The sequence below is a fragment of the Streptomyces sp. NPDC057445 genome, assembly GCF_042802855.1.
In the GTDB taxonomy this organism is placed as follows: domain Bacteria; phylum Actinomycetota; class Actinomycetes; order Streptomycetales; family Streptomycetaceae; genus Streptomyces.
On sequence record NZ_JBHVDH010000002.1, the window covers coordinates 401,204 to 514,180 of the forward strand.

106 protein-coding genes, 1 tRNA gene and 1 riboswitch (1 of these 108 running past the window's edge) are annotated in these 112,977 nt (G+C 70.8%); of the genes, 59 read left to right on the forward strand and 48 right to left on the reverse strand.

Going from position 1 to position 112,977, the window contains the following annotated elements; genetic code table 11:
- Positions 1-602: OmpL47-type beta-barrel domain-containing protein (locus tag ACFU5O_RS06635; protein WP_384237778.1), on the reverse strand; the 602-nt coding region annotated here is incomplete at its 3' end.
- 41 nt (positions 603-643) lie between these two features.
- Positions 644-3,154 carry a ThuA domain-containing protein gene (locus ACFU5O_RS06640; protein WP_384237165.1) on the reverse strand — a complete coding sequence of 837 codons (2,511 nt, stop codon included), beginning with the start codon at positions 3,152-3,154 and terminating at the stop codon, positions 644-646.
- A gap of 193 nt (positions 3,155-3,347) precedes the next feature.
- On the opposite strand from ACFU5O_RS06640, the gene ACFU5O_RS06645 reads away from it, so the two are divergent.
- Positions 3,348-4,370, forward strand: coding sequence for a multicopper oxidase domain-containing protein (locus ACFU5O_RS06645; protein ID WP_384237167.1), 1,023 nt, complete (start codon positions 3,348-3,350; stop codon positions 4,368-4,370).
- Here the strand turns inward: ACFU5O_RS06645 and ACFU5O_RS06650 are convergent, their stop codons facing one another.
- Complete coding sequence (locus ACFU5O_RS06650; protein WP_384237169.1) at positions 4,371-4,808, reverse strand: MarR family winged helix-turn-helix transcriptional regulator; 438 nt, start codon at positions 4,806-4,808, stop codon at positions 4,371-4,373.
- 61 nt (positions 4,809-4,869) lie between these two features.
- On the opposite strand from ACFU5O_RS06650, the gene ACFU5O_RS06655 reads away from it, so the two are divergent.
- Positions 4,870-5,670, forward strand: coding sequence for an alpha/beta fold hydrolase (locus ACFU5O_RS06655; RefSeq protein ID WP_384237170.1), 801 nt, complete (start codon positions 4,870-4,872; stop codon positions 5,668-5,670).
- 86 nt (positions 5,671-5,756) lie between these two features.
- Here the strand turns inward: ACFU5O_RS06655 and ACFU5O_RS06660 are convergent, their stop codons facing one another.
- Together ACFU5O_RS06660 and ACFU5O_RS06665 are read right to left on the reverse strand one after the other, a co-directional pair.
- Positions 5,757-6,224, reverse strand: a complete 468-nt coding sequence (locus tag ACFU5O_RS06660) for a hypothetical protein (RefSeq protein ID WP_384237172.1) — start codon at positions 6,222-6,224, stop codon at positions 5,757-5,759.
- A gap of 19 nt (positions 6,225-6,243) precedes the next feature.
- Positions 6,244-6,444, reverse strand: coding sequence for a hypothetical protein (locus tag ACFU5O_RS06665; protein ID WP_384237173.1), 201 nt, complete (start codon positions 6,442-6,444; stop codon positions 6,244-6,246).
- Between the two features lie 12 nt (positions 6,445-6,456).
- Here ACFU5O_RS06665 and ACFU5O_RS06670 point away from each other — a divergent pair, with 12 nt between their 5' ends.
- The 3 genes from ACFU5O_RS06670 (at position 6,457) to ACFU5O_RS06680 (ending at position 9,056) form a co-directional block, all read left to right on the forward strand.
- Positions 6,457-7,881, forward strand: a complete 1,425-nt coding sequence (locus ACFU5O_RS06670; RefSeq protein WP_384237174.1) for a phytoene desaturase family protein — start codon at positions 6,457-6,459, stop codon at positions 7,879-7,881.
- A gap of 41 nt (positions 7,882-7,922) precedes the next feature.
- Entirely contained in the window at positions 7,923-8,714 is a 792-nt protein-coding gene (locus ACFU5O_RS06675) for a VOC family protein (protein WP_384237176.1), read from the forward strand.
- Positions 8,715-8,783: 69 nt separating this feature from the next.
- A complete protein-coding gene (locus tag ACFU5O_RS06680) occupies positions 8,784-9,056 on the forward strand; it encodes a WhiB family transcriptional regulator (protein ID WP_384237177.1) in 273 nt (90 codons plus the stop codon).
- On the opposite strand, the gene ACFU5O_RS06685 is transcribed toward ACFU5O_RS06680, so the two are convergent.
- The 4 genes from ACFU5O_RS06685 to ACFU5O_RS06700 are packed head-to-tail and all read right to left on the reverse strand — an operon-like array spanning position 9,035 to position 11,837.
- Entirely contained in the window at positions 9,035-9,640 is a 606-nt protein-coding gene (locus ACFU5O_RS06685) for a hypothetical protein (protein ID WP_384237179.1), read from the reverse strand. The genes ACFU5O_RS06680 and ACFU5O_RS06685 overlap by 22 nt on opposite strands.
- Positions 9,637-10,320, reverse strand: a complete 684-nt coding sequence (locus ACFU5O_RS06690; RefSeq protein ID WP_384237180.1) for a hypothetical protein — start codon at positions 10,318-10,320, stop codon at positions 9,637-9,639. The genes ACFU5O_RS06685 and ACFU5O_RS06690 overlap by 4 nt, the downstream gene beginning before the upstream one ends.
- Positions 10,321-10,330: 10 nt before the next feature.
- A complete protein-coding gene (locus ACFU5O_RS06695; RefSeq protein ID WP_384237181.1) occupies positions 10,331-11,542 on the reverse strand; it encodes a hypothetical protein in 1,212 nt (403 codons plus the stop codon).
- Positions 11,535-11,837 (reverse strand): hypothetical protein, encoded by a 303-nt coding sequence (locus tag ACFU5O_RS06700; RefSeq protein WP_384237184.1) that lies wholly within the window; start codon positions 11,835-11,837, stop codon positions 11,535-11,537. Before ACFU5O_RS06700 ends, ACFU5O_RS06695 begins: the two co-directional genes overlap by 8 nt.
- A gap of 110 nt (positions 11,838-11,947) precedes the next feature.
- On the opposite strand from ACFU5O_RS06700, the gene ACFU5O_RS06705 reads away from it, so the two are divergent.
- The gene (locus ACFU5O_RS06705; protein ID WP_384237186.1) at positions 11,948-13,279 is read left to right on the forward strand and encodes an SDR family NAD(P)-dependent oxidoreductase; all 1,332 of its coding nucleotides are present in this window, start codon (positions 11,948-11,950) and stop codon (positions 13,277-13,279) included.
- Between the two features lie 76 nt (positions 13,280-13,355).
- Here the strand turns inward: ACFU5O_RS06705 and ACFU5O_RS06710 are convergent, their stop codons facing one another.
- From ACFU5O_RS06710 to ACFU5O_RS06725, 4 genes are all read right to left on the reverse strand, one after another.
- Complete coding sequence (locus ACFU5O_RS06710; RefSeq protein WP_384237189.1) at positions 13,356-14,330, reverse strand: acyl-ACP desaturase; 975 nt, start codon at positions 14,328-14,330, stop codon at positions 13,356-13,358.
- Between the two features lie 181 nt (positions 14,331-14,511).
- Entirely contained in the window at positions 14,512-15,288 is a 777-nt protein-coding gene (gene ddaH, locus ACFU5O_RS06715; RefSeq protein WP_384237192.1) for a dimethylargininase, read from the reverse strand.
- 202 nt (positions 15,289-15,490) lie between these two features.
- Positions 15,491-17,131, reverse strand: a complete 1,641-nt coding sequence (locus tag ACFU5O_RS06720; protein WP_384237195.1) for an ABC-F family ATP-binding cassette domain-containing protein — start codon at positions 17,129-17,131, stop codon at positions 15,491-15,493.
- A 332-nt stretch (positions 17,132-17,463) separates the two neighbouring features.
- Positions 17,464-17,880, reverse strand: a complete 417-nt coding sequence (locus ACFU5O_RS06725) for an SsgA family sporulation/cell division regulator (protein WP_384237198.1) — start codon at positions 17,878-17,880, stop codon at positions 17,464-17,466.
- Positions 17,881-18,090: 210 nt separating this feature from the next.
- Here ACFU5O_RS06725 and ACFU5O_RS06730 point away from each other — a divergent pair, with 210 nt between their 5' ends.
- Positions 18,091-19,200, forward strand: coding sequence for a WD40/YVTN/BNR-like repeat-containing protein (locus tag ACFU5O_RS06730; RefSeq protein WP_384237199.1), 1,110 nt, complete (start codon positions 18,091-18,093; stop codon positions 19,198-19,200).
- A gap of 10 nt (positions 19,201-19,210) precedes the next feature.
- Here ACFU5O_RS06730 and ACFU5O_RS06735 read toward each other — a convergent pair whose 3' ends face one another.
- Complete coding sequence (locus tag ACFU5O_RS06735; protein WP_384237201.1) at positions 19,211-19,519, reverse strand: YciI family protein; 309 nt, start codon at positions 19,517-19,519, stop codon at positions 19,211-19,213.
- Between the two features lie 39 nt (positions 19,520-19,558).
- Between ACFU5O_RS06735 and ACFU5O_RS06740 the strand changes: the two genes are divergently transcribed.
- A complete protein-coding gene (locus tag ACFU5O_RS06740; RefSeq protein ID WP_384237204.1) occupies positions 19,559-20,239 on the forward strand; it encodes an endonuclease V in 681 nt (226 codons plus the stop codon).
- A gap of 484 nt (positions 20,240-20,723) precedes the next feature.
- Here the strand turns inward: ACFU5O_RS06740 and ACFU5O_RS06745 are convergent, their stop codons facing one another.
- Entirely contained in the window at positions 20,724-21,914 is a 1,191-nt protein-coding gene (locus ACFU5O_RS06745; RefSeq protein WP_384237207.1) for a saccharopine dehydrogenase family protein, read from the reverse strand.
- Positions 21,915-22,052: 138 nt separating this feature from the next.
- Here ACFU5O_RS06745 and ACFU5O_RS06750 point away from each other — a divergent pair, with 138 nt between their 5' ends.
- The gene (locus ACFU5O_RS06750; RefSeq protein ID WP_384237210.1) at positions 22,053-22,436 is read left to right on the forward strand and encodes an MmcQ/YjbR family DNA-binding protein; all 384 of its coding nucleotides are present in this window, start codon (positions 22,053-22,055) and stop codon (positions 22,434-22,436) included.
- Positions 22,437-22,503: 67 nt separating this feature from the next.
- Here the strand turns inward: ACFU5O_RS06750 and ACFU5O_RS06755 are convergent, their stop codons facing one another.
- Positions 22,504-22,758 (reverse strand): hypothetical protein, encoded by a 255-nt coding sequence (locus ACFU5O_RS06755; protein WP_384237212.1) that lies wholly within the window; start codon positions 22,756-22,758, stop codon positions 22,504-22,506.
- A gap of 420 nt (positions 22,759-23,178) precedes the next feature.
- Between ACFU5O_RS06755 and ACFU5O_RS06760 the strand changes: the two genes are divergently transcribed.
- Genes ACFU5O_RS06760 through ACFU5O_RS06775 form a run of 4 tightly spaced genes read left to right on the forward strand, consistent with a single transcriptional unit; the run spans position 23,179 to position 29,019 of the window.
- Entirely contained in the window at positions 23,179-24,327 is a 1,149-nt protein-coding gene (locus tag ACFU5O_RS06760) for a CaiB/BaiF CoA transferase family protein (RefSeq protein WP_384237215.1), read from the forward strand.
- Between the two features lie 58 nt (positions 24,328-24,385).
- On the forward strand, positions 24,386-25,528 hold the full coding sequence (locus ACFU5O_RS06765) for an acyl-CoA dehydrogenase family protein (RefSeq protein ID WP_384237218.1): 1,143 nt from the start codon (positions 24,386-24,388) through the stop codon (positions 25,526-25,528).
- Positions 25,529-25,583: 55 nt separating this feature from the next.
- Positions 25,584-26,798 carry an acetyl-CoA C-acetyltransferase gene (locus ACFU5O_RS06770; protein ID WP_384237221.1) on the forward strand — a complete coding sequence of 405 codons (1,215 nt, stop codon included), beginning with the start codon at positions 25,584-25,586 and terminating at the stop codon, positions 26,796-26,798.
- A 40-nt stretch (positions 26,799-26,838) separates the two neighbouring features.
- Positions 26,839-29,019, forward strand: coding sequence for a 3-hydroxyacyl-CoA dehydrogenase NAD-binding domain-containing protein (locus tag ACFU5O_RS06775; protein WP_384237224.1), 2,181 nt, complete (start codon positions 26,839-26,841; stop codon positions 29,017-29,019).
- Between the two features lie 75 nt (positions 29,020-29,094).
- Here ACFU5O_RS06775 and ACFU5O_RS06780 read toward each other — a convergent pair whose 3' ends face one another.
- Together ACFU5O_RS06780 and ACFU5O_RS06785 are read right to left on the reverse strand one after the other, a co-directional pair.
- Complete coding sequence (locus tag ACFU5O_RS06780; protein WP_384237226.1) at positions 29,095-29,691, reverse strand: hypothetical protein; 597 nt, start codon at positions 29,689-29,691, stop codon at positions 29,095-29,097.
- A gap of 70 nt (positions 29,692-29,761) precedes the next feature.
- Complete coding sequence (locus tag ACFU5O_RS06785) at positions 29,762-30,553, reverse strand: MerR family transcriptional regulator (protein ID WP_384237228.1); 792 nt, start codon at positions 30,551-30,553, stop codon at positions 29,762-29,764.
- 117 nt (positions 30,554-30,670) lie between these two features.
- On the opposite strand from ACFU5O_RS06785, the gene ACFU5O_RS06790 reads away from it, so the two are divergent.
- Both ACFU5O_RS06790 and ACFU5O_RS06795 read left to right on the forward strand, forming a co-directional pair.
- Positions 30,671-31,150 carry a macro domain-containing protein gene (locus ACFU5O_RS06790; protein WP_384237231.1) on the forward strand — a complete coding sequence of 160 codons (480 nt, stop codon included), beginning with the start codon at positions 30,671-30,673 and terminating at the stop codon, positions 31,148-31,150.
- Between the two features lie 90 nt (positions 31,151-31,240).
- Positions 31,241-31,741 carry a hypothetical protein gene (locus ACFU5O_RS06795; RefSeq protein WP_384237234.1) on the forward strand — a complete coding sequence of 167 codons (501 nt, stop codon included), beginning with the start codon at positions 31,241-31,243 and terminating at the stop codon, positions 31,739-31,741.
- A gap of 46 nt (positions 31,742-31,787) precedes the next feature.
- Here ACFU5O_RS06795 and ACFU5O_RS06800 read toward each other — a convergent pair whose 3' ends face one another.
- Together ACFU5O_RS06800 and sph are read right to left on the reverse strand one after the other, a co-directional pair.
- A complete protein-coding gene (locus tag ACFU5O_RS06800; protein WP_384237236.1) occupies positions 31,788-32,777 on the reverse strand; it encodes a cation diffusion facilitator family transporter in 990 nt (329 codons plus the stop codon).
- Between the two features lie 148 nt (positions 32,778-32,925).
- The gene (gene sph, locus ACFU5O_RS06805) at positions 32,926-33,903 is read right to left on the reverse strand and encodes a sphingomyelin phosphodiesterase (RefSeq protein ID WP_384237781.1); all 978 of its coding nucleotides are present in this window, start codon (positions 33,901-33,903) and stop codon (positions 32,926-32,928) included.
- 338 nt (positions 33,904-34,241) lie between these two features.
- On the opposite strand from sph, the gene ACFU5O_RS06810 reads away from it, so the two are divergent.
- Together ACFU5O_RS06810 and ACFU5O_RS06815 are read left to right on the forward strand one after the other, a co-directional pair.
- Positions 34,242-35,105, forward strand: a complete 864-nt coding sequence (locus tag ACFU5O_RS06810; RefSeq protein ID WP_384237237.1) for an oxygenase MpaB family protein — start codon at positions 34,242-34,244, stop codon at positions 35,103-35,105.
- Between the two features lie 152 nt (positions 35,106-35,257).
- Positions 35,258-36,616, forward strand: coding sequence for a vanadium-dependent haloperoxidase (locus tag ACFU5O_RS06815; RefSeq protein WP_384237239.1), 1,359 nt, complete (start codon positions 35,258-35,260; stop codon positions 36,614-36,616).
- Positions 36,617-36,775: 159 nt separating this feature from the next.
- Here ACFU5O_RS06815 and ACFU5O_RS06820 read toward each other — a convergent pair whose 3' ends face one another.
- Both ACFU5O_RS06820 and ACFU5O_RS06825 read right to left on the reverse strand, forming a co-directional pair.
- Positions 36,776-37,804, reverse strand: a complete 1,029-nt coding sequence (locus ACFU5O_RS06820; RefSeq protein WP_384237242.1) for a LacI family DNA-binding transcriptional regulator — start codon at positions 37,802-37,804, stop codon at positions 36,776-36,778.
- A gap of 94 nt (positions 37,805-37,898) precedes the next feature.
- Entirely contained in the window at positions 37,899-39,443 is a 1,545-nt protein-coding gene (locus ACFU5O_RS06825; RefSeq protein WP_384237245.1) for a M1 family metallopeptidase, read from the reverse strand.
- Between the two features lie 179 nt (positions 39,444-39,622).
- Here ACFU5O_RS06825 and ACFU5O_RS06830 point away from each other — a divergent pair, with 179 nt between their 5' ends.
- Both ACFU5O_RS06830 and ACFU5O_RS06835 read left to right on the forward strand, forming a co-directional pair.
- Positions 39,623-40,975, forward strand: a complete 1,353-nt coding sequence (locus ACFU5O_RS06830) for a M14 family metallocarboxypeptidase (RefSeq protein ID WP_384237248.1) — start codon at positions 39,623-39,625, stop codon at positions 40,973-40,975.
- A gap of 165 nt (positions 40,976-41,140) precedes the next feature.
- A complete protein-coding gene (locus ACFU5O_RS06835; protein WP_384237784.1) occupies positions 41,141-42,811 on the forward strand; it encodes a BCCT family transporter in 1,671 nt (556 codons plus the stop codon).
- A gap of 125 nt (positions 42,812-42,936) precedes the next feature.
- Here the strand turns inward: ACFU5O_RS06835 and ACFU5O_RS06840 are convergent, their stop codons facing one another.
- Positions 42,937-43,917, reverse strand: a complete 981-nt coding sequence (locus ACFU5O_RS06840) for an NAD(P)/FAD-dependent oxidoreductase (protein WP_384237250.1) — start codon at positions 43,915-43,917, stop codon at positions 42,937-42,939.
- Positions 43,918-43,983: 66 nt separating this feature from the next.
- Here ACFU5O_RS06840 and ACFU5O_RS06845 point away from each other — a divergent pair, with 66 nt between their 5' ends.
- The 4 genes from ACFU5O_RS06845 (at position 43,984) to ACFU5O_RS06860 (ending at position 47,723) form a co-directional block, all read left to right on the forward strand.
- The gene (locus ACFU5O_RS06845) at positions 43,984-45,006 is read left to right on the forward strand and encodes an oxidoreductase (protein WP_384237252.1); all 1,023 of its coding nucleotides are present in this window, start codon (positions 43,984-43,986) and stop codon (positions 45,004-45,006) included.
- Positions 45,007-45,365: 359 nt separating this feature from the next.
- A complete protein-coding gene (locus ACFU5O_RS06850) occupies positions 45,366-45,530 on the forward strand; it encodes a hypothetical protein (RefSeq protein ID WP_384237254.1) in 165 nt (54 codons plus the stop codon).
- Between the two features lie 148 nt (positions 45,531-45,678).
- The gene (locus ACFU5O_RS06855; protein WP_384237256.1) at positions 45,679-47,319 is read left to right on the forward strand and encodes an ABC-F family ATP-binding cassette domain-containing protein; all 1,641 of its coding nucleotides are present in this window, start codon (positions 45,679-45,681) and stop codon (positions 47,317-47,319) included.
- Positions 47,316-47,723, forward strand: coding sequence for a hypothetical protein (locus ACFU5O_RS06860; RefSeq protein WP_384237258.1), 408 nt, complete (start codon positions 47,316-47,318; stop codon positions 47,721-47,723). Before ACFU5O_RS06855 ends, ACFU5O_RS06860 begins: the two co-directional genes overlap by 4 nt.
- A gap of 820 nt (positions 47,724-48,543) precedes the next feature.
- Here the strand turns inward: ACFU5O_RS06860 and ACFU5O_RS06865 are convergent.
- Entirely contained in the window at positions 48,544-50,943 is a 2,400-nt protein-coding gene (locus tag ACFU5O_RS06865; protein WP_384237261.1) for a Tex family protein, read from the reverse strand.
- Between the two features lie 122 nt (positions 50,944-51,065).
- Positions 51,066-51,929 (reverse strand): hypothetical protein, encoded by an 864-nt coding sequence (locus ACFU5O_RS06870; RefSeq protein ID WP_384237263.1) that lies wholly within the window; start codon positions 51,927-51,929, stop codon positions 51,066-51,068.
- 121 nt (positions 51,930-52,050) lie between these two features.
- On the opposite strand from ACFU5O_RS06870, the gene ACFU5O_RS06875 reads away from it, so the two are divergent.
- Positions 52,051-53,067 carry a GlxA family transcriptional regulator gene (locus ACFU5O_RS06875; protein ID WP_384237265.1) on the forward strand — a complete coding sequence of 339 codons (1,017 nt, stop codon included), beginning with the start codon at positions 52,051-52,053 and terminating at the stop codon, positions 53,065-53,067.
- 17 nt (positions 53,068-53,084) lie between these two features.
- Entirely contained in the window at positions 53,085-53,729 is a 645-nt protein-coding gene (locus tag ACFU5O_RS06880; protein ID WP_384237267.1) for a DJ-1/PfpI family protein, read from the forward strand.
- 25 nt (positions 53,730-53,754) lie between these two features.
- Here the strand turns inward: ACFU5O_RS06880 and ACFU5O_RS06885 are convergent, their stop codons facing one another.
- Complete coding sequence (locus ACFU5O_RS06885) at positions 53,755-54,528, reverse strand: enoyl-CoA hydratase/isomerase family protein (protein ID WP_384237270.1); 774 nt, start codon at positions 54,526-54,528, stop codon at positions 53,755-53,757.
- 320 nt (positions 54,529-54,848) lie between these two features.
- On the opposite strand from ACFU5O_RS06885, the gene ACFU5O_RS06890 reads away from it, so the two are divergent.
- Positions 54,849-55,322: an ATP-binding protein gene (locus ACFU5O_RS06890; RefSeq protein ID WP_384237273.1), complete on the forward strand. Its 474-nt coding sequence runs from the start codon at positions 54,849-54,851 to the stop codon at positions 55,320-55,322.
- 56 nt (positions 55,323-55,378) lie between these two features.
- Here the strand turns inward: ACFU5O_RS06890 and idi are convergent, their stop codons facing one another.
- The 4 genes from idi to galE all read right to left on the reverse strand — a co-directional run bounded on the left by idi (position 55,379) and on the right by galE (position 59,635).
- Complete coding sequence (idi, locus tag ACFU5O_RS06895; protein WP_384237274.1) at positions 55,379-55,972, reverse strand: isopentenyl-diphosphate Delta-isomerase; 594 nt, start codon at positions 55,970-55,972, stop codon at positions 55,379-55,381.
- Between the two features lie 134 nt (positions 55,973-56,106).
- On the reverse strand, positions 56,107-57,381 hold the full coding sequence (locus ACFU5O_RS06900) for a GNAT family N-acetyltransferase (protein WP_384237277.1): 1,275 nt from the start codon (positions 57,379-57,381) through the stop codon (positions 56,107-56,109).
- Positions 57,382-57,567: 186 nt separating this feature from the next.
- A complete protein-coding gene (locus tag ACFU5O_RS06905) occupies positions 57,568-58,509 on the reverse strand; it encodes a cation diffusion facilitator family transporter (RefSeq protein ID WP_384237279.1) in 942 nt (313 codons plus the stop codon).
- A 142-nt stretch (positions 58,510-58,651) separates the two neighbouring features.
- Positions 58,652-59,635 carry a UDP-glucose 4-epimerase GalE gene (gene galE / locus ACFU5O_RS06910; RefSeq protein WP_384237283.1) on the reverse strand — a complete coding sequence of 328 codons (984 nt, stop codon included), beginning with the start codon at positions 59,633-59,635 and terminating at the stop codon, positions 58,652-58,654.
- A gap of 427 nt (positions 59,636-60,062) precedes the next feature.
- Between galE and ACFU5O_RS06915 the strand changes: the two genes are divergently transcribed.
- The 18 genes from ACFU5O_RS06915 (at position 60,063) to ACFU5O_RS07000 (ending at position 80,223) form a co-directional block, all read left to right on the forward strand.
- Positions 60,063-61,961 carry a DUF5941 domain-containing protein gene (locus ACFU5O_RS06915; RefSeq protein ID WP_384237786.1) on the forward strand — a complete coding sequence of 633 codons (1,899 nt, stop codon included), beginning with the start codon at positions 60,063-60,065 and terminating at the stop codon, positions 61,959-61,961.
- On the forward strand, positions 61,958-62,695 hold the full coding sequence (locus tag ACFU5O_RS06920) for a sugar phosphate nucleotidyltransferase (protein ID WP_384237286.1): 738 nt from the start codon (positions 61,958-61,960) through the stop codon (positions 62,693-62,695). Before ACFU5O_RS06915 ends, ACFU5O_RS06920 begins: the two co-directional genes overlap by 4 nt.
- On the forward strand, positions 62,683-63,744 hold the full coding sequence (locus tag ACFU5O_RS06925; protein WP_384237289.1) for an iron-containing alcohol dehydrogenase family protein: 1,062 nt from the start codon (positions 62,683-62,685) through the stop codon (positions 63,742-63,744). The genes ACFU5O_RS06920 and ACFU5O_RS06925 overlap by 13 nt, the downstream gene beginning before the upstream one ends.
- A complete protein-coding gene (locus ACFU5O_RS06930; protein ID WP_384237291.1) occupies positions 63,722-64,501 on the forward strand; it encodes a CDP-alcohol phosphatidyltransferase family protein in 780 nt (259 codons plus the stop codon). Before ACFU5O_RS06925 ends, ACFU5O_RS06930 begins: the two co-directional genes overlap by 23 nt.
- Before the next feature lie 5 nt (positions 64,502-64,506).
- Positions 64,507-65,379 (forward strand): glycosyltransferase family 2 protein, encoded by an 873-nt coding sequence (locus ACFU5O_RS06935; RefSeq protein ID WP_384237294.1) that lies wholly within the window; start codon positions 64,507-64,509, stop codon positions 65,377-65,379.
- A 94-nt stretch (positions 65,380-65,473) separates the two neighbouring features.
- Positions 65,474-66,403 carry an ABC transporter permease gene (locus ACFU5O_RS06940; RefSeq protein WP_384237297.1) on the forward strand — a complete coding sequence of 310 codons (930 nt, stop codon included), beginning with the start codon at positions 65,474-65,476 and terminating at the stop codon, positions 66,401-66,403.
- A gap of 1 nt (position 66,404) precedes the next feature.
- Positions 66,405-67,190, forward strand: a complete 786-nt coding sequence (locus ACFU5O_RS06945; protein ID WP_384237789.1) for an ABC transporter ATP-binding protein — start codon at positions 66,405-66,407, stop codon at positions 67,188-67,190.
- Positions 67,191-67,708: 518 nt separating this feature from the next.
- The gene (gene hpnC / locus ACFU5O_RS06950; RefSeq protein ID WP_384237300.1) at positions 67,709-68,596 is read left to right on the forward strand and encodes a squalene synthase HpnC; all 888 of its coding nucleotides are present in this window, start codon (positions 67,709-67,711) and stop codon (positions 68,594-68,596) included.
- A gap of 8 nt (positions 68,597-68,604) precedes the next feature.
- Positions 68,605-69,543, forward strand: a complete 939-nt coding sequence (gene hpnD, locus ACFU5O_RS06955) for a presqualene diphosphate synthase HpnD (RefSeq protein WP_384237302.1) — start codon at positions 68,605-68,607, stop codon at positions 69,541-69,543.
- Positions 69,544-69,678: 135 nt separating this feature from the next.
- On the forward strand, positions 69,679-71,070 hold the full coding sequence (hpnE, locus tag ACFU5O_RS06960; protein WP_384237305.1) for a hydroxysqualene dehydroxylase HpnE: 1,392 nt from the start codon (positions 69,679-69,681) through the stop codon (positions 71,068-71,070).
- The gene (locus ACFU5O_RS06965) at positions 71,067-72,167 is read left to right on the forward strand and encodes a polyprenyl synthetase family protein (protein WP_384237308.1); all 1,101 of its coding nucleotides are present in this window, start codon (positions 71,067-71,069) and stop codon (positions 72,165-72,167) included. Before hpnE ends, ACFU5O_RS06965 begins: the two co-directional genes overlap by 4 nt.
- A gap of 146 nt (positions 72,168-72,313) precedes the next feature.
- The gene (gene shc, locus ACFU5O_RS06970; RefSeq protein ID WP_384237311.1) at positions 72,314-74,314 is read left to right on the forward strand and encodes a squalene--hopene cyclase; all 2,001 of its coding nucleotides are present in this window, start codon (positions 72,314-72,316) and stop codon (positions 74,312-74,314) included.
- On the forward strand, positions 74,315-74,977 hold the full coding sequence (locus ACFU5O_RS06975; protein WP_384237314.1) for a 1-hydroxy-2-methyl-2-butenyl 4-diphosphate reductase: 663 nt from the start codon (positions 74,315-74,317) through the stop codon (positions 74,975-74,977).
- Positions 74,978-74,982: 5 nt separating this feature from the next.
- A complete protein-coding gene (gene hpnH, locus ACFU5O_RS06980) occupies positions 74,983-76,002 on the forward strand; it encodes an adenosyl-hopene transferase HpnH (protein WP_384237317.1) in 1,020 nt (339 codons plus the stop codon).
- A gap of 76 nt (positions 76,003-76,078) precedes the next feature.
- Positions 76,079-77,980 carry a 1-deoxy-D-xylulose-5-phosphate synthase gene (gene dxs, locus ACFU5O_RS06985; RefSeq protein ID WP_384237320.1) on the forward strand — a complete coding sequence of 634 codons (1,902 nt, stop codon included), beginning with the start codon at positions 76,079-76,081 and terminating at the stop codon, positions 77,978-77,980.
- Positions 77,977-79,362: an aspartate aminotransferase family protein gene (locus tag ACFU5O_RS06990; RefSeq protein WP_384237323.1), complete on the forward strand. Its 1,386-nt coding sequence runs from the start codon at positions 77,977-77,979 to the stop codon at positions 79,360-79,362. Before dxs ends, ACFU5O_RS06990 begins: the two co-directional genes overlap by 4 nt.
- 67 nt (positions 79,363-79,429) lie before the next feature.
- Positions 79,430-80,065, forward strand: a complete 636-nt coding sequence (locus ACFU5O_RS06995; protein ID WP_384237326.1) for a helix-turn-helix domain-containing protein — start codon at positions 79,430-79,432, stop codon at positions 80,063-80,065.
- Between the two features lie 11 nt (positions 80,066-80,076).
- The gene (locus tag ACFU5O_RS07000) at positions 80,077-80,223 is read left to right on the forward strand and encodes a DUF6126 family protein (RefSeq protein WP_384237329.1); all 147 of its coding nucleotides are present in this window, start codon (positions 80,077-80,079) and stop codon (positions 80,221-80,223) included.
- A 16-nt stretch (positions 80,224-80,239) separates the two neighbouring features.
- On the opposite strand, the gene ACFU5O_RS07005 is transcribed toward ACFU5O_RS07000, so the two are convergent.
- Entirely contained in the window at positions 80,240-81,055 is an 816-nt protein-coding gene (locus ACFU5O_RS07005; protein WP_384237332.1) for a tyrosine-protein phosphatase, read from the reverse strand.
- Positions 81,056-81,732: 677 nt separating this feature from the next.
- Positions 81,733-81,889: riboswitch (cyclic di-AMP (ydaO/yuaA leader) on the forward strand.
- Positions 81,890-81,893: 4 nt separating this feature from the next.
- Between ACFU5O_RS07005 and ACFU5O_RS07010 the strand changes: the two genes are divergently transcribed.
- Both ACFU5O_RS07010 and ACFU5O_RS07015 read left to right on the forward strand, forming a co-directional pair.
- Entirely contained in the window at positions 81,894-82,925 is a 1,032-nt protein-coding gene (locus tag ACFU5O_RS07010) for a peptidoglycan DD-metalloendopeptidase family protein (protein WP_384237334.1), read from the forward strand.
- 177 nt (positions 82,926-83,102) lie between these two features.
- Positions 83,103-83,894, forward strand: a complete 792-nt coding sequence (locus tag ACFU5O_RS07015; protein WP_384237337.1) for an SGNH/GDSL hydrolase family protein — start codon at positions 83,103-83,105, stop codon at positions 83,892-83,894.
- On the opposite strand, the gene ACFU5O_RS07020 is transcribed toward ACFU5O_RS07015, so the two are convergent.
- From ACFU5O_RS07020 to ACFU5O_RS07040, 5 genes are read right to left on the reverse strand one after another with little or no spacing between them, the layout of a single operon-like run.
- Positions 83,855-84,763: an STM4011 family radical SAM protein gene (locus tag ACFU5O_RS07020; protein ID WP_384237340.1), complete on the reverse strand. Its 909-nt coding sequence runs from the start codon at positions 84,761-84,763 to the stop codon at positions 83,855-83,857. The two genes, ACFU5O_RS07015 and ACFU5O_RS07020, sit on opposite strands and share 40 nt — an antisense overlap.
- A gap of 13 nt (positions 84,764-84,776) precedes the next feature.
- A complete protein-coding gene (locus ACFU5O_RS07025; RefSeq protein WP_384237343.1) occupies positions 84,777-86,096 on the reverse strand; it encodes an STM4012 family radical SAM protein in 1,320 nt (439 codons plus the stop codon).
- On the reverse strand, positions 86,093-86,941 hold the full coding sequence (locus ACFU5O_RS07030; protein ID WP_384237791.1) for an STM4013/SEN3800 family hydrolase: 849 nt from the start codon (positions 86,939-86,941) through the stop codon (positions 86,093-86,095). The genes ACFU5O_RS07025 and ACFU5O_RS07030 overlap by 4 nt, the downstream gene beginning before the upstream one ends.
- 5 nt (positions 86,942-86,946) lie before the next feature.
- On the reverse strand, positions 86,947-88,104 hold the full coding sequence (locus ACFU5O_RS07035; protein ID WP_384237345.1) for an STM4014 family protein: 1,158 nt from the start codon (positions 88,102-88,104) through the stop codon (positions 86,947-86,949).
- A complete protein-coding gene (locus tag ACFU5O_RS07040) occupies positions 88,101-89,054 on the reverse strand; it encodes an STM4015 family protein (protein ID WP_384237347.1) in 954 nt (317 codons plus the stop codon). Before ACFU5O_RS07040 ends, ACFU5O_RS07035 begins: the two co-directional genes overlap by 4 nt.
- A gap of 191 nt (positions 89,055-89,245) precedes the next feature.
- On the opposite strand from ACFU5O_RS07040, the gene ACFU5O_RS07045 reads away from it, so the two are divergent.
- The gene (locus ACFU5O_RS07045) at positions 89,246-89,572 is read left to right on the forward strand and encodes a hypothetical protein (protein WP_384237349.1); all 327 of its coding nucleotides are present in this window, start codon (positions 89,246-89,248) and stop codon (positions 89,570-89,572) included.
- Between the two features lie 58 nt (positions 89,573-89,630).
- Positions 89,631-90,668, forward strand: coding sequence for a DUF6745 domain-containing protein (locus ACFU5O_RS07050; RefSeq protein ID WP_384237351.1), 1,038 nt, complete (start codon positions 89,631-89,633; stop codon positions 90,666-90,668).
- Here the strand turns inward: ACFU5O_RS07050 and ACFU5O_RS07055 are convergent.
- The 5 genes from ACFU5O_RS07055 to ACFU5O_RS07075 form a co-directional block, all read right to left on the reverse strand.
- Entirely contained in the window at positions 90,659-91,591 is a 933-nt protein-coding gene (locus ACFU5O_RS07055) for a carbohydrate kinase family protein (RefSeq protein ID WP_384237353.1), read from the reverse strand. The genes ACFU5O_RS07050 and ACFU5O_RS07055 overlap by 10 nt on opposite strands.
- Positions 91,592-91,605: 14 nt before the next feature.
- Positions 91,606-92,226 (reverse strand): TetR/AcrR family transcriptional regulator, encoded by a 621-nt coding sequence (locus tag ACFU5O_RS07060; protein WP_384237355.1) that lies wholly within the window; start codon positions 92,224-92,226, stop codon positions 91,606-91,608.
- Positions 92,227-92,230: 4 nt separating this feature from the next.
- Positions 92,231-93,415 carry an amidase gene (locus tag ACFU5O_RS07065; RefSeq protein WP_384237358.1) on the reverse strand — a complete coding sequence of 395 codons (1,185 nt, stop codon included), beginning with the start codon at positions 93,413-93,415 and terminating at the stop codon, positions 92,231-92,233.
- A 168-nt stretch (positions 93,416-93,583) separates the two neighbouring features.
- Positions 93,584-94,873 (reverse strand): Glu/Leu/Phe/Val dehydrogenase dimerization domain-containing protein, encoded by a 1,290-nt coding sequence (locus ACFU5O_RS07070; RefSeq protein ID WP_384237360.1) that lies wholly within the window; start codon positions 94,871-94,873, stop codon positions 93,584-93,586.
- 98 nt (positions 94,874-94,971) lie between these two features.
- A complete protein-coding gene (locus ACFU5O_RS07075; protein ID WP_384237362.1) occupies positions 94,972-95,559 on the reverse strand; it encodes a carboxymuconolactone decarboxylase family protein in 588 nt (195 codons plus the stop codon).
- A 263-nt stretch (positions 95,560-95,822) separates the two neighbouring features.
- On the opposite strand from ACFU5O_RS07075, the gene ACFU5O_RS07080 reads away from it, so the two are divergent.
- The 6 genes from ACFU5O_RS07080 to ACFU5O_RS07105 all read left to right on the forward strand — a co-directional run bounded on the left by ACFU5O_RS07080 (position 95,823) and on the right by ACFU5O_RS07105 (position 101,854).
- A complete protein-coding gene (locus ACFU5O_RS07080; RefSeq protein ID WP_384237365.1) occupies positions 95,823-97,094 on the forward strand; it encodes an MBL fold metallo-hydrolase in 1,272 nt (423 codons plus the stop codon).
- A gap of 920 nt (positions 97,095-98,014) precedes the next feature.
- Positions 98,015-99,802, forward strand: coding sequence for a sensor histidine kinase (locus tag ACFU5O_RS07085; RefSeq protein ID WP_384237367.1), 1,788 nt, complete (start codon positions 98,015-98,017; stop codon positions 99,800-99,802).
- Positions 99,803-99,809: 7 nt separating this feature from the next.
- On the forward strand, positions 99,810-100,244 hold the full coding sequence (locus ACFU5O_RS07090; protein WP_384237369.1) for a roadblock/LC7 domain-containing protein: 435 nt from the start codon (positions 99,810-99,812) through the stop codon (positions 100,242-100,244).
- A 2-nt stretch (positions 100,245-100,246) separates the two neighbouring features.
- Complete coding sequence (locus ACFU5O_RS07095; RefSeq protein ID WP_384237371.1) at positions 100,247-100,621, forward strand: DUF742 domain-containing protein; 375 nt, start codon at positions 100,247-100,249, stop codon at positions 100,619-100,621.
- Entirely contained in the window at positions 100,599-101,282 is a 684-nt protein-coding gene (locus ACFU5O_RS07100) for an ATP/GTP-binding protein (protein ID WP_384237373.1), read from the forward strand. The genes ACFU5O_RS07095 and ACFU5O_RS07100 overlap by 23 nt, the downstream gene beginning before the upstream one ends.
- Positions 101,279-101,854, forward strand: coding sequence for a GAF domain-containing protein (locus tag ACFU5O_RS07105; RefSeq protein WP_384237374.1), 576 nt, complete (start codon positions 101,279-101,281; stop codon positions 101,852-101,854). The genes ACFU5O_RS07100 and ACFU5O_RS07105 overlap by 4 nt, the downstream gene beginning before the upstream one ends.
- A gap of 109 nt (positions 101,855-101,963) precedes the next feature.
- On the opposite strand, the gene ACFU5O_RS07110 is transcribed toward ACFU5O_RS07105, so the two are convergent.
- Positions 101,964-103,160: an acyl-CoA dehydrogenase family protein gene (locus ACFU5O_RS07110; RefSeq protein ID WP_384237376.1), complete on the reverse strand. Its 1,197-nt coding sequence runs from the start codon at positions 103,158-103,160 to the stop codon at positions 101,964-101,966.
- 659 nt (positions 103,161-103,819) lie between these two features.
- Between ACFU5O_RS07110 and tgmA the strand changes: the two genes are divergently transcribed.
- The 4 genes from tgmA (at position 103,820) to ACFU5O_RS07130 (ending at position 106,344) form a co-directional block, all read left to right on the forward strand.
- Positions 103,820-104,011, forward strand: coding sequence for a putative ATP-grasp-modified RiPP (gene tgmA / locus ACFU5O_RS07115; protein WP_384237379.1), 192 nt, complete (start codon positions 103,820-103,822; stop codon positions 104,009-104,011).
- Between the two features lie 19 nt (positions 104,012-104,030).
- Positions 104,031-105,014, forward strand: a complete 984-nt coding sequence (gene tgmB / locus ACFU5O_RS07120) for an ATP-grasp ribosomal peptide maturase (RefSeq protein ID WP_384237380.1) — start codon at positions 104,031-104,033, stop codon at positions 105,012-105,014.
- Positions 105,015-105,036: 22 nt separating this feature from the next.
- Positions 105,037-105,279 (forward strand): chaplin, encoded by a 243-nt coding sequence (locus ACFU5O_RS07125; RefSeq protein ID WP_384237384.1) that lies wholly within the window; start codon positions 105,037-105,039, stop codon positions 105,277-105,279.
- A 988-nt stretch (positions 105,280-106,267) separates the two neighbouring features.
- Positions 106,268-106,344: transfer RNA gene (locus ACFU5O_RS07130), tRNA-Pro, on the forward strand.
- A gap of 28 nt (positions 106,345-106,372) precedes the next feature.
- On the opposite strand, the gene ACFU5O_RS07135 is transcribed toward ACFU5O_RS07130, so the two are convergent.
- Positions 106,373-107,209 (reverse strand): hypothetical protein, encoded by an 837-nt coding sequence (locus ACFU5O_RS07135; protein WP_384237386.1) that lies wholly within the window; start codon positions 107,207-107,209, stop codon positions 106,373-106,375.
- A 10-nt stretch (positions 107,210-107,219) separates the two neighbouring features.
- On the opposite strand from ACFU5O_RS07135, the gene ACFU5O_RS07140 reads away from it, so the two are divergent.
- Positions 107,220-107,717, forward strand: coding sequence for an O-methyltransferase (locus ACFU5O_RS07140; RefSeq protein WP_384237388.1), 498 nt, complete (start codon positions 107,220-107,222; stop codon positions 107,715-107,717).
- A 263-nt stretch (positions 107,718-107,980) separates the two neighbouring features.
- On the opposite strand, the gene ACFU5O_RS07145 is transcribed toward ACFU5O_RS07140, so the two are convergent.
- The 5 genes in view from ACFU5O_RS07145 to ACFU5O_RS07165 are tightly spaced (at most 3 nt apart) and all read right to left on the reverse strand, a layout consistent with a single transcriptional unit that may run on beyond the window.
- Positions 107,981-109,051: a class I SAM-dependent methyltransferase gene (locus ACFU5O_RS07145; protein WP_384237391.1), complete on the reverse strand. Its 1,071-nt coding sequence runs from the start codon at positions 109,049-109,051 to the stop codon at positions 107,981-107,983.
- Positions 109,048-110,256, reverse strand: coding sequence for a glycosyltransferase (locus tag ACFU5O_RS07150; protein ID WP_384237393.1), 1,209 nt, complete (start codon positions 110,254-110,256; stop codon positions 109,048-109,050). The genes ACFU5O_RS07145 and ACFU5O_RS07150 overlap by 4 nt, the downstream gene beginning before the upstream one ends.
- Positions 110,253-111,089 (reverse strand): alpha/beta fold hydrolase, encoded by an 837-nt coding sequence (locus ACFU5O_RS07155; protein ID WP_384237395.1) that lies wholly within the window; start codon positions 111,087-111,089, stop codon positions 110,253-110,255. Before ACFU5O_RS07155 ends, ACFU5O_RS07150 begins: the two co-directional genes overlap by 4 nt.
- Positions 111,090-111,092: 3 nt before the next feature.
- Entirely contained in the window at positions 111,093-111,416 is a 324-nt protein-coding gene (locus ACFU5O_RS07160; protein ID WP_384237397.1) for an acyl carrier protein, read from the reverse strand.
- Positions 111,413-112,977, reverse strand: partial view of a beta-ketoacyl synthase N-terminal-like domain-containing protein gene (locus tag ACFU5O_RS07165; protein ID WP_384237794.1) — the final stretch only. Its footprint extends 3,448 nt past the window's final position; 1,565 of the gene's 5,013 nt are visible here — the last part of the coding sequence; its start codon lies off the right edge, out of view; the stop codon is at positions 111,413-111,415. The genes ACFU5O_RS07160 and ACFU5O_RS07165 overlap by 4 nt, the downstream gene beginning before the upstream one ends.

Sequence of the window (112,977 nt, forward strand, 5' to 3'; positions counted from 1 at the left end):
ACTTCGTGGACCATGACGGGTGCGGTGTAGGGCTGCCATGGGCCGCCCGCCCCGATCGCGTACTCGGTCCTGTCCACCCCCGAGCCCGCGTCCGTCGCCGACACGGTCACCGTGGCATGCCCGATGTACGCGCCGTCGGCGTTCTTCTCACCCTCCACCGAGGCCTTGGTCTCCGGTGCCGTCGTGTCGTCCCCGCCGCCCTCGGCCACGGTGAGGATGCCCTGCATCTGCCCGTGACCCGGGATCGTGCAGTGGAAGCGGTAACGGCCGGGAGTGAGCGTGACCTCCACCGTGTACTTGCCGCCCTGGTCGTCACTGGGATTGGCCAGGATGTTCAGCGGGACGTCGTTGTTGTACTCCGGGTCGGAGACGTCGAAGGTGAGGGTGTGCGGCATGCCCGTGGTGTTGCCGGTCGCCTTGCTGTTTTCGAAGACGATCGTCGTCGGGCCCGCCACCGCGGTGGTGGGGAAGGACAGGTAGCGGTCGATCGGGTCGCCCGCGGTCCACGTGAGCACCTGGGCCGCCGCGCCCGCCTCCCGGTCGTCGGTGCGTCCGTACGCGACGGTCGAGGTCAGCCCCAGGACCATGGCCAGCGCACCCATCAGCGCGGTCCACAGGCGCAGTTGTCGATGCCGGACGAGTCTCACTGGGCCGCCGCCTTCCTCACGAGCCGATCGGCGGCCGGGGTCGGCTCGCCGCCCTTGTACGTCACACGCCACAGCGCCGACTTGGAGTCCGATGTGAAGAAGCCGCGTCCGTAGTCCAGGACGTACAGCGAACCGTCCGGCGCGAACTTCCAGTCCATGAGGTTGCGGATGCCGTTCGTGCCGACCGGGACGATCTTCTTGAGCGACTCGGCGTGGACCGGGAGCCCGCCCTTGCCGACGGTCTTCGGATCGGTCAGCACCGCATGCCGCGGCTGGTCGCCGTCGTAGAAGTCGCCGACGAACCACTTGCCGTCCCAGTACGAGGGCCAGCGCACGGCAGGATCGCTCGCTGTCCCGCCGTACCGGTACACCGGACCGTTCATGGTCGCCTGACCGCCGCCCTTGAGCCACGGCAGCAGCAGCTTCTGCTCCTCCACCTTGTAGCTGGGTACGCCTGCGGCGTCGCGCGGGTAGTCGGGGCCGCCGCCCTGCGGCGAGTACCAGATGGTGTTGGAGGTGATCGGCGGCAGAGTGACGAGGCCGTCGTTGTTGGGTGACTCGTTCTTCGGCGCGTCGCAGTTGTACCAGCCGAGCGGCTTGCTCGGATCCGGCAGATTGCGGTCCCGGTACGGCTGCTTGTTGCCCATGCAGTACGGCCAGCCGTGGTTGCCCGCCTTGGTGATGGCGGCGAAGGTGTCGTACTTGGCAGGGCCCCAGGTGGTGGACGGCGAACCGGCGTCGGGGCCGACCCAGCCCGCGTACAGGATGTCGGTCGTTCTGTCGACGAAGATCCGGGCCGGGTTGCGGACGCCCATCACATAGATCTCACCGCGCGTCTTTCCGCCGCCCTCGTCCGGCTCCTTGCCGGTGAAGAGGTTCCCCTCGGGGACCGTGTACGTGCCGTCGTCCTCCGGGTGGATCCGGAGGATCTTGCCGTTGAGGTTGTTGGTGTTGCCGGCGGTGCGGCGCGCGTCCGCGAACGAGACGCCCTTGAAGTTCGGCTCCGGGTTGTTGCCCGAGTAGCCGCCGCTGAAGCCGGACGAGTTGTTGTCGCCGGTCGCGATGTACAGATTGCCCTTGGAGTCCCAGGACATTCCGCCGCCCGAGTGACAGCAACTGTGGATCTGGACCGGCCACTTCAGCAGCACCTTCTCGCTCGCCGGGTCGAGGGTGTTGGTGGCGAGATCGAGGGTGAAGCGGGAGACGTAGCGCTCGGCCATGTGTGTGTCGCGGTTGATGCGCGCATGGGGCGTGTAGTGGAGATACACCCAGCCGTTGGTCAGGAAGTCCGGGTCGAGCTCGATACCGAGGAGGCCCTCCTCGTTCTTGGTGAGCTCGTCCCCGCCGCCCTTGTTGCCGAAGACCGTGAGCGCGCCCGCGAGCCGCACCTTCTTGGTCCTCGGGTCGAAGACGTGGATCTCGCCCTGGCCCTTGCCGATGTCGGGGTTGTTCCAGTCGGTCACGACCGGCCTGGACGAGTCGGCGCCGCCGCGTCCGATGTAGAGGATCCGGCCGTCGGGGGCGGCGACGAGGCCGTGCGGCTCGCCGATCTGGTCGTTCTGCCCGGGCTGATTGGGCTGGGTGACGCGCTCGGCCGTGTAGTTGGAGGTGATGGTGGCCTTGCAGTCGGCGCGGGAGATCCGGGAGGTCCACGCCAGCGCGCCCCGCAGGTGGTCGCGGAAGTCGGTCTCGGCGTAGGAGTCGGCCGTGCCGCCCATCCCGGTGTAGAAGGAGCGGCCGCCGTCGTAGTCACGGCACCAGGAGACGGGGTGGTCCCAGCCGTTGGCTCCCTGGCCCGGCTGGTACGAGCTCTCCTTGACCCGGGCCACCGTATGGACCGAACCGGAAGGGTTCACCGTCCAGTTGAGCCATCTGTCGGGCCGTTTCCAGTTGAGGGGCAGTTCCTTCGTGGCGGGGTGCTGCCGGTCCCCGAGCTCGACGACCGCGCGCTGGACCGCGGTCGGCGAGGTGGCGGGCCTGGCCCCGACCAGGCCCGTGAACCAGTCCGAGTAGGGCTCGGTACGGGCCGCGTCATGGATGCCGACGAAGCCACCGCCGGCCTCCATGTACGTCTCCAGCCCTGCCTCCTGCTCGGGATCCAGCACATCACCGCCACCGGTCAGAAAGACCACGGCGTTGTACTTGCCGAGCTTCCTCGCGTTGGTGAAGACGGAGGCGTCGTCGGTGGCGTCGGTACGGAACCGGCCCGTGGCAGGTCCGGACTGTCCGATCTGCTCGATCGCCGCGATACCTGCGTCGACGGCCGGCGACTCCTCGGTCGCAGAGGCATGGAAGACGAGCACCCGGACATTGGCCCCGCCCGGCGGCGAGGGAAGGGACAACGTTGTCGCGCCGGTCGTGGGAGGATCCGGATACGGCCTTGCCGTGGCGGCGGTTCCGCCGAGCAGGGACGCTCCGAGTGTCCCTGCCAGCACGGCCGCCGCGGCCCCGCGCCTTGCGCCCGGTCCGCGCCGGTATCTCGACCGGTGATGTGGTGCACGGTGCATGTGTTCACCCACCCCTCATAGGTCACAGCAACAGGCGTGAAGCTAGACCCCTTTTGGCGAGACGCCAATAGGTACGGCCGCGATACGACGAACTTTGTCCTGACGGTGGATAAACGAAGATCACCCGGCTACCGTGTGCCGCCCGGCCCGATTTCCGAGCGGCGCAAATTCCTTTCTGCATTGGGGAGTTCGCATGGACAGACGGAGTTTCAACAGGCGCGTGCTGGCCGGCGGCGCGGCTGCGGCCGCGGGTGCGACATCGTTGTCGCTCGCTGCCGTCCCCGCCGCGAGCTCCGCCGAAGCCGACGCACCGAAGACTGCCCCGGCGGGCGGCGTCGTACGCCATCTCAAGCTGTACGCCGAGAAACTGGCGGACGGTCAGATGGGCTACGGCCTGGAGAAGGGCAAGGCGACCGTACCGGGACCGGTGATCGAGCTGATCGAGGGCGACACCCTGCACATCGAGTTCGAGAACACGATGGACGTGCCCGCCAGTCTCCATGTCCACGGTGTCGACTACGACATCGCGAGCGACGGCACCAGGCTGAACCGCAGCCACGTCGAGCCGGGCGGCACCCGCACCTACACCTGGCGCACCCACGCCCCCGGTAAGCGCAAGGACGGCACATGGCGGCCCGGGAGTGCGGGCTACTGGCACTATCACGACCATGTGGTGGGTACCGACCACGGGACCGGCGGTATCCGCAAGGGGCTGTACGGCCCGGTGGTGGTGCGGCGCACGGGCGACATCCTTCCGGACAAGCAGTTCACGATCGTCTTCAACGACATGACGATCAACAACAAGCCCGGGCACCAGAGCCCGGACTTCCGTGCCACCGTGGGCGAGCGGGTCGAGATCGTCATGATCACTCACGGCGAGTACTACCACACGTTCCACATGCACGGTCATCGCTGGGCGGACAACAGGACCGGCCTGCTCACGGGCCCCGACGATCCGTCACGTGTCATCGACAACAAGATCACGGGACCGGCCGACTCCTTCGGCTTCCAGATCATCGCCGGGGAGCATGTGGGTGCCGGCGCCTGGATGTACCACTGCCATGTGCAGAGCCACTCCGACATGGGGATGGCCGGGCTGTTCCTGGTGGCGAAACCGGACGGGACGATCCCCGGGTACGAGCCGCACCACGCGGTCGCGAAGGACGAGGGCGGGCGGTCCCCCGGGCCGGGAGGTCATGCCCACCGGGCGCATTGATCACGAGCGTTGCCGACGGTCGGGGGCCTCGGCTGCGTCGACGCGGTGAAGCAGCTCGAGCAGTGTCGCGCGGTCGGCCGACGACAGGGCGGAGTAGCACGCGGCGAGGACCTCGTCGGCGATCCGGTGCCCTGCGCTCAGCACCTCTTCGCCGGCCGCGGTGAGGTAGTGCTCGATGCGCCGCCCGTTGCCCGGTCGGCGCTCGATGAGGCCCAGGGCCACCAGTCGGCCGGCGAGGGCTCCGAATGCCTGCTCGCTCTGGAACGTCGCCGCGGCAAGTGCGCGAGCCGGCGCTCCGGGCGAACGGCTGATCGCGCGCAGCGCGTCCCACTGGGCCAGTGTCGTGCCGACGGCGGCAAGCCGGCTGTCGAGCGCCCGGTGCTGCTTGTACTGGGCCTGCTTCACCGCTCTTCCGAGGACCTGCAGTTCATCGGGCATGGGCCCAGTCTAGAGCATGACTAAGCTAGCTTATATAAACATCTTTAGTTAGGGTGGGGGCATGCCCAGAGACAACACAGTCGCCCTGTACCCGGACCTGCCCCTCACCCTGACCGAGGCCGGAACAGGCCGCCCCTGCCTGATCCTTCACGGTGGCGGGGGGCCGGCCACGGTCGTCGGCCTCGCGGATCACCTCGCGCAGACCATGCACACCATCACGCCCACGCTTCCCGGCTGGAACGGCGCGCCTCGCCCTGCGTGGCTGACCGGCATCGACGATCTCGCGATCGCCTACCTGAACCACCTGCAGGACCTCCGGCTTCGCGACGTCCTCGTCGTCGGCTCCTCGATCGGCGGCTGGGCGGCAGCCGAAATGGCCGTCCGGGACACCGCGGGACTCATCACCGGACTCGTCCTCATCGACGCTGTCGGAGTGCAGGTGGAGGGCGAGCCGATCACCGACTTCTTCGCGCTCGACGCCCGCGGCGTCGCGGAGTACGCCTGGCACGACTCGGACCGCTTCTACGTCGATCCCGCCGACGTCCCCGCCGGCCGGCTCGCCGTCCGGCAGGCCAACCAGGCCGCCATGCAGGTCCTCGCGGGCGACCCCTACATGCATGACCCCAAACTGCTCCGCCGCCTGCGGCGCGTCGACCTTCCCACCCTGCTGCTCTGGGGAGAGAGCGATCGCATCGTCACCCCCGCCTACGGCGCGGCATTCGCCGACGCCTTTCCCGACGGCCGGTTCCAGGTCGTCCCCGAAGCGGGCCATCTCCCGCAGGTGGAACAGCCGGAAGCCACCTTCGCCCTGATCGACACCTACCTTTCCCGAACGGGCGCGGACGCCGACAGCGCTCGCTGACCGCGGATCGCCGTGGAGGACCGCCTTCCCCCGGCCATGCACCCGCAGCACCTCGGGCGGACCGGTGAACGCGACGTGGCCGCCGGTCAGCCGCCGAAGTTCCGGCGGCACAGGGCAGTGAGCGACGGGTCCGCCACGCCTGCCGACTCCCTGCACAGGCCGGCCATGTCGTAGCCGGGGCGCGGACGCGTTGGCCGGACTGCACCGCCGGCCGGACGGTGCTTTCGAGGGGACCCGGTCCTGGGCGGAGTACGGCGGACCGGAGGCACAGGCCGTTCGGCCTGCCGGGGCGGAGCGGGTGCGTGCCGCACGCCGTCCTTCGGGTCCTGCGCGGCCGGGCGGCCCTCGTCCTTTGCTCCGCCCGTACGGTCCCGCTCCTCCCGCGCCTCCGGTCCGGTACTCGTCAGCTCCTCGCGCACCGGGGGCCGCGGTGATGTGAGAGGCGAGGAGGAGTGGTTGCCCGCGGGGCCGAGACCGGGCGTCCGGGGCTCCTGCGTGCCCTGTACGGAGACGCAGCCGGTTGCGGTGAGCAGGGCGAGGAGTGCGAGGGGCATGTTCCGGAGGCGCATCCTTTTACCCTCCCGCAGGCATGGCGCGGGCGGTGGTGACTCCCGGCCGGACCACCGTCACGGGTGACGCGGCGACGAGATGGAGAGAGGGCTGCCGGTCGGTGGAAGCCTCCTCCGTCGGCAGGCCCGCACCGATGAGCGCCCGTGCCGCCGCGAGGCGGCAGAAGGCATCCGTCCGGAGCGGCGATCCACCCTGTTTCCCCATACGCTGTATGGCATGGCGGAGGCCACTGTCGTCGGATCCGGCCCCAACGGACTTGCGGGTGCGGTGACTCTCGCCCAGGCGGGCATGCGGGTCACGGTCCTCGAAGCCGCGGACGAGCCCGGCGGGGGCTGCCGTTCCGGTGAAGTCACCCTGCCCGGACTTCTGCACGACCACTGCTGTGCCGTCCACGCCACCGCAGTCGCATCGCCGTTCTTCAACTCTCTCGGACTCCACCGGCACGGCCTGGAGTGGGCCTGGCCCGAGGTCGATCTGGCGCACCCTCTGGACACCGGGCCGCCGGGGCTGATGCTGCGTTCGCTCGACGCCACCGCCGCCGCGCTCGGCCCCGTTGACGGTGCTGCGTGGCGCGGCGTCTTCGGCCCGCTCGCAGGCGGGTTCGACGCCCTTCTCACCGACATCATGCGGCCGGTGACCCACGTGCCCGAGCACCCTGTGCACCTCGCCCGGTACGGTCTCCGTGCCGCGCTGCCCGCCGCCGTACTCGCCCGGCGCTGGCGCACAGAAACCGCGCGGGCACTGTTCGCCGGGCTCGCGGCGCACGGCTTCCATCCGCAGAACCGTCCGCTCACCAGCGCGATCCCGCTGGTGCTGACCGCCGCGTGCCACGCGCACGGCTGGCCGGTCGCCCGCGGCGGATCGCGCGCGGTCAGCGATGCGCTCATCTCCCGGCTGAAGGAGCTCGGCGGAACGGTCGAGACCGGCGTACGGATCGACTCCCTGGACCAGCTCCCGCCCAACGGCACCATGCTGCTCGATCTCGCACCCGCAGGCGTGCTGCGGATCGCGGGAGACCGGCTGCCCGCCCGCGTACGGCGGGCCTATGCCCGTTTCCGGTACGCGCCGGGCGCGTACAAGGTCGATCTCGCGGTGGAAGGGGGTGTGCCCTGGCGGGACGAAGCCTGCCGGCGCGCCGGGACCCTGCATCTGGGCGGGTCGGCCGCAGAGGTCGCGTACACGGAGAACGAGATCAACCGGGGGAGGATGCCCGAGCGGCCGTTCGTGCTGGTGGCGCAGCAGTATCTCGCCGATCCCGGCAGGTCGCGTGGCGGAATCCATCCCGTGTACGCGTACGCCCATGTGCCGAACGGCTATCGCGGGAACGCTACGGAAGCCGTACTGCGGCAGTTCGACCGCTTCGCGCCCGGCGTGCGGGAGCGGATCGTCGCGACGGCCGTACGATCGGTCACCGCGACCGAGGCCTATAACCCGAACCATGTCGGCGGCGACATCATCACCGGCGCCACGGACCCGCTCCAGCTCGTCCTGCGTCCCCGCGCGACCCTCGATCCGTACAGCACCGGTATCCCCGGGGTGTATCTGTGCTCGGCAGCCACTCCGCCGGGCACAGGCGTACATGGAATGTGCGGGTACAACGCCGCCCGGTCGGCACTGCGTGCGGCGCGGCGCGATCGGTAGCAGACTCGTGAGAGGGGATCCCAGGAAAGGGCGAACGCACCATGCTCACCACGCGCTACGTCACAGGCTCCCCGAACTGGGTCGACCTAGGGACCCCCGACCTCGAGGGAGCGAGTGCGTTCTACGGCGGACTCTTCGGGTGGAACTTCCAGTCGGCAGGCCCCCAGGCAGGCGGCTACGGCATGTTCCAGCTCGCCGGGAGAACCGCGGCCGCCGGGATGACCGTACCGCCCGAGCAGGGACCGTCCGACTGGAACATCTACTTCCAGTCACCGGACGCCGACGCCACGGCCCAAAGGGTCAGGGACGGTGGGGGAGCCGTCCGTGCGGAGCCCATGGACGTCTTCGACCTCGGCCGCATGGCCGTCTTCTCGGACCCCGCGGGTGTGGGCTTCTCCACCTGGCAACCGGGCACCAACAAGGGCCTGGACGTGGTCAACGAGACGGGTTCGCTGCGGTGGGCGGAGCTCTACACACCCGACACGGAGGCCGCATTCGAGTTCTACCGCTCGGTGTTCGGCTGGGAGGAGTACGGCATCCCGATCCCGAGCGGCGACACGTACACCACGGTCAACCCGGCGGGCGAGGGCCCGGACGGAATGTTCGCCGGCCTAGTCCCTCTGGAAGCAGACCCGGCCGAGGCGGCCGACGGCCCGTACTGGCTCCCCTACTTCGAGGTCGCCGACACGGACGCGACCGCCTCGAAGGCAGAACAACTCGGCGGTAAGGTCCGGTTGGCGCCACTGGACCTGGAGGACGTGGGCCGCATCGCGAAACTGGCCGACCCCTACGGCGCGCGCTTCGCGGTCATGAAGAGCGTGTCGTACGGGTGAGTGCCGCGAGGCCCACCCGTTGATCGTCCATTGATGGCGCGTTTATCGGCGGCGGGCAACGTGTCCCGCATGCCGATCACCACCATCACCATGACCGCCAGCACCGAGCGCGAGCCCTCGTGGCAGGAATCAGCCCTCTGCGCCCAGGCCGGCCCCGAGTTCTTCTTCCCCGCTCCCGGCTCCTCCACCCGCGAGGCCAAGCAGCTCTGCGGAGCGTGCGAGGAGCGGGTGGCGTGCCTGGAGTACGCGCTGGCGAACGACGAGCGGTTCGGGGTGTGGGGCGGGCTGTCGGAGAAGGAGAGGCTCCGGCTGAGGCGCGATCAGAACCAGGGCCGCAGGTAACGGCCGTTCTTGGCGAGCCCGGCGCGCTCGGCGACGTCGTCGGGCGACGGTTGAGGCTCATCACGGTTCGGCGGTTTCGTAACCACCCGTTGTGGAAAGTGGCCGCCTGCGGGGGACGCAACCCCACCGCACGTGGGATCACCGGCGAACCAGATGACTTCGACATGGCCGTTCTGCTTGTGCCGGAGGTCGCACCGGTATGGGACGGTGTAGATCGCCACTTCATGGTTCGGGGCGATGGTCAGCACCAGGACGTAGTCCCGGCTTCGTGGGACATACCTGCAGGGATACGCGCGCCAGGGGTAGCACTGGAGGATGCGTGCCATGCGCGGCGCGCCTAGCAGACCCATCGCGAGAAAGGGGATGACGGGTAGCGAGACGAGGAGTGTAATGGCGACCCATGAGATCGCGACTTCAGTCTTCTGGAGCGAGATACATGCGGTGGTCAACAGGGCAGGGCCGATGATCGACGCGGCACACCAGCCGCCACGTCTCCTGACAAGCCTGCGGTAAGCCTTCGTGGTCGCAGGATGCTCGAACGCGGCCTTGCACATCGGGACGGCCGGTGCCGGGAGGCGGGTCACAGCAACACCTCCAGCAGACGACTCGGGGGGAGTGCTGGTTCGGATGCGGGATCCACGAAGCTGACCGTCTGTCCGATGCCCAAGAGGATATCCGTGTACTCCGTCGCCATGTTGGTGGCGCACGTTGTCAAATCGATGACTACGACTCGGGATCCGTAGGGCCTGGCCACGGCCAAACGAGCCTGGAAGACGTCGGGCGCGCGAGTTTCGATTCCGGTGGCCGCCAGCAGGTGAGCTGGGAACTGGGGCAGCATCCGCGCTGTGAGTGCAGCGGGCCGGCCCGAAGAATGGTCGATCTGCCTCCGGTCGACAACTACGCCGAACTCTCCGGTAGCCAGATCGATGCTGCACCGCGCGGCTGCCAGTGTTGGATTCGGCGCGCCGGTGGCCACGTCGGACAGCGTGAGTACGGACACGCACAACTCGCCCTCCAATCCGGTATGGAGGCCGAAGGCGGCGTGCATGGTGCCCGCTTCGTACAGTTCATCCAAAAGGCGGAGAAGAGCACCGGTTTCGCGCAACCGCTGCATGGCTACCGAGGGGTCGTCGTGGACGAGGGGGAGCTCCTGCTCCAACTGCACTCTCAAATGCTCAAGACTGTTTGGATCGATGTCGTGGTATCCGGGTGGAAGGGAGAACCAACAACCGTCGACCAGCTGAGGGGATACGGGAATGTCCATGGCGAACCTTCTAACGAGCCTGTGACCATGCGCGGGCAGCGGAATAGAGGTTGGGTACGTCCGAAGTGCCAAGGCGGGCGCCATCAATGGTCGCTCCACCGGCCTGAACGCCCTCCTGGTCCTCGAAGGAGGTGAGTCCGACACTCGACGTCGCAACGCCGGTCCCCGCCACGCCTGCTTGCAGCGACTGTGACGACACTCGCTCGCCGGAGCTGCGAACCGTCCAGTCCAGAAGTGGCTTCGGGGCATCGTTGATGGATTGCATCGCTTCGTTGGAACCTGTTCCGAAACTCCGAACCCCTGCATGGAGCCGGGACAAGCCCTCGCCCGCCGCGGCTGAGGCCCGTGCTGCCCCCACCGCCCCCTTGGACACGGCGGCCAGTCCCGGCACCGCACCCAGGGCATCGCCGGTGAGAGCCGCTGAGGCTGCCCAGAACTTCCCGTCGAACTCTCCTTTGGTGAACCCACCTTTGAGCGCGGCTTGCACCTTTGTGTCCCGGGCATGGACGACGAGGGCGGCGAGGCTCAGGCCAGCGGCGACGAAGAGCAAGGGCACTGCCACGCCCGTTGCGAAGACGGCGACAAGCCCCAACGCAGCCGACAGCGTGCTCAGGCCATCACCCAAGTTCTCGTCCACCCACTTCAACACCCCGTCGAACGCCCCCGGCTCCACCGGCGCCAGCCTCTCCGTCGCCTCGCCGAGCTCCTTCGCGATCCGCGCCGCCTCCAGCCGGTGCGTCTCCTCCAGTTCACGGGCGAGCTTCCGCACCCCCGCCAGCGCCTCACGGGCCTGTGTCACCCCCTGCATCGCCGCCGCGAGGTCCGTCGCGGGCGCGTCGGGGCGGGCGCGGGTCGAGGACTCGTGGGCCTCGGCGTTGGTGAGGGCCGTCGACTCGAGCCTGGCGCGCGACTCGTACGTACGGGCCGTCGCCTGGTAGCCGATCAGGTCGTCGTGCCACGTGCCGAGCCGTGTCGCGGCCTTGGACAGCGAGCGGTGCGCGTTGTGGAGGCAGCGCGGGAGGTCGCCGTCCAGGGCGTTGCGGAAGGCCGTCGCTGCCTCACCCTGCCAGGTGGAGCTCTCGCCGAGCAGGCGCTCGACGAGGCGGTGGGCCGTGCCGAGGGACGCGGCGGACGCGGCCAGTTTGGTGCGCAGGGCCGCGATCTCGGTCGGGCTGCCAGGGGCCGGGTCCCGACCCAGATACGGAAAGGCCGTGTCAGGCACCCGGTGCCACCGCCCTGAACGCCGCCTCGATGGCGCGATTGATCTCGCTGTAGGCCCCATGACCGGCCTTGACGCCCTCATGGACGGTGCCGATCCGTTCGCCCAGTTGATCGGCGCCGTATTTCCAGCGCTCCTGGAAGCCGTCGCACGCCTCGTCCAGCTCTTTCGTGCCGAGCTGATCGGCGCGTACATGCTCCAGAGCGCGTCTTGCCTCGCCGAGCGAGGTCAGGGATTCCTGAAGTGCGTGGGTGAAGCGGCCCAACTGGTCGGTGTCCACCTGGAGATCACGGCTCATGGCGGACCACCATGGCAGATCATCTCCAAAGCGCAGAAATGCCGTACGTCTTACGAGTGGTGGGATAACAGGATGCTGACCCCCGGTGGGCATCATTACGATCAACGAGCATGAGTGACCGGATCACGGACGAGGAGCTGGTGGCGTTCGGCCGCATGGTCGGACAGCTGAGGGCGCTGCCCCTGGACGACCCTCGTCGGATGCGCGGCGAAGAACTCGCCGCGTCCTTCGCGCGGGAGAGCCGTAACAAGCGGCGAAAGGCACGCCGGCAGAAGCACACGGACGCGGACGCCGAGCTGAGCGCCGCCACCGCGACCGGTGCGCTCGACCGCCGTGAGGACACCGCGCTGGCGATGCGGGAGGGGAGTCCGGGGAAGTATCTGAAACCCCGGCACTGCTATGTCTGCAAGTCGTTGTACCGACAGGCCGACGCGTTCTACCACCGTCTCTGCCCCGACTGCGCCCGTGACAACGCGGCACGCCGGGCCCTGCGCACCGACCTTTCCGGCCGCCGTGTGCTGCTCACCGGCGGCCGGGTGAAGATCGGCTTCCAGTTGGCGCTGATGATGCTGCGCGACGGCGCAGAGGTGCTCGTCACCAGTCGCTTCCCCCGGGACACGCTGCGCCGGTTCCGTGCGGCGGAGGGCAGTGAGGAGTGGTTCGGGCGGCTCACCGTCGTCGCGATCGACCTGCGTGACCCGCGCCAGGTGCTCGGGCTGTGCGACCGGCTCCGTGCGCAGGGCGAGCCCCTCGACATACTGGTCAACAACGCCGCCCAGACGATACGGCGGCCACCCGAGTCGTACGCTCTGCTCGCCGCGGGGGAGGGGAGCTCACCACCGCCCGCGGTGCTCGCCGCGCCGGGGTACGCGACCATGGCGGCCGTCGGCGGGCCCTCCGGTTCCCTCGACCTCGTGCTTCCCGACGCGGACGAGGCCGGACTGCTGCCCGACCCGTCCCCGGTCAACTCCTGGTCCGCACGCATCGGGGAGCTCGACCCCGCCGAGATCCTCGAAACCCAGCTCGTCAACGCCCTGGCACCCGCGCTTCTGTGCGACCGGCTGCTGCCGTTGCTGCTCGCGTCACCGCGCCCGCGTCGTTACATCGTCAATGTGTCGGCGGTCGAGGGCCGGTTCGCCGTGCGCAACAAGACCGGTGGCCATCCGCACACCAACATGGCCAAGGCGGCCCTGAACATGCTGACCCGTACGAGTGCACGGGAACTGGCCGCCGAGGGTGTGCACATGTGCAGTGTGGACACGGGCTGGATCACGGACGAGAACCCCGCCCCGCGAAAGGCGCGCATCGCCGCGGCCGGCACCCGCACTCCGCTCGACATCGTGGACGGCGCGGCGCGTGTGTACGACCCGATCGTGCGGGGCGAGGCGGGGACGCCGGTCGCCGGAGTCTTCCTGAAGGACTACCGCGAGGCCGATTGGTGACGTCCGTGCCCGGCGGGCGGCCGGCGCGCCGGGACGCACCTCCCGGAATCGCGCCGCCCGCCCCCCGGGGCACGTGTCAGCCCGTGGCGCGCGCGGCCATCCGCGCCTTGCGCGCCGCCAGCCTCTCGTCGAACTTGCTGGCCTCGGAGTCCAGCCCGCGCATGTACAGGCCCAGTTCCTCCTGTGCCTTCATGCCCTCGGGGCCGAGCCCGTCGATCTCCAGGACCTTGAGGAACCGCAGTACGGGCTGCAGCACGTCGTCGTGGTGGATGCGCATGTTGTAGATCTCGCCGATCGCCATCTGCGCCGCCGCCCGCTCGAAGCCCGGCATCCCGTGCCCGGGCATGCGGAAGTTGACCACGACATCGCGTACGGCCTGCATCGTCAGATCCGGGGCGAGCTCGAAGGCCGCGCCCAGCAGGTTCCGGTAGAAGACCATGTGCAGGTTCTCGTCGGTCGCGATCCGCGCCAGCATCCGGTCGCAGACGGGGTCGCCCGACTGGTGGCCGGTGTTGCGGTGCGAGATGCGCGTCGCGAGCTCCTGGAAGGCCACGTACGCGACGGAGTGCAGCATCGAGTGACGGTTGTCGGACTCGAAGCCCTCCGCCATGTGCGTCATCCGGAACTGCTCCAGCTTGTCCGGGTCGACGGCACGCGAGGTGAGCAGATAGTCACGCATGACGATGCCGTGCCGGCCCTCCTCCGCCGTCCAGCGGTGCACCCAGGTGCCCCAGGCGCCGTCACGGCCGAAGAGCGTCGCGATCTCGTGGTGGTAGCTCGGCAGGTTGTCCTCGGTGAGCAGGTTCACGACGAGGGCGATCTTGCCGATGTCGGTGACCTTGGACTGGCCGGGCTCCCAGGCCTCGCCGTCCTCGAAGAGCCCCGGGAAGTTCCGGCCGTCCGTCCAGGGGACGTACTCGTGCGGCATCCAGTCCTTGGCGATCTTGAGATGCCGGTTGAGTTCCTTCTCCACCACTTCTTCCAGCGCGTACAGCAGCCGGGCGTCGGTCCACGCTTCCGAGCTGCCGAGGTGGGGAGAGGTGATCGTCACGGGTACTCCTGGGGACGGGAGAGATATCGGGGGCGTAAGCGGACGAGGCTGTGGACCCGTCCACTCCACGGTAGGGCAGGCAGGCTTCAATACCTACGGCCTCGTAGGTTACGAAACCGTAGGTTAAAGGCCCGGTAAGCCATGGGCCAAGCCCGTGTTCGCTACGTCCGGCTACGACCGGTTATGTATGCAGGTCTCGGAGGCGAACCGAGAGACAGGTCACGCATCCTTCGAGCTTCTCGAACTCGCTGATGTCCACCGGAACCGGGACGTATCCGAGGTCGGTGAACAGCTCGGCCGTCTTCGGCGCGCTCGCTGCCATGAGCAGCTTCCCGCCCCCGAGCAGCACGACATGCGCCCCTGACTCCTCCGGCACCGGCAGAAACCGCGGAAAGAGGGAAGGCTGCTCGACGAGGGGGCCGTATCCGATCACGGTCCCGTCCGGCAGCGCCGTCACTGCGGACTTCAGATGCAGCACCTTCGACACGGGTACGGGGACCACGCGTGCGCCCAGGGGCTCGAAGGCCGCCCGCAGCTGCTGCACTCCCGCCGCGTTGGTCCGCCCGCCGCGGCCCACGTACACCGTGTCGCCGATCTTGAGCACATCGCCGCCGTCGAGGGTGCCGGGCTCCCACACCCAGTTAACCGAGCAGCCGAGCCTCGCCAGGGTCTCCTCGACGGCCGTGGTCTCCGGCCTGCGGGACTCGGCCCCTGACCGGGCGATGAGGGCCACATTCCGGAACATCACCACGGTGTCCTCGATGAACACCGCGTCCGGGCAGTCGTCGGCCGCCTCGGTCTCCACGGTCTCCCAGCCGTGCTCGCGCAGGGCGTCCGCGTACGCCTCCCACTGGGCGAGGGCGGCCTCCGCGTCGACAGGTCGGCGCTCGATGTGGGTGACCAGGCCCTCGGCCAGGCGCGGGCTCGGGCGTCGGATCAGGGCTCTTCTGCTCGGCACGGGGTCTCCTGAGCGGGCTCGGGGGGTGACGGCGCCCATCATTAGCCGCACCGCCCCGGTCCCGTAAAGACCCGGTCGGGGGCGGGCCCGGAGTCACGTGCGGTGAGTTGGGCCGGTCAGGTGGTGGCGGGGGCGGACCGGTGGTTGCGGGGGCGGACCGGCCGCGGCGGTTCCGGCGCCCCGCCTCACCTTCGCCCGCCTGCTACTCCACGGCCTGCGCCCGGCGTACCTCGTCGGCCGTCGTGGGCCGCAGCTCACCGTCAAGCACCAGCCACCGGGTGATGCCGACAGACTCCAGGAAGGGCACGTCGTGGCTCGCCACGATCAGCGCTCCCTCGTACGCCTCCAGCGCCGCAGTCAGACTCCGCACGCTCGCCATGTCCAGATTGTTCGTCGGCTCGTCCAGCATCAGCAGCTGCGGAGCGGGCTCCGCGAGCAGCAGCGCCGCGAGGCCGGCACGGAACCGTTCCCCGCCCGACAGGGTCCCGGCCGCCCGGTCCGCCCGCGCCCCCTTGAACAGGAACCGCGCCAGCCGCGCGCGGATCGCGTTGTCCGTCGCGGACGGCGCGAAACGGGCCACGTTCTCGGCGACGCTCAACCCGTCGTCGAGCACGTCCAGCCGCTGCGGAAGGAAGCGCAACGGCACTTGGGCCGCCACTTCACCCGCGACCGGCTCCAGCTCCCCGGCCGCCGTGCGCAGCAGTGTCGTCTTGCCGGCGCCGTTCCGCCCGACGAGCGCGATCCGTTCGGGACCGCGGATCTCGAACTCCCCCGCCACCCGGGCGCCGTACAGCAGCTCGACACCGGACAGCCGCAGCACACCGAGGCCCGGATGCACCTTGGTGTACGGCAGCTCGATCCGGATCTCGTCGTCGTCGCGCACGGCTTCGACCGCCGCGTCGAGCCGTTCCTTCGCCTCACTCAGCTTCTCGGTGTGCATGATGCGGTGCTTTCCCGCCGAGACCTGAGCCTGCCGTTTGCGCGCCCCCATCACGATCTTGGGCTCGCGCTTGTTCTCGAACATCTTCTGTCCGTACCGCTTGCGGCGGGCCAGCTTGACGTGGGCGTCGGCCAGTTCGCGCTTCTGCCGCTGTACGTCGGCCTCCGCGACCCGGACCAACCGCTCGGCGGCCTCCTGCTCCACGGCCAGGGCCTCCTCGTAGTCCGAGTAGGCGCCGCCGTACCAGGCCACCTCGCCGTCGCGCAGATCGGCGATCTGGTCGACCCGCTCCAGCAGTTCACGGTCATGGCTGACCACGATCATCACCCCCGACCAGGTCTCCACGGCGTCGTACAGCCGTCCCCGCGCGTACAGATCCAGATTGTTGGTCGGCTCGTCCAGCAGCAGCACGTCGGGGCGCGCCAGCAGCAGTGAGGCGAGCCGTAGCAGCACGCACTCGCCGCCCGACATCTCGCCGATGGTCCGGTCCAGGCCCACGTGTCCGAGCCCGAGCTGGTCGAGCGTGGCGCGCGCCCGCTCCTCGACGTCCCAGTCGTCGCCGACCGCAGTGAAGTGCTGCTCGCGGACATCGCCCGCCTCGATGGCGTGCAGCGCGGCCCGGGTGGCGGCCACGCCGAGCGCCTCGTCGACGCGCAGAGCCGTGTCGAGGACCAGATTCTGCGGGAGATGTCCGATCTGGCCCGCGACACGCACGGTGCCCTCGGTGGGCGTGAGTTCACCCGCGATCAGGCGCAGCAGCGTCGACTTCCCGCAGCCGTTGAGACCGATCAGACCGGTCCTGCCCGGCCCGACGGCCAGCTGGAAGTCGTCGAGGACGGGGGTGCCGTCCGGCCAGGAGAAGGAGAGCGAGGTGCAGGTGACAGAGGTGGGGAAGACAGACACTAGGGCCTCCCTGTTGCGGTGGAAGAAGACATGAGCAACGGGTGAGACACCGGTCGGGACAGCACAAAGGCCCTGGTCCGGGGGACGGGACGGCTCGTACGCCGAGGTCGCACACGGGCACGCGGGCAGAAGCCGCGTCACACGGTGTCTCAAGACCTCAGACGAGCAATGTCCTTCTCCGATCAACGACTGCAGGGCCGATATCGAAGTTACGCCCGGGCAGGACGGTGGGCAACCGATTAACTGAGCAGGCACCGGGGCAGCGGGAGTCGCGCGTCAGCAGACGTCGGGCGCAGGCAGGGCGCGTCGGGGCGTCGGCGTGGCGTCGTGCGTCAGCAGGCGTCGCGGATCAGCTCGGCCAGGTCCTCGTCGAGATCGAGATAGAGGTGCTCGCGTCCGGCCGGGACCAGCCTTTCGGCGCGCTCGAGGAACCGCCGCAGCTCCGAGGTCCGGATGTGCACCATCGCCGTGCCCTCGGGTGCGTGGAACTCCACCACCGTGCGGTCGTAGCCGTAGGGGCGCACCCGTACGTCACCCACGCCCGCGGGCGCGTCCATGCCCTCCGCGAGGAGCTCACGCGAGAACGCCCAGGACACCTCGGTGCCCTCCAGGGTCGCCGGGGCGGGAAACTCCATGCTGACGGCGAACGGATCCGCGCGGTCGTAGCGGAGGGTGGCGGGTACGGACTCCATCCGGGGCGCGGATGCGACCAGACGGGCCGTCACGGCCTGCTCGATGATGGTGGACAAGGCCTGCTCCCTCTCTAGGTTGCGGCGCGGCGACGCCTGCTCGCACAGAAGTAGACGGCGGATCGACCGAATCCGTGCATCCGTCGGAGGAGGTCGCAGGCGTGACCTGCGTCACCGAGCGCAGCCCGCCGGGCGCCGGACCGGATGTCGCACGGTCCGGGAGGGAGGCGGTCTGGACCGGGTGCCTGTGGTGGGCTACGTTCGCGCGCCATGACGTCCATGGGGAAGACGAGACGAACGGTTTCCGTGGGACTGTGCGGGGCGGCGCTCGCCGCGGCCCTCGCCGTCCCCGCACAGGCGGCGCAGGCGGCACAGGCGGCGCACCACCGGGGTGTCCCGCGCTGGGAGCTCAAGCAGACCGGCACGGAAGTACGGTTCCGGGGGCTGGCCGCGGTCAGCAGGAACACCGCGTGGGCCGCCGGCTCCAAGGGCACGGTGCTCCGTACGACCGACGGCGGCCGAAGCTGGCGGAACGTGTCTCCGCCGGGGGCGGGTGAGCTCGAGTTCCGGGACGTGGAGGCGTTCGACGGCAGGCGTGCCGTGGTGCTGGCCATCGGTGAGGGCGAGGCGTCGCGGGTCTTCCGTACCGGCGACGGCGGGGCGACCTGGACCGAGAGCTTCCGCAACACCGACCCGAAGGCGTTCTACGACTGCCTCACCTTCTTCGACAGCCGTCATGGCCTCGCCATGAGCGATCCCGTCGACGGCAAGTACCGGATCCTGTCGACGGGCGACGGCGGGAAGTCGTGGAAGGTGCTGCCGAGCGACGGAATGCCGGCCGCAGAGCCGGGCGAGGCGGGGTTCGCGGCGAGCGGCCAGTGTCTGGTCAGCGCCGGTCCCAGGGACGTGTGGCTGGCGACGGGTGGCGGCGCCACCGCGCGCGTCCTGCACTCCGCCGACCGCGGACTGCACTGGACCGCGGCCGCGTCGACCGTCCCGGCCGGGGACTCGGCCCGCGGAGTCTTCGGACTCGCCTTCCGTGACCCCCGGCACGGGCTCGCGGTCGGCGGTGACTACCGGACCGGCCAGACCTCGCCGCAGGCGGGGGCGGTGACCCGGGACGGCGGGCGCAGCTGGCAGCAGGCGACCACCTCGCCGCCCGCCTACCGCTCGGGAGTTGCCTGGCTTCCGCACAGCCGGACCGCCGCGCTCGCCGTCGGCCCCACCGGCACGGACCTGACGACGGACGGCGGACACAGCTGGCGGATCGTGGACAGCGGGTCGTACGACACCGTCGACTGCACGCCCGACTTCGGGTGCTGGGCGTCGGGGGAGAAGGGCAGGATCGCCCGGCTGGAGTTCCGCCCCGGGACGCTGTGAGCGCCGGCCGTTACGCGTTCTGACCGGGAAGCTGCTGCCGGTACCGCTCCAGCCCGGGTGCGGTCTTCGTCGCGAAGAACTCCGTGATGCGGTACTCGCACACGCCGCCGGCGACGAAGGGGTCGGCCGCCGCGATCCGTTCGATCCGTGCGCGGTCGTCCCCGACGGCCAGCAGCACACCGCCGTCACGAGGATGCTTGCGTCCTGACGCGATGACCAGGCCCTCCTCGTAGAGAGCGTCCAGCCAGGCCACATGCGCGTCGAGGAGTTCGTCGACACGCTCGACGGGCGCCGTGTAGGTCAATTCCAGTACGAACATGATCAGCAGGTTATCCGGGTGTCTAAGGTGGGGTTCATCATGACCACCATCAGGACACCCACCGACGAGACCGAGGCCCGGGCGATCCAGGACGAGCTGCGCGCCCGCGTCGTGCTCGACGAGCCGGGACCGCCTCCCGGCTCGGGCCTCGTCACCGGAGTCGACGTGGCCTACGACGACGAGCGTGATGTCGTCGTCGCGGCCGCCGTGGTCCTGGATGCCCGCACGCTCGCGGTCGTCGAGGAGACCACCGCGGCGGGCCGGGTCGCTTTCCCCTACATACCGGGACTGCTCGCGTTCCGCGAGATCCCGACCGTGCTGGCCGCGCTGGAGTCGCTGAACGCGGGACCGGGCCTGGTCGTCTGCGACGGCTACGGTCGCGCGCACCCTCGCCGCTTCGGGCTGGCCAGCCACCTCGGCGTGCTCACAGGACTGCCCGTGATCGGCGTCGCGAAGAACCCCTTCACCTTTGCCTGTGACCCGCCCGGCGACCGGCGCGGCGACGCTTCCCCGCTGCTCGCGCAGGACGGCGAGGAGGTCGGCAGGGCACTGCGCACCCAGGACGGCGTCAAGCCGGTGTACGTCTCGGTGGGCCACCGGGTGTCGCTCGACAACGCCTGTGCCCACACCCTGGCTCTCGCACCGGACTTCCGCCTGCCGGAGTCGACACGGCGCGCGGACGCGCTGTGCCGCCGTGCGCTGCGGGCGGCGACGGCCTGAGCCGCGGAGCGCGGCGGTCCGGGCGGGCGCGGAACCTGTCGGTGGGCGTGACGGCGGGCCGCGCCGCGTACGACGACCCACCGAGCGGCTCGGCAGCACTCTGATTCCGCCCGTCCGGCGGTGGCATGACCTCTTTCCTGCTCTTTCCTGTCTTTCCTGTCCGGGGTGCTGGTGTCCGGAACACTCCGGCCCGGCCCGGCGCTCAGCACGGTCGGGCCGCGGGCCTGAAGCAGCCCGGCCGCACCTCGGCCAGGGGCGTTGTGCCGCCCCACCGGCGGCCCGGGCAAAGCCTCCATGCGGTGCCGCAAAGTCCCGCCTGGCCCCGACTCCCTCGGCGCAGCGGCGCTTTGGGGATACTCCCGGGTGCGCGCCGCGCGGCCCTTCGGGTACGGCTGGGGTCTCCGCGGCGAAGCCAGGGGGACCCCAGCGCCGGACGCCGCAGGTCCTGCCCTTGGGGCAGACGGCGCTGCTTTGCCGACATCACCTACCGCGAGTGCACGACCCGGAAGACGATCCCCGCGGCGCGCAGCCGGGCCGGCAGCGCGTCGCCCATCGCGACAGCGGTGGTGACCTGACCCGCCGTCGGCGGCAGGTCGTCGAACGCGAGGCACAGCGCCGACTCTGCGAGCATCTTCGCCGTCTCGCCGTAGCCCGGGTCGCCGCCCGACACCTCCGTGAAGACCCGCCGCCCCCCGCCCTCGCCGACGAAGCGGATCCGGAACCAGCTCCGCTCGCGCTGCTCCGCACTCGGCCCCCGGCCCGGTTCGTAACGGTCCATCAGCCATCGGCGGGCGGGCGGAAGCTGGGCGAGGGCGGCGAGGGCGCCGAGTGCGGCGGGACCACCCAGCGCCATCGGCAGTGTCCTGACCGATGCGTAGTGCCGGTACCGGAAGTCGGGGCCGTAGCGCTCCAGCCGCCGCGCCGACCGCGCCACGATCTGCGGGTCCAGCGTGGGCAGCGGCAGCGCCCAGGTGCCGGTCTCCTTGCTGAACCGGGGCGTGGCGAAGAGCGACCTGGCCCGCCGGCCCACGAGCCGGGCCTCGTGCAGCCGCCGCTCCCGCGCGGCCCGGAGGGCCTCACGCTGCCGGCCCATCGCGGTGACCGCGGAGGCGAAGGTACCGCCGGAGAATATGCCGCCTGCGCGTACGAAGCCGTCCACGCGCAGCGGCACGTCCTCGGGCAGCTGCTGGACGGTGAAGTAGGCCCCCAGGTCGTGCGGCACCGAGTCGAAGCCGCAGGCGTGCACGATCCGCGCGCCGGTCTCGCGGGCCCGGGCATCGTGCCGTACGAACATGTTGTCGACGAACTCCGGCTCACCCGTGAGGTCGGCGTAGTCCGTACCTGCCTCGGCGCAGGCGGCGACCAGTGGCTCCCCGTACCAGACGTACGGGCCGACGGTCGTCGCCACGACATGGGTGGACTCGGCGAGCTCACGCAGCGAGTCGGGATCCGAGGCGTCCGCCACGACGAGGGGCAGGTTCGCGCACGCCGGATCGATCGCGGCGAGCCGTTCGCGCAGCCGCTCCAGCTTGGCCGTGCTCCGCCCGGCGACGGCCCAGCGGCACCCGGCCGGCGCGTGCGCGGCAAGATACTCGGCGGTGAGTGCGCCGACGAAGCCTGTGGCTCCGAAGAGCACGATGTCGTACGGCCGCTCCGGGCCGTCCTGCCTGTTCACATGACCCTCCACCTGCTCCAGGCCTTGTCCGGCCGATCCTGACGAGCCGATCGACCTGACACAGGGCCCTGCCCCGCGCCGTTGCCGATGGGCGAGGCTAGCGTGAGAGCGAACTGTCCGTGCGACCGGGAGGACGGGATGGCGGCACCACCGAAGGCGGCCCTGGCGAAATGGGAGAAGGTGCGGTCCTTTGCCCTGGGACTCCCGGGAGCGGGCGAGGAGTTTCCCTGGGGCGAGACCGTCGTCAAGGTCAACAAGAAGATCTTCGTCTTCCTGGGTGTGGACGACGGCAGCTATCCGCTGGGCATCGGCGTCAAGCTCAAGGACGAGGCTGCGCACGCCCATGCCCTGTCCTGCCCGGGCGCCGAGCCTTCGGGGTACGGCCTGGGCAAGGCGGGCTGGGTGCAGATCCCACTCGCCGTGAAGGGCGCTCCCGCCGCCGATGTGCTCTGCGACTGGGTCGAGGAGAGTTACCGCTCCATCGCCACGAAGAAGCTGATCGCCGACCTGGACGCCCGCTGAACCCGCGGAGTCCGACGCTCGTCGGCTCGTCGGCCCGGCGCCCCCCGTCATCGCCGGCGCGCTCCCGTCACCGGCAGTCGTCCGGGTGGTCCCGCACCCGGACGTCGATCCGGTCACGGGCGCCGATCAGGTCCTTCTCGTGCGGCTCGAGATTCGCGCAGGTCCGGTCCGCACCGGCGGTCCCGCATACCTCCGCTGTCCAGGCGATGGGTTCGGGGAAGTGTCCCGGCCCCTGGGGATCGGCCTCCATCGCCCCGTCCAGCCGCTCCAGCTCGTCGTGGACGCGCCCCAGGAAGTAGACGCAGTCCCTTGGCTCGTGCACCCGTGGCCGAGCGTGGCCCGGGGGCCGGCGAACGCGTCGCGGACCTTCTCCGGCCCCTGCGTGGGCAGTTCGGACGGAAAGACTTCAGCAGAGGTGTCCCCGTCGGCGCTGTCCCGCGCTTCGCCGTCCTTGCCGTCCGCCGCCGCCGCGGCCGTGGTCCTCTTCGCGCCGGTGTCATGGCCGGCCCCGCCGCGCGCGGCGGAGCACGCGATCAGGAGTGCCGCCGGAAGTGCGACGAGCGCTGCGGCGTGGACGGGACGGGGTATAGGCATGGAGTCTCCGTTCGTGGATCCGGCGGCCGGCACTACCGTCGTCGGGGAGAGAACCAAGCGCTTGCTCGCCTGAGGGGCTTGTGCGGAGTGGAACACGTTCTTAACATCACCGGTGTTACATCAGTTGTGTCATAGCGCTGGGGGCTTGATGGCAGCGACAGTGAACGGTCCGCCGAGCGGTCCGCTGGCCGGTGTGCGCGTGGTCGAACTGGCAGGCATCGGACCCGGTCCGTTCGCCGCCATGCTGCTCGCCGACCTCGGCGCCGACGTCGTGCGGATCGACCGGCCCGGTGGCGCGGGACTCGCGATCGACCCGGCCTACGACCTCACCAACCGCAACAAGCGGTCGGTACTGATCGATCTCAAGGCCGATGGCGGGGCCGGGCAGGTACTCGACCTGGTCGAGCGCGCCGACATCCTCATCGAGGGCTACCGCCCCGGCGTCGCCGAGCGCCTCGGCGTCGGTCCAGAGGAGTGCCACGTCCGCAACCCGCAGCTGGTCTACGGCCGGATGACCGGCTGGGGCCAGGAAGGGCCGCTCGCCCAGCGCGCCGGGCACGACATCGCGTACATCGCCGTCACCGGCACCCTCGGCATGATCGGCAGTCCCGACGAGCCGCCCGCCGTCCCCGCCAACCTCGTCGGTGACTACGCGGGCGGTTCCCTCTATCTCGTCGTCGGCGTGCTGGCCGCGCTGCAGCATGCCCGTACCCCTGGTGGAACCGGCCAGGTCGTGGACGCGGCGATCGTCGACGGCGCCGCGCATCTCGCGACGATGATCCACGGGATGATGGCCGCGGGCGGCTGGCAGGACCGCCGTGGCGCCAATCTCCTCGACGGCGGCTGCCCCTTCTACGGGAACTACGAGACCGCCGACGGCCGGTACATGGCGGTCGGCGCCCTCGAGCAGCAGTTCTACAACGAGTTCATCGAGCTGCTCGGCATCAAGGACGAGGTCCCGGCACGCAAGGACTTCGCGCGCTGGGACGAGCTGCGGGCAGCCGTGGCCGACCGCTTCCGCACCAGGACGCGCGAGGAGTGGACGGCGGTCTTCGAGGGAACCGACGCATGCGTCGCACCGGTGCTCTCCCTGCGCGAGGCCCCGGCCCATCCCCATCTCGCGGCGCGCGGCACTTTCACCGACCACGGCGGAATCACCCAGCCTGCGCCCGCACCGCGGTTCTCCGCCACCCCCGGATCCGTCCACCGCCCTCCGGCCCGGCCGGGCGCGGACACCGAGGAGGTCGCACGCGACTGGGACGTACCGGGCGTCCGGCGCGGGGGTGGAGACGACTGATGGCACGGACCGTTCCGTACACAACGGCCATGGAGGCCGCAGGCAGGGGGGCTGCACGATGAAGCGTCAGATCTTCGACGACGGGCACGACGCGTTCCGCGAGACCGTCCGCACCTTCCTCGCCAAGGAGGTGCTGCCGCACTACGACCAGTGGGAGCGCGACGGCATCGTCTCGCGCGCCGCCTGGCTGGCCGCGGGCAAGCAGGGGCTGCTGGGACTCGCGGTGCCCGAGGAGTACGGAGGCGGCGGCAACTCGGACTTCCGCTACAGCGCGGTGCTCGCGGAGGAGTTCACCCGGGCAGGTGCCGCCGGGCTCGCGCTCGGACTGCACAACGACATCATCGGCCCCTATCTCACCTCCCTCGCCGGCGAGGAGCAGAAGCAGCGCTGGCTGCCCGGCTTCTGCAGCGGTGAGATCATCACCGCCATCGCCATGACCGAGCCGGGCGCCGGGTCCGACCTGCAGGGTATCCGCACGACCGCCGAGGACCGGGGCGACCACTGGCTGCTCAACGGCTCCAAGACGTTCATCTCCAACGGCATCCTCGCCGACCTGGTGATCGTCGTCGCGAAGACCACCCCAGAGGGAGGCGCGAAGGGGCTGTCGCTGCTCGTCGTCGAGCGCGGCATGGAAGGCTTCGAGCGCGGCCGCAACCTCGACAAGATCGGCCAGAAGGCGCAGGACACGGCGGAGCTGTTCTTCACCGACGTCCGCGTCCCCAAGGAGAATCTGCTCGGGGAACTGAACGGCGCCTTCCTCCACCTGATGACCAACCTCGCCCAGGAGCGGCTGAACATCGCGGTCGCCGGGATCGCCGCCGCCGAGCATCTGCTCGAGATCACCACGCGGTACGTGAAGGAGCGCGAGGCGTTCGGGCGACCGCTCGCCAAGCTGCAGCACGTCCGCTTCGAGATAGCCGAGATGGCCACCGAGTGCGCCGTCACCCGTACGTTCCTCGACCGGTGCATCGTCGATCACTCGAACGGGGAGCTCGACGCGGTGCATGCCTCGATGGCCAAGTGGTGGGCCACCGAGCTGCAGAAGCGGGTCGCGGACCGCTGCCTCCAGCTGCACGGCGGATACGGCTACATGAACGAGTACCCGGTCGCGAAGGCGTTCACGGACGGCCGTATCCAGACGATCTACGGTGGCACCACCGAGATCATGAAGGAGATCATCGGTCGCTCGTTGCTCTCCTGACCCCTGACCCACCCTCGTTTGCGCACCCCTCATACGTGATGCGAAAGGCTCTGTCTTGAGTACCGAAGCGTTTGTGTACGACGCGATCCGCACCCCGCGGGGCCGCGGCAAGGCCAACGGCGCCCTGCACGGCACCAAGCCGATCGATCTCGTCGTGGGCCTGATCCACGAGATCCGTGCCCGCTACCCGGAGCTCGACCCGGCGGCGATCGACGACATCGTCCTCGGCGTCGTCGGCCCCGTCGGTGACCAGGGCTCCGACATCGCCCGGATCGCCGCCGTCGCCGCCGGACTTCCGGACACCGTCGCGGGCGTCCAGGAGAACCGCTTCTGTGCGTCCGGCCTCGAGGCCGTCAACATGGCCGCGATGAAGGTCCGCTCCGGCTGGGAGGACCTGGTGCTCGCGGGCGGCGTCGAATCGATGTCGCGCGTGCCGATGGCGTCCGACGGCGGTGCGTGGTTCGCCGACCCGATGACCAACTTCGACACCAACTTCGCACCCCAGGGCATCGGCGCCGACCTGATCGCCACGATCGAGGGCTTCACGCGCCGCGACGTGGACGAGTACGCGGCGCTCTCCCAGGAGCGGGCCGCGGCGGCCTGGAAGGACGGGCGCTTCGACCGCTCCGTCGTCCCGGTGAAGGACCGCAACGGACTGGTCGTGCTCGACCATGACGAGCACATGCGCCCGGGCACGACGGCGGACTCGCTCGCCTCCCTCAAGCCGTCGTTCGCGACCATCGGGGAGATGGGCGGCTTCGACGCCGTGGCGCTGCAGACGTACCACTGGGTCGAGAAGATCGACCACGTCCACCACGCCGGCAACTCCTCGGGCATCGTGGACGGCGCCTCGCTCGTCGCGATCGGCTCCAAGGAGGTGGGCGAGCGGTACGGGCTCAGGCCGCGCGCCCGCATCGTCTCCGCGGCGGTCTCCGGCTCCGAGCCGACCATCATGCTCACCGGACCGGCGCCCGCCACCCGCAAGGCGCTCGCCAAGGCCGGACTGACCATCGACGACATCGACCTGGTCGAGATCAACGAGGCGTTCGCGGCGGTCGTGCTCCGCTTCGTCAAGGACATGGGGCTCTCACTGGACAAGGTCAACGTCAATGGCGGCGCGATCGCACTTGGCCACCCGCTGGGGGCCACCGGAGCGATGATCCTCGGCTCGCTCATCGACGAACTGGAGCGCCAGGACAAGCGATACGGCCTCGCCACGCTCTGCGTCGGCGGCGGCATGGGTATCGCCACCATCGTCGAGCGTCTCTGACCGTCCCGTCCCTCCCCTTCGCCCTTACGGAGAAGCAGCAATGACAGCAACGCCGGCGAGTTCCACCATCCGCTGGGAGCAGGACGAGACCGGGATCGTCACCCTCGTCCTCGACGACCCCGACCAGTCCGCCAACACCATGAACCAGGCCTTCCGGGAGTCCATCGCGGCGATCGCCGACCGGGCAGAGGCCGAGCAGGACGGCATCCGCGGCATCATCTTCACGTCCGCCAAGAAGACCTTCTTCGCGGGCGGCGACCTCAAGGACATGATCCAGGTCGGTCCGGAGCACGCCCAGCAGGCCTTCGACATGGGGATGGGCATCAAGCGCGCCCTGCGCCGCATCGAGACCCTCGGCAAGCCGGTCGTCGCGGCCGTCAACGGCGCCGCGCTGGGCGGCGGTTACGAGATCGCCCTCGCATGCCACCACCGCATCGCGCTCGACGCCCCCGGCTCCAAGATCGGTCTGCCCGAGGTGACGCTGGGCCTGCTGCCCGCCGGCGGCGGTGTGACCCGTACGGTACGGCTCATGGGCATCGCCGACGCGCTGCTCAAGGTCCTCCTCCAGGGCACGCAGTACTCCCCGCAGCGCGCTCTCGAGAACGGCCTGGTCCACGAAGTGGCCGCGACGAACGAGGAGATGCTCGCCAAGGCGCGTGCCTTCATCGACGCCAATCCCGAGTCGCAGCAGCCGTGGGACGTCAAGGGCTACAAGATCCCCGGCGGGACGCCCTCGAACCCGAAGTTCGCCGCCAACCTGCCCGCGTTCCCGGCCAACCTGAAGAAGCAGCTGAACGGCGCCCCCTACCCCGCGCCGCGCAACATCCTCGCGGCCGCCGTCGAGGGCTCCCAGGTCGACTTCGAGACCGCGCAGGTCATCGAGGCGCGGTACTTCACCGAGCTGCTCACCGGGCAGACCGCCAAGAACATGATCCAGGCCTTCTTCTTCGACCTGCAGGCGGTCAACTCCGGTGCGAACCGGCCCAAGGGCATCGAGCCGCGCCCGGTCCGCAAGGTCGCCGTCCTCGGTGCCGGGATGATGGGCGCGGGCATCGCGTACTCCTGCGCGAAGGCCGGGATCGAGGTCGTTCTCAAGGATGTCAACGCCGATGCCGCAGAGCGCGGCAAGGAGTACTCGCAAAAGCTCCTCGACAAGGCGCTGAGCCGGGGACGTACGACCGAGGCCAAGCGCGACGAGCTACTCGCCCGGATCACCCCGACCGCCGACCCGGCGGATCTGGCCGGCTGCGACGCGGTCATCGAGGCGGTCTTCGAGGACCCGGCGCTCAAGCACAAGGTGTTCCAGGAGATCCAGGACATCGTGGACCCGGACGCGCTGCTGTGCTCCAACACCTCCACGCTGCCGATCACCCTGCTCGCGGAGGGCGTCGACCGTCCCACCGACTTCATCGGGCTCCACTTCTTCTCGCCGGTCGACAAGATGCCGCTCGTCGAGATCATCAAGGGCGAGCGGACCGGTGACGAGGCGCTGGCCCGCGCCTTCGACCTGGTGCGCCGGATCAACAAGACCCCGATCGTCGTCAACGACTCGCGTGGCTTCTTCACCTCGCGTGTCATCGGCCAGTTCATCAACGAGGGCGTGGCGATGGTCGGCGAGGGCGTCGAGCCCGCGTCGGTCGAGCAGGCCGCGGCGCAGGCCGGCTATCCGGCGAAGGTCCTCTCCCTGATGGACGAGCTGACCCTCACGCTGCCCCGGAAGATCCGCAACGAGTCGAGGCGGGCCGTGGAAGAGGCCGGTGGCACCTGGGCCGCCCACCCCGCGGACGCGGTCATCGACCGTCTGGTCGACGAGTTCGGCCGGACCGGCCGCAGCGGTGGAGCGGGCTTCTACGACTATGTGGACGGCAAGCGGGCCGGGCTGTGGCAGGGGCTGCGTGAGCACTTCGGCAAGCCGGACGCCGATGTCCCCTTCGAGGACATGAAGGAGCGGATGCTCTTCTCCGAGGCGCTGGACTCCGTCCGCTGCCTGGAGGAGGGCGTGCTGACGTCGGTCGCCGACGCCAACATCGGCTCCATCATGGGCATCGGCTTCCCGGCCTGGACGGGCGGCGTGTTCCAGTACATCAACGGCTACGAGGGGGGCCTGCCCGGCTTCGTCGCCCGGGCACGCGAGCTGGCCGCGACCTACGGCGAGCGCTTCGAGCCGCCCGCGCTGCTGGTAGACATGGCGGAGAACGGCGAGACCTTCACCGACGCCTGATCCCACTTCCGCGACGTGCCGCGGAGGACGGGCCCCGCCTCGGCGCAGGGCCCGTCTTCCGCCGCGCGGAACTCCTCAGGGCGCCGGCTCCCCTGGCGTCCCGGGATCGGGGACACGGTCGAGGAGTTCGGCGAGGACATCCAGCCGGAGCGCGACTCGATGGACCTCTGCGGCCGTGATGCTGTCCGGGGGCGGCGGCTGGAACACCGGATCCGGCCCCACTCCGAGCGTCGTCATCCGGTCGAGTATGCGCCGCTGGAACTCTTCCGGTGAGGTGTACGGGCAGACGATGTCCCGCGGTTCGAAGATCGTCCACATCATCTCCTCCTCATGGGTCGGCAGATCGTGCCAGGCCACACGGGTCACCGAGGGATCCGGCAACGGTGAGGGGAGCGCGGCCATCGGCCTCGCCCAGCGCTGGATGCCCCGCCGCAGCATGCCGCCGACACCGTCGCTCTCCGGCCACGCCGCCGGGGGTGCCACGGCGAGATAGCCGACGCGCATCTTGAGGTTCGCCCTGCGGGCGTCCTCGGCCACCTCGTAGGACCACCGCTTCTCGTTCCACCGCCACAGGCGCGGGGATTCGCCGACCCGGATCAGGGTCAGCTCCCAGTCCGGTCGGTACGTCCGCCTGACGTAGAGCCCCCCGGGTCTCAGCTGCGCGAATCTCATGGTCTTCCCCCCATGGCCGGTCCCGGCCGCTCCTGCCCCACAGTTGCCCGCAGGTTAGCGGCCCCCACTGTCAGTGGGCCTCCGTGGGGCGATCGGCCCCGGTCGCGGAACCGGCCTCGGTCGCGGAGCCGGCCCCGGTGGGGCCGAACGCCGCCCTCAACTCCTCCCGCAGCGAGCGCTGGAACGCCGTCACGAGCGCCTGGATCACCATCGGCTGCATATGGGCCGACAGCGACTTCATCGCCGCGACATGGTCCGGGTCCGCCGCACGTTCCCGGTAGGGACCCCACACCTCGTCCCGGAACAGCCGGGTCAGCTCGTGCGCGGCGGCCCTGGCGTGCTCCAGCAGGACCGTACGCGAGGCGAGGATCGTCTCGTGTGCGATGGGGACGTCCAGCAGCTCGATGCCGAGCCGCAGCAGCCCGCCGTCCAGCCGGAACACATCGGGGACCCCGGTGCGGTCCAGCACGCCCATGGCCGCGAGCCGGTCGATGTCCTGGCCCGACAGCGGGCGGCCGGCCCGCTGCTCCAGCTCGGTCCGCGGCACCTCCTCGGCCGACTCGGGAGCCCAGGAGGACACCAGCGCACGGTGGATCGCCAGATCGTGCGCGCTCAGACCGGGCGGCAGCTGCTCCAGGTAGCGTTCGATCGCGGCCAGCGTCATGCCCTGGTGCTGCAGTTCTTCGATCAGGGCGAGCCGGGAGAGGTGGCCGGGTCCGTAGTGTCCGACCCGGCGGGGCCCGATCACCGGGGGCGGGAGAAGACCACGGGTGCTGTAGAACCGGATGGTGCGGACGGTGACACCGGCGCGGGCGGCCAGTTCATCGACGGTCAGCGTCGGCTCCTCGGTCTCGGCCGTCATGATCTCCCTCGCTCCGTGCGTGCACACTCCGGTGCAACAGTATTGCTGTCTCACCAATGTTGTGAAAGCGCAGGAATTGCGGCGCCGATTGTCGGTGGTGCCTCGTACGGTGGGGGCATGACGGGGATCGCGTATGTACGGGGGGACGCCACCGCGCCGCAGGGCAAGGGCGTCAAGGTGATCGCGCATGTGTGCAACGACCTGGGCGGCTGGGGCAAGGGCTTCGTCGTCGCCGTGTCCCGGCGCTGGCCCGGTCCGGAGGCCGCCTACCGGCGCTGGCACCGGGAGCGGGCGGGGAACGACTTCGGTCTGGGAGCTGTCCAGTTCGTTCAGGTCGGACCCTGGCTGTGGGTCGCCAACATGGTGGGCCAGCACGGCATGCGTACGGGAAGCAAGGGTGTGCCCGTGCGGTACGAGGCGATCGACACCGCGCTCGCCGCGCTCGCCCGGAAGGCCGTGGAGCTCGGCGCGTCGGTCCATATGCCCCGGATCGGCTGCGGGCTGGCGGGTGGCAAATGGTCGAAGGTGGAGCCCCTGATAGCCGCGCGGCTCGTCGCGCGCGGCACAGCGGTGACGGTCTACGACCACGAGCCGTAGCCCCGGCCTCGGCCCACACTCCGGCTTGGTGTGTACCTGACGCTAGAGTGCGGGTGCTTGTTCGATTCGCCGAATCGAAGGGGGAGGGGCATGAGCGCACAACTGAGGGAAACCGCAGGGGAGTTGGCCGAGGTTCTGTGGCGCGAGCACACCGTGTACCGCGACCGGACCGGAGGCGTGGTGATCCGGGGGGAACACGTCCAGCGCTGGATCAGTATCGGCGCCACCGGCGGTCGGGGCGAGGTCCTGCTGCGCGCCGGCCGGATTCTTGACGGCGGCACCACCGCGCCGGCCCGCGTGGAGGCGGTCGCGAGCCTCACCGCGGGGACGGCCGAACTCGCCGCGGTCTGCCGCCGGCTGCTGGCCGAGACCGCAGCGGACGCCGGGCCGTCGGCCCCGCCCCGGGCGGCTCCCGCCGGGACCGAGCGGTCGGGGCGGTCCGGACCGTCGAGAAGATCCGGTCCGTTCAGAAGATCCAGGCGGTCCGTGCCCGGACAGCGGCACACCGGCCTCGGCTCCTGGGCGGTCATCCTCTGCGTGATCGGCATGGTGGCCCTGTACGTCCACCTGACGACGGGGGCGTACCGGTGAGCCGAGCCTCCCAAGCGAGCGGTGTGGCCTCGGGCCCGGGAGTGCCTCAGGCGGTGTGATGGGCCAGGGCGGCATGCGGGTCCTGGCCCGTCGTATGCGCGTGGTCGACATGAACGGTCGCCCCCGCCAGCCGGGGAACCGCGTGCAGCAACGCGTGCTCGGCGGCCACGGCGACCGCGTGTGCCTGGACGACGGTCAGCGAGGGGTCGACCTCCACCGATGTCTCGGCGCGCAGCGAGTGCCCGAGCCAGCGCATCCGCATGGTGCCCACGGACCGCACTCCCTCCACATGGGACAGTGCGTGCTCGGCCTCGTCCACCAGCGCCGGGTCCACGGCGTCCATCAGGCGGTGCCAGATCTCCCGGGCGGCGCCGCGCAGCACCAGCAGGATCGCTGCCGTGATCACGAGCCCGATCAACGGGTCCGCGTAACGCCATCCCAGTGCCGAGCCGCCCGCGCCCAGCAGCACCGCGAGAGAGGTGAACCCGTCGGTTCGCGCGTGGAGTCCGTCGGCGACCAGTGCGGCGGAGCCGATGCGTTTCCCGGTACGGATACGTGCCCTGGCCACCCACTCGTTGCCCACGAAGCCCACGAGCCCGGCGGCGGCGACGGCCGCCAGGTGGGTGACGTCCTGCGGCTCGAGCAGTCGGCGGACCGCCTCGTACCCGGCGAAGGCGGCCGAGGCGGCGATCACCAGGACGACGAAGACGCCCGCGAGATCCTCCGCCCGTCCGTACCCATAGGTGTAGCGGCGGGTGGCGGCCCGCCGCCCGAGCACGAAGGCGAGAGCGAGCGGCAGCGCGGTCAGTGCGTCGGTCGCGTTGTGGACGGTGTCGCCCAGCAGCGCGACCGACCCGGAGAGCCTTGCGATCACTGCCTGGACGACGGTGGTCGCGGCCAGGATGCCGAACGAGAGCCAGAGCGTCCGCAGACCTTCCGCGGAGCCTTCCAGCGCGGCGTCGATGCGCTCGCCGTGGTGGTGGTGGTGATGGTGGTGTCCACGTCCGTGCTCGTGCGCGTGTCCATGACCCGTCATGGACACCACCATGGCAGCCGAACAGCATTGCAGCCACTGCCGAAAAGCGGCCCCTGACCAGCTGCGAACGGTTTGCGACTGCCGCTCTGCGGCGACTGCCGCGCTGCTGTTGCCGCGTCAGTGCCGCCCCGGCACCGCCGGCGTGCGACTACTGCCCGGACGCGGCGACCGGGTAGTGGTCGGACAGGTTGGTGTACGTGTACCGCGTGCCCCAGCTGGAGACCGTCCAGGGCGCGCTCTGCTCCTTGATCACGTCGTTCTTCCAGCCGGCCGGCTTCGCGTGGCCCGCCCGGTGCAGGACGTGGTCCAGGTCCTCGCGCGGGTCGTCGGGGTAGCGGTCCGCGGCGATGGAGTTGTCCTGGGTGTCGAAGGAGTACGGGTGTCCGGTGCGCGCGTCGGCGCCCACCAGTCCGCCGTCCGCGAGCATCGTCGCGTACTCGGGCGTGCGCGAGTCGACATTGAAGTCGCCCGCGACCACGATCTGCTCGGACGCCGGGATGTTCTTGCCGTCGAGGAAGGCGTCGATCGCCCTGAACTGGCGGCTGCGCATCTGGGCCGCCTCACCGGCGCCGCAGCCCGGGTCGGTGGACTGGGCGTGCGTGCCGACCACGTGCACCTTCGTGCCGTTCACGTTCAGGACCACGTACACGAAGCCCTTGTTGGACCACCAGTCGGCGCCGCACGCGTCCTTGTAGACGTACTGCTCCTTGCGCACGATCGGCCACTTGCTGAGGATCGTGACGCCGCCGTCCTCGGGCGTGGTCGCGGAGTACGCCCCGCTCGTCGCGTCCCAGCCGGTCTTGGAACGCCCCATGACCGGGGTCTGGTACGGGTACTGGGCGGCGGCGTTCGCCTTCAGCGCGTCGGACGAGGAGTTGTCGAACGCCTCCTGCAGCACGACGACGTCGTGGCCCTGGAAGAAGGGAGCCGCGGGGATCGCCTTGGCCCGGTGGTCCTGGCCCCAGTTCGGGTACAGGGTCTTGCTGAAGAGGAAGGCGTTGTACGTCAGGACCTTCAGCGACGGCGTAGCGTCGGTCCCGGCGGCGGACGTCGAAGGTGCGGCCGCGGCCAGGGTGACGGCTGCGAGCGCGGTGGAGAGAGCTGCGCCGGAGATACGGCGGAGCATGGAGTGCGGCACTGGAACTCCCGTTTCTGGTGGGGGGATTGACCGGCGGGCACATCAAAGCAGCGGCAGTTACCTCGGGGTAACCATCAGGGGCCGAATTTCTGGCCGCAGCTTCACGATTCGCCGAACTTGTCTGAACAACTCGCACCGGCGCGGAGGTGCGAGGCCTCCGGAGTCCCTGGCGTCCCGGGACTGGCCGGTTCGCCCCGAGTCCTCGGCCTCCGCGGAGTCTCCGTCCGGCAGGCACGTCCCCCGTGCTCGCCCGCAGGCCGCGATCGCATACTGGTACCGGAGGGACCGGCCGTCGAGCCGCCCGGCCGCCGACCTGGGAGCGACCTATGAGCAGGCAGGACCCGGCGCCACCGCCCCCCGGCGGGGTGCTCTGGAGCCTCGCGGGTGACATCCGCGGTCTGCTCATGCTGCCTGCCGCACTCACCATGCAGGTGGCGCACCCCGCCGTGGGGGCCGGGGTCGACGAACACTCCGTCTTCCGCACCGACCCGTGGGGCAGGGGAGAGCGTTCCCTGCGTTCGCTCCAGCTCTGGGTGTACGGCGGCGAGGCGGCGGCCGAGGAGGGCCGGCGGCTCCGGAGACTGCACCGGACCATCCAGGGGACCGACACCCGCGGCCGGCGCTACCACGCGCTCGATCCCCAGTACTACTCATGGGTCCATGCCACCGGCTTCCCCGTCTACCGGTACGCCGCCTGCTATCTGTACCGCCCGCTCACCGAGGCGCAGGAGCGGCAGCTCTACGCGGAGTGGCTGCAGGTCGGCCGGATCCTCGGGATCCACGACCGGGACATGCCGGGGACGATCGAGGAGTTCTGGCCGTACTACCGCAAGGTGCTCGCCGACGAGGTGGAGGCGACCGCAGTCGTCGAGGACCTCATCGCGACCGACCGGCCCGTGCCGCCGCCGGACCGGGGGCCGTTGCTGATCCGTGTGCCGCTGCGTGTGCTGTGGCCGGTGGTCCTGCCGCTGTTCGCGCGCTTCCGGCGCTTCGTCACCATCGGCCTGATGCCGCCGGAGGCCCGCGCGGCGATCGGTCTGCCCTGGACGGACCAACAAGAGCGCCGACTGCGGCGGTTCGGGCGTGTCGTTCGTGCCGTGGTGCCCCTGCTCCCCGAGCGGCTGCGCTATCTGCCGCCGGCCCGCGAGGCTCGCAGAGCTGCCCGTGCCGCACGGCGGGACAGCCCCTGAGCCCCTGTCCGGCCGTTGATCTTGTCGCGTCGAGGCAGGTGTCCGCGGGAGCGCATGCGCCCGGCGCACCCGGCTCCCGTACACGCGCCGGGGCACCCTCTTTCGTCGGTGCAGCCGAGTGACCGTCGACCCGGCGGGCCGTTGAGCCGGTTATGGGTACTCCTGGTTCGGGCGGACGATCCATCGTCCGCGCTGTCGTATCGCTCCTGCTCCTCGCCGCCACGGTCCTGGCCGGCCCCCCAGCCACCGCCGGCAGCCACCCGCCGCCGTCGGCGGACCCCGCGGCGATCCGTGAATGGAACGCCATCGCCACCGAGACCATCGGCACCGACTTGGGACCCACCCGTCCCTCCGGTCAGGCCGTCATCTGGCACGGATTCGTGTCGGCCGCCGTCTACAACGCCGTGGTCGGCATCCAGGGCCGTTACACCCCGTACAAGTGGCGGGCGCGCGGGCCCTCCACCGCGTCGCCGGAGGCGGCTGCCGTGGCCGCGGCGCACCACGTACTGCGCACCTACTTCCCCGCGGCCGGGGCCACGCTCGATGCCGCGTACGCCCATTCCCTCGCCAGGATTCCCGACGGCCCCGCGAAGAAGCAGGGTGTGGCCTTCGGGGTACGCGCAGCCGACCACATCGTCGAACTGCGCGAAGGAGACGGCCGGTTCGCCCCGGTGGAGTTCACCGTTCCGCCCGCGCCAGGCGTCTGGCGGCCAACCCCTCCCGCCCACCAGCCCTTCATCGACCCCTGGCTCGGCAAGCTTCGCCCGCTGCTGCTCACCTCCCCGCACCAGTTCCGCCCGGGCGAGCCGCCGGCCCTGTCCTCTGCCCGCTACGCCGAGGACGTGAACGAGGTGAAGGCCATGGGGGCGAAGAACGGCTCGTCCCGCACCCCGCTCCAGACCGAGACCGCCCTGTTCTTCGGCGGAAGTCTGGTGGTGCAGTTCCAGGAGGCGTTCCGGGACCACACCGCCCGGCACCGACTGGACATCGCCGAGACGGCACGGCTGTTCGCCGCGGGGAACGCGTCGGCGACCGATGCCGTCGTCGCCGCGTGGGACGCCAAACTCCACTACGGATTCTGGCGGCCGATCACCGCTGTCCGGCTGGCCGACACCGACGGCAACCCCGCGACCGAAGCCGATCCGTCGTGGGAGCCGCTGCTGGTCACCCCACCGCACCCCGACTACGTCAGCGGTCACGCCGCCGTTGCCGGCGCCGTGACCCGGACCCTGACCGGCATTCTCGGCACCGCGCACATCGACCTCGACATCTCCTCGGAGCTCACCGGAACCACACGCCACTACGAGTACGCCGACCAGCTCAACGAGGACATGATCAACGCCCGTGTCTGGGCCGGAATCCACTCCCGTTCGGCGGACACCGCCGGGTGCCGTGCCGGTAACCGCATCGGCGTCTGGACGCTCGCCCACTACTTCCAGCCGGTGCACCCGCCACGAGAGCAGGCCTCGCCGCCGGTCCGGCCGACATGCCCGCACGGCGGCGAGAGCTGACCGGCCCGGGCTCCGGCGCAGACCCGCCTTCCGGACCGGGCCGCGCGGCCGACCGCGAGCACGGCCGGCACACCGGTCGTCCGTGCCCGGCGACGGCCGCCCTGCTCGGCGAGCCCGCGCCCCCCGGGAACGGGGGCGCGCAGGCTCCCGCAGCGGCGTTCACGCCGAGGCGCGGCGCACCAGCGTCGTCGGAGTGATCACCGAAGCCGGTGCACCGGATCCGTAGTCCTCGTTGAGGACGCGCATCAGGAGCCGCACCATCAGCCGGCCGTTTCCCTCTATGTCCTGACGGACCGTCGTCAGCGGGGGATCCGTGGTCTCGGCGATCGACGTCATGTCGTCGAAGCCGACGAGGGCGATGTCCCGCGGCACCCGGATCCCCCGCTCGTGCAGTACGCGCAGCGCACCCGTGGCCATCAGATCGTTCGCCGCGAACACCGCGTCCACATCCGGCTGCCGGTGCAGCAGTTCCGCCATCGCGCGGGCACCGCTGTCGACGGTGAAGGCCCCCTGCGCGATCAGCTCGGGCCCCGCCTCGGCCAGCGCATCGCGGTAGCCCTCGACACGGTCCAGCGCCGAGGTCTGGTCGGACGGTCCCGCGATGTGCGCGATCCGCCTCCGCCCGAGTCCCACGAGATGGCGCACGGCTGCCGCGGCGCCTCCGCGGTTGTCGCAGTCCACGTACGGAACCACGTGACCGGCATCGGCGCCCGGCCGACCGCCGAACACCGCGGGTACGCCGGACTCCCGCACGATTCCCGGGAGTTCGCCGTCATCGTGGAGCGAGAACGCGAGCGCCCCGTCGACATGCCCGCCGCCGAGATACCGGGCGATCCGGTCATGGTCGTCCGCGCCCTCCACCCACAGCAGCACCAACTGGGAGTCATGGGCGGCCAGCTCCCGGCTGATGCCCCGCACCTGGCGCTCGAAGAAGGGGTCCGAGAAGATCCTGAACTCGGGCTCGGCGATGATCACCGCGACAGCGCCGTTGCGTCGCGTGACCAGCGAACGCGCCGCGTGATTCGGCACATAGCCGAGCTCCGCCACCGCTTCGCGCACCCGGTCCGCCAGCGGCGCCCGTACACCGGCCCCGCCGTTGACGACGCGCGACACCGTCGCCCGCGACACCCCGGCGCGGGCGGCGACGGCCTCCAGCGTGGGCCTGGTCCCAGTGGTCGGATCGGGCAACGGACACTCCTCGTCGGCGCGTCGGACCGTATCCACACGAGGGTATCCGCAGGCGCCGTCACCCGGGCGAGGACGGCGGCGCCTGCGGCCGGGGTCAGTGCCCGTCCGTGTGCCCGCGCCCGTGTTCGTGCTCGTGGACGTTGTTCGTCGCGGCGATCTTCTTCCACGACCTGGGCTGTACCGGCCGGGTGCCGGCGCCGGCGGCGCGTGCACCCGCCGTGCCCCGGGCCGCCGGGCCCGCCGCCGGGGCGGCGGCCGGCTTCGACGGCTCGTACAGCCAGGTGTCGAACAGCCCCGCGAGCGGCTTCCCCGAGACCGACTCGGCGTACTGGACGAAGTCGCCCACACTGGCGTTGGCGTTCGCCTTCGCCGTCGGCCACCCCTTGAGGACCGCGAAGAAGTCCTTGTCGCCGATCTCGGCCCGCAGCGCCTGCAGGGCGAGCGCACCGCGGTCGTACACGGCGATGTCGAACTGCTTGTCCGGGCCCGGGTCGCCGGGCTTCACCGTCCAGAACGGGTCATCGGCCGGGTGCAGCGCATAGACGTGGTCCGCCAGTTCCTGAGCGGTACCCTCGCCCTCCTTCTCCGACCACAGCCACTGGCTGTACCGGGCGAACCCCTCGTTGACCCAGATGTCCTTCCAGCCCTTGACGGAGACGCTGTCGCCGTACCACTGGTGGGCCAGTTCGTGCACGACCACCGAGACATTCGCGCCGTTCGCGAACTGGCGCGGGCTGTAGAACGGCCGGGTCTGGGTCTCCAGGGCATAGCCGCTGGTCACATTGGGCACGTAGCCGCCGAGCGCGTTGAACGGATAGGGGCCGAAGACCTCCTCCAGCCACTCCGCGACCTCGGTCGTGCGCTCGATGCTCGCCCGTGCCGCGCCGGCGTTGTCACCGAGGTCCACGCTGTACGCGTTGAGGACCGGAAGCCCCTTGTCGGTCTTGTCGGTCGTGATGTCGAACTTGCCGACGGCGAGTGTGGCGAGATACGTCGCCTGCGGCTTGTTGGACCGCCAGTTGAAGCGGGTCCAGCCGAGGCGTGAGGACTGCGACTGCAGAACACCGTTGCTGATCGCCTGGGTGCCGTCCGGTACGGAGACGGAGATGTCGTACGTCGCCTTGTCCAGCGGGTGGTCGTTGGACGGGAACCACCAGACGGCCGAGTCGGGCTCCTGCGCGGCGACACCGCCGTCCGGGGTGCGGTGCCAGGCGCTCCAGCCGTCGATCTTCAGCTCGGAGGGCTTGCCCGCGTACTTCACCACGACGGAGACCGGCTTGTTCTTCTCGATCGGTGCGGCCGGGGTGACCTCCAGTTCATGGTCGCCGGTCCTGGCGAACGTCGCCTTCTTCCCGTTGACCCGTACCTCGCTGACGTCCAGTCCGAAGTCGAGGTTGAAGCGGGACAGGTTCTGGCGGGTGGTGGCGAGCAGGGTCGCCGTGCCCTCCAGGAGGTCCGTCTTCGGCTGGTACTTGAGCCTCAGGTCGTAGTGCGAGACGTCGTAGCCGCCGTTCCCGCTCGCCGGGTAGTAGGGATCACCGATGCCCGGGGTCCCGGGCACGAAGTCAGCGGCCGATGCCGGGATCGCCAGCAGGAGAGAGGCCGTGAGTGCACTCGGGACGAGGATTCTGGGGTGCACGAAAGCTCCAAGTCGTCGGGGCGAATGATCTCTTCGGACCCTATTCACGCCCCGCGCCCGCAGTCATGTCCATGGCCCCTCGTGTCACACGAATGCCATTCGGCCGACATCACACGCCTCGGCGTCCCTTCCCGTAGTGCCCCCTGTCGCACAGGAGTTGACCGGAGTACCTTGCGCCCATGCCGATACGTGTGGGGTACAGCCGCTCGTTCGTGGCCCTGGCCGTCTGCGCCGCCGCGCTTGCCGCTCCCGTGGTGGGCGTGCCCGCCCAGGCGGCCCCGGGCAGGGGCGCAACGGCCCGGGAGGCCGTCGTCGTCCGGGGCCTGTCGCTGCCGCGAACCGGATTCGAGGAGTCGGGCGGAGAGCGCTGGACGAGTCGGCCGGAAGAGCGGCGGTTCCTGTCCGCCGTCGACCGGGCGAGCGACCGGATGTCCCTGCGCACCATCGGTACGACCGGGCAGGGCCGCCCGGTCCGGCTCGTCCGCATCGGTGGGGACCGCCCCACCGCCAATGTCATGCTCCTGATCTGCAGCCAGCACGGTGACGAGCCGTCGGGCAGGGAGGCCTGCCTCACCACCATCCGTGATCTCGCCACGGCCGACGACGCGGTGACCCGACGGTTTCTGGACCGTACGACGGTCCTCGTGGTCCCCACGGCCAATCCCGACGGCCGTGCCGCGGACACCAGAGGCAATGCCGACGGCGTCGACATCAACCGGGACCACATCGCGCTCAGGACCGCCGAGGGCCGTGCCATGGCCGCACTCATCCGCGACCAACGGCCGGATGTCATCTACGACCTGCACGAATACGGAGCAACTCCGGGGTACTACGACAAGGAGCTGCTGTCCCTGTGGCCCCGTAATCTCAACGCCCACCCCACGGTGTACCGGGAGGCGCACACGCTCTCCGAGACCTATGTGCGGCCCGCCGCCCATGACGCCGGATTCAGCAGCGGTGTCTACGGCATCTGGACCGACCCCGTCACCGGTGAGCCCGTCAAGCAGGTCGCGGGCGACGGCCAGGAGCGGATACTGCGCAACACCGCGGGCATCAAGCACTCCGTCGGCCTTCTCGTCGAGACCCGCGCCGACCCGCTGACCGACGCCGAGAAGCAGGACCCGGCCCTCAACAACAGGCGCCGGGTGCGCGCCCAACTCGCGGCGCTCGACGGAGCCTACGACTATGTCGGGGAGCGCCGCGGCCGGATCGAGTCCGCGACAGGAGCCGCGCGGCTCGCCGGGTTCGCCGACCGGGGCCCGGTGTACCTGGCCGGGGCCGACAACGCCCCGGCGACCCCCGGCGAGACACTCGAGGACCCGCCCTGCGGATACCGGCTCTCCGCCGCGCAGTATGCGGACGTCAAGGACGAACTCATGCTGCACGGAGTCGTGTCCAGGCCCGTGGCGCCCGGAGACGGTCACGGAGCGATTGTGCCGCTGCGTCAGTCCCAGCGTGATCTCGTGCCCCTGCTGCTCGACGAACGGGCGGCATATCACCTCGTATCCGGACAGCCCCTGACCGCTTGTTGATACGAGGAGATCCACGGCACCTGTGGTAAGGCGTTGCGGAGAGCGAGAACCGGACTCCGCAACCGGCTCCGCAGCGCGTGAAAGGTGCCCTCCGTGTCGCACGACGAGTCACATGAAGACGAGCACGAAGCGCGAGGCCGGGGAGAACCGCCGGAGACGGCCGATATCCCCAGTCCGGCCACAGCCGACCGCCACGCCACGACCGACCGGGTGGTCTTCGGTGTCACGGCCGTACTGACGCTCGCCTTCGTCGTCTGGGGCTCCGTCGCCACGAAGGCACTGGAACGCGTCTCCGGCAGAATGCTCTCCGGACTCATCCACAACTGCGGCTGGGCGTTCGTCCTGGCCGCGTCCGGATTCGTCGTCTTCTCGCTCTGGCTCGCCGTCAGCCGGTACGGCAGGATCCCGCTCGGGCAGGACGACGAGGCCCCGGAGTTCCGTACCGTGTCATGGATCGCCATGATGTTCAGCGCGGGCATGGGCATCGGTCTGATGTTCTACGGCGTCAGCGAGCCGCTCGCGCACTTCACCACACCCCCGCCCGGCACACACCCGGCCGATGCCGCCCAGGCCATGGCGACCTCGATGGCCACCACCCTCTTCCACTGGACGCTCCACCCGTGGGGGATCTACGCCGTGGTGGGACTGGCCATCGCGTACAGCACCTACCGGCGGCGCAGGCGGCAGACGGTCAGCGCCGTCTTCGTACCGCTCATCGGCGAGGCGAACGCACACGGCACCGGCGGCCGGATCATCGACATCCTGGCCATCTTCGCGACGCTCTTCGGCTCGGCCGCCTCCTTGGGGCTGGGCACCCTCCAGATCGGCAGCGGGGTCGCCGAACTCGGCTGGATGGAGAAGACGGGCACGGGACTGCTCGTCGGCATCATCGCCGTGCTCACGCTCGCCTTCGTCGCATCGGCGGTGTCCGGCGTGGAGAAGGGCATCCAGTGGCTGTCCAACATCAACATGGTGCTGGCGCTGCTGCTCCTGGTGTTCGTCTTCATCGCGGGACCCACCATCGTCGTGCTCGACCTGCTGCCGACCTCGATCGCCGCCTACTTCGGCGAACTGCCGCAGCTGGCAGGGCGGACCGAAGCCTCGAGCGGGAAGGGCGTCGCCGACTGGCTGGGCACCTGGACGGTCTTCTACTGGGCCTGGTGGATCTCCTGGACACCGTTCGTCGGCATGTTCATCGCCCGCATCAGCCGGGGGCGTACGATCCGCCAGTTCGTCGGCGGGGTCATCCTCGTGCCGAGCGCGGTCAGCCTGTGCTGGTTCGCCGTGTTCGGCGGCACCGCGATGACGCTGCAGGAGCGCGGGCGGCTCGGCGGCGAACAGACCCCGGAAGGACAGCTCTTCGCGGTGCTCCAGCAGTTCCCCCTGGCCACGGTGATGAGCCTGCTGGTGATGATCCTGGTCGCCATCTTCTTCGTCTCCGGCGCCGACGCGGCGTCCATCGTCATGGGCACGCTCTCGCAGAAGGGCGTTCTGGAGCCCGGTCGGTTCGTCGTCGTCTTCTGGGGCCTGGTCACCGGAGCCGTCGCCGCAGTGATGCTCCTCGTCGGTGGCGGGCAGGGGGACGCGCTGGCCGGTCTGCAGAACCTGACGATCCTTGTGGCCGCCCCGTTCGTGCTGGTCATGATCGGCATGTGTGTCTCCCTGATGCGTGATCTGCGCCACGACCCGCTGATCGTCCGCGGTGAGCGGGGCGAGGAGGCCGTCGAGAACGCGGTCATCGCGGGTCATGAGAGATACGACGGCGACTTCGAGATCCGCATCGGACCGCCGCCGGAAGCGGGCGGAGGAGGGGAGAAGGCCCCCGCGGCGCGTTGAGCAGCGGGGCGGCGCGTGACTCCACGCCCTGTGCTCCGGCGGTGCGGGCCGATGCGGTCGGCCGCGGTCCGGTCCGGTCCTCCCGCCGGGCCGTCGGCCGCCGGACCGTGCTGAAGGACCGGCAGTCAGGACGCCAGCGCCGCCGACGCGTACGCGCAGCCCCAGGCGACCGTCACACCCGCCCCGCCATGACCGTAATTGTGGATGAGCCGGGTGGCGGACGTGCCCGGATCCACCTCCAGCCGGACCCCCTTCGACCGCACGGGGCGCAGGCCCACCCGATGGCCGATGATCTGCGCGCCGGCGATCTCCGGGCGGATCTCCGCGCAGCGCCCCACGATCGCCGCGGCCGTCGCGGGGTCGGGCTCGAGCGACCGTTCCCCGGGCTCGGCCGTGCCGCCCAGGATCAGCCGGCCGGGCTGCGGGAAGAAGTACGTGGTCAGGTGCGACACGTCGTCCGCCGCGGTGAACCAGGAGTCGATCCCCGGATTCTCCACGAGCACCAACTGCCCCCGCACCGGCGTGACATCGGGATCGGGGACGAGATCACGGGCACCGAGTCCCGCGCAGTTGACCACCACAGGGGCCTCTGCCGCGGCCTCGTCGAGCGAACGCACCTCCCGGCTCTCCACCACCGCGCCTGCCGTCTCCAGCCGTGTCCGCAGCCAGTCCAGATGCACCGGCATGTCGATCAGGGGCAGCCGGGCCCACAGCGCCGATCCGTAGCCGCCCGGCGTCTCACCGGCGGGCAGTTGCCGCAGGTCGGTCAGCCGCCGTGCCCAGGGCCCGAGCCCGCCGAGCTCAACGCCGGCATGCACGCCGGGCACCATCCGCACCCCGGTCTCCGGCGGTCTCAGGGCCAACTGCTCGTACACCCGAAGCGAGGTGAGCGACCAGGCGCCCACAGGTGCCTCGGGCTCGATCCGATACGGCCACCACAGCGCCCCCGCCACCGCGGACGTCGTGGCCCGGGCAGGATCGCGGGTCCACACCCGCACCCGGCGGCCCTGCTCCGCGAGCACCAGTGCGGTGCTCAGCCCGATGACCCCGCCGCCCAGCACGATCACATCGCCCGCGCCGCGTCCGCCCCGCACCTCGCCGTCCATGCCGGGACCGTAGCCGAATCCGTGACACCGTGCTCACATCACGTCGCAGCTGGGGATACTCCAGACATGTCTGCCGAGTACGCGACCTTCGGGCTGGCGCCGGCGATGCGGGCCGGGGGAGTCCTCGCCGATGGTGGCTATCAGGTCCACCGGGACTTCATCGACTTCGTCGTCGACGGCCGTCCGCTCCTCTTCCAGCTCTCCGACCTCGACGCCGTCTCACCGCTTGCCTCCGACATACCGCCCGCGATCTTCACCCACCAGGTGCGCAGTCTGCTTCTGGAGGCCGACGCCCCGCTGCCCGGCGGACGTTACGTCATCTACGGCTGCCCCGAGTGCGAAGAACTCGGCTGCGGGGCCGTCACCGCCGTCATCGAGCGCGACGGCGACGATTTCGTCTGGCGGGACTTCGCCTGGCAGACGGACGAGACCGCCGACCTGGACCTCAACGGCTACCACGGAACAGGGCCGTTCCGCTTCCGGGCCGAGGAGTACCGCGCGGAGCTGGAGCGGCTGCTCACCGACGAGGAGGCCCGGCCGCGCCGCCGTGTCCTGCTCATCGGCGCCCGCGTCGCCGTACTCGCCAGGCTCGCCGCCACACTGCGCACCATCGGCATCGGCGCCGAGATCACCGACGACGCCGCACAGGTTCCCGCCGACGAGCTCCGTACGTACGGGGCCGTCGCCTTCGGGCGGGCCGTCGGTGCGGCGGACCGCACGGCGGTGCGTGCCGCGTTCGAACGGGCCGGTGTGGACATTCCCTACGTCGAGGGATTCGCCCCGGTCGTCCCGCTCCTCGTCGCCCAGATCGAGCACGCCCTCGACCGGGTCCCGCCGGACCGCCGCCGGCTCACCGGGCTGACGGCGAACGCCTCGGAGGCCGCGGTCACGGTCACCTCCCCGTGCCGCGTCCGGCTCGTCGCCTACCGCGTCGACCGGCTCTCCCGTACCCATACGCGTGAGGTCTTCGACGGGACGCTGGAGACCGGCACACACAGAATTCCGCTGGAGGGGCGGACGGTGAAGGGGCAGTCCTTCGTGGTGGCACGCACCACGGGGGGTGTGCTGGTCGCACCGGTGGTGCGTTGACGCGGTCGCGGGGGCCATGGCGAGCCGATGAATCGCCGAGACGACATGCGTCCGGCGAACGGGAGGTCCGCCTCCCCTCGCCGACGAGCGGCGCACGGAGGAACGGACCCGCGACCCGTACCCGCACCTCGCCGAGCTGCACCGCTCACGCAGACCGCGTGCCCACGCATGCTGGGACCATCCCTGCGCGGCGCCCCGGTGACCGCTGCACGGAGCCCGACCGGAATGCTCGCCGGCACCTGCGAAGCGGTAGGCGTGTGTACGACCGTGCCGCGGTTCCCCTGGGTGCCTGAGCCCCTCACCCGGGGCGAAACACCCTGCGCAAGCCGCTGTGAGCGCCTCCGGACCGGAGCGGCAGCGTGAGCGCGTGGCCGGATCATGGCGTGGATCCGGCGGACGGGGCGGTGCGCCGCGCCGGCCTGCCGCCCGCGCGGGAGCCGACGATCATGGCGCTCGGCCATGAGCAGACCGGTGTCCCGCCCGAGCCCTCGACCTGCTCGACGAGCCCGTGGGTATCCCGGTGACCGGCACGGGCGCCGGTCCGGGGGTACCCCGGGCGAGGCTCCGGGGGAGTCGCGATCGTCGGCGCCCTCGCGCCCCACGGGCTCGCGGACCTGCCGTGAGCCGCTCCCTGCGGCTCCGGACGGTGCGCCGGATAGGATCGGCCCCCTCATGACTGCAACCCTCGTCGCCAAGGACCTCGCCGCCGGACACGGCGACCGCTCCCTCTTCGCCGACCTCGACCTCGTCGTCGCGCCCGGCGATGTCATCGGCCTCGTCGGCGCCAACGGTGCCGGTAAGTCCACCCTGCTGCGGATGTTCGCCGGGCTCGACACGCCGGAGCAGGGGGAGCTGCGGCTCTCCCCGCCCACCGCCACCGTGGGGCACCTCCCGCAGGAACCGGAGCGGCGCGAGGGCGAGACCGTACGGCAGTTCCTCGCCCGCCGTACCGGGGTCGCCGACGCCCAGGCCGCGATGGACGAGGCGACCCAGGGACTCGTCGACGGAGCACCCGGAGCCGACGACGCCTACGCCGTGACGCTGGAGCGCTGGCTCGCGCTGGGCGGCGCCGACCTGGACGAGCGCGCAGAAGAGGTCGCCGACTCGCTCGGCCTCGCCGTCGGCCTCGACCAGCCGATGACCTCCCTCTCGGGGGGCCAGGCCGCCCGTGCCGGCCTCGCCTCGCTTCTCCTCTCGCGCTACGACGTCTTCCTCCTCGACGAGCCGACCAACGATCTCGACCTGGACGGCCTGGAGCGGCTCGAGAAGTTCGTGCAGGGCCTGCGGGCCGGCACCGTGGTCGTCAGCCACGACCGTGAGTTCCTGACCCGTACGGTCACCAAGGTCCTCGAACTCGACCTCGCCCAGCAGCAGATCACCCTCTACGGCGGCGGCTACGAGGGATATCTGGAGGAACGGGAGACCGCGCGGCGGCACGCGCGGGAGAACTTCGAGGAGTACGCCGACAAGAAGGCCGCCCTCGAAGGCCGCGCCCAGATGCAGCGCTCCTGGATGGACAAGGGCGTCAGGAACGCCCGGCGCAAGGCGACCGACAACGACAAGATCGGCCGCAAGCTCCGCAGCGAGGCGAGTGAGAAGCAGGCCGCGAAAGCCCGCCAGACCCAGCGGATGATCGAGCGCCTCGACGCCGTCGACGAGCCCCGCAAGGAGTGGGAGCTGCGGATGGAGATCGCGGCCGCTCCCCGCTCCGGTTCGGTGGTCGCGACACTGCGCGACGCGGAGGTGCGTCGCGGCGACTTCCACTTCGGGCCGGTGTCCCTCCAGATCGACTGGGCCGACCGGGTCGCCATCACCGGTGCCAACGGCTCCGGCAAGTCCACACTGCTCGCGGCCCTCCTCGGCCGCCTTCCGCTGGACCACGGGCACGCCGCGCTGGGATCCGGCGTCGTCGTCGGCGAGGTCGACCAGGCGCGGGGGCTCTTCCACGGTACGGAGACTCTGCTGGACGCGTTCTGCGCGGCCGTCCCCGACACCGAGCCGGCCGACGTCCGTACCCTCCTCGCCAAGTTCGGCCTCAAGGCCGGCCATGTGATGCGACCCGCCGCCACCCTCTCCCCGGGAGAGCGCACCCGCGCCGCGCTCGCCCTGCTCCAGGGCCGCGGCGTCAACCTCCTCGTCCTCGACGAGCCGACGAACCACCTCGACCTGCCCGCCATCGAGCAGCTGGAGTCCGCGATGGACTCCTACACCGGCACGCTGCTGCTGGTCACGCACGACCGGCGGATGCTGGAGGCGGTCCATACGACCCGGCGTGTCGAGGTGGCGGACGGCAAGGTGACGGAGTCCTCATGACCGACCCCATGACCCGTCTGATCGAGCTCGTCGACGACCTCGACGCCGATGTCGACGAGACGATCGATCTCGCCGACGAGATCGCGGCGTCGGGCGACCGTGCCCTGCTTCCTCGCCTGGAGGCCGAGCTCACCCGCAGCATCGGTGAACGGAACTCCTACGCCCGCGAGTTGCTCGGTGGAGTGATCGCCGCGATCGGAGGTGTCGCTGTGCTGCCGTCGCTGCTGCGCGCGTCGGCCGTCGACCTCGGCGACGACCAGGACGGCCTCGCGACGGAGATCGTCGACCTGGTGCAGTCGGACCCGAGGGCGGCCCGCGGGCTTCTGGAGCCGTTGACCGGTGACGACGACCCGGCCGTCCGCTCCAGGGCGGAGTGGGCTCTGCGTTTTCTGCCCACCGTGTAGTACGCGTACCCACGCGACGGTGCCCGGGCGTACCGGCCCCCGGGTACCGTCCGGGCGTCCCTGCTGCTGCGCGCGTCGGCCGTCGACCTCGGCGACGACCAGGACGGTCTCGCGACGGAGATCGTCGACCTGGTGCAGTCGGACCGAGGACCGCCCGCGGTGCCCTGGGGCGAGACGCACCGGGACGGAGGGACGCGTGTACGGGCGGCCGTGCCCGGTGCGCCTGCAGTGGAGGCGTCCCCGCGGGTGACGGCGGTCGGCCGGGCCGAGGGCCGTCCCAGCCGTGGGTATGTGGGTGCACGCATTGCCGCAGGCGGCTCGCCGTGCCCCTGCTGCGGCCTCATGGCTGTGGCGCGATCTGCGCCGTATCCGGGCCCGCGATACCGACCACGGGCTCGCAGTCGGCCGTCGTGCCCCTGCTGCGGCCTCATGGCTGCACGGCGCGACCTGCGCTGTACCTGGTGCGCCGCCCAGCGAGGCACCGACGCCTGCCTTACCGACCATGGGCTCGCAGTCGGCGGTCGTGCCCCTGCTGCGGCCTCATGGCTGTGTGGCGCGATCTGCGCCGAATCCGGTGTGCCCAGCGGGGCCGATCGACGCCCGCGTTACCGACCATGGGCTCGCAGTCGGCGGTCGTGCCCCCGCTGCGGCCTCATGGCTGCACGGCGCGACCTGCGCCGTATCCGGTGCGCCCAGCGGGGCCCATCGACGTCCGCGTTACCGACCATGGGCTCGCAGTCGGCGGTCGTGCCCCTGCCGCGGCCCCATGACAGCCGCGGTGCGGTGTGGCGGCGGCATCCCGCCGCCACACCGCGTCTCGTCAGCGGCGCTTGCCGCCGCCCTGCTTCGGGTCGAGGAGTCCCGCCTTGCGGAGCGCGTCCGCCATGGCGCTGTTCGCCGGGGCGGGGGCCGGGCGGCCACCGCCACCGCCACCGCTTCCGCGACCGGCGCCACTCTGCCGCTGCTGGGGCGGACGGCCGCCCTGGCCGCCCTGGCCGCGCTCGCCGCGCCTGCCTCCGGCGCCGCCCGCGGCGGGCCGGTCCGCCGCCTCGTCGTCCAGGCGCAGGGTCAGCGAGATCCGCTTGCGCGGGATGTCGACATCCAGGACCTTCACCTTCACCACGTCACCCGGCTTCACCACATCACGCGGATCCTTGACGAAGGTCCGGGACATCGCCGACACATGCACCAGACCGTCCTGGTGGACGCCGACGTCCACGAAGGCGCCGAACGCGGCCACGTTCGTGACCACACCCTCCAGCACCATCCCCGGTGCGAGGTCCGAGATCTTCTCGACGCCGTCCTTGAAGGTCGCCGTCCTGAACGCGGGCCGCGGGTCGCGCCCCGGCTTCTCGAGCTCCCGCAGGATGTCGCCCACCGTCGGCAGACCGAAGGTCTCGTCCACGAAGTCGTCCGCACGCAGCGACCGCAGCACGGCCGTGTTGCCGATCAGCGACGCCACCTCGCTTCCCGTCCGCTTCACCATGGCCCGCACCACCGGGTACGCCTCAGGGTGCACGCTCGACGCGTCCAGCGGGTCGTCACCGCCGCGGATCCGGAGGAAGCCCGCGCACTGCTCGTACGCCTTCGGGCCGAGCCGCGACACGTCCTTGAGCGCCCTGCGGGAGCGGAACGGCCCGTTCGTGTCCCGGTGCGCCACGATGTTCTCGGCCAGTCCGGAGCCGATGCCGGAAACGCGGGAAAGAAGCGGCGCGGAGGCCGTGTTGACGTCGACGCCGACACCGTTCACACAGTCCTCGACGACCGCGTCCAGCGAGCGCGACAGCTTCACCTCTGACAGGTCGTGCTGGTACTGGCCGACGCCGATCGACTTGGGGTCGATCTTCACCAGCTCGGCGAGAGGATCCTGGAGCCTTCGCGCGATGGACACGGCGCCACGCAGCGAGACGTCGAGCCCCGGCAGCTCCTGCGAGGCGAACGCGGACGCCGAGTACACGGACGCGCCGGCCTCCGACACCATCACCTTGGTGAGATCGAGCTCCGGGTGCCTGGCGATCAGATCACCGGCGAGCTTGTCCGTCTCCCTGGACGCGGTGCCGTTGCCGATCGCGACCAGCTCGACGCTGTGCTCCTTCGCGAGCCGTGCCAGCTTCGCCAGCGACTCGTCCCACTTGTTGGCAGGCACATGGGGGTAGATCGTGTCCGTGGCCACGACCTTGCCGGTCGCGTCGACGACGGCCACCTTCACACCGGTACGGAAGCCCGGGTCCAGGCCCAGCGTCGCCCGCGTACCCGCCGGGGCGGCGAGCAGCAGGTCGCGGAGGTTGGCGGCGAAGACACGTACGGCCTCGTCCTCGGCCGCCGTACGCAGCCGCAGCCGCAGATCGATGCCGAGGTGGACGAGGATCCGCGTCCGCCATGCCCAGCGCACAGTATCCGCAAGCCACTTGTCGCCAGGACGGCCCCGGTCGGCGACGTCGAAGCGGCGCGCGACCATGGACTCGTAGGTGGAAGGGCCGGGCTCCCCCGAGGGCTCCTCCGGCTCCAGTTCCAGGGCGAGGACGTCCTCCTTCTCGCCCCGGAGCATCGCCAGGACCCGGTGCGAAGGAAGCTCGGTGAACGGCTCGGAGAAGTCGAAGTAGTCGGCGAACTTCGCGCCGGCCTCCTCCTTGCCCTCCCGCACCTTCGCGGCGAGCCGGCCCTTCGTCCACATCCGCTCACGCAGCTCGCCGATGAGATCGGCGTCCTCCGAGAACCGCTCGGTCAGGATCGCCCGGGCGCCCTCCAGCGCTGCCGCCGCGTCGGCGACTCCCTTGTCCGTGTCGACGAACGCCGCCGCTGCGGCGAGCGGCTCGACCGACGGATCGCCGAGCAGCCCCTCGGCCAGCGGCTCGAGACCGGCCTCGCGGGCGATCTGCGCCTTCGTGCGCCGCTTGGGCTTGAAGGGGAGATAGATGTCCTCGAGGCGTGCCTTGGTGTCGGCCGCCCGGATCTGCGCCTCCAGCTCGTCCGTGAGCTTGCCCTGCTCGCGTACGGACTCCAGGATGGCGGTCCGCCGCTCCTCCAGCTCCCGCAGGTACCGCAGCCGCTCCTCGAGCGTGCGCAGCTGCGCGTCGTCGAGCATCTCGGTCGCTTCCTTGCGGTAGCGCGCGATGAACGGCACGGTCGACCCGCCGTCGAGCAGCTCGACGGCCGCCTTCACCTGCCGCTCGCGTACGCCGAGTTCCTCGGCGATCCTGCCTTCGATGGACGTCGTCACGGTTCCCCGACTCGCCTTCTGCTGCTGGCTGTGCCTGGAGGCCCCGCGCTCCCTGCCCGCGCGGCCTCTTTGCCTGCATTCTGCCGGGTCACCGGGCGCCGTGTCGCGCGCCCCCTCCGGGGTCAGCCCTTGCTGTTCAGGCCCGCCGGGAACGCACCGGCCACGACCGCGGTCTTCAGGAAGTCCCGGGCCAGCTCGGTGAGGCGTTCGACGTCCGCCGCGCCGAGGTGCTCGTAAGGGGCGGCGTCGAGCCGGTCGGTCTGCTCCTCCAGTGCCGTCCTCAGCTCCGCGCCCGCTTCGGTCAGTTCACCCTCCGTGTCGAGCAGTCCGCGCTCGCGCAGCCGGTCCGACGCGGCCATCCAGTCGGCGCGCCGCCAGCCCCGGCTGGAGAGGATCCAGCGCGGTGACATGCCCTTGCCGGTCGCGGTGTGGCTGACCAGGGCCTCCAGCGGATCGAGACCGGCCGAGAGCAGTGCGGTGAGATGGCCGTCGCCGCGGTGCTCGCGCAGCAGCGTGGCGGCGTGCCAGTAGGCGAGATGGGGCTGGTCGGGTACGGGCAGATCCGCGTGTGCCGCGTACAGCGGACGGGCGTGCCGGGTGCAGGCCTCGGTGGCCCGAAGTGCGAGCCGGGCCGCCTCCGCCATCTCCGCCGAGGCCACCGTGTCGTCGCCGAGCAGCCGCCGCAGCGTGGCGTCCACCGCACGTGTCCGGGCCTCCAGCACCGCGGCGGGCGAGGCGGTCTCCCACACCGCCGGGAGGTGCCGGGAGATCAGCTCGTGGTTGAAGTTGTAGAACGTCGCCGTCACCGCGCCCGGCCCGACGGCGCCCATCGCGGCGGCGCGCCCGGCGAAGTAGGCGGCGCCGGCGTCCTCGATGCCGATCCCGGCGAGCTGCTTCGCGTAGTCGGGTGAGAAGTACACGGTCGAGTGCATCGGGTTGAGGGCGTTGTGGCAACGGCGTCCCGCGCGCGGGGGCAGAGAGGTCATGACCCGCACGTTACCGACTGGTCGGTACGACAGGAAGGGCAGGGTGTCCGCCCTGTGGGTGGCAGAAAAGGTGGGCTGAACGTCGTTGCGGTCATGCAGCGGCGGCGCCGACGATGGACGTATGCCAGAGCGAATCGTGCTCATCGCCCTGTTCGACGGCGTGCAGAGCCTCGACGTCACCGGTCCCCTGGAGGTGTTCGCCGGCGCCGACAAGCGTCCGGGCGCGCCACCGGCGTACCGCATCCGCACCGCCTCGCTCCACGGCGAACCGGTCCGCACGTCCAGCGGTCTCACCCTCGTCCCCGACGGGAGTCTCGGCGAAGAGGCGCCGCCGCACACGCTGATCGTCCCGGGCGGCGAGGGCACCCGGCGGCCCGACTCCGGGCTGATCGACTGGCTGCGTGAACAGGCCCCGGAAGCCGAACGCCTCGTGTCCGTCTGCACCGGCGCACTGCTGCTGGCCGCGGCGGGACTGCTCGACGGACACCGCGCGACCACCCACTGGTCCGTCTGCGACCACCTCGCCCGCTCCTACCCCGAGGTCGAGGTCGACCCCGAGCCGATCTTCGTACGGGACGGCAGGCTCGCCACATCCGCCGGTGTCACCGCCGGTATCGACCTCGCCCTTGCCCTCGTCGAGGAGGACCTCGGCCGCGAGACGGCCCTGACCATCGCCCGCCATCTCGTCGTGTTCCTGCGCCGCCCGGGCAACCAGTCCCAGTTCAGTGCCCAGTTGTCCGCCCAGACCGCGCAGCGCGCACCGTTGCGCGAAGTGCAGCGGCTGATCACCGAGCACCCGGACGGCGATCTGTCGGTCGAGTCACTGGCCGCCCGCGCCCGGCTCTCGCCACGTCAGTTCGCCCGGGTCTTCCGTGCGGAGACCGGGACGACCCCGGGCAGATACGTCGACCGGGTGCGCCTGGAGCATGCCCGACGCCTCCTCGAGGACACCTGCGACGGCGTCGAGGAGGTGTCCAGGGCGTGCGGATACGGCACCCCGGAGGCGATGCGCCGGGCGTTCGCGAAGTCCCTCGGAGTGTCGCCGGCCGAGTACCGCCGCCGATTCCACGCGCCGGTGACCGGTCACGCGCCGGTCACCGGTCACGCACCCGTCACCGAGAACGTGTCCACCCATTGAAACCGGAAAGGGATCCCATGCAGATCGCCATCCTGCTCTACGACCGTTTCACCAGTCTCGACGCCGTCGGCCCGTTCGAACTGCTCAGCCGGCTGCCGGACGCCGAGACCGTGTTCGTCGCCGAGAAGGCGGGTCCGGTACGCAACGACCAGGGCAACCTCGCCCTGGTCGCCGACCGCGCCCTCGCGGAGGTGACGGCCCCGGACGTCGTCGTCGTACCGGGTGGCCCCGGTTCGCGGCAGGCGATGAAGGACAGCACGGTCCTGGACTGGCTGCGCGCGGTGGACGCCACCAGCACCTGGACCACATCCGTCTGCACCGGGTCGCTCGTGCTCGCCGGAGCCGGCCTGCTCAAGGGCCGCCGCGCCACCAGCCATTGGCTGGCCCTGGACGACCTCGTCGCACTGGGCGCGGAGCCGACCGGCGAACGCGTGGTCTTCGACGGCAAGTACGTCACCGCCGCCGGTGTCTCGTCCGGGATCGACATGGCTCTGCATCTGCTCGGCCGGATCGCGGGGGACCAGGTGGCCCGGACCGTGCAACTGCTCACCGAGTACGACCCGCAGCCTCCGTACGACGCGGGTTCGCCCGACAAGGCGCCGGCCGACATCGTCGCGTTCTGGCGCGGCCAGGCCGAGCGGGTCCTGGTCCAGGAGGGCTGACCTCACACGGTCCGGCCGGCGGGCGTCACACGGTCCAGGTGAAGTGCGGCGGCCTGCGCTCCAGAAAGGCGGCGACCCCCTCCGCGGAGTCGCCGCTGCCGCGCGCCTGCTCCGTCCAGTAGGTGTCGCGGTCCGTGCGTCCCGCCGCGAACTCCTTCGCGGCGGCCTGCGTCAGCTGGGACCGGCTGGTCAGCACACGGGTGAACTCGGCGACCCGCTTGCCGAGTTCTCCCTCGGGCAGCACCTCGTCCACCAGGCCGGTGCGCAGAGCGCGTTCGGTACCGGTCAACTCACCCGAGAACAGCAGGTACTTCGCCGTGGCCGGTCCCACGAGCGAGACCAGACGCCGTGTCGAGGACGCCGGGTAGACGATCCCCAGCTTCGCCGGAGTGATCCCGAAGGAGGCGCCCTCCTCCGCGAACCGCAGATCGCAGGCCGCGGCCAACTGGCAGCCGCCCCCCACACAGAAGCCTCGCACCGCCGCGAGGGTCGGTTTGGGGAATGCCGCGAGCGCCTCCTCCGCCCGTACGGCCAGACTCTGCGGATCCTCGTCGGCCCCCGGGGCGTGCTCGCGCAGCGAGGAGATGTCCGCACCGGCGCAGAAGGTGTTTCCCGCACCGGTCAGCACGAGCGCCCTCACCTGTGGGTCGTGCGCGAGCCCTTCGAGCAGCTGCGGCAGTGCACGCCACATCCCGGCCGTCATGGCGTTGCGCTTGCCGGGATTGCTGATGACGACGGTGGCGACCCCGGCGCCCACCTCCGCGAAGATCTGCTCGTCCTGCGGCTCCGTACGGTCCATGCGCCGGATGCTATCGCCCGTGCGCGAGCCGGATACCGGCAGGCCATCGCCGTGACGGGAGGTGGAAGGCCGGCACGGCTCCGGGCGCGCCGACGCTGGAGGTGGCACACGGGGACGCACACCGCCGAGGCAGGGAAGCCGACAGAAGAAGATCAGGGTCGGTCGTGCATCTGGCACTCTCCTTTGCCACCCGGTCGGATTCCGCCGATAGTCGATGACTTGTGCTCAGCGGCCGGGTATGGACCATCCCGTTCCCACACTCATTAGGCACGTAGTCAACGGGTTTCCTGACCACGATTCACGAGGGTGGGTGCGGGACTATGGAGAGCCCCGGGAGCGTCCCGGCGCGGCCGGCGTACGCGGGCGTCTGGCGGTTCACCGCACCCGCGCTCGAAGTCTCCGTGCCCCAGGCCAGACACGCGGTCCGCGACCTGATCCGCCGCCAGGGCGTGCCGGTCCACGACGAGACTCTGCAGGGGCTCCTGCTGATCGTCTCCGAGCTGGTGACCAATGCCGTGCGGCATGCGGCCCTGCTCTCGCCCGAGGTTGCCGTCGAGGTCGCGATCGGGCCCGAATGGATCCGGGTGGCTGTCGAGGACAACCACCCGTACCGGCCCAAGGCACTGGAGACCGACTACGCGCAGACCGGTGGCCGTGGACTGCTTCTGGTCAAGGAGATCACCCGGGAGGCGGGCGGGACCTGCGACGTCGAGCACACCGTCACCGGGGGAAAGATCATCTGGGCGGCGCTGCCGTACGCCACGGCCGACGCCCGCGGCCCGGCGCCGCTGTAAGGCGTCGCCCGGATCCTGCCCACCGAATCCGGTCCACAGGGCCCACCCGGATCGCCTCACCAGCCCCCGGCGGTCCCCGTGAGTTCCTTGATCGCGGGGCGCGCCGCGTCGAGAACCGTCATGAACCACGCAGAGAACGGATCCCTGGCATGGCGTTCGACGAGCTCGGCAGCCGTGACGAAAGCCGTCTCGCCGACCTCCTGTGCGTCCGGTCGCGGCGCAGCCTGCACCAGGCCCACGAAGAGGTGGTTGAACTCCTGCTCGACCAGGCCCGACGCCGGGTCCGGGTGGTTGTAGCGGACCGTTCCCGCCTCCGCCATCAGCGACGGTGAGACGCCCAGCTCCTCGTATGTGCGACGGGCAGCGGCGGTGAACGGCGCCTCACCCGGGTACGGGTGGCCGCAGCACGTGTTCGACCACACGCCGGGGGAGTGGTACTTGCCGAGTGCGCGGCGCTGGATCAGCAGCCGCCCGTGCTCGTCGAAGAGGAACACGGAGAACGCCCGGTGCAGCTGACCGGGTGCCTGATGGGCGGAGAGCTTCTCGGCGGTGCCGATGGTATGGCCGTTCTCGTCGACCAGTTCGAGCAAGATCGGCTGCATGGTGCCGTTCGGCGAGCTGTTCGCCGCGGTCGCAGGTGTGGTCGGCATAGCCATCCTTCGCTTCGGTCCTCGGCCCTGGGGGGCCAACCCAGTCTGCCGTACAAAAGCGGCTTGTCCGCACTTCACCGCCCTTGGGCATGTCCGCGCCGCCCCGCGGGCGCGGGGCGGGCGCGGACGGTGGATCAGACCCCGAAGGCTCCCGGGTAGGTGATCGTGCCCTGCGGTGATGCCGTGGAACCGTCCAGGAGGAGTGCCATCATCGCCGCCTCGGGGACCTCGAACGCCGGAGCGATCCCCAGCCGTGAGGCCGGCTCGAAACCGAACCGCGGGTAGTACTCCGGATGGCCCAGCACCAGGACCAGGCGCTCACCACGCGCCCGTGCCGCGTCCAGCACGGCCCGGATCACCGCGGAACCCGCACCCTGCCTCTGATGCTCCGGCGCGGTGGCACAGGGGGCCAGCGCCAGCGCGGGCGCGTCACCCACCCGGCACCGGGTGAGCAGCGCGTACGCAGCGACCGAGCCGTCCGGCGCCTGCGCCACGTACGAGAGGCCCGGCAGCCAGGCCGACGTGTCCTGCCGGAGCGCGTCGACGAGGTCGGCCTCGTCCCGTGCCGGGAACGCCGCCTCGTTGACGGCACGCACGGCCGGGATGTCGGCGGCCGTCTCCGGACGGGTCGGCCAGCGAGGATCGGCGGGCCGAAGGACATATCCGGTGTAGCCGTACTGCGACCCGTGCTCGCGGCGCACGGCGATCTCCGCCCGGGTGGCGGCGAGCGCCGCGGCCATGCCGGGAGCCGTGGCGTCGGCGGCGTCGGCCCGCTCACCGAGCGGACCGTAGTACTCCGCCCAGTCGCTCTCGGGCTGCCGGTACACACCGAGGACCGAGTAGCCCGCGGCCGCCGCGGCAGCGGCGTTCCCGGCCGTCGTACGCAGGGCGTAGTGCTCGTCCCAGAACGCGCGTGCCCCGGCGCTCGGTTCTTCGGTGGTCCACTCGCACTCGGTGACGACGAGTGCCCCGCCGGGTGCAGGCAGCCGACGCCAGGTGCGCAGAGCGGAGTCGAAGCCGATCGAGTACGCCGAGCTCTCCGCCCAGACGAGGTCGAAGGACCCGTCCGGGAACGCGGGTTCGCCCATGTCGGCGTTGACGGTACGGATACGGGCGCCGAGCCCGCGGGCTTCGGCGGCCTCACGCAGCTCGTCGAGGAACGGCTGGTGCAGATCCACGGCCGTGACATCGGCGCCGGCCTCGGCGGCCAGCAGCAGCGCGGCACGGCCGGGGCCGCAGCCCAGATCGAGCACGCGCGGACGGGACGGCAGCGGCCCGGCGAGGGCCAGCAGCCTGCGGGTCGTGGCGTCGGAGCCGGGCCCCTGCCGGGGCAGACCGTGGTGAAGGGTGAAGAACGCTTCGTGTGTGAAGTCGGTTGCGCCGCTTTCGCGGCGGGCGCTGTCGGACAACGTGGGAAACCCCTTGAGTGAGCGGGCCCCGGCCGATGTACGGAATCAGGTCAGCGTACGGAATCGGGCCGGCCGGGAACCGGGAGGTCGATGACGGACCGGGCGCTGCGCAGGGCAGCAACGATGGAGACAGTCATCAACCTCAGCTCCTCTCAAGATCACGGCTTCGGACCAAGGTAGCAGGCGTCAGTGACAGAGTCCCGCCTCGTGTGCGGCATGACCACCGGGCTCCAGCTGGAACGTGCAGTGCTCGACGTCGAAGTGCATCCCGAGGCAGCCCTGCAGATCGTGCAGCATCTTCTCGTGGCCGATCGCGTCCAGCACGTCCTGCGCGACCACGACATGGGCCGAGAGCACCGGCATGCCGGAGGTGATGGTCCAGGCGTGCAGATCGTGAACGTCCTCGACACCCGGCAGCGCGCGAATGTGCTCGCGCACCTCCGCCATGTCGACGCCCTTCGGAGCCGCTTCCAGCAGGACGTTCAGCGTCTCCCTCAGCAGTTTGAGCGTACGCGGCACGATCATCACACCGATCACCAGCGAGGCGATCGGGTCGGCCGCCTGCCATCCGGTGGCCAGGATGATGCCCGCGGCGATCAGCACGGTCACGGAGCCGAGGGCGTCGGCCAGGACCTCGAGATAGGCCCCGCGCACATTGAGGCTCTCCTTCTGGCCCCGCATCAGGAGCGACAGGGACACCAGATTGGCGATCAGGCCGACCAGGGCGAAGGCGATGGCCACGCCGCCCCTGGTCTCGGCGGGAGTGATGAAGCGCTGTACCGCCTCGTACAGCAGGAAGGCGCCGACCCCGAGCAGCAGCACACAGTTCGCCAGCGCCGCGAGGATCTCGGCCCGGGCGAAGCCGAACGTGCGCCGTGCGTCGGCCGGGCGGTTGGCGAAGTGGATCGCCAGCAGGGCCATCGCGAGGCCGAGGCCGTCCGTGGCCATGTGCGCGGCGTCGGCGATCAGGGCCAGTGAATTCGCCAGGATCCCGCCCACGATCTCCAGCACCATCACGCCCAGCGTGATCCCCAGGGCTGTCCGCAGCCGCCCCTTGTAGGCGGCGGCCGCGGTCCCCGTCGGCGGAGCACCGCCGTGCGTATGCCCGTGGTCGTGCCCAGCCCCCATGAGGATGCCTCCCGGATCCGTACGAACGATCTGCCGAATGGCCAGTGAACTACGGGTGGGGGGTATCCGGCAACACGAAGCTGAACACCGTTGTCATATGCTCTGACCTGCGGTTATGTGCGCAGGTCAGAACAGGTGGCGATCAGCGGGCAGCCGCCTCCGGGTGACGCAGCACCCAGCCCTCCCAGGCCGACTCGACCATCTCGAGCACCCCGCGCGAGGACGTCCACCCCAGCTCCTTGGCGATGCGCTCGACCGAGGCGACCGCCTGTGCGGCGTCACCCGGGCGGCGCCCTTCGACGACCGCGGGCGTGCCGTGGCCCGTCACCTCGGCGACGAGGCGGGCGAGCGCGCGGACGGAGACCCCCTCTCCGCGGCCGATGTTCACGGTGAGGTCCCCGGCGCCGTCCTGGGTGGCCAGACGGCGAGCCACCGCGAGATGGGCGTCGGCGAGGTCGGCGACATGGATGTAGTCGCGGATGCAGGTGCCGTCCGGGGTCGGGTAGTCGTCGCCGAAGATCCGCGGCGCCTCACCCCGGGTGATCCGGTCGAAGAACATCGGGATGATGTTGAACACCCCGGTGTCGGCGAGGTCGGGCCGCGCGGCGCCCGCCACATTGAAGTAGCGCAGACAGGCGGTGGCGATGCCGTGGGCCTGCCCCGCCGCCCTGACCAGCCATTCACCGGCGAGCTTGGTCTCGCCGTACGGGTTGATGGGCACCGCGGGGGTGTCCTCCGTGATGAGCTCCACATCGGGGACCCCGTACACGGCGGCGGACGAGGAGAAGAGGAAGCGCTTCACGTCCGCGGCGACCACGGCTTCCAGCAGCACTGTGAGTCCGTGCACATTCTCGCGGTAGTAGCTCAGCGGCTGCTCCACGGACTCCCCGACCTGCTTCTTCGCCGCGAGATGCACCACCCCGGTGATGGTGTGCTCGGCGAACGCACGGTCCAGCAGCTCCCTGTCGAGCACCGAACCGCACACCAGGGGCACCCCCTCGGGCAGCCGTCCGGGAACCCCCGTCGAGATGTCGTCGAGGACGACGACACGCTCCCCGGCCTCGGTCATGGCATGTGCCACATGGGCCCCGATGTAGCCCGCTCCACCTGTGATCAGCCAAGTCATAGCCGCCACCCTAGGCGGTCGCGGGACGCGGTTTGTGGGGCATGGCATCGATCGACGATGATGATCTAGGCCGGACCGCGGCGGGCAGGCCATGGTTGCGGCAATCCCCCGTACGGAGCAGAGGGCGGACAGGGGGAGGGGGAGTGTCCCCACCGGGAAACCTCGGTGAACTCGGGATTCCGGACATCGGATAGCCTCTGCCGAATGCCGCCGCCCGGATGCCGGGCCGAGCCGCCGTACACACCCGTCTGTCAGCGCCAAGGAGTGAGTCCGTCTGTCGACCGCCATCCTCACCGGCCCGCCGGCACCCGGATCGCCGCTCGAAGGCGATCTCCGGTCGCTGGGCTTCGACGTCCGCGTCGCCTCGGGTGCCGAGGAGACCGCCGCGCTGCTTGCCACGGTCCCCGCTGCCCAGCGTGTCGCCGTGGTGGACCCGGACTTCGTCGGCCATGTTCATGCTCTTCGTCTGGGCCTGACGGACCCGCGCTTCGCGGCGTCCGCGGTTCCGGGCGCGGTGACGGCCCAGCCTGAAGCGCGGCCGGCTCTGCTCAGCGCGCTGCGCGCGGCGGCCGTATCCGGCTCCACCGGATCGGGGGCCCCCGTCGGCGCCCCCGCCCCCGCCCCCGCCCCCGCCCCCGAGGCTGCGGGCGAAGAGAGCGGCCGTGCGGCCGTGGCGGGCGGAAGCCCGGGGAGCGACACCGTGACCACCGGTGCCGAGTCCTCCGACGCGACGACGACCGGGGCCCGGGCAGGAAACCACGACTCGCCCAAGGCCACGACCGCGAGCGCCGTCACCCCGGACGCCGCCCCGGCCGCAGGGCACCCCGGGAGGGGCAGCGCCGTACTCGCCGACCGTGTCGCCGACGCCCTCGACGCAGAAGGCTTCCCACCGCACCGACCCGAGCTCGGTTCGCTCGTGGCGACCGTGCCGCGGGATGCCCAGGCGCGGAACGAGGCCCGGCAGGCCGTCGCCGCCGTGGACGAAGAGGCCGTACGTCTGCGCTCGGCCGTGAAGGCCCGCGACGGGTTCTTCACCACGTTCTTCATCAGCCCGTACTCGCGCTACATCGCCCGCTGGTGCGCGCGCCGCGGACTGACCCCCAACCAGGTCACCACCGCCTCGCTGATCACCGCGCTGATCGCGGCCGGTGCCGCCGCCACCGGCACCCGCGGAGGCTTCGTCGCCGCGGGCGTGCTGCTCCTCTTCTCCTTCGTCCTGGACTGCACCGACGGGCAGCTGGCCCGTTACTCCCTGCAGTACTCGACGATGGGCGCCTGGCTCGACGCCACCTTCGACCGGGCCAAGGAGTACGCGTACTACGCGGGCCTCGCCCTGGGCGCCGCACGCGGCGGTGACGACGTATGGGCACTGGCCCTCGGGGCGATGGTGCTGCAGACCTGCCGGCATGTCGTGGACTTCTCGTTCAACGAGGCGAACCACGACGCGACCGCCAACACGAGCCCCACAGCCGCCCTGTCCGACAAGCTCGACAGCGTGGGCTGGACGGTCTGGCTGCGCCGCATGATCGTCCTCCCGATCGGCGAGCGATGGGCCATGATCGCCGTGCTGACGGCCGTGTCCACGCCCCGCGTCGTCTTCTACGCCCTGCTAGTCGGCTGCGCCTTCGCCGCGACCTACACCACGGCGGGCCGGGTCCTGCGCTCGCTCACCCGCAAGGCGCGGCGGACCGACCGCGCGGCGAGGGCCCTCGCGGATCTCGCCGACTCCGGCCCGCTCGCCGAGGGCTTCGCCGGCGCCTTCGCCAAGGCCGCCCGCCGGCTGCCCGGCTTCGCGCCCCTCACGGTGGCCGTCACCGGCGGCGCCGCCGTGGTGTGTGCCGCGGCCTTCTCGGACCACGGCAGCTGGTGGCCGGTGGCCGCAGCCGCGCTGTACGCCGCCACCTCCGGCTTCGCCGTCGCGCGCCCTCTCAAAGGCGCCCTCGACTGGCTCGTCCCCCCGGTCTTCCGGGCCTGCGAGTACGGCGTGATCCTGCTCCTCGCCGCCCGCTCCGAGGTGAACGGGGCCCTTCCCGCGGCTTTCGGCCTGGTGGCCGCGGTCGCCTACCATCACTACGACACGGTGTACCGCATCCGCGGCGGCACCGGTGCGCCGCCTGCCTGGCTGGTGCGGACGATCGGCGGGCATGAAGGCCGCACGCTGGCGGTGGCGGTCCTGGCCGCGGTCCTGGTGTCGAGCGGTACCGCTTTCACCGTCGCGCTCACCGTCCTCGCGGTGGCCGTGGCGCTGGTGGTGCTCGTGGAGTCCATCCGCTTCTGGGTCTCCGCCGGAGCACCCGCCGTACATGACGAAGGAGAACCCGCATGATCGGCCTCGTACTGGCAGCCGGTGCCGGACGGCGTCTGCGTCCCTACACCGACACGCTTCCGAAGGCCCTCGTGCCCGTTGACGGGGACCTGTCGGTCCTCGACCTCACGCTGAAGAACTTCCAGGAGATCGGTCTCACCGAGGTCGCCGTCGTCGTCGGTTACCGCAAGGAAGCCGTGTACGCGCGCAAGGACGAGCTCGAGGCCACGTACGGCCTGAAGCTCACCCTCATCGACAACGACAAGGCCGAGGAGTGGAACAACGCCTACTCCCTCTGGTGCGCCCGTGACGTCCTCAAGCAGGGCGTGATCCTCGCCAACGGCGACACCGTGCACCCGGTCTCCGTCGAGCACACCCTCCTCGCGGCCCGGGGCAACGGCCAGAAGATCATCCTCGCCCTCGACACGGTGAAGCAGCTGGCCGACGAGGAGATGAAGGTGATCACCGCCGACGGCCAGGGCGTACAGAAGATCACCAAGCTGATGGACCCGGCCTCCGCCACCGGCGAGTACATCGGGGTCACCCTCATCGAGCCCGAGGCGGCCGAGGAGCTTGCGGACGCACTGAAGGCCACCTTCGAGCGCGACCCGGACCTCTACTACGAGGACGGCTACCAGGAGCTCGTGAACCGTGGCTTCCGGATCGACGTGGCGCCGATCGGTGACGTCAAGTGGGTCGAGATCGACAACCACGACGACCTCGCGAAGGGCCGTGAGATCGCGTGCCAGTACTGACACGACTCATCCCGTCACCCGTTGTCGTCGACATCCGGCCCGGGGCCCTCGACGACCTGGCCGGCCTCCTCGCCGACCAGCGGATCTCCAGCTCCGGCCGGCTTGCCTTCGCGATAAGCGGCGGTTCCGGCCAGGCGCTGCGTGAGCGGCTGGCCCCGGTCCTGCCCGGGGCCGACTGGTACGAGGTCGCGGACGGCACCATCGACTCGGCGGTCAGGCTCGCCGACGAGATCAAGGGCAAGCGGTACGACGCGGTCGTCGGCCTCGGCGGCGGCAAGATCATCGACGTCACCAAGTACGCCGCGGCCCGTCTCGGCCTGCCCATGGTGGCGGTCGCCACGAACCTCGCGCACGACGGGCTCTGCTCCCCGGTCGCCACGCTCGACAACGACAACGGCCGGGGGTCCTACGGGGTCCCCACGCCGATCGCGGTGGTCATCGACCTTGATGTCATCCGTGAGGCCCCGGTCCGGTTCGTCCGGGCCGGGATCGGCGACGCGATCTCCAACATCTCCGCCATCGCCGACTGGGAGCTGTCGCACCGGATCACCGGTGAGCCGGTCGACGGTCTTGCCGCCGCCATGGCCCGCACCGCCGGCGAGTCCGTCCTGCGCCACCCCGGTGGCGTCGGCGACGACGGCTTCCTCACGGTGCTGGCCGAGGGACTGGTCCTGACCGGCATCTCCATGTCGATCAGCGGCGACACCCGGCCCTCGTCGGGCGCCTGCCACGAGATCAGTCACGCCTTCGACCTGCTCTTCCCCAAGCGCTGTGCGCTCCACGGCGAGCAGGTCGGAATGGGCGCAGCCTTCGCGATGCATCTGCGCGGCGCCCACGAGGAGTCCCGGCTCTTCGCCGAGGTGCTCGGCAAGCACGGACTGCCGGTGCTGCCCGAGGAGATCGGGTTCTCCGTCGACGAGTTCGTCACGGCCGTGGAGTACGCACCGCAGACCCGCCCCGGGCGCTTCACCATCATCGAGCACCTCGACCTGTCCACCGACCAGATCAGGGACGCGTACGCCGACTATGCCAAGACCATCCGTAGCTGAGCTCCGTCCGGTCGTTCACCCGGCCGGTGTCAAGGACCGGCGCAGTGGCGAGCACTGGGGCGGCCGCCTGTACATGCGCGAGATCTCCCTGCGCATCACCCGCGTCCTGGTCGGCACCAAGGTCACGCCGAACCAGCTGACCTACCTGATGACCCTGGCCGGTGTGCTGGCGCTGCCGGCCCTGCTGGTGCCGGGCATCTGGGGAGCCGTCCTCGGCGTGGTGATGGTCCAGCTCTATCTGCTGCTGGACTGCGTGGACGGGGAGGTCGCCCGCTGGAAGAAGCAGTACTCCCTCTCCGGCGTGTACCTGGACCGCGTCGGCGCCTATCTGTGCGACGCGGCGGTCCTGGTCGGCTTCGGCCTGCGCGCCGCGGACCCGTGGGGCGGCGGGCAGATCGACTGGCTGTGGGCCTTCCTCGGCACCCTCGCGGCGCTCGGCGCGATCCTGATCAAGGCCGAGACCGACCTGGTCGGCGTGGCCCGCCACCAGGCCGGGATGGAGCCGGTCAAGGACGCGGCGGCCGAGCCCCGCTCGTCCGGTATGGCGCTCGCCCGCCGGGCCGCCGCCGCGCTGAAGTTCCACCGGCTGGTCCTCGGTATCGAGGCGTCCCTGCTCATCCTGGTGCTGGCGATCCTCGACCAGGTCCGGGGCGACCTGTTCTTCACCCGCCTCGGTGTCGCGGTGCTGGCCGGGATCGCGCTGCTCCAGACGGTGCTGCACCTGGTGTCGGTCCTCGTCTCCAGCAGGCTGAGGTGAGCGCCATGAAGCTCGGTGCCGTCATCATCACCATGGGCAACCGCCCCGACGATCTGCGTGCCCTCATCGACTCGGTCGCCAAGCAGGACGGCGACCCGGTCGAGGTGGTCGTCGTCGGCAACGGTGCCCCGGTGACCGACGTCCCGGAGGGCGTACGCACGATCGACCTGCCGGAGAACCTGGGCATCCCGGGCGGGCGCAACGCCGGGATCGAGGCCTTCGGTCCCTCGGGGACCGACGTGGACGCCCTGCTGTTCCTCGACGACGACGGTCTGCTGCCGAACAGCGACACCGCGGAACTGGTGCGCCGGGCGTTCGACGAGGACCCGAGCCTCGGGATCGTCAGCTTCCGGATCGCCGACCCGGAGACCGGGGCCACCCAACGCCGGCACGTTCCGCGGCTGCGCGCCTCTGACCCGATGCGGTCGTCCCGGGTGACGACCTTCCTGGGCGGCGCCAACGCGGTCCGCACGAAGGTCATCGCCCAGGTCGGCGGGCTTCCGGACGAGTTCTTCTACGCCCATGAGGAGACGGATTTCGCCTGGCGTGCGCTGGACGCGGGCTGGATGATCGACTACCGCTCCGACATGGTGCTGTTCCACCCGACGACGCCGCCGTCGCGCCATGCGGTCTACCACCGCATGGTGGCGCGCAACCGGGTCTGGCTGGCCCGGCGGAATCTGCCCGCTCCACTGGTGCCGGTGTACCTGGGAGTATGGATTGCGCTGACGCTTCTCAGGCGGCCGTCCGTCCCGGCGCTCAAGGCGTGGTTCGGCGGCTTCCGGGAGGGCTGGACGACTCCGTGCGGGCCGCGCCGTCCCATCAGGTGGCGTACCGTGTGGCGCCTGACCCGGCTGGGCCGACCACCTGTCGTCTGACGGGCCGGGATCTGAGAGCATCGGGCGTATTCCGGGACCCGGCCGCCACCTGGCGCCCACCTGCCGCGCATCTTGAACACGAAAGTTTCAACTTGTGAGTGACACAACCCATGACGGCGCGATCGCGACACGCGTTACGCCGTCTCCCGACGACGGTCTGACGCCGGCGGAGCTCGCCGCCAAGTACGGCCTCTCGGTGAGCGGTGCCCGACCGGGACTCCTCGAGTACGTCAGGCAGCTCTGGGGCCGTCGGCACTTCATCCTGGCCTTCTCCCAGGCGAAGCTCACGGCTCAGTACAGCCAGGCCAAGCTCGGCCAGCTGTGGCAGGTGGCGACGCCCCTGCTGAACGCTCTCGTGTACTACCTGATCTTCGGCCTCATCCTCGGCGCCGGACGCGGGATGTCCAAGGACGTGTACATCCCGTTCCTGGTGACGGGCGTGTTCGTCTTCACGTTCACACAGACGTCGGTGATGGCGGGTGTCCGGTCGATCGCCGGCAACCTGGGACTGGTCCGGGCGCTGCACTTCCCGCGCGCCTCGCTGCCCATCTCGTTCGCGCTGCAGCAGCTCCAGCAGCTGCTGTTCTCGATGCTCGTGCTCGTGCTCATCGTGATCGCGTTCGGCAGCTACCCGTCTTTGAGCTGGCTGCTGGTGGTGCCGGCGCTCGCGCTGCAGTTCGTGTTCAACGTCGGCCTCGCGCTGATCATGGCCCGGATGGGCAGCAAGACCCCCGACCTCGCCCAGCTGATGCCGTTCATCATGCGCACCTGGCTGTACGGCTCGGGTGTCATGTTCTCCATCAAGGTGATGCTCGAGGACAAGCCGGCCTGGATCGCCGACATCCTGTTGTACAACCCGGCGGCGATCTACATGGACCTGATCCGCTTCGCGCTGATCAACGACTACGACTCGTCGAACCTGCCCTCGCACGTCTGGTTCGCGGGACTGATCTGGGCCGTGCTGGTGGGCATCGCCGGGTTTGTTTACTTCTGGAAGGCGGAGGAGCGGTACGGCCGTGGCTGACCTGCACAAAGACCCGAGTGACGCCCGCATCCCCACCGTCATCGCGGACGACGTCCACATCGTCTACCGCGTGAACGGCGGAGGCGGCGGCCGGGGCACCGCGACCGCTGCCCTGAGCCGGATCCTGCGGCGGGACCGCGGCGAGTCCCGTGGCATCCGCAAGGTGCACGCCGTGCGCGGCGTCTCCTTCACCGCGTACCGCGGCGAGGCCATCGGCCTCATCGGCACGAACGGCTCCGGCAAGTCGACCCTGCTGCGGGCCATCGCGGGCCTGCTGCCCACCGAGAGCGGCCGGGTCTACACCGACGGTCAGCCCTCCCTCCTCGGCGTCAACGCCGCGCTGATGGGAGATCTGACCGGAGAGCGGAACGTCATACTCGGCGGTCTGGCCATGGGCATGTCGCGCGACGAGATCCGCGAGCGCTACCAGAGCATCGTCGACTTCTCCGGGATCAACGAGAAGGGCGACTTCATCACGCTGCCGATGCGCACGTACTCCTCGGGTATGGGGGCCCGGCTCCGCTTCGCGATCGCCGCGGCCAAGGACCACGACGTGCTGATGATCGACGAGGCGCTGGCCACCGGTGACCGCAAGTTCCAGATCCGCTCCGAGGCGCGCATCCGCGAGCTGCGCAAGGAGGCCGGCACGGTCTTCCTGGTCAGCCACAGCAACTCGTCGATCAGGGACACCTGCGACCGCGTCCTGTGGCTGGAGAAGGGCGAGCTGCTGATGGACGGCCCCACCGACGAGGTCATCAAGGCGTACGAGAAGGAGACCGGGAAGTAGTCCCCCTGCGCCACACGGAGAGGGCCCCCGCCGGATCGCTCCGGCGGGGGCCCTTCCGGGTCCGACGGCAGGTGTCCGCCCTGCCGCGATCCCGGCGTGCCGGGGCGGCCGGGACTCGGGGAGGGGAGCGGCTGCACGGGCGAGGGTCAAGCTCCGGTCCACGTCTCGTCAAGCGGCCGTCAAGTCCTGTGTCCCCTGGGAAGGTTGGTCGCGGATCGCGTTGTTCTCGTAATACCCGCAACACCCCGGCACGGTCCCGGGCGTTGTACAACGTAAGCTGTACCGGTGCTGATTCACGGCAAGTGGGGCGATACCCCCTGGGTTTCCCGACCCGCCGGGGTGGTCCTCCACTCGGAAAGTCCGGCGGCGTGTCCGAAATAGGATGTATTGGGTCGGCAGTGTAGAACGGGAGATGTGACGGCAATGACGGAAAATCTCCAGCTCCGCGTGTGCAGAGCCGTCCCCGCGCCGGGCAGACCGCAGTGACGGGAACCCGGCAGGTGCGCCCCGAAGCCTCCATGCGCACCACACTCGACAAAGCCGCCGACGAGAACTTTCCGGTAGCCCCCTTCTTCCTGCCGCGCGCCTGGCGCGACGACCTGATGGCCGTGTACGGCTATGCCCGCCTCGTCGACGACATCGGCGACGGCGACCTCGCGCCGGGCGGCGGCGACGCCCGCCACCTCGGGCTCGACCCCGCATCGGCCGAGGACCGGCTCCTGATGCTCGACGCCTTCGAGGCCGACCTCCGGCGTGTCTTCTCCGACGGGGGCGGCGACACGCCGCGTCATCCGCTGCTGCGCGCCCTGGTGCCGGCCGTGCGCCGCCACTCGCTCACCCCCGAGCCGTTCCTCGGCCTCATCGAGGCCAATCGCCAGGACCAGCTCGTCGCCCGTTACGAGACCTACGACGACCTCGTCGCGTACTGCGAACTCTCCGCCAATCCCGTCGGGCGCCTCGTCCTCGGCGTCACCGGAGCCACCAGCCCCGAGCGCGTACGCCTCTCCGACCTGATCTGCACCGCACTGCAGATCATCGAGCACCTCCAGGACGTCCCGGAGGACCTCGCCCGTGAGCGGGTCTATCTCCCTGCAGAGGACATGAAGCGGTTCCATGTCACCGAGGCCGACCTGGCGGCACCGACAGGGGGCGCGTCGGTGCGCGCCCTGGTCGCGTTCGAGGCCGAACGCGCCCGGCTGCTGCTGGATGAAGGCGCCCCTCTCGTGGGTAGCGTCCACGGCAGGCTCAGAATGCTGCTCGCCGGATTCGTGGCCGGGGGACGCGCCGCTCTCGACGCGATCGCGGCCGCCGGACACGACGTACTCCCCGGGCCGCCCAGACCCACCAAGCCGAGACTGATGCGCGAAGTGGGAGCTGTCTTGCGCAGAGCCCGTAGAGAGGGGTGAGCCGGAGCATGGAGGGACAGACCCACATGTCCGCGCCGGTCCAGGCGGCCTACAGCTACTGCGAGACCGTCACGGGACAGCAGGCACGCAACTTCGCCTACGGAATCCGGCTGCTGCCCGCGGACAAGCGCCAGGCCATGTCCGCGCTCTACGCCTTCTCGCGACGCGTCGACGACATCGGTGACGGCGCTCTCACCGAGGCCACCAAGCAGGACCGGCTCGAAGCCACCCGTGAGCTCCTCGGCAGGATCCGCGACGACGAGGTCGACGAGGACGACACCGACCCCGTCGCGGTGGCACTGGCCGACGCGGCGCGCCGCTTCCCGATCCCGCTCGGCGGCCTCGACGAACTCATCGACGGTGTCCTCATGGACGTCCACGGCGAGACGTACGAGACCTGGGACGACCTCAAGGTCTACTGCCGGTGTGTCGCGGGAGCCATCGGTCGGCTCTCACTCGGCGTGTTCGGCACCCTGCCCGGCGCGCGGGGCGCCGACCGTGCCCCGGAGTACGCGGACACACTGGGCCTCGCCCTCCAGCTCACCAACATCCTGCGCGACGTCCGCGAGGACGCGGCCGGCGGCCGCACGTACCTGCCCGGCGACGACCTCGCCAAGTTCGGCTGTTCCGCGGGCTTCCACCGTGCGGCCCCGCCCACCGGCGCCGACTTCACCGGCCTCGTCCACTACGAAGTACGGCGCGCCCGGGGGCTGTTCGCGGAGGGCTACCGGCTGCTGCCGATGCTCGACCGGCGCAGCGGTGCCTGCGTCGCCGCCATGGCGGGGATCTACCGGCGCCTCCTCGACCGTATCGAGCGGGACCCCGGGGCCGTACTGCGCGGCCGGGTCTCGCTGCCCGGCAGGGAGAAGGCGTTCGTCGCCGTGCGTGGCCTCTCCGGGCTCGACGCCCGGAACGTCTCCCGGGGGACCGTCAGGAGGCGTGTCTGATGCGCCGTCCCGCCCCCGTCCCGGACTCCCGTGACCGATGCGCAACCCTCCGCGACGCCGCTGCGTCCCTGACTACTGCGATGCGCGCGCCGGTAAGCGCTCAGGCGCGCCGCGCGCCGACGTCGGGGAGGGCTCATGACGACACATGACGGCATGACGTCGCAGCAGCACGCGGTCGTGGTCGGCGGCGGACTCGCCGGTGTCACCGCCGCACTCCGGCTCGCCGACGCGGGCCTGCGCGTCACTCTCGTCGAGAACCGCCCGCGGCTCGGCGGTCTCGCCTTCTCCTTCCGGCGCGGCGAGCTCACCGTCGACAACGGCCAGCACGTGTATCTGCGCTGCTGCACCGCCTACCGCTGGTTCCTCGAGCGTGTCGACGGCGCCCGTCTGGCCCCGCTGCAGGACCGGCTCGACGTACCCGTTCTCGATGTCGCGGACCCCCGAAGGCCGCGACTCGGACGGCTGCGCCGCACCGCCCTGCCCGTACCGCTGCACCTCGTGAGCAGCCTGGCGACGTATCCGCACCTCTCGCTGGCCGAGCGGGCCGCCGTCGGGCGCGCCGCGCTCGCGCTCAAGGGACTCGACCCCGCCGACCCCGCACTCGACGGGATCGACTTCGCCACCTGGCTGGGACGCCACGGTCAGTCGCGGCGCGCCGTCGAAGCCCTCTGGGACCTCGTCGGAGTCGCCACGCTCAACGCCACCGCGGCCAATGCCTCCATGGCCCTGGCGGCGATGGTCTTCAAGACCGGACTGCTCTCGGAACCCGGCGCCGCCGACATCGGCTGGTCCCATGTGCCGCTCGGCGACCTCCACGACACGCTGGCCCGCAAGGCCCTCGACTCCGCCGGAGTCCGCACCGAACTGCGCACCCGCGTCAGTGCCGTCACCCGTACGGACGACGGCCGCTGGAACGTCACAGCAGGCGCGGAACGGCTGGACGCGGACGCGGTCGTCCTCGCCGTACCGCAGCGCGAGACCCATGCCCTGCTGCCCGAGGGCGCGCTCGAGGACCCGGACCGGCTGCTCGACATCGGCACCGCGCCGATCCTCAACCTCCATGTGATCTACGACCGCACGGTGCTGCGCCGGCCGTTCTTCGCCGCGCTCGGCACACCGGTGCAGTGGGTCTTCGACCGCACCCGGGCCTCCGGGCTCGCCGAAGGCCAGTACCTGGCCGTGTCCCAGTCGGCCGCCGAGGACGAGATCGACACCCCCGTGGCCACCCTGCGCGAGCGCTACCTCCCCGAACTCGAGCGGCTGTTGCCCGCCGCGTACGGTGCTGAGGTACGGGATTTCTTCGTGACCCGGGAGCGCACCGCCACGTTCGCCCCCACCCCCGGCGTCGGCAGGCTCCGGCCCGCCGCACGCACCCGTGCACCCGGCCTGTACCTGGCCGGATCGTGGACCGCCACAGGCTGGCCCGCGACCATGGAGGGCGCGGTGCGCAGCGGTTTCAATGCCGCCGACGCCGCGCTCGCCGCCCTCGGCCGCCCCCATGAACATCCGCTCAAGGAGACGGCATGAGACCGAGCACCGGAACCAGAGGAGAGAAAGTGCCGACTGCGCCTTCGGCGAACCCGGCTGTCGACACCGCGGACGTCACCGCGCTGCTCGAGCGCGGACGGACCATGTCCACCCCGGTGCTGCGCGCTGCCGTGGACCGGCTCGCGCCGCCCATGGACACCGTCGCCGCCTACCACTTCGGCTGGATCGACGCCCACGGCCGCCCCGCGGACGGTGACGGTGGCAAGGCCGTACGCCCGGCGCTGGCCCTGCTCTCCGCCGAGGCGGCCGGAGCCGCTCCCGAAGTCGGCATCCCCGGCGCCGTCGCGGTCGAGCTGGTGCACAACTTCTCCCTGCTCCACGACGACCTGATGGACGGTGACGAGCAGCGCCGCCACCGCGACACGGTGTGGAAGGTGCACGGCCCCGCCCAGGCGATCCTCGTCGGTGACGCCCTCTTCGCCCTGGCCAACGAGATCCTGCTGGAACTCGGCACGGTCGAGGCCGGACGGGCGACGCGACGGCTCACCACCGCCACGCGAAAGCTCATCGACGGACAGGCACAGGACATCTCCTTCGAGCATCGCGAGCGGGTCGCCGTCGAGGAGTGCCTCGAGATGGAGGGCAACAAGACCGGCGCGCTGCTCGCCTGCGCCGTGTCCATCGGTGCCGTGCTCGGCGGCGCCGACGACCGCACCGCCGACACGCTGGAGGCGTACGGCTACCACCTGGGCCTCGCCTTCCAGGCCGTGGACGACCTGCTCGGCATCTGGGGCGACCCGGAGGCGACGGGCAAGCAGACCTGGAGCGATCTGCGCCAGCGCAAGAAGTCCCTCCCCGTCGTCGCCGCGCTCGCCGCCGGCGGTCCGGCCTCTGAGCGTCTCGCCGAACTCCTCGCCGCCGACGCCAAGAGCAATGACTTCGACAGCTTCTCCGAGGAGGAGTTCGCCACCAGGGCCGCCCTGATCGAAGAGGCGGGCGGCCGTGAGTGGACCGCCCAAGAGGCCCGCAGGCAGCACGGGACAGCGGTCGGCGCGCTGGACCGTATCGACATGCCCGGCCGGGTCCGCGCGCAGCTCGTGGCGCTCGCCGACTTCGTCGTCGTGCGCAAGAGATGAGCACGGTCGCCCTCAGCGATGATCACGCGAAAGAGATGATCACGATCAGCCGCATATGAGTTCGCAGTCGCCGGCCGGTGCCACTTCCGGCACCGGCCGACGGCAGACCCGCAGTAGCAGATGTCCGACTGCACGAAGGGGAAGCCATGACAGCGACGACCGACGGAAGCACAGGGGCACCGGGGCCCCGCGCAGCCGCGGCCAGCGAATCGACCGACACACCTCCCGCCCCCACCACGACAGGGCTGGACGCCCTGTCGGCCGCAGAACGGGCGGCGCAGCGTTCCGTCGAGCACCTGCTCGCCCGCCAGGACACCGAGGGCTGGTGGAAGGGCGACCTCGAGACCAACGTCACCATGGACGCAGAAGACCTGCTGCTCCGTCAGTTCCTCGGCATCCAGGACGAGAAGACCACCGGTGCCGCCGCTCTCTTCATCCGCGGCGAGCAGCGCGAGGACGGCACCTGGGCCACCTTCCACGGCGGCCCCGGGGAGCTCTCCACCACCGTCGAGGCGTATGTCGCCCTGCGTCTCGCGGGCGACCGGCCCGAGGACCCGCACATGGCCCTCGCCTCTGCCTGGATCCGCAAGCAGGGCGGCATCGCCGCGAGCCGCGTCTTCACACGCATCTGGCTCGCGCTCTTCGGCTGGTGGAAGTGGGACGACCTGCCCGAGCTGCCGCCCGAACTCATCTGTCTGCCCTCATGGTTCCCCCTCAACATCTACGACTTCGGCTGCTGGGCGCGGCAGACCATCGTGCCGCTCACGATCGTCTCCGCGAAGCGGCCCGTACGCCCGGCGCCCTTCCCGCTCGACGAGCTGCACACCGACCGCCATCATCCGAATCCGCCCAAGCCGCTCGCGCCCGCGGCCAGTTGGGACGGTCTGTTCCAGCGCCTCGACAAGGTGCTGCACGGCTATCACCGGGTCGCCCTGCGCCCGCTGCGCCGTGCGGCGATGAACACGGCGGCACACTGGATCATCGAACGGCAGGAGAACGACGGCTGCTGGGGCGGTATCCAGCCGCCCGCCGTGTACTCGCTGATCGCCCTGCACCTGCTCGGGTACGACCTGCGGCATCCGGTCATGCGTGCGGGTCTCGACTCGCTCGACCGCTTCGCCGTATGGCGCGAGGACGGCTCCAGGATGATCGAGGCCTGTCAGTCACCGGTCTGGGACACCTGCCTCGCCACCATCGCGCTCGCCGACGCGGGCCTGCCGGCCGACCACTCGGCGATGGTGAGGGCCGCCGACTGGATGCTCGCAGAAGAGATCGTCAGGCCCGGCGACTGGGCCGTACGCAGGCCCCGGCTCGCCCCCGGCGGCTGGGCGTTCGAGTTCCACAACGACAACTACCCCGACATCGACGACACCGCGGAGGTGGTCCTCGCGCTGCGCCGGGTCAAGCACCCGGACCCCTCGCGCATCGACGCCGCGGTCGCACGGGCAGGCAACTGGACTCTGGGGATGCAGTCGAGGAACGGTGCCTGGGCGGCCTTCGACGCCGACAACACCAGCCGGTTCCCCAACCGGCTGCCGTTCTGCGACTTCGGCGAGGTCATCGACCCGCCGTCCGCCGACGTCACCGCGCATGTCGTGGAGATGCTCGCCCATGAGGGCCGGGCCCATCATCCCCGGACCCGGGCGGGCATCGAGTGGCTGCTCGCCGAACAGGAGTCCAACGGCGCCTGGTTCGGGCGCTGGGGTGTCAACTACCTCTACGGCACGGGCTCCGTGGTGCCCGCCCTGGCCGCTGCCGGGCTGCCCACCTCGCATCCCGCGATCCGGCGTGCCGTCCACTGGCTCGAATCCGTCCAGAACGACGACGGCGGCTGGGGCGAGGACCTGCGCTCCTACCGAGACCCGACCACCGCCGGCCAGGGAGTCTCCACCGCGTCACAGACCGCCTGGGCGCTGCTGGCCCTGCTGGCGGCGGGGGAGCGGGAGGGAAAGGCGGTCGAGCGGGGCATCTGCTTCCTTGCCGAGACACAGGCCCCGGACGGCTCCTGGGACGAGCCGTACTTCACCGGTACAGGCTTCCCGTGGGACTTCTCCATCAATTACCACCTCTACCGGCAGGTCTTTCCGCTCACCGCGCTCGGCCGCTATGTGCACGGGGAGCCGCTCGGCCGCCGGAACGGGGGCTGAATGGACGATTCCACGGAGCCGTCCGGCTCCACAGTTCCGCCGCTGCTGATCGCCTGCGCGCTCGGCATCGAGCGGTTCGCCCTGCGCGGCGCCGGAGGCCGGCGCGGCGGAGCGCCGGGCCCGGTGACCGTCCTGCGAACGGGCATGGGTCCGAACAACGCACAGCGCGCCCTCGCGCGGGCGCTCGGTGACGAGCGGCAGCGCGGCGCGGCGGTCGTCGCGGCGGGTTTCTGCGCCGGACTCGCTTCCGGAATGCACCCCGGTGACCTGGTGGTCGCGGACGAGACCCGTGGCCCCTGGGGCGTCACGCCCTGCACCGGCACCGAGCTGCTCATGAAGGAGCTGGCCCGCGCCGTGCCCGGCCGCACCGTGCATCACGGGCCGCTCACCGCCTCCGGCCATGTCGTGCGCGGCAAGGAGCGGGCCGAACTCGCCGCCATGGGAGCCATCGCGGTGGACATGGAGTCCGCCGCCACGCTGCACAGCGCTCTGAGCGCCGGAGCACGCCCGGTTGCGGCCGTCCGGGTGGTCGTGGACGCTCCTGAGCACGAACTGGTCCGTATCGGCACGATGCGCGGTGGAATATCTGCCTTCCGTGTCCTGCGTGCCGCCCTTCCGGCTTTCTATGAATGGCACCGTTCTTTGCTGCTCCCCAGGAGGTGAGCTAGATGGCCATGCCGCTCCGTCAGACCATCAGGGTCGGGACCTACCTTTTTGAACAGAAGCTCCGCAGGCGTGAGAAGTTTCCGCTGATCGTGGAGCTGGAGCCGTTGTTCGCGTGCAATCTGAAGTGCGAGGGCTGCGGAAAGATCCAGCACCCGGCCGGAATCCTCAAGCAGCGCATGCCTGTCGCACAGGCGGTGGGTGCTGTTCTCGAATCCGGGGCCCCGATGGTCTCCATTGCGGGCGGCGAGCCGTTGATGCACCCTCAGATCGACGAGATCGTGCGCCAATTGGTGGCCCGGAAGAAATACGTCTTCCTCTGCACGAACGCCATGCTGCTGCGGAAGAAGATGGACACCTTCACGCCGTCGCCGTTCTTCGCCTTCGCGGTCCACATCGACGGGCTGCGTGAGCGCCATGACGAGTCGGTCGCGAAGGAGGGCGTCTTCGACGAGGCGGTGGAGGCGATCAAGGAGGCCAAGAAGCGAGGCTTCAGGGTCACCACCAATTCCACGTTCTTCAACACCGACACCCCTCAGACCGTCATCGAGGTGCTGAACTACCTCAACGACGACCTCAAGGTCGACGAGATGATGATCTCGCCCGCGTACGCCTACGAGAAGGCGCCCGACCAGGAGCACTTCCTCGGTGTCGAGCAGACCCGCGAACTGTTCAGAAAGGCCTTCGCGGGCGGCAACCGGCGGCGCTGGCGGCTGAACCACTCGCCGCTCTTCCTGGACTTCCTGGAGGGGAAGGTCGACTTCCCGTGCACGGCGTGGGCGATCCCGAACTACTCGCTCTTCGGCTGGCAGCGGCCCTGCTATCTGATGAGCGACGGGTACGTGCCCACGTACAAGGAACTCGTCGAGGACACCGACTGGAGCAGCTACGGCCGGGGCAAGGACCCCCGCTGCGCCAACTGCATGGCGCACTGCGGTTACGAGCCCACGGCGGTACTCGCCACCATGGGCTCCCTGAAGGAGTCGCTGCGCGCCGCCCGGGACACGGTTTCCGGAAGCCGCTGATGAGGAGAGGTCCGGCGGGCGGAAGCACACCGCCCGCCGCCGCCGTGTGTGCAACAGATTCAGAGAGGGGCCGGGCGTGTCGATTCTGGAGAACATCAGGGGACCGCGCGATCTCAAGGCGCTGACAAGTGCGGAGCTCTGCCAACTGGCCCGGGACATCCGGGAGTTCCTCATCCATGCCGTGGCCAGAACCGGTGGCCACCTCGGACCCAATCTCGGCGTGGTGGAGCTTTCCGTCGCACTCCACCGCGTCTTCGACTCGCCTGCCGACCGGATCCTGTGGGACACCGGACACCAGAGCTATGTCCACAAGCTCCTCACCGGCCGGCAGGACTTCTCCAAACTGCGCGGCAAGGGCGGCCTCTCCGGCTATCCGTCCCGCGAGGAGTCCGAGCACGACGTCATCGAGAACTCCCATGCCTCCACCGTCCTCGGCTGGGCCGACGGACTCGCCAAGGCCCACCAGGTCCTCGGCAGCACCGACCACGTCGTCGCCGTCATCGGCGACGGCGCGCTGACCGGCGGGATGGCCTGGGAGGCACTCAACAACATCGCCGCGGCCAAGGACCGGCCGCTGATCATCGTCGTCAACGACAACGAGCGCTCGTACGCGCCGACGATAGGCGGCCTTGCCAACCATCTCGCCACGCTCCGCACCACCGACGGCTACGAGCGCTTCCTCGCCTGGGGCAGGGACGTCCTCGAGCACACACCGGTGGTCGGAAAGCCGCTCTACGAATCGCTGCACGGCGCCAAGAAGGGCTTCAAGGACGCCTTCGCCCCCCAGGGGATGTTCGAGGATCTGGGGCTGAAGTACATCGGCCCGATCGACGGCCACGACATCGCCGCCGTCGAGTCGGGGCTGCGCCGGGCCAAACGCTTCCACGGACCGGTGCTGGTGCACTGCCTCACCGAGAAGGGCCGTGGCTATCGGCCCGCGCTGGAGGACGAGGCGGACCGCTTCCACACGGTCGGCGTGATGGACCCGCTGACCTGCGAGCCGCTGGCACCGGCCGGCGGTCCGTCGTGGACCTCGGTGTTCGGGGACGAGATCGCCGCGATCGGTGCAGAACGGCCCGACGTCGTGGCGATCACCGCGGCCATGCTGCATCCCGTCGGCCTGACGAGGTTCGCCGAACGCTTCCCCGACCGGGTCTGGGACGTCGGCATCGCCGAGCAGCACGCGGCCGTCTCCGCGGCCGGGCTCGCCACCGGGGGTCTCCACCCCGTCGTCGCCGTCTACGCCACCTTCCTCAACCGCGCCTTCGACCAGCTCCTGATGGACGTCGCCCTGCACCGTTGCGCGGTGACCTTCGTCCTCGACCGGGCGGGGGTCACCGGCGTGGACGGGGCCTCCCACAACGGCATGTGGGACATGTCGGTCCTCCAGGTCGTCCCCGGGCTCAGGATCGCCGCCCCGCGCGACGCCGACCAGCTGCGGGCACAGCTGCGAGAGGCCGTGGACGTGAGTGACGCGCCGACCGTACTGCGCTTCCCCAAGGAGTCGGTGGGCGAGCCGTTTCCCGCACTGGAGCGGATCGGCGGAATGGACGTGCTCCACCGGAGCGAGCACGCCGATGTGCTGCTGGTCTCGGTCGGGGCCCTCGCGTCCGTGTGTCTGGGGACCGCCGAGCTGCTGGAGGCCCGCGGCGTGCGCTGCACCGTGGTCGACCCGCGCTGGGTCAAGCCCGTCGACGAACAGCTCGCCCCGCTCGCCGGACGGCACCGCCTCGTCGCGGTGGTCGAGGACAACAGCCGGGCGGGCGGGGTCGGCTCGGCCGTCGGACAGGCGCTCCGGGACGCCGACGTGGACGTACCGCTGCGGACGTTCGGCATCCCCGATCAGTTCCTCGCGCACGCGAAGCGCGGCGAGGTGCTGGCGGACATCGGTCTGACGCCGGTCGAGATCGCGGGCCGGATCAGTGCCGCGCTGGCGCGCCGCAAGGCGACCCGGGAGCCCGAGGAGCACGGACGATGAGCAAGGACTTCGACCTCGGGCGCCTGCTCGCCGAGCGCGGCGGCGAACGGTACGAGCTGCACACGAGACATCTCAACCACCAGCTGCCGCGCATGCTCCGCACCATCGGCTTCGACAAGGTATACGAGCGGGGCGAGGGCGCGTACTTCTGGGACGCCGACGGCAACGACCACCTCGACATGCTCGCGGGCTTCGGGGTCATGGGCCTCGGCCGGCACCACCCCGTCGTCCGCAAGGCGCTGCACGACGTCCTCGACGCCTCGCTCGCCGACCTCACCCGCTTCGACTGCCCGCCGCTGCCCGGACTCCTCGCCGAGAAGCTGCTCGCCCACAGCCCCCATCTCGACCGGGTCTTCTTCGGCAACAGCGGCACGGAAGCGGTCGAGACGGCCCTGAAGTTCGCCCGCTACGCGACCGGCAGGCCGCGGATCGTGTACTGCACGCACGCCTTCCACGGGCTGACCACAGGCTCGCTCTCGGTCAACGGCGAGGCGGGCTTCCGGGACGGCTTCGCCCCGCTGCTCCCCGACACCGCGATCGAGCTCGGGGATCTCGGCGCGCTGGAGCGGGAGCTGAAGCGGGGCGATGTGGCGGGCTTCGTGGTGGAGCCCATCCAGGGCAAGGGGGTGCACGAGGCGCCGCCCGGGTTCCTGTCCGCGGCCCAGGAGCTGCTGCACCGGCACAACGCACTGCTCATCGCCGACGAGGTGCAGACCGGCCTCGGCAGGACCGGCGACTTCTTCGCCTACCAGCACGAGGAGGGCGTGGAGCCCGACCTGGTGTGCGTCGCGAAGGCGCTCTCGGGCGGCTACGTGCCGGTGGGCGCGACCCTCGGCAAGGACTGGATCTTCAAGAAGGTCTACTCGTCGATGGACCGCGTGCTGGTGCACTCCGCGAGCTTCGGCTCGAACGCCCAGGCGATGGCTGCCGGACTCGCGGTCCTCTCGGTGATCGAGGACGAACAGATCGTCGCGAACGCACGGATCACCGGGGAACTGCTGAGGACACGGCTCGCGGCGCTCGTCGAGCGCTACGAACTGCTGCAGGACGTCCGCGGGCGCGGGCTGATGATCGGCATCGAGTTCGGCAGGCCGTCCTCCCTGAAGCTGCGCAGCCGGTGGACCGTGCTGCAGGCCGCTCGCAAGGGCCTCTTCGCGCAGATGGTGGTCGTGCCGCTGCTGCAGAAGCACCGGATCCTCACCCAGGTCTCCGGTGACCATCTGGAAGTGATCAAGCTGATCCCGCCGCTGATCATCGGCGAGGCCGAGGTCGAGCGCTTCGTCCAGGCCTTCACCGCGGTCATGGACGACGCGCACGGGGGAAGCGGCCTGATGTGGGACTTCGGCAGGACACTCGTCAAGCAGGCCGTGGCCAATCGCTGAGGCCCCTGTCCTTTGCCTCTGAGGCAAGTTACTTGCCTCAGAGGAAAGATTTTGGCCCAATAGCGGCATGAGCCTTTCTGCCGGACAGTCTTCCGGGCCGCACCGCCAGGAGCCCGCCGCGAAGGCGGTCGACGAACTGCCCGAGGTCGCGCCCCGGCTGCGTGAACTGCGCCGTCGACAGGGCCTCACCCTTGAGGCCGCGGCGCAGCGCGCCGGTCTGTCGCCTGCCCATCTCTCCCGGCTGGAGACCGGCAACCGGCAGCCGTCGCTGCCCATGCTGCTCACCCTCGCCAGGATCTACGGTACGACGGTCGGGGAGCTGCTCGGCGAGCTGCATCCGGAACGCGACGCGATCATTCGCGGCGACCGGACGGGCCACGCAGCCGCCGACGGCTGGACCTACCAGCAGGCCGGTGGCCGTGGGCGCGCCATGCAGGCCCTGCGGGTCCGGGTGCCCCACGGGGCCGGGGGCCAGGGGGACCTGGTGAGGGTCCATCCCGGCGAGGAGTGGCTGTACGTACTCGAAGGCCGGCTGCGGCTCGGCCTGGGCGAGACAGTGCACGAACTCGAACCCGGGGACAGCGCCCACTTCGACTCGCTGACGCCGCACCGTATCGCCGCGGTCGCACCGGGTGGGGTCGAGCTGCTCTTCGTCCACACCCTGCTGCAGAGCCCCGACCCGCACGCCCACCCGCACGCTTGAGGAGACTGGCCATGCCGAAGAAGCCGTCATCGAAGAACGACGCGAACCAGGAGCAGACGTTTCCCGTCGGACTGATCGTCCGGCTGTTCGCCTATCTGGTCGCGGGCCACCTGTTCGCGGCCTTCCTCTACCTGCTGTTCACCGTCGGAGGCAGCTGACCGGCGGCTGCGGGGCTCAGACCGAGCCGTCCAGCAGCCGCTCGCGCAGCCGCTCGCGTGTCTCGGACGAGACGCCGAGTCCCTCGGAGAGGTAGCGCTCGGTGCTGCCCCAGGTCTCCTCGATGGTGGCGAACGCCGCCGCGAGGTACTCGGACCGGGCGTCGAAGAGCGGGCTCAGCAGCTCCATGACCTCCGGAGACATCCCCGCGGGGGAGGAGTCGCTGCGGCGCACCTTGTAGCGCCGGTGCGGGTCGTTCGACTTCAGGTAGTCGGCCTCGATGGCATCCCGCTCCACCCCCACCGCGAGCAGCGAGATGGCGATCGAGAGACCCGCGCGGTCCTTGCCGGCCGCACAGTGCATCAGCGCCGGAACGCTGTCCTCCGCCAGCGCGTGCAGGACCCGGCTGTGCTCGGCCGTGCGGTGTTTGATCATCACCCGGTACGAGGCGGACATGCGGCCGGCCGCCTTGCCGTCGGCGAGGATCGACTTCAGCTGGTCGAGGTTGCCGTCGCGGACCATCCCCCAGAACTCCGCGCCGTCGGCGGGATCACTGAGCGGGATGTTCACGTTCCGCACCCCGGGCAGCTCGACGTCCGGGCCCTCCAGCCCGTGGTCGGCGGCATTGCGGAAGTCGAAGATCGTGTGGAGCCCGAGCGACGCGAGGAAGGCGGCGTCGCTGTCGGTGGCGTGCGCGAGGTGACCGCTGCGGAAGAGCCGGCCGTACCGCACCTGGCGCCCGTCCACCGTCGGCAGTCCGCCGACGTCCCGGAAGTTGCGCACGCCGGAGAGCTCAGGTTCGGTCGAGGGGACCTGGGGCAGCTGCTGCGTCACGGGGACTCCTCCGTGTCTGCGGTCGGCACTGCTCGCCGACAGTGGCGCGATCCTGACCATACGACATTGATTCCTCAGGCAATCATCTCGGTTCCTGCGGCTCTGGGAGCGCGGTCGGTGGGGGCGTATCCGGGTTCTGTCCGGCAGGGGAGCCGCTGTGCACGCTGCTCCGGGCTGTGGCCGCCCTTCCCTGGTCCCGTTCACGCTCTTGCGCTCGACCTCCATCACCGGCTGCGGGACGACTCCGCTGCGACCTTGCTGCTGCATCACGGAACGGACACGGAGCTCCGGGGTGATCTCGACGCGGTGGTGCCTGGCTGCGGCGACGGAATGTGTGATCGCTGCGTTCCATCCGCGAAGTTAGAGATTGTCGGCATGAGTCTCTAATGGCCCTTCTGTCCGTATTGACTGTTTTCGCATAACGCGCCCCGGTAACAAGGGAGATGGCCTCCGCGCAGTGAGCGGGATCATATTCGTGACGTTCTGTTGCCGTGTGCCGCGGTCAATTCCCCTTGTCCGTAAGGACATCGAAGATCCCGAATCCACGGAGTGTGACCGGAAATTCCGTGTTGATATCGGGCGGGCGAATGCCGACCGAATGAGGTGGCTTGTTCCCCTCGGTCCGGCTCGCTTACGGTCACCGCAATCCGGTCGGATCGCCCAATCCTGCCGCCGTCCGGAATATCGCACCCATCCACGTGTGGCAGGAGCGGGGGACCCAGGTAAGTCCGCCGGCCGGGAGTACCGGACGGCTAGGGGTGAAGTCGCGCATGCGCGGCCGGGCATCTCCAGCCCGAACCCGACAGCTCACCTCGCAGGCGCCGGAGAGGAATTCGCCATGCCCGGAAAGGGTAAGCACCGCCGTCCGAGGACCAGCCCGTTCACGCGCGGATTCGTCGCCGCCGGTACGGGTGGCGCCGCCATCGCACTCCCGCTCATCGGCACCGCCGGTGCGCACGCTGTGGAGAAGTCCGCTCCCGCCGTGACCTCCGGTCATGTCGCCTCCGTCGCCCAGGGGGCCGTCGCCCCGCAGACGCCCAAGGCTCCGAAGGCGCCCAAGAGCTACACGGTCGTCGCCGGTGACTACCTCTCGAAGATCGCGGCCGAGCAGGACCTCGACGGCGGTTGGAAGAAGCTGTATGCCGACAATCGCGAGGCCGTCGGTGAGAACCCGTCACTGATCCACCCGGGGCTCAAGCTCACGATCGGCGGCAAGCCCGAGTCGAAGGCCCCGGCGGAGCGCAAGGCCGCTGCTCCGGCGAAGAAGGCCGCTGCTCCGGCCAAGGAGGCCGCTGCTCCGGCCAAGGAGGAGCGTTCGTCCCGCTCGGCCGAGCGTGCTGCGGCCGCCGCCGGGCCCGCCGCCTCCCGTCCCGGCTCGGGTGCGGCTGCTGCCCCCGCCCCCGCCGCGGCCCCGGCCGCAGCTCCCGCCGCGCCGGCCGCAGCTCCCGCCGCGCCGAGCAAGGTCACCGACTACACCGCTCCGGTCACCGGCAGCATCAGCACCGCCTACAGAACCCCCGGTGCCATGTGGTCCAGTGGTTACCACACCGGTCTCGACTTCATCGCCTCCGTCGGTACCTCGGTCAAGTCCGTGGGCCCGGGCACCGTGGTCTCGGCCGGATGGGCCGGCGCCTACGGCAACCAGGTCGTCATCCAGCACACCGACGGCACCTACTCGCAGTACGCCCACCTTTCCTCGCTCTCGATCTCGTCCGGCCAGAGCGTTCGCGGCGGCGAGCAGATCGGCCTCTCCGGCTCCACCGGCAACTCCACCGGCCCGCACCTGCACTTCGAGATCCGCACCGGACCGGGCTACGGCTCGGACATCGACCCGCTGGCCTATCTCCGGCAGCACGGCGTGTCGATCTGAAGCTGACGTAACGTCAGTGACGTCCGCCGCCCCTTTTCCTGACGGAGGGGGTGGCGGACGTCTGTGTTCCGCCGTATTCCCACTTTGCGAGAACCTGACCAGGTGGTCTATGTCACGCCACGTCAACCCCTCCCTACGGTGGCGTAGGTCACTTCACCCGGTGAATGATGTCTCGACGTGGCAGACGATTCGAGATCAAGAGCACATGGCGCATTCGGGTCGTACGCGGCGATCGGTGACAGCTTCACCGAGGGCGTCGGAGACCCTGGACCAGAGGGACAGTTCGTGGGCTGGGCGGACCGCCTTGCGGTCCTTCTCGACGACCGTGTACCGGAGCACACGTTCCGTTACGCCAATCTCGCCGTACGCGGACGACTCCTCGACCAGATCGTGGAGGAGCAGGTCCCGCGGGCGAAGGAACTCGCACCCGACCTGGTGACGTTCTGCGCGGGAGGCAACGACATCATCCGTCCCGGCACCGACCCGGACGATGTCGCCGAGCGCTTCGAACGAGCCGTCGCCGACCTTGCCGGTGCCGTCGGCACCGTCATGGTGACGACCGGCTTCGACACCCGGGGCGTGCCCGTGCTCCGTCATCTGCGCGGCAAGATCGCCACATACACCGCGCATGTGCGTGCCATCGCCGACCGCCACAACTGCCCCGTCCTCGACCTGTGGTCGCTCAAGTCCGTCCAGGACAGACGAGCGTGGGACGGCGACCGGCTCCATCTCTCGCCCGAGGGCCACACCCGAGTCGCGCTGCGCGCCGCGCAGGTGCTCGGCATCGAGGTGCCCGCCGACCCCGACCAGCCGTGGCCGCCGCTGCCGCCGCGCGGCACGTTCGACGTCCGGCGTGACGACATCCAGTGGGCGCGGGAGCACCTCGTGCCGTGGATCGGCCGACGGCTGCGGGGCGAATCCTCCGGCGATCATGTGGAGCCGAAGCGTCCGGATCTGCTCCCGCTCTGAGTGCCGGGCCCGCCGGGCCGGTACTGCGAAGCGGCGGGGATCCGCTCCAGGACCCCGCCCGCGAACACGTCGTACAGCGGCAGCGACTCCAGATGGACATAGCCGATGTGGCAGTCGCACACGGCGAGAGGGCAGGGGCGCGGCCGCAGTGCCGCCCGGAACGAGCCGTCGTAGAGATTGCCCAGCTCGGCCCGCACGAAATGGCAGCGCCGTACCGTCCCCTCACCGTCCACCGAGATCACCGACTCGCCCGTCCGGCACGGCAGCCCCGCCGATCGGTGCGGGTGGCGGCTGTAGGGGAAGAGCGGGTCGAGTGCCGTCCAGCGAGCGGCTTCCTCGTCCGTGTACGTACGCCCTTCCGCCGCGTTCACCCACAGGTAGACATGCGGCGGGAGATCGTCACGCAGCCGGCGGGCCTGCTCCAGATGTTCGTCGAAGCCGACGACTCCGACACTGAACCGGACTCCTCGGCCCACGAGTTCGCGGCATTTGCCGAGGAATCGGTCGTACGGCGTCTGGCCGGGGTGGTACGTGCACCACAGCGCCAGCGTGTCCGCGTCCGCGTCCGCGAGCCAGTCGGTCCGGCAGCTGAGATTGGTCTGGATGGCGACCCGGCGGACGTGCGGCAGCAGGGACAGCTCCACCAGGGCACGCCGGTACCAGGAACGCACAAGGCCCTCGCCCCACGGCGTGAACAGCACCGACAGCCGGTCGTCGGTCTGCCCCGCCGCCCAGCCGGCGAACCGCTCCAGCGCCTCCCGGTCCGCACGCAGCTGCTCCCGGCTGTCGCGGCGCTTGGCGAACGGACAGTACGGGCAGTCGTAGTCGCAGGAGGCGAGCCGGCCCCGGTACAGCACGGTCAGATCCATCTGTGCGCGCCCCTCACTTCAGCTCGTACGCGGCCATCGCGGCCCGTACGGCGGGGGAGAAGAGCTCGGGGCCGAGGGCGTCCGAGTGGGCGAGGCCCTCCGATGTCAGCCGCAGCAGTCCGTCCGCCTCCTCCAGCCAGCCGCGCCCGGCGAATGCCGCGAGCTCGGCCGCGAAGTCGTCGGCCGGCCTCCTGCCGAACCGAGCTTCGTACTCCGCCGTGCACATTCCCCCCGCCTGCAGCAGCGATTGGAGCAGATGGCGACGGCGCGCCTCCTCCCCGTCGACCCGGCGGCCCACCTCCGCCCGTGTGAAGTCCTCGGCCTCTGTGTAGTCGTCGATGATCGTGCGTATCTGGCGCATGTCGACCGCGTAGTCGAAGGAGTAGTGCAGGCGAGAGGTGTACGAGCGGGCTCCGCAGCCGAGGCCGATCATTCCGTCCGTCTGGCAGGCGTAGTCGTCCGCGCCCTGCGGCGGCGCGTCGGCGCGGCGGAACATCCGCATCGAAAGCTGCTCGTAGCCGTGAGCGAGAAGATGGTCACGGCCCTGGCGGTACAGCGTGAGGCGCCGGCCGTCCCACGCCGCGTCGCTGTCCGCCGCGAGACGGCCGAGGCCCGTCAGCGGCCGCACGTAGAGGGGGTACAGATAGAGCTCCTCGGGCCGCCACGCGAGCGCCGCGTCGAGCGAGCGCCGCCAGGTCGCCGCCGTCTGGCCGTCGATGCCGTAGATCAGGTCGATGTTGAGGACAGGGACTCCGGCGTCACGGATCCGGCCCAGCGCGGCCTCGACGTCGGAGCGACGCTGGGGGCGGACCGCCGCCCTCGCCTCGTCGTCGATGAAGCTCTGGACACCTATGCTCAGCCGGGTCGCGCCGCGCCGCACGAGCACACCGAGCCGATCGGCGGTCGCCGTCGCCGGGGACGTCTCCACGGAGAGCGGCACCGCGCTCAGGTCCGCGCCCATGCGCTTCTCTGCGATGTCGCACAGCCGCTCCAGCTCGGCGGCGGTCAGGAACGTGGGTGTGCCACCGCCGAAGGCCGCCGTGGCGAACCGCACCGGCGCCGCGTCCCCGAGGGCGTCCCGGACCGCGACCGCCTGACGCTCCAGCGCGTCGAGATAGCGCGTGGTCAGCTCGTCGGGCGCGCCGATGCGGGTGAAGAGGTTGCAGAAGCCGCAGCGCACCTCGCAGAACGGTATGTGCAGATAGAGCGAGAGCGCGTCCTTGCTCTCCCCGGCCCACAGCTCACGGAGTGAGGGGCGGTCGCCGAGCGGGCGGTAGGCGGTCTTGTGCGGATAGGCGTACACATAGCTCTGGTACGGGCGGATCGAGCTCATCGGGCGCCCTCCGGCGAGCCATGGTCCGTGAGGACCGCCGCGCCGGGGCCCGGGAGGAAGAACTGCGCGTACGGAACCGTCCAGACGACCTCGTGGCCGAGCCGGTGGCCGGTGTAGCCGTCGTCGCCGTACGCCGTGCCGTGGTCGGAGCAGACGATGGTGAAGCACCGGCGTCTGCTGCTCGCCGCGGTGAAGAGCCGGCCGATGTGCCGGTCCACGTACTCCAGGGCTGCGGCGTGCGTCTCGCGGGAATCGCCCGCCTCGCGTGTGGCACCGGGCAGATGGAACCAGTTGGGCTGGTGCAGGGCGGCGACATTGACGAAGAGGAACAGCCGCTGCTCGTCGGGCAGCCCCGCGACCACCTCCTCGGCACGGTCCACCTGGGCCTCGAACGAGGTCGGGGAGGTCACGCCGAACTCCGGCTCCCAGTGGCTCTCCTGGAACAGACCGGGCAGCACGGAGCCGAGGGGCCCCTGCCGGTTGAAGAAACCTACCCCGCCGACGCACACCGTCCGGTACCCGGCCTGCGCCAGTCCGCCGACCAGATCCGGGGTGTCGTAGACGAACGTGCCGTCCGCGGTGGTCTCACTGCCCGCGAACCGCGCGGCGAACAGCCGTGGATGGGGGCCCGGAGCGGCGGGAGTCGGCAGGAACCCGGCGAAGATCGCCTGGTGGGAGGCGTAGGTGAAACTGCCCGGAGCATGACGCTTCTCCCAGACCCCGCCGGGGAGATGGCGGGCCAGATGGGGTATCCGGCCGGCTGCCGCGAGCTCCGCGGCGACATCGAACCGGAGCGTGTCGAGAGTGACGAGCAGCAGATCGTCCCTGCCGACGACCGCCGGCATGTCGGTCATGCCTGCGGCAGGGGGAGGGGTCGGGCACATGGTGGTTCCTCGTGGTACGTACGGATGGCGGCGGCGACCTGCGCCGCATAGGTGTCGAGGCCCTCGGCGCCGCTGCCCGGCAACCCGGTGAGGCGCGGCAGCAGATCACCGAACGCATTGACCTCGCCGACGGCGAACCGCCGCCAGGCGGTGGCGGGAAGCAGATCGACGCCGACGCACAGCGTCCCCGGGAACCGGGCCGCCGCCCGTTCGCAGAGGCCGAGCACATCGTCGCTCCAGCTGTGGCCCGCCGCCCGCACGGCGGCGGCCGTCCCGGCCAGGTCGCCCCGCTCGCCGCCGAGATGCAGATTGGTCAGCGGGGAGCGGCTCGTCCGCACGACGGCATGGGTGGCCCTGCCCGCGACGACCACCACCCTCAGATCCGTGGCCCTGCCGTGCTGGACGGCCTTCGGCAGCCAGCGCTCGATGTGCAGTCCGTCGGGCGCGAGCGAGTCGACGATCGCGGCGACCTCGGACTCCGATGTGTAGCGGCGCAGGCGCAGGGAGTTGAACAGCCGCCCGTCCGGGGTACGTTCGACCGGGGTGACCGCCCGGATCCGCCCGTCGGCAGCCGCTTCGACGGCGAGCACGCCCGAGGCCGACGAGCCATGGGCGAGCTTCACGAACGCCCTGCGGAACTCCGGCCGGGCGAGGTGTGACCGGACGTCGTCCCAGCCGCGCACGACCGGGGCCGCGGCTCCCGATGTCGGCGACGGCGGCACCGCCACACCGGCCGCGGCGAGGCGCTCATGGCAGAGCCGCTTGTCGAACAGCACGGCGATGTCGTCGGGCTCGTCCAGGAGCGTGCCACCCGATTCGCGCACGGCACGGGCCACGTCCCTCACGGCCCGGGTGAACCGTGCGTACCAGCGGCCGGTGCCCTCGACCCGGGACGGGTCCCGGACCCCGCGCAGCAGATGGTCGACCTCGGCGTTCTCACCGGGCGAGTCGATACGGACCAACTCGCCCGGCAGAAACCGGGCACGGTTCCGTAGCACGTCGAGCCACGGGACCGCCCGCGCGGCGGGCAGCCCCGCCGCGCGCACGGCCTCGCGGAAGAACGCGACACGGCGGTTCTCGGGGTTGCCGACGACGGCGAAACGCAGCGGAACGGCCGGTGTCACTCCGCCACCGCGGTGAAGCGGCCGCTTTCCTCGTCGTCGTCCCACGGTTCCTGGACGTCGTCGAGGTCGACCGTCACCCCGGCGGGCTCCAGTGCCCGGCGTATGCGCTCGCGCATGGGCTCGCTGATGAAGTGGTGGTGCAGATCCAGGCTCTTGAGGTGGGTGAGCGGCTGGCCGTCGAGGAGCGCCGCCGCGCCTTCGTCGCCGAGCGTGCCCATCGACAGGTCCAGTGTCTCGAGCCGGGCGACGACGGGGGCACCGGCGACGGCGGAGGCGATCTCGTCCTGGATCTCGCTGTTGCGCAGCGCGAGATGCCTGAGCCGCGGCAGCCGGCCGCCCGCGAGGAACGGCTCCAGATCGGTGAGTTCGGCGTCGCCGCCGTACTCGGAGACGCCCAGCCAGAGGTCGAGGTGCTCCAGTGAGGGCAGTTCGCTCGCGGCGACGCCCCGGACCACCTGGACCGGCAGGCCGCCCGTCTCCACCCGGAGTGTGCGCAGCTTCTCGTGCCGCACGGCGTCGAACACCAGGCCCGATCCGCCCCGCACACCGAACTCCACCAGCTCGGGGAAGGCATCGAGCAGCGGTGTCATGTTCCCCTGGTTGATCCAGGAGACCTCGCACTCCTCGAAGGTGATGTCACCGACGAACAGGGCACGCAGCTCCGGCAGCCGGTCCCGCGCGGCGAGCAGCGCGGACACGACCTCGTCGGGACCGCTGTCGTACACATCGCTCCATGCGCCGACGATCAGCGCCCGGACCTTCGAGGTGTCGACCGCGGCGGTGAAGCGGGCGAAGGCCGCCTCCCACTCCTCCTCGCTCTCGTACGCGTCGACGGTGATCCGCCAGGCGACGGAGGCCGCCTCGGGCAACCCGTCGGCCTTCGCGTCGGCGCCGGGGAAGTCGAAAGCAGGCAGGCCGTGAAACTCCTGCATATGGCCCGAAATGGTCATGACGAGGCTCCAGACACCGGACGGCTTTGAACGGCTGATGTGCAGGCAAGTTCTACCAAGGCGCACTGACACCGCCGCCGCGGGGTCGGGCGGTACCGGGCGTGCGGCCGTCGGAGACCGATTGTCAGACCCTCCCCCTAGTTTCGGAGTCGGGTCCGGCGCACGCTGTGCCGGCCGTGGAGGGGAGAGCCATGTACCGGCAGGGAGACGTGCTGATCGTGCCCGTCACGGAGGATGCCGTTCCGGCGCATGTCGTGGACGCGCGGGGCGAGCCGAGGGACGGCCGTGGCCGGCTCGTGCTGGCGCTCGGCGAGGTCACCGGACACGCCCATGCGCTGGCGGCGCCGGGACGCCTCATCCGCGGGACGGGGGCCTTCGGGCCGATGCTGCTCCATCTGCCCGAGGGCGGGCGGCTGGTGCACGAGGAGCACGCGCCGATCGCGCTGCCCAAGGGCTGGTACCAGGTGGTGCGCCAGCGGGAGTACGCACCGGGCGCGGTGCGGATCGTCGCGGACTGACGACGCACAGCGGTCGGCAACGGGGACATCGGAACGGAAACCGGGAGCGGGGCAACAGATGCAGTACGTGGACAAGTGGCGGGCCGTGGCGGCGGCGACGGGCCCGGCGGACCGGGCCGCCGCGGAGGAAGGCGTCCGGCTCGCCTACCGCACGGCGGGACTCGAGGAGCCAGGGCGTTTCGTCTGGACCGACTCGCCCAAGGCCGCCGTCGCGGCCGTGCGGGCCCTCGACGGCGCGGGGCGTTCTGTGCGGGACGAAGTGAGGACCGGTCCCTGGGCGGACGAACGCCGACGGCTGCACGACCAACTGGGCCCGGCGGGCTGGACCGAGCACTGGGGGAGGACCGGCGCACCTCTCTGGGACAACACGCGGGCTCTTGCCGAGCGGATACGCAGCGGTGTCGCGGACGCGCTCGCCGATGAGGCAGCGGCGCTTGCCGACGGGGACGCGGAAGAGGCGGCCACCGAGCGGAAGGCCGTCCGGCTCGTGCTGCTGGACGCGGTGCAAGGCCAGCACGACGCTCCCTGGCTCGCCGCCTTCGACGGGCACAGCACGCGGCTCGAGGGCCTCGGCAGGGTCGCCGAGCAGACGGGCTGGTGGTGGCCGTTCGAGAAGACCGTGGTGATGTGCGAGCGGCCCGTCGAACTGCACCGGGACGAGGCGGGACGGCTCGACCGCGGCGACGGACCGGCCCTCGCGTTCGCCGACGGTTTCGCGCTGCACGCCTGGCGCGGGATGCCCGTGCCCGCCGAGTTCCTCGACGGGCTCTCCGCGCTGACCCCCGAGCGCATCCGCGGCGAGGAGAACGCCGAACTTCGCCGTGTCATGCTCGAGTTCTACGGCTACGACCGCTATCTCTCGGAGTCGGACGCACGGCCCGTGCACCGCGACGAGACGGGCGTGCTGTGGCGCATCGCCCTCGCCGACGACGAGGACGTCGTGATGGTCGAGGTCCTCAACTCCACGCCCGAGCCGGACGGTACGCACAAGACGTACTGGCTTCGGGTGCCACCCACCACTCGCACCGCGAAGGAAGGGGTCGCCTGGACGTTCGGACTCGACGCCTCGGCGTACGAACCGCTGCGTCAGACCTGAGCCGCCGCCAGCTCTTCCGCCCCGATCAGGGCAGAACTGCCCCTGCCCGTGCAGGCGTAGGCCCCGGCCACCGCGCCGAGCCGGGCGCAGTCCTCGACGGGGCGCCCGGCGAGGCGTCCGTAGAGAAAGCCGCAGACGTACGCGTCCCCCGCGCCGTTGGAGTCCACCACCGGCGTGGGCGGCACCGTCGCCGGAACGGGGCGCGGCGTACGGCCGCCGTCGCGCGTCATCAGATAGGAGCCGCCGGCGCCGGCCGTCGCGATCACGGCCTCGGCCCGCCCCTCGCGCAAGATCTCCCGCATCACCGACGCGATCCGCTCCCCGGCGCGCGCCGCGCTCAGGAACACCACGTCGGAACGGAGCGCGAACTCCCTGTGGTGGTCGTCCGCTCCGTCCCAGTCGTGGAGGTCCGTCGAGACGGGGACGCCGAGCTCGGCGATGTCGTCGTAGAGGAAGCGGGCGAAGTTCATGATCGACAGATGGACATGGCGGGCCCGCCGCAGATGGGGGAGGTAGAAATCGCGCGGCATCCGCAGATCGCCGGGATCGCGGGCGTCGTAGAAGGACATCCTGCGCCCGGCAGGGTCGACGAGGTTCACCGCGCGCCGTGTGCCGGACGGCGATATCAGGTGCTCGAAGTCCACGTCGCCGTCCGCGAGCAGTTCACGGACCTGCAGTCCGGGCCGGTCGTCTCCGATGAAGTCGAGGAAGGTGACCCCCAGGCCGAGAGCCCGGCAGCCGAGGGCCACATTGCCTCCGGTGTGCCCGGGCCACTCGGTGATCGGGGGGACCCCGACCGAGTCCGCGAACGGTGCCGGCAGCGAGCCGACGCGGACGACCGTGTCCACCCCGCTGCCGCCGATCACCAATACGTCAGGGTCCGGACGATCCGTAGGCTGCGCCGACACCGCTTCCCCTCCCATGAGCCTTCGGTGCATTACGCACTCTGCCGGGTCAGCGCCCCTTGGTCGAGCCCCAGTTCGCGGGCGAGGGCCTCGTCCGTCCACGCCAGCATCGCTGCCCGGCTGAGTGAACCGGCGTACGACGTCATCTGCACCGCCAGCCCGTCCAGCAGGGCCGTCAGCCGCCAGGCCGCAGAGGCCGGGTCCTCGCACCGGAACTCACCGGCAGCGGCGCCTTCCGCGATGACCGCGGTCAGCTCCGACTTCCACTGCTGGTCCAGGGCCCGGGCCACCTCGCGCAGCGCGGGCTCCCGCAGCGCGGCCGCCCAGCCCTCTATCCACAGGCGCCAGCCCTTGGCCTGTCCCGTCGGTGCGTACCAGCGGACCGCCGCCCGCAGCCGGCGCACCGCGGTGGTCCGGCGGCCGAGGAGTTTGCGCAGATGGGCCAGGTCGCCCTCCGCGGCGTACGCGAACGCGGCGGCGACGAGCTTCTCCTTGGTGGAGAAGTGGTACAGCACCAGGGCATTGCTCACGCCGAGGGCGGAGGCGACGTCCGCGATCCGCACGGCGGTCACGCCACGGGCCTCGATCTGCTCCACGGCGGCACGCAGGAGTTCCTCCTGTCGCTGCGCCACACTCAACCGGACTCTCACCACCGGGTCACCCTACACACGCCTGTGCGAGCTCCAGCAGCCGTCGGTCCGACCCGTGACCCGCGACCACGGCCAGACCGGCAGGCAGCCCGTCGACCGACATCCGCGGCAGCACCAGGCTGGGAAGCCCCGCGGTGCTCGCCGGACAGGTGAGGCGGAAGGTCGCCTCCCGGAGAGCGGCCTTGCGGCCGGGAGACTCGTCGATCCGCGGTGCGGGGCCGCCCGTGGCGGGCAGAAGGAGCACCGCGTCCTGCGGAAGGTTCGCGCGCAGGGCCCGGCCGGCCCGGTGGACCTCCTCTTCCGCGGTGGCACGCCGCTCCGCCGTGACCGCGGACGCCCGCGCGAAGCGGGCGGCGATCCCCGGTCCCAGCGCGCCGGGGTGGGCGCTCACCCAGCCTCCGTCGCACTCCCATGCCTCGGCGCCCTGGGCCGTGGCGAAGGCAGCTGCGAGAGCCACCGGATCGATACCGGGGGACGGCAGTTCCACGAGCCGAAGACCGGCTTGCCAGGCCAGTTCCGCCGCCGCCCGTGGGAATGCCTCCTGTACGCCCTGGCCGGCGAGGGCGACGAGGGCGCCGGACACCAGAGCCGTACGGAACGGAGGTCCGGCGGCGGGACCATCGGCGGCGGGAAGCAGCACATCGCCGACCCGCGCCAGGGTCTCCGCGTCGCGCGCGAGCCAGGCGACGGTGTCGAAGGACGGCGCGAGCGGCAGCATGCCGGTCGTGAGCACGGCGCCGTGAGTCGGCCGCAGACCGTACAGACCGCAGTACGACGAGGGCACCCGGATGGATCCGGCGGTGTCGCTGCCGAGCCCGGCGTCGGCCTCGCCGAGTGCCACCGCGGCCGCGGGGCCACTGGAGGAACCGCCGGGAACGCGACCGGGCGCCGCCGGGTTGGGCGGGGTCCCGTAGTGCGCGTTCGTCCCGTTGAGGCTGTACGCGAACTCATCGGTCTGTGCGATGCCGGTCACGTCCGCACCCGACCGGAGCAAGGCCCCGACGGCCCAGGAGTGGGCTGCCTCCGGCTCGGCCTCTGCGAGCCGGGCGGGGTTGCCGGCTCCCCGTCGGTGCCCCGCGACGGCGTGCACGTCCTTGACCGCCAGCCGCAGCCCGCGCAGGGGCCCGGTCCCGGATCCGGCGACCAGCGGTTCACCCCGCTCCCGCCACACCGCCTTGTCCGCCGACCCCATGGGGCCCTCCCTGACTCCGAGCGACGGCCCTCATCGAAGCATGCGGTGGGCGTCGTGGGCGATCGCCCCGCCGTGCCCCGGCTGCGCGGCGGCAGCGACACCGGACGCGCTCATCCGTGCCCCGGCTGCGCGGCGGCAGCGATACCGGACGCGCTCATCCGTGCCTCTTCAGCTGTACCAGCCGAAGCGTTCCGCGATCACCGGCAGCCGGTCGGCGACGATCGCGTGAGCAGCCGCTCGCGGGGTCGTACCGTCCGCCTCGGCGCGCGCGAGCATCTGGTCGATCAGTGCGCGCATCGCCCGGCGCGTGTAGGCGAACGCCTCGTCGGCGTCGGCGCCGATGTCCCCGAAGAGGGTCCACCACCACCATGCGTTCGTACCGGAGTTCACGACGACATCCGGCAGTACCGTGATCCCGCGCGCCGCGAGCAGTTCCTCGGCCTCGGGCAGGACCGGCATATTGGCGGCCTCGACGATCCAGCGTGCACGGACACTCGCCTCATTGGTGGTGTCCACGGCGTAGGAGACCGCGGCCGGTACCAGCACCTCCGCGTCGGCGGCCAGCCATGCGTCGCCGGGCAGCTCGGTATCGGCGGGCCGCAGCGCCGCCCGGTCCACCGTCCCGAAGGCGTCGCGCGCGGCCAGCAGTGCCTCCACGTCCAGGCCGTCCGGATTGGCGATCGTGCCCTTGATGTCGGCCACGGCGACGACCTTCAGACCGGCCCGGGACAGGAAGCGGGCGGTGGCCCCGCCCATCGTGCCGAGTCCCTGGACGGAGACCCGTGTGCCCGCGCGCGGGGTGCCCGTCCGGTCGAGCGCGGCGAGCAGCGACTCGGCGACGCCACAGCCGCCGACCAGCTCGTCGAGGCCGATGCCGTCGATCTCGACGGCGAACGCGTCGGCCAGCCGCTGCCGCGCCGCCGCCTCGTCGTCGAGGAGCGGGTACACGGCCTGCACGGACGAAATGAGCCCGGCCTCGGCAGCCGCCCTGTCGACGAGATCCTGGGTGAGGCCGAGATCCTCGCCGGTGGTCCACATGTTCTCGATGTACGGGCGCATGGCGCGCATATAGCGGACGAGGACGCCGTACGCCTCGGGATCCTGCGGATCGCAGTCGATGCCGCCCTTCGCGCCGCCGAGCGGGATGTACCGGACCGCCGGGTCGTCGACGTCGTAGTGCAGGGCCTCCTTCATGGTCATGCCCCGCGCCAGCCCGGCCACCTCGTCCAGGGTGCAGCCCTCGCGCATCCGCAGGCCGCCGCTGGCCACCCCGCGCACGAGCCGGTCGACGACGAGATGGCCCTGGTGGCCGGTCACATGGTCCGTCCAGCTCAGTGAGATCAAGGGGCCGCTGCTGGTGGCCGGACTGATCGTGGAGGGCGAGGACTTCCGCGGCTCCCGGTGACCCGCGCGGGCTGCCGTCGAAGGGCAGGTCATCGGGGTGTCCAACTCGGACATGGGGCCTCCTGGCACGGCAACGAACTGAACCGTCGGTCAGTATCAGGAGCCGACGCAGCCATGTCAACGTGTGGCCGTACCCGCCGGCGAACGGCTGTTCAGCCGACCGGGGCCCGCCCCTCCGAAGCCGTTGCGGGCCGCTGCGGCACCTCGCAGTGGTCCTTGAAGCCCTGGCTGGTCAGCCCGAGCGCGGAGTTGATCCGCGAGCGCAGATTCTCCACCGCCACCATCGCGGTCAGCTCGACGAATGCGGCCTCGCCGAGCGCCCCGAGCAGCCGTGCGGCGAGTTCGTCGGTGACCTCCGGCGGGTTCGCGGTCATCGCCTCCGCGTACTCCATGACGTCCCGCTCCAGTGGTGTGTACACGTCACTGTTACGCCATGCGGGCACGTCCTGCAGCTTGCGCGCGTCCATTCCCTCCCGCGTACTGACCCAGTAGCCGAAGTCCATGCACCAGCTGCAGCCGATCGAGGCCGCCGTGGCCATCACGGCCAGTGCCTTCAGGTCCGGGTCCAGTGCCTTCCACTTGGCTATCGCCTGCTCGAAGCGGAGGTCCGCGCGCAGGACGCGGGAATTGTGGCCGAGTGCCTTCGCGGGGTCGAGGACCTCCTTGTACGCGCGCTTCGAGTACCACTCCGTCGCGCGGTAGAAGAGGGTGCGGGGCGGGGTGAGGGAGATGCGGGTCATGACGGGCTCCTCCGGTGTCGCGTTTCGTCCTGACACACGTACGACGGATCCCGCCGCCGGGATGTGACATTCGCCGCCCCGGCCTTGCGGGCCGGGGCCCCGGGGCGCGCTGAAGGCCTGCTCAGGGCTCTCCCCGTGGCCTGCTCCGGCCCGTTGGTGCGGCTCTCCCGGGAGGCACGCGGGAACCACCCGCTTCACCTTTGCGTTCCCGCACTGTCGTACCCCGCGCCCATAATGAGAAGACCCGAACATCAGGAGGCCCCGTGACCGGCGACGCATCCCCGCATTCGCTGCGCTCCAGGCTGCGGTCGCTGCGGCCGGCAGCCTTCGGGGCCGACCCCGCCGGGGAGCGCATGGAGCGGATCCGCCGGTCGCCGAACTTCGCCGACGGGGTGTTCCAGAACCCGCTCGGGGCCAGGACCAGGCCGTCCGGCTCCACGATCGAGTTCGCGAAGATCTACTTCCAGAAGGAGGCGCGCAGGCTCCGCACCCCTGCCGCCCCCGTGCCGCTGCACCCCACCACGCTCGCCGACCTGGCCAGGCCACCGGCCTCCGGGCTGCGGCTCACCTGGATGGGCCACTCCAGCGTCCTCGCAGAGGTCGACGGCCGCCGGGTGCTCTTCGACCCGGTGTGGGGCGCGCGCTGCTCGCCCTTCGCCTTCGCCGGGCCCAAGCGCCTGCATCCCGTCCCGCTGCCGCTCGCCTCGCTCGGGCCGGTCGACGTCGTCGTGATCTCCCACGACCACTACGACCACCTCGACCTGCCCACGATCCGCGAGCTCGCGTCCACGGACACCGTCTTCGCGGTGCCGCTCGGTGTCGGGGCCCATCTCGAGCGGTGGGGCGTCTCCGAGGGGCGCCTGCGTGAGCTGGACTGGACCGAGTCGACGGAGGTGGCGGGGCTGAGGCTGACCGCCACCCCGGCCCGCCACTTCTGCGGCCGGGGCCTGCGCAACCAGCAGCACACGCTCTGGGCCTCCTGGGTGGTCGAGGGCCCGTCCGGCCACCGGATCTACCACAGCGGGGACACCGGCTACTTCCCTGGCTTCGAGGAGATCGGTGCCGCGCACGGACCCTTCGACGCGACGATGATCCAGATCGGTGCCTACAGCGAGTACTGGCCGGACATCCACATGACCCCGGCCGAGGGCATGCGTGCGCACCTCGATCTGCAGGGCGGCCGGCCGACCGGAGTGATGCTGCCCATCCACTGGGCCACGTTCAATCTGGCGCCGCACCCCTGGGTGGAGCCCGGCGAGGGCGCGATATCGACTGCCGCCGAAGTCGGCGCGCGCGTCGCGCTGCCGCTGCCCGGTGAGCCCTTCGAGCCCACGACCGAGGACGTTCCGTCGGCGCCGTGGTGGCGGGCGGTCGCCCCTGCCCCCGCCCCCGTCTCCGCGTCCGTACGGGCCGGAGGCGCGTTGTCGGGTGCGGGCGGTGGCGACGAGGTGAGCGCCGGCGCGGTGCCGGGCTCGGGTGCCGGTGCCGTGCCCGGTGCCGGGACGGGTGCCCCCGAGGCGGCGCCGACGGCGTAGTGCCACGGGTTCGCGTGCGCGGGCGGTTCGGGGTGTGGTGGGCGGTGCCGTGACTGCGGCCGGTGTGTCCGTCCTCAATCTCCCCCAGACTTCGTCCGGGGGGACCCCCAACGGGCTGGGTTGTCGGGGTCGGCCCGGGCCTGTTGGTTGACGTTGGGGGCCGTTCCGGGGCTCGCATCCGGGACGGCATGATTTACGGCGCGCTGACCGGCACCACATCGGCGACGCCCGCGCCGCGCCACAAATCACGCTTTAGTGTCCCGGACACGACCCCTCCACGGCCCCCCTCGGGGCCGGGGGTGGTGGGCCGATCGCCGTGTGTCGGCTGAACCATCCACCGGGGAGCAGTCGGCAACGCTGCCGGGGCGGGGCCGTGCAGGGTCGGCCCCGCAGGGGACGGCGGGACTACTGGCTGCCTACGAGGTCGGCGGTACGCCGCCGTCCCCGAGGAGTCGAGCCCGGAGGGGCCCCGCCCCGGCACCCACAGCCTGTCCGGCGTTTGAGGACGGACACACGGGCCGCGGTCACGGCACCGGCCCGCACACCAAGCCCGTCCGGCGATTGAGGACGGACACACGGGCCGCGGTCACGGTCCCGGCCAACCGCGACAACCCAGCCACGCCCGTGCGCGCAGCGACCCGCACCGCCCGCGCAGCGCCCCGTGGCGGCCGGCCGAGGTCAACGCGGCGTTATCGCGCTGCCGTACGAGGCCTCATACCAGAGCGGGACGCTCTACGGGCAAGTTTGTCAACTGCCCGCCGGACATGAACGGTTGACGACTACCGTGAGTGTCCGGTGATCAACGGTGGGCTCACCGGCCTTGGCGTGCCCTGCCGCTGAGCCGGAGCTGAACACCCGCAGTATGCCGATGAGTACACCGATCGGTACTCCGATTCCCGGGCCACGTACCAAGGACGCTGATGTCTCAACTTCGCGCACCCGCCGCGCGGCCGGACCGCCGCGAGGGCGGACGGCACGGCCGGTCAGGCTCCCGCTCCTCGTCCGCCGCCGCGGCCAGGCAGCGACCCGCACCGTCGTCGCCGGAATCCCGTGTACGACCTCAACTGCTGCGCACCGCGATCCTGCCGACCGTCGTCTCCTCGATCAGCGGTGCGGCCGCGGTGCTCTTCACGATCCGTTCCACCGATGCCCCGCCGTCGGCGGCGCTCTGGATGGCGCTCGCCGGCTCCGCGACCCTGTCCGTCGCGGCAGTGGCGGCGGCAGCAGTGGGTGCCGATCGCGCCGCGAGGTCCGTGCTGGACCGCTGCCACGCCCTGCGCCGGTCGACGGCGCGCGGTCAGGCCGATCTGCGGGGCGTGGTGGAGGGCCTGCGGCGCGGTGAGCGCCCGCAGGCCCGCCGTGACGCCCCGCTCCCCGCCCCCGCCGGGGACGAGTTCGACCTGCTCGCGCATGAGCTGACGCGGTCCTACGACGCCGCGGTGAACGCGGTGGTCCAGGCGTCCCGCCTGTCCAGCAGCGTCGGCAACGAACAGAAGGTCGAGGTCTTCGTCAACCTGGCCCGCCGGCTGCAGTCGCTCGTGCACCGGGAGATCCAGCTGCTGGACGAGCTGGAGAACGAGGTCGAGGACCCCGAGCTGCTGAAGGGACTCTTCCACGTCGATCACCTCGCCACCCGCATCCGCCGGCACGCCGAGAACCTGGCGGTCCTCGGCGGAGCCATCGCCCGGCGTCAGTGGTCGAACCCGGTGACCATGACCGAGGTCCTGCGCTCGTCGATCGCCGAGGTCGAGCAGTATCCCAGGGTCAAGCTCGTGCCGCCGATCGACGGCACCCTGCGCGGTCACGCCGTCGCCGACGTCATCCACCTCCTCGCCGAACTGGTCGAGAACGCCACGCTGTTCTCCGCGCCGCACACTCAAGTCCTGCTTCGGGCCTCCCGGGTCACCGCGGGCCTCGCCATCGAGGTCGAGGACCGGGGCCTCGGCATGCCGGTCGGCGAGCAGAACAAGATGAACGCCCTGCTCGCCGACCCCGATCAGGTCAATGTGGCCCATATGCTGCAGGACGGCCGCATCGGCCTGTTCGTGGTCTCCGCGCTCGCCCGCAGGCACGGCATCGCGGTCCGCCTCCAGTCCAACATCTACGGCGGCGTCCAGGCCGTGCTCGTCCTGCCGCAGGGGCTGCTCGGCGCGGAGCCGGGCGGTCTCTCCGGTACGGAAGAACCCGCCCGACACGCTGCCGGCCACCCTCAGGAGCACACCCCGGCCCGGCCTCGCCCCGTCGCCGCCCCGGCTCAGGCCCCGGCGCCCCCGCAGGCACCCCTGCCGCACCCCGCGGGCGAGGTGAAACACACCGGCCCGCAGCGTTCGCTCACCTACGTCACGACCGGGCCCGGTATCCCTCACCAGCCCCCGTCCACGGACGGTACGGGCCACGGCGCACTTCCGGTACGGGGCGAGCACACCGAGCGCCCCGCGCAGCCCACGGCCACGTACGCGGTCACCGGGGAGCAGCCCCCGGGGGTCCGCGGCACCATGGGCCGGCCCACGCTCCCCAAGCGCCGTGCCCAGGAGCACCTCGTGCCCCAGCTGCGCGACGAACCCGCCCCGCGGAGGGCCGAGGAGCCCACGCTCCACGACCCCGGCCTGATGGCGGCGTTCCAGAGAGGAATCGGTCTCGCCGAGTCCCAGCCCCCGGCCGCGACCTCCCAAGAACCGCATCAGCAGGACGACACCCACAAGGAGTAGATGCACCATGACGAGCGATGCGCCGAACGGCCATTCCTCGGATCTCGACTGGCTGCTCAGCGGCTTGGTCCAGCGAGTGCCGTACACCCGCAACGCGGTTCTGCTCTCCTCCGACGGACTGGTGAAATCCGTGCACGGCCTCGACACCGACAGCGCCGACCACATGGCCGCGCTGGCCTCGGGGCTGTACTCGCTCGGCCGTAGCGCAGGTACCCGGTTCGGCGACGGCGGGGAGGTCCGCCAGGTGGTGGTCGAACTCGACTCCACGCTGCTCTTCGTCTCCACGGCCGGTTCCGGCACCTGTCTCGCCGTCCTCGCGGGCCGTGAGGCGGACGCCGCGGTTCTCGGCTACGAGATGGCGATGCTGGTCAAGAGCGTCAGGCCGTATCTGGTCACCCCGGCGAGACAGCCGGCCGGAGCGCCGAGCACCACGGGGCACTGATCGTGCCGGCCCCCAAGGACGGGCCATGGGTCGACGACGCGGCCGGCCGTCTCATCCGCCCGTACACGGTGAGCGGCGGTCGCACCCGTCCGACGGCCGCGCTGGATCTGCTCTCCCTGGTGATGGCCACCGGTGCCGTCCCTCCGGGGGCCTATCTGGGGCCGGAGCACGCCATGGCGCTCGGCCTGTGCGACGGGCCCACCTCGGTGGCGGAGATCGCTGCGCATTTACGGCTCCCGGCGGTCGTCACCAAGGTGCTCCTCTCCGATCTCGTGGACTGCGGGGCGGTCACCGCACGGGCGCCCCGCTTCCAGGAGACCCCTACCGACCGTTCCTTGCTGGAGGCAGTGCTCGATGGCCTACGACGACGGCTCTGAACCCCGCGACGAGCCCGGATCCCGCGACTTGCGCGCCGACTCCGGAGCCCGCATCGACGCCGGCCGCTCTGCTGCCGACCCTTTCCCCAGCGCCCTGAAGGTTCTGGTCGCCGGCGGTTTCGGGGTGGGCAAGACGACCTTCGTGGGTGCGGTCAGCGAGATCGAGCCGCTGAACACGGAAGAGCTGCTGACGACGGTCAGCGCGGCGACCGACAGCCTCGAGGGGGTCGAGTCCAAGACCACCACGACCGTGGCCATGGACTTCGGCCGAATCACCCTCGACGACCGCAATGTGCTCTATCTGTTCGGCACGCCCGGCCAGGAGCGCTTCTGGTTCATGTGGGACGAGCTCTCGGAGGGAGCACTCGGCGCCGTCGTCCTGGCCGACACCCGCCGCCTGGAGAACTCCTTCTCCGCCGTCGACTTCTTCGAACGGCGGGGCATCGGGTTCGTCGTCGCCGTCAACGAGTTCGACGGCGCATACCGCTACGAGCCGGAGGAGGTGCGGGCCGCGATCGATCTCAAACCGGAGGTGCCGGTCGTGCTGTGCGACGCCCGTGTCCCCGGTTCCGGGATACGCACCCTGGTCACCCTGGTCCAGCATCTGCTGGCCACCACCCCGGCACCGGCACCGGCGCCGAGCTACGGAGCACACTCATGACGTACGACCCGACCGGCCATCTGCTGCTCACCCCCGTCGACCGCGAGGCGCCCGCACGGGTGCAGCGGCTGCGCCAGCTGGGTCTGGGCGAGCGGCCCGATCAGGCCTTCGACGAGTTCGCCCACAGGCTCGCCGAAGTGACCCGGGCCCCCTACTCGATGGTCAACTTCATCGACGAGAATCAGCAGTTCTTCGCCGGACTGCACACACCCGCGGGTACTCACTCGGGCCCCGATCTCGACGCTGCGGCGGCCTCGGCCGGCGGCGACGTGAGCCGCTTCATGGCGCGTGACCACGGCTACTGCCCGCATGTCGTGGTCCGGCGCAAGGCGCTCGTCCTGGAGGACGTCTGCGACTACCCGAGGTTCGCCGGGAACCCCGTTGTCGACGAGATCGGTATCCGGTCGTATCTCGGGGCGCCGCTGATCGACCGTACGGGCATCGCACTGGGCACGATCTGTGTCGTGGACACGGAGCCGAGGCCCTGGGGGCGGGCGGGTCTGGAGACCATCAAGTCGCTCGCGGCGGAGCTCGTCGAGCAGATCCACCGCCGCGAGGACGGGGGACTGTGACGACGGCCTCCCCGGCCGAGTGACGCCCCGGAGGCCCAGCGGCTTCCGGGGCGTCACACGTGTCGGCCGGTGCGCGCGGCGGCGCTCCGCACAGGGGCGTACGCGCCCGTCAAAGCGAGGGCTCCAGCCGCGTCACCCCGGAAAGCCGCTCGGACCACTGGCCCTTCGCGGTGCCCAGCGCCACCTCTGCGAGGCGTAACAGCTGGATGTCGGAGGTGCCGGCGGGCGCGAAGATGTGGTGCGCGTCCCGCATATAGCGCTCGATGGGACGCTCGGTGAACAGGCCCGCGGCAGCATGGATCTCCATCGCGTTCCGTGCCGAGTCGAGTGCCGATTCGACGTTGACCAGCTTCGCGTTCATCAGCTCGGCATCGCAGGGCAGGCCCTGGTCCAGCAGATGCACGGCGTGGTAGGCGGCGAGCCGAGCCGTCATCAGCCGCGACTGAAGCTGCCCCAACTTCAGCCTGACGGAGGGGAGTTCGTGCAGCGGCTTGCCGTAACGGTGGCGTTCGGCGCAGAAGAGGGTGGTCTCCTCCACGATCGCCTGGTGGAGCCCGAGGGAGACGGCGGTGAGGTTGGCCCGTCCGTACAGGACGCTGGAGGAGTACGCGACCGCGAGGCCGTCGCCCTCCTCACCGAGCCGGTTGTCCACCGGGACCCGGCAGTTGTCGAAGTGCAGCTCCCCGAAGCTGAAGCCGTGCAGGCCCATCGTCGGCTTCTGTTCGCCTATTCGGCACCCTGGGCGGCCGGACTCGACGAGAAAGGCGGTGAGGCCGCCCGACCCCGGCCCTGTGCGCACCACAACCCCATGGAGATCGCCGACGTGACTGTTGCCGACATAGACTTTTCGGCCATTGATGACGTAGTCGTCGCCGTCGCGCACGGCGGTGGCGCTCATCCCCAGCACATGTCCGCCCGACTCGGCCTCGGTGACCGCGATCGTGGGGAGACAGTCACCGGCGGCGATGGCCGGAAGCCAGGTCTTCTTCTGCTCCTCGCTGCCGAAGTGGACGATTTTGGCAGCGCCCAGCTGGGAGGCCTGCACCATGGCTCCCATGGCGCCGCTGACCCGGGACAGTTCCTCGATGATGATGGTCTTGGCGAGATGACCGGCGCCCATACCGCCGTGGGCCTTGCCGATCGTCGCTCCGAGCCAGCCCTGCCGGGCGATCAGCCGGGACAGCTCGCGGTGGACCGTGCGCGCCGCCTCCATGGCGGGAACCCGCGAACGGACCTCGCTCTCCGCGAAGTGCCGGACCCGCTCCCGGAGCTGATGATGCATTCGAGTGGCGAAGTACCCATCCACCGCGAGCCCTCCTCTGTGCAACGCCTGCTCGCGCCTGTGTTCGAGCAGGTGGTGCATCGGCGTGGTCTCGTCCCGTACAGGCCGACCACCTCATGGTGTTGATCGTTGCAGGGCGGTGCATGATTGCGTGTCAACTTTGGCCGGAATTCAAACGGTTGGCGTTTGATTGAAGTGGCGTTTTGTGCGGTAGTGGCCCGTCCGGTCCGTCCGTAGGGCATTACCCCTCGCGTCTCCGGCTGCCACATGCCATCGGCAAAGATTTCGTGGGCATATGGCACTGAGGGACAGCCTCCTGACACGCTGTGCACGGCAGTGCTGGTGAGCGCGATGCGGCGCCCGGAATGTGCACCGAGTCCCTTTGCGCGCCCGGCCCCTGTGGAACCGGCGCACGGTTGCGCCACCGGGCGCCCGCCCGTGGACGGGCGCCATCGTGGAAGCAAACTGCTGGACGCATACCCGGAGTTGGGGGACACACGCGCGCAGTGAGGTCGCCGGGAGTCGGCGATTGAGGAAGACGAGTACCAGGGGGCGAAAGGTTTATCGAATTCGATGTGACGACATTCACCACCATCCCGGCCTGCGGTAACGCATTGTGATGAGTTGCCTACGACTTCTGCACGTACAGTTACGTGTGTGCAGACAGTCGACGAAGGAGACTCATGCGACCGTTCGTACTGAACTACGTACTTCCGGCCGAGAGTCCAGCGGTCACGGTTACCTATACCTACGACCCCGCCCTGCAGCTGAACGTGCTGCCGGACGGGAGGCCCGCCGTGGGCGACCGTGCGGTGCTCCTTGCGACCGGCACGACGACGTCCACGGCAGGTTCCAAGACCCACTTCGACGACTGAACAGACCGGCAGCAAGAAAATGACAGTGCTCATCCTGACCTGCAGACAGGACGTCACGGCGGACATGGTGGTCGCCAAACTGCATGCGCGGGGGGTGCCCATGGTGCGTCTCGATCCCGCTGACGTGCCCGGCGAGGCTTCCCTGTCGGCCGAGTACGTCAGCGGTGACTTCTACGGCCATCTCTCCACGGAGGGGAGGCTGTTGAGTATGAGCGCCCTGCGTTCCATATGGGTCCGCAGGCCCGGCGAGCCCGCCGCGCACGCCCCCGGGGCCTCGGAATGGCTGACGGCGGAGACCGAGCAGGCCCTGTACGGGATGCTCTACTCCGCCGCGGCGCGATGGATGAACCATCCCTCGGTGGCCGCCCAGGCGCGTTGCAAGCCGTGGCAGTTGAGCCTGGCCCATCGCAGCGGGTTCGCCGTACCGCCGACGGTCATCACCACGTTTCCCCGGGTGGCCCGGCAGTTCGCCGCCCAGTACGGCGACATCGTGGTGAAGTCCGCCTCCGGCCCGCCGGCCAGTGACCCGCCGGTCGCGCTGCCCACCACCCGGATAAACCAGAGCGCCGACTTCACCGGGGTCGCCGCGGGACCCACACTGCTGCAGCAGTACATCCCGAAGCGTGCCGACATCCGGCTCACCGCGGTCGGCGGCCGGCTGTTCGCCGCCCGCAAGGTGTCCGCGTCGGACCAGGTGGACGGACGCTACGGCAGTACCGGTCACGCCTGGGAGCCGGCGGAGGTCCCGAGTCGTATCGCGCGTGCGGTACGTGAGTACACCAGCGAGGCGGGTCTCGCCTATGCCGCTTTCGACTTCGCCGAGGACGCGGAGGGCGTGTGGTGGTTCCTGGAGTGCAATCAGGGCGGCCAGTTCGGCTTCATCGAACTGGAGACCGGACAGCCGATAGCCGACGCGGTCGCGGCATGGCTGGCCGGTGGTCCGAATGGAGCAGGCCGCGTTACGACTCCCCCCTCGGGAGGGGACGGTCAAGGCGTTCTGTGACCACCTCTCCGAGGGAGACAACATGCGTATGCGCACTCTGGTGGCAACGGCCGGACTCACGGCTGCCGCTCTGTTCGGCGGTGCGGGGGCTGCCATGGCCGACGAGGGTCCCACGGCCATCGGCATCGCGACGAACTCGCCCGGCGTCCTGTCGGGCAATGTGTTCCAGCTGCCGGTGCTCGTGCCGATCAACGCCTGTGGCAACACCATCAGTGTGATCGGACTGCTCAACCCGGCGGCCGGCGTCGCCTGCGTCAACGGCTAGGACGAAGTGGTAAGTGCCGGTCCCGGGGTCGAATGTCCCGGGGCCGGCGGCTTCCGCCTCCCCTGATGTGCTCCTGCCACACTCGGCCAGGCGATCCAGTGGACGCCGCCCCGGGCCACGACGGCCCCGCGCGCTGCGACCAGCAGCATGCAGCAGCCTTCTCCCGGGGCCCGGCGGATCTCACGCCGGTCGAGCACCTGATGCTGTGGACCGGTCGGCCTCCTGCCCGGCGCGGCGCGGCGGTGCGGGCGCCCGCCGCGTGGCAGCCGCGGGCGAGGACAGCGCCGCGCACGGTCACCATGTCAGTACCGTGGGCGGCTACTGGCGGGCGACGACCTACTACCGTGCGTCGTACCAGCCGCCTTTTCGCCTCTCCCGTCGACCCGCGCCTGGTCGAGACCTTCAAGCGGGAGAGCGAGGCTTCGTGCGCACGGCCGCCTGGCGGACCGTTCCGTCGAGCTGCTCGAGATCCCTTCGGGTCAACGGCCTCGACTGCGACATCCATGAGATGTACGGGTCCCATGCCATGCCCGCGGCGGTGCGCCGCGGCGATGCCTGCCTCCTCGTCGACGGCCCGGGCCCGGGCCGAGCGCTGGTCGAACAGGGACTGCGGATGCGCCCCCGACCGGCAGACCGTGCTGTGCCCGGTGATGGACTACGCCGGCCTGGCGGAGATCGACGAAGCCGCGCATCGCCGTCATGGGCCGGGGCTTCGGCACCGGCTCGACACACCTTGGCCGCCGCCGGCCGGCGGCATGAAGCAGGAGCCCAGAAGGCCGGGCGGCGGCCAAGGTGGCAGGGCGGCATCGGACCACCCGGGTCCTTGATGGTCCCGACTTGCGGTGGGTTCCGTGTCCGGCGCGGGACTCGCCGTGCAGACTTCAACCGCACTTGAGCTCTGCCATCAATCGGTTCGTGACCACCCAGGGAAGTGCGGTATGGTTCTCGTGCGCGTTCGGCCGGGGGAAACCCCAGGTCAGGCGGGCAACGGGACGTGGCGCAGCTTGGTAGCGCACTTGACTGGGGGTCAAGGGGTCGCAGGTTCAAATCCTGTCGTCCCGACCAGCGTTTTCGCAGGTCGGAGGCCGCTTTCTCAGAGATGAGGAAGCGGCCCTCTTCGTGTTCGGGCGATGGTGGTCGCAGGCGTCCCCTGCGATGGGGCCGCGGTGGGCGAACTGGCGGGCGCGATGGGGGAGTAGGCCGGTCGCTGCTGGGGGCCCGGCCGGTCACAGCCCCTGCTCGACACATCCCACCTGTGCGAGGGCGCGTCCGTCACCCTCGCCGCAATCCGCCTCGCTTCGCCGACCGCGGCCAGGATCACGTCATCCACCAAGACCTGGGTGCGCCGCTCGGCCTTGGCCACGGCGGTGCGATACGCATCGGGCCGGGACGCGTGTGTCGCGCCGCGCCCCGCTGTCTCCATCAGGGTGCGGCAGGCCGCTGGGCGGGCCTGCTGGTCCGTCTGCTCCACCATCGCCTTGGTGCACGCCTCGATCCGGTCCGCGAGGGCGTCGGACGACGCGGCCGGCGCCCCCGCGCTCACGACGTCCTGCCGCAGCTGCGGCAGGACGGAGTTGCTCGCGGTGCCCACCTGCGCGCCGACGAGGGCGAAGAAGAGGGTGCCCAGGACGGCCACGCCGACGGTTGCACCGAGCTGCTGGTTGGCGTTGAGCACACCGGACGCGGACCCGGTCTCCTGCTCGTCGACGCTCGCCAGGGCGAAGTCGAAGAAGGGCGAGAGCACGAGGCCCATGCCGACGCCGGTGACCAGCAGGCCGGGGGACAACTGCCGGCCATCGACGTCGGCGCCCGCGCCGTGCAGGGTCAGGACTCCGACCCCCACGGCCGTCACGAGGGCGCCCAGGTGCAGGGCGCCGCGCCCGAGCCGGGGCATCAGGACGGCGCCCGCGACGACGGCCCCGACGGCCACGCCGAAGGCGATGGGCGCGATCTCGAGACCGGCCCGCGTCGGCGACCACCCCCGGCCTGGAGGAACAGGCCGAAGGCCCTTCGGTGTCTCGGCGCTGCACATCGCCGCCGCCCTGCGGGACAACGGCGGCGGCCGGCTGATCACCGCCGAGATCCAGCCCAACAAGGCCGAGGCGGCCCGGGCCAACCTGGACTCCGCCGGCCTCGGCGATCTCGTCGACGTCCGGCTGGGCGATGCCCTGGAGACGCTCCGCGACGTCGAGGGTCCCATCGACCTGGTGCTGCTGGACGGCTGGCCCAACGTCTGTCTGCCGCTTCTGCGCGTCCTCGAGCCGAAGCTGCGCAAGGGCTCCGTCGTGCCGGCCGACGACCTGCCCAATGGCGGCCCGGTGCCGCCGGAGCCGCTGCGGGACTTCTACGCGTATGTTCGTGACCCGCACAACGGCTACTCGACGGTGAGCCTGCCGCTCGGCGACGGCGTGGACTTCTGCGTCCGGACCATCGACTGACCCGCCTTTCCGCCGCGCGGGCGGTGCCGAGCTGTGCAGCACCGCCCCCGCCCGGCCGTACCCATGGCAACAGCCATCGGTGGAAGTCCAGTACTACGGCGCGCGCACTCGCCGTCTTCGCCCTGCCTCACGGCGCACCACAGGGGTGGTGATCGCGTGGAGCGCCCATGACAACCCGAGCACGACGAGGACCCGACAGCAGTGCTCCGGCCCCAGGGTGCGACGGTCTTCGCGGCGGCGGTGTCCTCGGGGCGGCGCTGCACTCAGTCACGGCGCGCCACCAGACGGTACGCGTTGGACAACCCGAGCCGGTGCGCGAAGGGGGCGATCGCCCGGTCCAGGAGCGTCGCCAGGATGAGGGCCGGGACGCCCGCCAGCAGGACCGATGTGCGCAGGGCACGGCGGGCCGGGCCGGGGCGGGCCGGCAGCCAGGGGAAGTCGTCGCGGGGAGCGCCCTCGTCCAGCGCCAGCCATACCGCGGCCAGCAGGTCCACCGGTTCGTGCGCCTGCGCGTGCTGCTCGGCCACCACCGTGAATCCGAGCCCGGACAATGCCCGGCGCAGGTTCGCCACCGGTACGAGATGCAGATGCTGCGGCTGGAGCCAGGGCAGCCACCAGCGTCCGAGCAGACGGGCGTAGTGGCAGTCCGGGTCAGGCACCTCGACGACCAGATGGCCGCCGGGCCGCAGCGTCGCCCTGGCCGCCTCGAGCTCCCTCACCGGGTCGGTGCTGTGCTCCAGGTAGTGGAACATGCTCACCACGTCGTACTCCCCGGTGAGGCCGGGTGCCAGTTCGGTGAAGCTGCCGCGGTGGCCGCGCTCGACCCGCCCCGCGCGCTCCGCGAGTTCGGCGCCGTCCGAGCGGTCGATCCCGTCGAAGGCCACATCCGGGAAGGCCGAGCGCCCCACTTCGCAGAAGTGCCCGTGGCCCGTGCCGACGTCGAGCCACCGCTTGGCTGCTCCCAGGTACGGCAGCAGGGAGTCCGCCCGGCGCAGGTAGGACTTGGTGCGCCCGCCGAACATGCCGTCGAGCTGCTTCTCACCCAGCCCGTCGTAGAAGTCGCGGTAGTAGAAGGCGAGTCCCCTGTCGTTGAGGCGGGGGTTCTGGAAGAGGTGCCGGCACGCGTTGCACCGGTCGACCCCGAAGGCGCCGGGCTTGTGCTGGAGCAGGTCCCGCGTCCGTAGCAGGCCGCTGATCCGGGCGGAGCCGCACCACGGGCAGGTGTGGCGCACCGGTTCGAAGAACGCCTGTGTGCCGTCGGCCAGTTCGGCCTCGTACAGGGGGCGCAGAGCGGCCACCGTTTCGTGACGAGCCTGCTGCGGGCCGGGGTTCATATGCCGTCCTCCTCACGGGCGAGCTCTTCCAGATGAGTGGCGGCCGCCACGGCGCCGCCCGCCGAGCGGAACGCCGCGCCGATCGAGCGGGCGGCGGCCCGGTACCCCGGTGCCTCCAGAACCGTCTCGACGGCCGCGCCGATCGCGGCCGCGGTCGCACGGCCGAAGCGGATCCGGACACCGGCGCCCGCGTCGGCGACCTGTGCGGCGATCACCGGCTGGTCGTCGCGGATCGGTGCGACGACCAGCGGAACGCCGTGCCACAGCGCCTCGCACACCGTGTTGTGGCCGGCGTGACAGACGACCGCGTCGGCCTGCGCGAGCAGTTCGAGCTGCGGCACCGCCGGGACGGCGAGCACGTCCTTGTCGTCGATGGTCACCCGGGTGCCATCGCGCCCCAGGGTTCCGAGGACGTTCCCGGGGTCGACGACGACCGCCTGCATCCGGTCCGCCCGCGCCCGCAGCCCCGCGGCGCACTCGGTGAGAAAGCGTGCACCGACATCGGTGTTCGCCGTCCCGAGGGTGACCAGGAGCGTAGCCCGGCCCGGGTCGAGCCACTCCCACGGGAAGCCCGCCGGGGAGGGCCGGGCGGTGAGGGAGGGACCGACCCAGCGAATCCGGCCGCCGCCGCGGGCGGGCCGCCCCGCCAGCTCCTCCGTCGTGAACGCCAGCACCAGGTGCGGCGAGAACCGTGGGTCCGCGGTGGCGGCCGGGTCGCCGATGCGGCGCCGCAGATCGCTCAGCAGGGCGTCGTTCCAGGCGGCGACCTTCGGCATCGAGGTCAGCACATCGGCGAACTCGGCCGATGTGGTCGCCGAGGTCGCCCAGGGCACCCCGAGCCGCTCCGCGACCAGCCCTCCCGCCAGGGCCTGCTGGTCCGCCACGACCACATGGGGGTGGAGCGCCTCCACCGCGGCCCGTACGCCCTCGGCCATCGCATCGGCGAGCGGCACCAGAAACCGCTCCCACAGGAAGCGCAGTGCCTCCGGCCCCCTGATGTCGGGGGACCTTGCCGGCCCGTTCCCGTCGGTCCACGACACCGGGCACGGCCAGACCTCCGCTTCCCGCCCGGCGAGACGGTGCACGACGTCCGGTACACCTGCCCACGTCACCCGGTGGCCCCGTGAGGCAAGTTCGGCGGCCACCCCGACGAGCGGATTGATGTGCCCGACGAGCGGCGGGACGACGAACAGAAAGCGGCTCACGGGATGTTCACCTCCACCGATGCGGCAGTCAGCGGGCCCGCGTGGCGGTTGCGGCGGATCCAGTCGAGGACGAGGTCACGCACCTGGTCCGGTGCCTCCACCAGCACCGAGTGCTCATGGCCCGGCAGCAGCACCGTCCGGCACCGGGGCAGCAGGGCGCGCAGCAGCGGCGCCTGCTCCGCGAGGTCGGAGTCGCCGCCGTAGACGGCGAGCACGGGGCATCGCAGCGAACGGATGGTGTCCTCTGAGAGGACCTCACAGGCGGTGAGGTCCTCGGCGATCGTGGTCTCCCGCACCAGTCGGCCCGCGGCCTTCGCCAGCCGGGCCGTGTGACCGCCGCGGTGCGTGGCGATCCAGTCGAGTGCGCCCGTCTCGTTGGCCGTCATCTCGTGCCGTACCCGGCCCAGCAGTCCGGCGAGCTTGTCCGCCCAGAAGGCGGTCGCCGGTTCGGACTCGACGACCGAGATGCTCGCCACGCGGTCGGGTCTGCGGATCGCGTAGCCGAAGGAGACCGTGCCGCCGAAGGAGTTGCCGACCAGATGGACGGCACCGGGGATCTCCAGCCGGTCGAGCAGAGCGTCGAGATCACCGATGAACGCGTCGAGGCTGTAGCCGCCGGCCGGCCGCTCGCTGCGGCCGTGACCCCTCTGGTCGTACATCACGACGTCGAGCCCGGCCGCGGCGAACGCAGGGGCGACGGTGAAGTAGTAACTGGCCAGACTGTCGGTCAGCAGTCCGTGCAACAGAACGGCGGTGGCTGTGGCGGGCCGCCCGTCGCGGGGGCCGAGCCGCTGGACGTGGAGCCGGACACCGTCGGCGTCGATGATCGCCATCGGTCAGGCCGGCCCTGCGGTCCTGAGACAGTGTGCGACATGCTCGACCAGGCGGCCGACGGTGAGCTCGATGATCTCCTCCAGCTCCATGGAGGCGACGAACTCGGCGAAGTTGACGGTCCGCCCGTAGCGCTCCTCAAGATGGCCGGCCAGGGTGACCAGATCGATGCTCTCGAACTCGAGATCCCGGGTGAACCCGCTGTCCATCCCGACCTCGGTGCCGTCGAGTCCGTAGTCGTCGAGGACCTGCCCGATCATGGCGGTGATGTCGGCGAGGATCGCGCCCTCGTCCGCCCGTAACGGGTCCGTCTGCTGAGTCGTGGTCACTTCCCGTCCTCCTCCTCACTGTCCTGCTCCGGACCCGGGGTCCATGCCACGACGTAGTCGCGCGCCGGAAGCCCCGGGGGATTGGTGACCCGCTCGCAGTGGATGCGATGTCCCCGGACCGGCAGGCCGGAGCGGGTGCGGACCTCGACCGTCAGCCGATCCGCCGCCGCGGCCACGACGGCGAAGTCCTTTGGCCGGCCACCGAATCCGGTCCCCTCCGCCTTGGCCGCGGCTTCCTTGGCGGCCCAGAAACGGGTGAACCAGAGAGCCTCCGGCTCGCCCGTGGCGGCACGGCAGGCGGTCAGCAGGTCGCGCTCGCCGGCTCCGAGGGCGGCCGCCAGGGTGGCCTCCGCCGGCTCGACGACCTCCTCGATGTCGATACCAGGGCCGGAGCCGGAGCCCGGGCCGGGGCCGGCAGGGACGGGCGCAGACGCCGAATCCCTGCCGGTACCCGCCGATCCGGGCCGCACGATCGCGACGGCTGCTTCGGCGCGGTGAGCGAGCGACACGGCCAGCGGCGGCAGGGTCCGCCCGTGGAGTCCGATGACGTACGGCCGGCCCTGCTCGTCGTTGCGCACCTCCAGCTCCGCCGGGAAGACCGGCCCTTCGCCCCGGTCCCACAGCCACCGGCGGACCGCGTCCTTGACCGCGATCCGGCCCAGCAGCCACTGACGCCGGCCGCGCGGAGGCTGCCGTTCGTACGCGCTGCGCTCGCCGCTGCCCAGCATGTTGCGCATGATCAGGTCGCGGGAGGCGAGGTCCGGCCAGCGCTCGTGGACCAGTGACCAGCCGCCGGCACGGGCGAGGGACAGCGTGTTGCGCTCGGGGAACCGTTCGACCGGCCGTGTCTGGGGATCGTTGTCGAAGCGACGGTCCTGCCAGCCGCTGATCTCTGCCCACACCGTGCCGCCGACGGTCAGCAGGGCGTCGGCCTCGAGCAGGCTGCCGGTGAGGGACGTGATACGGACCAGACACTCCACCGGCGTTCCGGGCCGTGGCGGCGGACCGAAGAACCGCAGGTCCTGAACGCCCACGGGGAACACCACGGTCCGTTCGGTGGCCGTCGCCATGATCCAGTAGCCGAGGACCTGTCCCACGTTGTCCAGCAGTGCGCCGGGCGCGGGAGGAGTGGTGAGGACGGCCCTGACGTGCGACCCGCCGATGGCTGTCAGTTCCGTGACGCCCTGATAGGCGGGTCCGTGGAACATCCAGCGCTCGTCGTACAACTGGGCAGCCGTGTGATCGGGAGTCCGTTCGTCCCCCAGCGCGCTCAGGTCCGGAACCCGCGGCGGCGCCGGGTAGCGCTCGCCGAGCCCGACCACCGCGCGGGCGTGCGTGCCGAAGGAGACCGCGACGCGGCCAGGTCCGGCGGTGGCGGCGCCGACCGTGATGTCCACCGGCTCGGCGGCGGTCAGCCACCGGTCGAACCGGGCGCCGTGCACGGCCACGGCCCGCATGCCCGGGGAGTACCGCTCGGCCGACTCCATCAGGTGGTGGACGATCGTGGTCGCCGGGACGACCGGCCAGCGGTCGGCGACATCGGGCCAGTCCTGCCGCTGCC

Excerpts from the sequence above, each read along its gene's own strand:
- ACFU5O_RS06640 (WP_384237165.1), bottom strand. The coding sequence starts at position 3,154 with ATGCACCGTGCACCACATCACCGGTCGAGATACCGGCGCGGACCGGGC.
- ACFU5O_RS06645 (WP_384237167.1), top strand. The coding sequence starts at position 3,348 with ATGGACAGACGGAGTTTCAACAGGCGCGTGCTGGCCGGCGGCGCGGCT.
- ACFU5O_RS06650 (WP_384237169.1), bottom strand. The coding sequence starts at position 4,808 with ATGCCCGATGAACTGCAGGTCCTCGGAAGAGCGGTGAAGCAGGCCCAG.
- ACFU5O_RS06655 (WP_384237170.1), top strand. The coding sequence starts at position 4,870 with ATGCCCAGAGACAACACAGTCGCCCTGTACCCGGACCTGCCCCTCACC.
- ACFU5O_RS06660 (WP_384237172.1), bottom strand. The coding sequence starts at position 6,224 with ATGCCCCTCGCACTCCTCGCCCTGCTCACCGCAACCGGCTGCGTCTCC.
- ACFU5O_RS06665 (WP_384237173.1), bottom strand. The coding sequence starts at position 6,444 with ATGGGGAAACAGGGTGGATCGCCGCTCCGGACGGATGCCTTCTGCCGC.
- ACFU5O_RS06670 (WP_384237174.1), top strand. The coding sequence starts at position 6,457 with ATGGCGGAGGCCACTGTCGTCGGATCCGGCCCCAACGGACTTGCGGGT.
- ACFU5O_RS06675 (WP_384237176.1), top strand. The coding sequence starts at position 7,923 with ATGCTCACCACGCGCTACGTCACAGGCTCCCCGAACTGGGTCGACCTA.
- ACFU5O_RS06680 (WP_384237177.1), top strand. The coding sequence starts at position 8,784 with ATGCCGATCACCACCATCACCATGACCGCCAGCACCGAGCGCGAGCCC.
- ACFU5O_RS06690 (WP_384237180.1), bottom strand. The coding sequence starts at position 10,320 with ATGGACATTCCCGTATCCCCTCAGCTGGTCGACGGTTGTTGGTTCTCC.
- ACFU5O_RS06700 (WP_384237184.1), bottom strand. The coding sequence starts at position 11,837 with ATGAGCCGTGATCTCCAGGTGGACACCGACCAGTTGGGCCGCTTCACC.
- ACFU5O_RS06705 (WP_384237186.1), top strand. The coding sequence starts at position 11,948 with ATGAGTGACCGGATCACGGACGAGGAGCTGGTGGCGTTCGGCCGCATG.
- ACFU5O_RS06730 (WP_384237199.1), top strand. The coding sequence starts at position 18,091 with ATGACGTCCATGGGGAAGACGAGACGAACGGTTTCCGTGGGACTGTGC.
- ACFU5O_RS06735 (WP_384237201.1), bottom strand. The coding sequence starts at position 19,519 with ATGTTCGTACTGGAATTGACCTACACGGCGCCCGTCGAGCGTGTCGAC.
- ACFU5O_RS06740 (WP_384237204.1), top strand. The coding sequence starts at position 19,559 with ATGACCACCATCAGGACACCCACCGACGAGACCGAGGCCCGGGCGATC.
- ACFU5O_RS06750 (WP_384237210.1), top strand. The coding sequence starts at position 22,053 with ATGGCGGCACCACCGAAGGCGGCCCTGGCGAAATGGGAGAAGGTGCGG.
- ACFU5O_RS06760 (WP_384237215.1), top strand. The coding sequence starts at position 23,179 with ATGGCAGCGACAGTGAACGGTCCGCCGAGCGGTCCGCTGGCCGGTGTG.
- ACFU5O_RS06765 (WP_384237218.1), top strand. The coding sequence starts at position 24,386 with ATGAAGCGTCAGATCTTCGACGACGGGCACGACGCGTTCCGCGAGACC.
- ACFU5O_RS06775 (WP_384237224.1), top strand. The coding sequence starts at position 26,839 with ATGACAGCAACGCCGGCGAGTTCCACCATCCGCTGGGAGCAGGACGAG.
- ACFU5O_RS06780 (WP_384237226.1), bottom strand. The coding sequence starts at position 29,691 with ATGAGATTCGCGCAGCTGAGACCCGGGGGGCTCTACGTCAGGCGGACG.
- ACFU5O_RS06785 (WP_384237228.1), bottom strand. The coding sequence starts at position 30,553 with ATGACGGCCGAGACCGAGGAGCCGACGCTGACCGTCGATGAACTGGCC.
- ACFU5O_RS06790 (WP_384237231.1), top strand. The coding sequence starts at position 30,671 with ATGACGGGGATCGCGTATGTACGGGGGGACGCCACCGCGCCGCAGGGC.
- ACFU5O_RS06795 (WP_384237234.1), top strand. The coding sequence starts at position 31,241 with ATGAGCGCACAACTGAGGGAAACCGCAGGGGAGTTGGCCGAGGTTCTG.
- ACFU5O_RS06800 (WP_384237236.1), bottom strand. The coding sequence starts at position 32,777 with ATGACGGGTCATGGACACGCGCACGAGCACGGACGTGGACACCACCAT.
- sph (WP_384237781.1), bottom strand. The coding sequence starts at position 33,903 with ATGCTCCGCCGTATCTCCGGCGCAGCTCTCTCCACCGCGCTCGCAGCC.
- ACFU5O_RS06810 (WP_384237237.1), top strand. The coding sequence starts at position 34,242 with ATGAGCAGGCAGGACCCGGCGCCACCGCCCCCCGGCGGGGTGCTCTGG.
- ACFU5O_RS06815 (WP_384237239.1), top strand. The coding sequence starts at position 35,258 with ATGGGTACTCCTGGTTCGGGCGGACGATCCATCGTCCGCGCTGTCGTA.
- ACFU5O_RS06830 (WP_384237248.1), top strand. The coding sequence starts at position 39,623 with ATGCCGATACGTGTGGGGTACAGCCGCTCGTTCGTGGCCCTGGCCGTC.
- ACFU5O_RS06840 (WP_384237250.1), bottom strand. The coding sequence starts at position 43,917 with ATGGACGGCGAGGTGCGGGGCGGACGCGGCGCGGGCGATGTGATCGTG.
- ACFU5O_RS06845 (WP_384237252.1), top strand. The coding sequence starts at position 43,984 with ATGTCTGCCGAGTACGCGACCTTCGGGCTGGCGCCGGCGATGCGGGCC.
- ACFU5O_RS06855 (WP_384237256.1), top strand. The coding sequence starts at position 45,679 with ATGACTGCAACCCTCGTCGCCAAGGACCTCGCCGCCGGACACGGCGAC.
- ACFU5O_RS06860 (WP_384237258.1), top strand. The coding sequence starts at position 47,316 with ATGACCGACCCCATGACCCGTCTGATCGAGCTCGTCGACGACCTCGAC.
- ACFU5O_RS06870 (WP_384237263.1), bottom strand. The coding sequence starts at position 51,929 with ATGACCTCTCTGCCCCCGCGCGCGGGACGCCGTTGCCACAACGCCCTC.
- ACFU5O_RS06875 (WP_384237265.1), top strand. The coding sequence starts at position 52,051 with ATGCCAGAGCGAATCGTGCTCATCGCCCTGTTCGACGGCGTGCAGAGC.
- ACFU5O_RS06880 (WP_384237267.1), top strand. The coding sequence starts at position 53,085 with ATGCAGATCGCCATCCTGCTCTACGACCGTTTCACCAGTCTCGACGCC.
- ACFU5O_RS06885 (WP_384237270.1), bottom strand. The coding sequence starts at position 54,528 with ATGGACCGTACGGAGCCGCAGGACGAGCAGATCTTCGCGGAGGTGGGC.
- ACFU5O_RS06890 (WP_384237273.1), top strand. The coding sequence starts at position 54,849 with ATGGAGAGCCCCGGGAGCGTCCCGGCGCGGCCGGCGTACGCGGGCGTC.
- idi (WP_384237274.1), bottom strand. The coding sequence starts at position 55,972 with ATGCCGACCACACCTGCGACCGCGGCGAACAGCTCGCCGAACGGCACC.
- ACFU5O_RS06905 (WP_384237279.1), bottom strand. The coding sequence starts at position 58,509 with ATGGGGGCTGGGCACGACCACGGGCATACGCACGGCGGTGCTCCGCCG.
- galE (WP_384237283.1), bottom strand. The coding sequence starts at position 59,635 with ATGACTTGGCTGATCACAGGTGGAGCGGGCTACATCGGGGCCCATGTG.
- ACFU5O_RS06920 (WP_384237286.1), top strand. The coding sequence starts at position 61,958 with ATGATCGGCCTCGTACTGGCAGCCGGTGCCGGACGGCGTCTGCGTCCC.
- ACFU5O_RS06930 (WP_384237291.1), top strand. The coding sequence starts at position 63,722 with ATGCCAAGACCATCCGTAGCTGAGCTCCGTCCGGTCGTTCACCCGGCC.
- ACFU5O_RS06935 (WP_384237294.1), top strand. The coding sequence starts at position 64,507 with ATGAAGCTCGGTGCCGTCATCATCACCATGGGCAACCGCCCCGACGAT.
- hpnC (WP_384237300.1), top strand. The coding sequence starts at position 67,709 with ATGCGCACCACACTCGACAAAGCCGCCGACGAGAACTTTCCGGTAGCC.
- hpnD (WP_384237302.1), top strand. The coding sequence starts at position 68,605 with ATGGAGGGACAGACCCACATGTCCGCGCCGGTCCAGGCGGCCTACAGC.
- hpnE (WP_384237305.1), top strand. The coding sequence starts at position 69,679 with ATGACGACACATGACGGCATGACGTCGCAGCAGCACGCGGTCGTGGTC.
- ACFU5O_RS06965 (WP_384237308.1), top strand. The coding sequence starts at position 71,067 with ATGAGACCGAGCACCGGAACCAGAGGAGAGAAAGTGCCGACTGCGCCT.
- shc (WP_384237311.1), top strand. The coding sequence starts at position 72,314 with ATGACAGCGACGACCGACGGAAGCACAGGGGCACCGGGGCCCCGCGCA.
- ACFU5O_RS06975 (WP_384237314.1), top strand. The coding sequence starts at position 74,315 with ATGGACGATTCCACGGAGCCGTCCGGCTCCACAGTTCCGCCGCTGCTG.
- hpnH (WP_384237317.1), top strand. The coding sequence starts at position 74,983 with ATGGCCATGCCGCTCCGTCAGACCATCAGGGTCGGGACCTACCTTTTT.
- ACFU5O_RS06990 (WP_384237323.1), top strand. The coding sequence starts at position 77,977 with ATGAGCAAGGACTTCGACCTCGGGCGCCTGCTCGCCGAGCGCGGCGGC.
- ACFU5O_RS06995 (WP_384237326.1), top strand. The coding sequence starts at position 79,430 with ATGAGCCTTTCTGCCGGACAGTCTTCCGGGCCGCACCGCCAGGAGCCC.
- ACFU5O_RS07000 (WP_384237329.1), top strand. The coding sequence starts at position 80,077 with ATGCCGAAGAAGCCGTCATCGAAGAACGACGCGAACCAGGAGCAGACG.
- ACFU5O_RS07010 (WP_384237334.1), top strand. The coding sequence starts at position 81,894 with ATGCCCGGAAAGGGTAAGCACCGCCGTCCGAGGACCAGCCCGTTCACG.
- ACFU5O_RS07020 (WP_384237340.1), bottom strand. The coding sequence starts at position 84,763 with ATGGATCTGACCGTGCTGTACCGGGGCCGGCTCGCCTCCTGCGACTAC.
- ACFU5O_RS07025 (WP_384237343.1), bottom strand. The coding sequence starts at position 86,096 with ATGAGCTCGATCCGCCCGTACCAGAGCTATGTGTACGCCTATCCGCAC.
- ACFU5O_RS07030 (WP_384237791.1), bottom strand. The coding sequence starts at position 86,941 with ATGCCGGCGGTCGTCGGCAGGGACGATCTGCTGCTCGTCACTCTCGAC.
- ACFU5O_RS07040 (WP_384237347.1), bottom strand. The coding sequence starts at position 89,054 with ATGACCATTTCGGGCCATATGCAGGAGTTTCACGGCCTGCCTGCTTTC.
- ACFU5O_RS07045 (WP_384237349.1), top strand. The coding sequence starts at position 89,246 with ATGTACCGGCAGGGAGACGTGCTGATCGTGCCCGTCACGGAGGATGCC.
- ACFU5O_RS07050 (WP_384237351.1), top strand. The coding sequence starts at position 89,631 with ATGCAGTACGTGGACAAGTGGCGGGCCGTGGCGGCGGCGACGGGCCCG.
- ACFU5O_RS07055 (WP_384237353.1), bottom strand. The coding sequence starts at position 91,591 with ATGGGAGGGGAAGCGGTGTCGGCGCAGCCTACGGATCGTCCGGACCCT.
- ACFU5O_RS07065 (WP_384237358.1), bottom strand. The coding sequence starts at position 93,415 with ATGGGGTCGGCGGACAAGGCGGTGTGGCGGGAGCGGGGTGAACCGCTG.
- ACFU5O_RS07070 (WP_384237360.1), bottom strand. The coding sequence starts at position 94,873 with ATGTCCGAGTTGGACACCCCGATGACCTGCCCTTCGACGGCAGCCCGC.
- ACFU5O_RS07075 (WP_384237362.1), bottom strand. The coding sequence starts at position 95,559 with ATGACCCGCATCTCCCTCACCCCGCCCCGCACCCTCTTCTACCGCGCG.
- ACFU5O_RS07085 (WP_384237367.1), top strand. The coding sequence starts at position 98,015 with ATGTCTCAACTTCGCGCACCCGCCGCGCGGCCGGACCGCCGCGAGGGC.
- ACFU5O_RS07090 (WP_384237369.1), top strand. The coding sequence starts at position 99,810 with ATGACGAGCGATGCGCCGAACGGCCATTCCTCGGATCTCGACTGGCTG.
- ACFU5O_RS07100 (WP_384237373.1), top strand. The coding sequence starts at position 100,599 with ATGGCCTACGACGACGGCTCTGAACCCCGCGACGAGCCCGGATCCCGC.
- ACFU5O_RS07105 (WP_384237374.1), top strand. The coding sequence starts at position 101,279 with ATGACGTACGACCCGACCGGCCATCTGCTGCTCACCCCCGTCGACCGC.
- tgmA (WP_384237379.1), top strand. The coding sequence starts at position 103,820 with ATGCGACCGTTCGTACTGAACTACGTACTTCCGGCCGAGAGTCCAGCG.
- tgmB (WP_384237380.1), top strand. The coding sequence starts at position 104,031 with ATGACAGTGCTCATCCTGACCTGCAGACAGGACGTCACGGCGGACATG.
- ACFU5O_RS07125 (WP_384237384.1), top strand. The coding sequence starts at position 105,037 with ATGCGTATGCGCACTCTGGTGGCAACGGCCGGACTCACGGCTGCCGCT.
- ACFU5O_RS07140 (WP_384237388.1), top strand. The coding sequence starts at position 107,220 with ATGGGCGCGATCTCGAGACCGGCCCGCGTCGGCGACCACCCCCGGCCT.
- ACFU5O_RS07145 (WP_384237391.1), bottom strand. The coding sequence starts at position 109,051 with ATGAACCCCGGCCCGCAGCAGGCTCGTCACGAAACGGTGGCCGCTCTG.
- ACFU5O_RS07155 (WP_384237395.1), bottom strand. The coding sequence starts at position 111,089 with ATGGCGATCATCGACGCCGACGGTGTCCGGCTCCACGTCCAGCGGCTC.